Genomic DNA, 113069 nt, shown 5'->3' with positions numbered 1-113069 from the left:
GTGCCGAGGTTCATGCCGAACACCGGCACGGTATTGCGGCGCTCCAGCAGCATGTGCAGCACCTGCAGCAGGAACCCGTCGCCACCCAGCGCCACGATCAAATCGGCATCCTCGACCCCCGCCCAATCATAGCGGGCGCGCAGCGTCTCCTCGGCCGCGCGCGCCTGCGGCGTGGGGGAGGCCAGCAAGGCAAGGCGCGTCGTCATCCGCCGGTCACACTCATATGGCGGGCAACGGCCGGCGCCGCCCCGGTTTCGATGCGGAAGTCGTGCGCGGCCGGCTTGCGCGGCAGCGCGGCGTCGAGCGCGGCATCGACCGCCGCGATCCCGCCCTCGCGCAGCGCATCCTTCAGGTCGACATGGTCGTCATGGCCCAGGCAAAGGTACAGCTTGCCCTCGGTCGTCAGCCGCACCCGGTTGCATCCCGCGCAGAAATTGGCGGTCAGCGGCGAGATCAGCCCCAGCCGGTTGCCATGCTCGGCCACCCGCCAATAGCGTGCCGGCCCACCGGTCTGGTGGCTGTCGCGCGTCAGGGTGAAACGGTCCGACAGCGTGTCGAACACGCGGGTCAGCGGCACGAACCGGTCGGTGCGGTCCTCGTCGATCGCGCCCAGCGGCATCGTCTCGATCAGCGACAGGTCGTGCCCCTCACGCCCGCACCAGTCGAGCATGTCGCCGACATGGTCCTCGTTCAGCCCTTTCAGGACCACCATGTTGATCTTGATCGCCATGCCCGCGTCGCGTGCGGCGGCGATGCCGTCCAGCACCTGCGCGACATCGCCGTGGCGAGTGACATAGCGGAAGATTTCAGGGTCGAGGCTATCGAGGCTGACGTTGATCCGCCGGATGCCGGCATCGGCCAGCGCCGGCGCATGTTCGCGCAACCGCGTGGCGTTGGTCGTCATGGTCAGTTCGGACAGGCCGCCCCCGATCATCCGGCCGAGCCGCTGGCACAGTTCGGTCACACCGCGCCGGACCAGCGGCTCGCCACCCGACAGGCGGATCTTGTCGATCCCGCGCGCCACGAACCGCTCGGCGATCAGTGCGATCTCCTCCAGGCTCAGCACCTTCGAACGGGGCAGGAAGGTCATCGCCTCCGCCATGCAGTATCGGCAGCGCAGGTCGCACCGGTCGGTCACCGATATGCGCAGATAGCGGATGGTGCGGCCATGCGCGTCGATCAGGGAGGGGGCGCAGGACATTGCCGACCAAGCTAAGGTGCCCGAACGGACCATACAAGGTGTCCATTGCCGCCGCCCCAATGTCTCCATATTGTCCGCGCCCATGGGTGGGATTTGACCGCATGGACCGGCCACGATGCGGCGCAGCAGCGCGCGCTGTTCGTGCTGTCGTTTCGACAGCGTGACGAACTCGCCGCGATCCTCTCGCGCGCCGGCTGGCGGGTCGTCGCCGCACGCCGGTCGGACGGGCTACGTCAGCGCGTTGCCGCCAGCGGGACTGCCATCGCCATCGTCGATGCGCGCGGCGCGATCGACGAAGGAATCGCCGCCACCGCCGAACTCGCCCGCATCGCCGGCCATGGCGACGCGCTGCTGGTGCTGGTGTCGCGCGGCGATGTCGACCGGCTGGGCGCGCTGCACGACGCCGGCGCGACGCATCTGCTGGTCAGCCCGATCGGCAGCGAGGTGTTGTTGCAGGCGGTGCGCTCCGCCGAACGCCATGTCGTCCGCATGGGCGGCGGCTGGCATGATCCGACCGCCGGGGCGGGCGCGCCGCTTGGCTGGCGGCACGATGCCGAACGCGGCTCGCTGCAACTGACGCCCGCGCTGGCGGAGGCGACCGGCTTTGCCGAATCGAGCGACCCGCGCGCGCTGCTCCGTGCGCTGGGGCCGGACGGGCGGCGGATCGCGCTGGCGGCGATCCGGCGATTGACCGACAACCTGCCCGCCACCGCCTTCGCCCATGACCTGCCGGGGCTGGGGCGGGTGGTGCAGCATGTCGCGCGGGATGCGCATAGCGGGCGGTTGCACGCGCTGATCGAACCATTGGCGCGCGTCGGCGATATCGGCGCGGTGGTGCGCGAGGCGCTGGGGTCGGTGCGCGACCATGCCGGGGCGCAGCGCTGGCTCGACCGCCGGATCGAGGGGGGTGAGCGCCCCGGCATCCGCGTGCTCGCCATCGCCGGGATCGATCCGATCAACCGGCAACAGGGGCGGGTGGTCGGCGACACGCTGTTGCGTGCCGTCGAACGCCGCATCGAACAGGCGGTGCGCGATGCCGGCGTCGCCCGCGCGGCGCTGGCCCGGCTGGGCGGGACCGAATTCGGCGTGCTGCTGCCGCACGGCAATGACGAAGGGCTGGAGGAGGCGCTGCGGCAGGCGCTGGCGCGTCCGTTCGTCGCGGGCAGCGGCATGGTGACGCTGGGACTGCGCCAGGCATGCGGCGTGGCCGCGCCGGGCGAGAGCGGCGACCAGCTGATCCGCCGGGTCGAGGGCGAGCTGCCCGGTGCGCGGGCCGATGATGCGCAGGGGCCGCTGGCCGCGGACGGCGCCGACGTCCTTGCCGGCGAGGTGCATCGCGCGATCGACCGGGGGGAGATCGCGATCCGCTTCCAGCCGCAGGTCGACCTGCTCGCCGGCCGCATCGTCGGGGTCGAGGCGCTGGCACGCTGGGACCATCCCGAACGCGGCGAACTGGGTGCCGAACTGCTGTTCGCCGCCGCGACCCATGCCCGGCTGGCGGGGGTGTTGTCGGCGCATGTCCAGCATCTTGCGATGCGCATCGCCGCCGGCTGGGACGCGCCGCTCTCGCGCCTGCGCCTGTCGATCAACGTCACGGCGGAGGATGTCGCGCAGCCCGACTTTGCCGAAACCTTGCTCGCCGCCGCCGACGACAGCGGCTTTCCGCGCGACCGGCTGACCGTGGAGATTACCGAGAGCGGGCTGATCGCCGAACTGGGCGAGGCGGCGGGGCTGCTCGCGACGCTGCGCGCGGCCGGCTGCCGCGTCGCGATCGACGATTTCGGCACCGGCTATTCCAGCCTCGCCTATCTCAAGGCGCTGCCGCTCGACTATCTCAAGCTCGACCGGCGGCTGACGCAGGATATCGTCGGCTCGCACCGCGACCGGGTGGTGGTGCGCGGCGTCATCGACATGGCCCGCTCGCTCGACCTGACGGTGATCGCCGAAGGGGTCGAAACGGTCGACCAACGCGACGCGCTGGCGACCGAGGGGTGTCAGCTGTACCAGGGATTCCTGTGCGCCGAACCGCTGACGGTGCCGGCGCTCACGGCGTTGCTGGGGTAGGGGGCGCAAGTATCGTCATCCCCGCGAAGGCGGGGATCCATATACGCAGCGGTTGCGAATCGTTCCCTAACGTCAGCGTCTATGGATTCCCGCCTTCGCGGGAATGACGAGCCTTTGGCTCAATACCGAGCGATCGACAAATCCTCCGTCTCGATCGCCGCGCGCCTGCCGGACATCAGGTCGGCGATCACCGCCGCCGATCCGCATGCCATGGTCCACCCCAGCGTGCCGTGTCCGGTGTTCAGGAACAGGTTGCCGAACTTCGTCGGCCCCACCACCGGCGTACTGTCCGGCGTCATCGGCCTGAGCCCGCTCCAGAAACTCGCTCGCGACGTATCACCCGCGCCGGGGAACAGGCTGCCCAGCGAATATTCCAGCGTCGCCCGCCGCGCTTCGGGCAGGTCGTTGTTGAACCCCGAAATCTCCGCCATGCCACCCACGCGGATGCGGTCGCCCAGCCGGGTGATCGCGACCTTGTAGCTTTCGTCGAGCAGCGTCGACACCGGCGCGCGCCCCTCGTCGACGATCGGCACCGTGATCGAATAACCCTTCACCGGATAGACCGGCAGTTTCAGCCCCAGCGGCCGGACCAGCTTCGGCGAAAAGCTGCCGAGCGCCACCAGATAGGCGTCCCCCGTCACCATGCCCGCATCGGTCTCGACCCCCGCAATCCGGCCGCCCTGCCGGACCAGCCGGCGGATCGTCGTGCCCATGCGGAACTCGACCCCCGCTGCCGCCGCCATCTTGGCCAGCCGGTTGGTGAACTTGAAGCAGTCGCCCGTCTCGTCGCCCGGCAACCGCAAGCCGCCCGCCAGCGGAATATTGCTCCCCGCCAGCCCAGGTTCGGCAGCGATACAGCCCGCGCGGTCGAGCACTTCGTACGCGACGCCATCGGCCTTCAGCACCGCGATATCCTTGTCGATCCCGGCCAGCTGCTTCTCCTCGCGGAACAGCTGCAACGTGCCCTGCGACCGCTCGTCATAGGCAATGCCGGTGGCGCCGCGCAGTTCGATCAGCTTGTCGCGGCTATATTCGGCCAGCCGCACCATGCGCCCCTTGTTCACCGCATAGTCGCGCGCATTGCAGTTGCCGAGCATCGCGACCAGCCAGCGCAGCATCGCCAGGTCCATCTGCGGCCGCAGGATAAGCGGGGCGTGTTGCATGAACAGCCACTTCATCGCCTTGGCCGGAATGCCCGGCGCCGCCCAGGGCGAGGCATAGCCCGGCGAGATCTCGCCCGCATTGGCGAAGCTCGTCTCCAGCGCCGGGCCGGCCTGCCGGTCGATCACCACGACCTCATGCCCCGCTTGGGCCAGATACCATGCCGAGGTGACGCCGATCACCCCCGCGCCCAGGATCACGATCCGCATGTTGCGTCCTCTTGTTGGGTGAGGGCCACGATCCGCCGGGCATGGCGGTGGCGCAGGCTGGTCAGGATTTCATAGGCGATGGTTCCGGCATCCGCCGCGACCGCATCGATGCTCTGGTGCGGGCCGATCAGCTCCGCATTGGGTGTCGCGACCAGCAGGTCTACGGCCACATCGGTCACGTCGATGCAGATGCTGTCCATCGACACCCGCCCGGCGATCGGCGCGCGTACCCCGGCGACATAGGCCGCGCCCCGGTTGCTCAGCATCCGCGGCCAGCCATCGGCATAGCCATAGGACAGGGTCGCGATCCGCCGGTCGTGGCTTGCGACCGAGGTCAGGCCATAGCCCACGCCGGTCCCCGCCGGCACGTCGCGCCACTGCACGATCCGCGCCTCCAACGCGACGACCGGCCGCATCGGATTGGGCCGCCCGTCCTGCGGTGCCCCGCCATAGAGCGCGATTCCCGGCCGGACGAGGTCGCCATGAAACCCGCCGCCCAGGAACGATCCCCCCGAATTGGCCAGCGACCGCTCCGCCGGGGGCAGCATCGCCGCCAGTTCGTCGAACCGCGCCCGCTGCGCCGCGTTCGCGCCCGATCCCGGTTCGTCGCCGCAGGCGAGGTGGCTCATCACCAGCACCAGCTCGATCCCGCCCAGCATCGTCGGGTCGGCGGCGATCGCCGCGACCTCGTCCGGGGCCAGCCCCAGCCGCGACATGCCGCTGTCGACCTGCACCGCCGCCGGCAGCCGCCGCCCGGCGATCCGCCCCGCCGCCGCCCAGCGCTCGATATCCGCCGGGCAGTTGAGCACCGGCACCGCATCGGCGGCGATCAGCGCCGCTTCCTCGCCCGGCGCGATTCCGTTGAGCACGAACAGCCGAGCATCGGCGGGCAGGGTCGGGCGCAGCGCGGTGGCTTCCCCGGTCAGCGCGACGAAGAAATCGCGGCACCCCGCGCGGTACAGCGCATCGGCGACGATCCCTGCGCCCAGGCCATAGCCATCGGCCTTCACCACGCCCGCCGCCCGCGCCGGGGCGACGGTCGCCGCGATCGTCCGGTAATTGGCGACCAGCGCGTTCAGGTCGATCGTCAGCAATGCCATCGTTCCATGCTCTCCGTAAGCCCAGCGTAGCGCAGATAGTATCGCAGGTTTTGCGATTGTGCCGCATCTTCTGCCGTAATAGCGTAGGTACGCAATAATTGGCGGGTTGGACGCAACGAAGATGAACCTCGACGCCATCGACCGCAAATTGCTGAACCTGCTGCGGCTCGACGCCCGCCGCCCCAACAACGCGCTGGCGGCGGAGGTCGGGCTATCACCCTCCGCCTGTCTCCGCCGGGTGCGGTTGCTGGAGGATGCCGGCGTCATCCGCGGCTATACCGTCGTCACCCGCGCCGACCCGGCCGACCATGGCGCGACGGTGATCGTGCAGGTGACGCTGGAGCGCCAGACCGAGGAATATCTTTCCCGCTTCGAAGCGGCGGTGCGCCGCCATGCGGAGATTCAGGAATGCTGGCTGATGACCGGCCAGTCCGATTACTGGCTGCGCGTCGCGGTCGAATCGGCAGCGGCGTACGAGGCGCTGCACACCGACATATTGTCGCGCCTGCCCGGCGTGACGCGGATCAATTCGAGCTTCGCGATGCGCAATGCGTTGATGCCCAGGCGCCGGGGGTGAGGGCGGTTCCCACCATACCCTACCGTTCGGTTCGAGCAGCTTCGAGCTTGTCGAGAAGCGCCCGTCGAGAACCCCCGGTTTGGGGCGCCCCCTTCTCGACTACGGTTCTCGACAGGCTCGAACCTCCGCTCGAAGCAAACGGGGGGAGGGTAGAGAGCGGCCGGGAAAGAGAGAAGTCGGCCGGAACCCTACCCCAACCCCACCAGCCTCTCCGCCGTCCGCACATCATGCGCGACCACCGCACCGCTCAACCGGTCGATCAGCCGCAGCAACCCGCCACCGCGCGCCGCGCTGTCGCCGGGCATCACCTCGCTGCCCCATTCGCGTGCCAGCGTCTCGATCCGCCCGGTGCTGTCGAGCGTCATCGACCGGAACGGCAGCAGGGTCGCGGGCGATGCGAAGCGGCTGTCGCCATCCGCGACCATCGGATCGACCAGGATCGCGCCCGCCACCCGCTGCACATAATGCGACGGCGACAGCCGCGCCCACCACGCCGCCGCGCGGCACCCGGCACCATGCGCCAGCAGGATCACCTGCCGGTCCGCCTCGCTGACGAACCGGTCGATCCGCGCGCCCAGCATGTTGCGCTCATTCTCCCGCCCCAGCGGCAGCAACGTCGCGCGCAGCCGCTCGATCACGTCGTTCAGCGCGGGCGGGGGCGTGCCATCGGACAGGGCAAGCACCGAATATCGGGTGTCGGCAACGGCAACCATCGTGTCGTCTCCCCTCCTGCGGGTGATGTACGGCAGGCTATCATGCCTGCATCCCCGCGCAATGGCGCAAACGCGCCGTGACGGTGAAGCGATCCCGAAATGCCACGGATCGCGCCGCTACAGACGTATACTCCATGTTAAAGCGCATGCCGTTATCGCAGGCCGGGTGAGAGGTCCGGAAGGCATGACAGATACAATCGATATTCCTTCGGCAGCCGATCCCCGTTGGGACGCGGTGCTGTCGGGCGCGGTCCGCCCGGCGTATAAATGCCTCGCGCTGCGCATCCTGATGATCCGCCTGACCCATGCCTATGCCCGCGACGATGCCGACCGGCCGGCGCTGGTCGAGGAACTGCGCCGCTTCTTCCGCGACAATCTGCGCTTCGCCCGCGAAGACTATGCCACGATCTTTCAGGGGAAGCCCCAATGACCGCGTCGAACCCGTTCCATGCCGACCGGTCGCTGTACAGCGTCGACGAGGTCGCCGCGATGCTGGCCGCCGGCGAAACCCTGATTTTGGCGGGGGAGGAGCGCCTGCTCGCCGCGCTGCCCCGGGGCGAATGGGTCGGCGGCACCAGCCCCTATTTCATGACCGCCGAAGCCGGCGGGGCGCATGCGCCCGACCGCATCTTCGTCCAGCGGATGCCCGCCTTCGCCTCGGTCGCATGGGTCGGGATGCTCGATCGCGCCGCCCTGCCGGACATGGCGGCGCTCGGTCCCGACAATGGCTATACCATCCTGCTGATCCCGGGGCAGAGCGAGGTCCATCGCGACTTCGCGCTCCACGGCATCGAATGGCCCGACATGTTCCGCCGCCCGGTGGTGGGCTGGGTCACCGGCGTCGCGGGGCAAGCCGCCGCGACCGACCGTCCGAAAGTGTTCGACGGGCGCAGCGGTCGTTCGGCCGACGATCGGGCGGTGGTGCTGCATGTCGCGCTGCCCGACCATGCCTTTGCCCGTGCCGATATCGTCAACCTGTTCGCGCCCGACATGGACGGGCCGGTGCTGACCTTCGACACCGATACCGGCTTTACCGTCGAACACGTGTCGGTCGATGGCGTGCCGACCCGGCTGGTCGATCATATCGCCGCGAACGGCATCGACACCCGGCTGCCGCTGGTCGCCGATTACAACGGCACGATGGTCAATGTCGCGACCGCGGGGATCGACGAGGCGACCGGGCGTGTAACCTTCTTCGCCCCGGTCTATGGCCATGTCGCCTATCGCTTCGCCCGCCCGGTCGAGGATTATCCGCGGCAATTCGCCGAACAACTGGGCAGCCCGGGTGGCGAGGTCGTGTTCAGCTGCAACTGCATCCTGAACTATATGTACGCGGGACTTGAGGGTGAGCGGCCGGGCGACATGACCGGTCCCGTCACCTTCGGCGAAATCGCCTATGTCCTGCTCACCCAGTCGATGGTCTATCTGGTAGTCGAACAGGATTGAGCGCGGCTTAGAGCGGCAGCGCGGTCGTCGCCTTCACTTCCTCCAGCACGGCATAGGTCCGCGTCTCGCGTACCCCGGGCACGGTCGTCAGCGTCCGGCCCAGGAACGCCCGATACGCATCCATATCGGCCATGCGAACCTTTAAAAGATAGTCGAAACCGCCCGCAACCATATGACATTCCAACACTTCCGGCAGGTCGCGGACATGGTTGGCAAAGGCGGTGAAGACGTCGTCGGTGGTGCGGTCCAATAGTACCTCGATGAATACCAGCAGCGACCGGTCGAGCTTTCCCGGATCGAGCAGCGCGGCGTACCCCCGGATAACGCCACTCTCGCGCAACCGCCGCACCCGTTCGAAACAGGCGGCGGGCGACAGGCCGCACTGCGTCGCCAGCGCCTGATTGGTGATCCGCCCATCGCCCTGCAACACCCGCAGCAACTTCCGGTCCGTCTGGTCCATCGCAACCACCTCTCCCACACTCTACGTCACCCCGGGCTTGACCCGGGGTCCCGCTTCTTCTTCTACCACGTCCGAAGATCAGGCGATACTAACGCCCTTATCCAGGAAAACTATCGTCTGATCGCCCCAACATACGAAGCACCTTTGTCTTCAACCGCGATATACCGACGAACCGACATACGGAGAGACGAATGCCCGCGATCGATTGGGATGCCCTGGACGCCGACAAGTTCATCGACGAGAGCGTCCTGCTCCCGCAGTTGCTTGCCCAGGTGCCGCTGACCCAATCCGACCGCGCGGAGATCGTCGCCAAGGCCGCGAAGCTGGTCGAACGCACCCGCGCCGCCGCCGCCAAGCCCGGCGTGGTCGAGGGCTTTCTCCAGCAATTCTCGCTGGGCACGCAGGAGGGGCTGGCGCTGATGTGTCTGGCCGAGGCGCTGCTGCGCACCCCCGACGCCGCGACCCGCGACCGGCTGATCGCCGAAAAGGTCGGCACCGCCGACTGGGCAGCGCATCTGGGCCAGTCGTCCAGCCTGTTCGTCAACGCCTCGACCATCGGCCTGACGCTGACCGGCAAGCTGGTCGGCGACGAAGGGCCGGCCGGCATCGGCGAGACGATCCGCCGCCTTGCCGGGCGGCTGGGCGAACCGGTCATCCGCCGTGCGCTGGCCGCCGCGGTCGGTATCATGGGCGACCAGTTCGTGCTCGGTTCGACCATCGAGGCCGCGCTGAAGCGTGCCGCGAAGGAAGGCTATCTCTGCTCGTTCGACATGCTGGGGGAGGGTGCGCGCACCCCCGCCGATGCCGAACGCTATGAACATATCTACGCCGCCGCGATCGAGGCGGTCGGCCGCGCCCGCGCGCCCGGCAGCACGCCGGAGGAAGGGCATGGCGTCTCGGTCAAGCTTTCGGCGCTGTGCCCGCGCTATGAAGCGGTGCGGACCGACGACGTGTTCGCCGACCTCTATCCGCGCATGAAGCGCCTCGCGCTGATCGGCGCGCGCCACAATCTCAACCTCGCCATCGACGCGGAGGAAGCCGACCGCCTCGCCCTGTCGCTCAAGCTGGTCGACCGGCTGGCGCGCGAGAGCGAGCTGGGCGACTGGACCGGTCTCGGCGTCGTGGTGCAGGCCTATGGCAAGCGTGCGCGCGGGGTGATCGACGGGCTGGAACGGCTGTCGCGCGACACCGGGCGGCGGATCATGGTCCGGCTGGTCAAGGGCGCCTATTGGGACAGCGAGGTCAAGCGCGCGCAGATCGCTGGCCATCCTGGCTATCCGGTGTTCACGTCGAAGGCCGCGACCGATCTGTCCTATCTGGTGTGCGCGCATAAGTTGATCGCGGCGGCGCCGGCGCTCTACCCGCAGTTCGCGACCCATAACGCGCACAGCCTGATGGCGGTGCGCCACATGGCCGACCGCGCCGGCGTGCGGATCGAGCACCAGCGGCTGCACGGCATGGGCGAGGGGCTGTACCGACAGGCGGCGGCAACTATCGGCGATAACGCCTTGATCCTGCGTGCTTATGCGCCGGTCGGCGGGCATGAGGAACTGCTGCCCTATCTCGTCCGTCGCCTGCTCGAAAACGGCGCCAACAGCAGCTTCGTCAATGCCCTGCTGGACGAGGAAGTGCCGGCGACGACGCTGGTCGCCGATCCGGTCGCGGCGGTTGCGGCGACCCCGCGTCAACATCCGCGCCTCCCGTCCCCATCCGGCATCTATCCCGGCCGCGGCAACCCCCTTGGCCGCGACTATTCCATCGCCTCGGTCCGCGCCCGGGCAATGTCGGTTCGCGACACCTTCGCCACCATCCACGCCGGCCCGATCGTCGGTGGCCAGACCCTTGCCGGCACCGGCGCCGTGCCCATGGCCAGCCCGGTCGACCATGGCCGGACCATCGGCTCCGTCACCGCCGCCACCCCCGCCGAAATCGACCGCGCCGCCGCGCTCGCCCGTGCCGCCCAGCCCCGCTGGAACGCCATGGGCGGAGTTTCCCGGGGGAAAATCCTCCGCGCCATGGCCGACGCCCTCGATGCGCAGATGGACCGCTTCATCGCGATTCTCTCCGCCGAAGCCGGCAAGACGTTGAACGACGCGGTAGCCGAAGTGCGCGAGGCGATCGATTTCTGCCGCTATTATGCCCTGTTGGCCGAAACCCGCTTCGCCGGTCCGACCGTGCTGCCGGGGCCGGTCGGCGAAGTGAACCAGATCGAACTCCACGGCCGCGGCGTGTTCGTCTGCATCAGCCCATGGAATTTCCCGCTCGCGATCTTCACCGGACAGGTCGCCGCCGCGCTCGCCGCCGGCAACGCCGTCCTCGCCAAGCCCGCCGAACAGACGCCGCTGGTCGCCGCCGAAGCCGTCCGCCTGTTCCATTCGGCCGGGCTCGATCCCGATCTGCTGGCGCTGCTGCCGGGCGACGGGGCGGAGGTCGGCGCGGCGCTGGTCGCGCATCCGGCCATTGCCGGCGTCGCCTTCACCGGCGGCACCGACACCGCCTGGGCGATCAACCGCAGCCTCGCCAACCGCAACGGTCCGATCCTGCCGTTCATCGCCGAAACCGGCGGCTTGAACGGCCTGTTCGTCGATACCAGTGCGCTGCGCGAACAGGTGGTCGACGACGTGCTCCTCTCCGCCTTCGGCTCGGCGGGGCAGCGTTGCTCGGCGCTCCGCCTGCTGTACCTGCCCCAGGATACCGCCGACGCGACGATCGAGACGCTGGTTGGTGCGGCCGGCTGCATGGTGATCGGCGATCCGTCCGATCCGGCGACCGATATCGGCCCGGTGATCGACGCGGAGGCACGCGATGCCCTCAATGCCCATGTCGAACGCCTCGAGCGCGAGGCGAAGATCCTGTTCCGCGCCGACGCCCGCGGCCACGACTCGCGCGGCACGTACTTCGCGCCGGTCATCGCCGAAGTGCCCAGCCCCGACTTCCTCGAACGCGAGGTGTTCGGCCCGGTGCTGCACGTCTATCGCTACGACCCCGCCGACCTCGCATCGGTCGCGGGAAGGCTGGCGGCACGCGGCTATGGCCTGACGCTCGGCATCCACAGCCGCATCGACCGTTTTGCCGAGGAAGTCGCCGCGCTGGTTCCGGCGGGCAATGTCTATGTCAACCGCTCGATCATCGGCGCGGTCGTCGGCGTCCAGCCCTTCGGCGGCGAAGGGCTGTCGGGCACCGGTCCGAAGGCCGGCGGACCCGATGCGCTGCTGCGCTACGCCGCCGAACGCTCCACCTCGATCAACATCATGGCGAAGGGCGGCGACCCGGCGCTGCTTAACCTGTAGGGGCGCCAGAACCGGCGATCGTCACCCGGTCGCCGGTGAAATCGAGCTGGAAGAACGGGGCGGCGGTCCCACCGAACCGGGCGCGGCGCAGCGCCACGTCGGCGGCGGCATCCGCTCCGTTCAGCCCGGCATAGTCGACGAACGCGGCGACCTGTCCCTCGCCGGTGACCCACCAGCAATAGGCCTGCGTCGGCTCGGCCGCCGGGTTGCCGGCGACGAGGCCGCTGCCGTTCACCGGCCGCCATGGCCCGTCCATGCTGTCGCCGACCATCGCGTACAACCCGGTGGGGGCGGGCAGGCCGCGGGCAAAGCGCTTCGCCTGGGTCGACCAGAACAGGTAATAGAGCCCGTCGCGCAGGATGATGTGCGGGCGTTCCAGCTCGCTGTTCACGCCGATCGCGTCGACCAGCGGCGTCGCCAGCTGCCATGGCGCATCGGCCCGCTCGCGGCTGGCGATGCCGATCACCCCGTCCAGCTGGGCATCGGTCCATGCCGCCGATCCGACGAACAGCAGATGGTCACGACCGGTCGCCGGATCGTGGAAGAAGCCGGGATCGCGAAACCCCTTGATGCCGGTTGCCGGCGCCTCGACCTCGTCCGCGATGCGGTAGCATGCGCCGTCTGCCACGACGCTCTCCACCGGCGTCGACCAGTGCTCCGTCCGCGCGTCGTCGCCCTCGACGGTAAAACGACCGACCGTCTCGAACAGCCTTTGTTCGAAGCTGTGCGGCCCGTCCCGCCGGCCGGCGGCGGTGAAATACATCGTCAGCGTCGCACCATCGTCGGCCAGCACCGCCGACCCCGACCATTCGCGGCTACCGGGGGTAAAGCCGTCCGGGAACGCCGCACCATGCAGCCGCCAGCCATCCGCGCCATGGCTGGTCAGGTAGATGCGCGCCGCATCATGCCGTGCCTCCGGATCGTCGAAGCGCGGCGTGCCAAGGAAGAACCAGTAGCTCCGCCCGTCGACGAACACCGTCGACCCGTCTGCGCGGGCGATCTGCCACATGTCCCAGAAGTCGTATGCGGGATCGATCGGCACGATGTCGGCGGGGCTCAGAATCGGCAGCCGGTCCGGGCCGTCCGGCGCGATCCGCGCTACCTGCTCGGCCGACCAGCGCGTCGGTGCGGTAGGGGCTGCGCTCAACGGATCGCTCCGACCGGCAGGCCATCGGCGTTGCGCTCACGCACGCTCCACACCGCCACCGCTGCGCAGAACATCAGCACGCCGCACAGCGTCAGCACGTTGCGCGGGTCGCCGCCCAGCAGGGGTTGGTAGAACAGCCACATCGTTGCCGAAAAGATCAGCATCGGGATGACGATCATCATGTTGAAAATGCCCATATAGACGCCGGTCCGCTCCGGCGGGATCGATCCGGCAAGGATGATGTACGGATTGCCCATGATGCTGGCCCAGCCGAGGCCGATGCCGACCGCCGGCAGGAACAGCAGCGCCTTGGACGTGACATGCGGCAGGCAGACCATGCCGATGCCGGCGGCGATCAGGCTGAGTGCGTGGAGCGGCGCGGCTCCGATCCGCCGTGCGATCGGGACCATGGCAAAGGCGGCCAGGAACGCGACGCCGTTATAGAAGGCCGCCATCTCGCCATTGGTCAGCACCGCCGAATGGAACCCGGACGAGGTCGGATCGGCGGTGCCGTAGACCGAGCGGCCGATCGTGTAGATGACGTAATTCCAATAGGCCATCATCGCGTACCATTGGAACAGGCTCATCAGCGCGAGCTTGCGCATGGCCAGCGGCATGTCGCGGATCGCGCTGCCGATTTCGGCGAGCGTCGCCCCGAACGACTTGGGCTTGGCGGCGATCGCGGTCTTTTCCGCCGGGGTCAGCGGCAGTTCGGGCACGCGCAGGATCGACCACAGGATCGTCGAGATCGACAGCACCGCCCCGACCATGAACGCGACCCGCGCCGTGTAGGGAATATTGTGGGTATCGACCCAGTCTTGGTTCATCCCCGCCCACACCAGCAGCGAGGGCGTGAGGAAGGCCAGCATCTGCGCCAGGCCGGTAAAGGCGCTCTGCGTGAGGAAGCCGATCTGGTGCTGATCCTCGTTCAGCCGGTCGCTGACATAGGCGCGATACGGCTCCATCGTGATGTTGTTGCCGGCATCGAGGATCCATAGCAGCGACACCGCCATCAGGATCGAACTCGACAAGGGCATGAAGAACAGGCCGAAGCAGCACAGCACCGCGCCCATCACGAAATAGGGCGTCCGCCGGCCCCAGCGGCTATCGGTACGGTCGCTCAGCGCACCGATCAGCGGCTGTACCAGCAGTCCGGTCAGCGGCCCGGCCAACTGCAGCAGGGGCAGCTGCGACTCATCCGCGCCCAGATAGCTGTAGATCGGCGCCATGTTGCCCTGTTGCAGCCCGAAGCTGAACTGCAGGCCGAGGAACCCGAGGTTCATCTCAAGGATGCGGGGTAGGGACAGGTGCGGTTTCATCGGGGGCGCCATGGTCGATCCTGCTCCTTGCACATCGGTCTGACGCCGACGCGACGCTTGTCGCGCGTCACGGAGTAAATTGCAACAATCGATTGCATTGCATCATGCTCTGGTTGGCGCATGGGCACGCAACCCGCTCGACCTCAGCTAAGCGGAGCGCATTTTGCCGATAGCCATGCCGCGGTTTCGTTATCGAGCAGCGGCGTCAGCAACGCCTCGACCCGCGCGTGATAGGCGTCGACCCAGGCCCGTTCGGCATGGGTCAGCAGGGCCGGGACGATCAGAGACCGTTCGATCGGTACGAAGGTCAGCGTTTCGAACGCCAGCATGGGCAGGTCGCCGCCGGGAATGTCGCACTCGACCACCAGCAGCAGGTTCTCGATCCGAATGCCGTATTTACCCGCCTTGTAATAGCCGGGTTCGTTGGACAGCATCATGCCGGCGCGCAGCGGCTCCAATGGTCCGCCACCCGGATAATTGGGGGCGCCGATCCGCTGCGGACCTTCATGTACCGACAGGAAGGCGCCGATGCCGTGGCCGGTGCCATGGGCATAATCCAGCCCGGCCTCCCACAACGGCCGCCGTGCGAAGCCGTCGATATGCCCGCCGAGGGTGCCGTCCGGGAAGATGGCGGTGTCGATCGCGATATGGCCCTTCAGCACGCGGGTGAAGCGGTCGCGCATTTCGTCGGACACCTCGCCGACCGGCATGACGCGGGTGATGTCGGTCGTGCCGTCGGCATATTGGCCACCGGAGTCGATCAGGTAGAGCTGGCCGGGCAGGATCGGCGCGTTGCTCTCGACCGTCGCCTTGTAATGCGGGCTGGCGGCGTGGGCGCCGGTCGCGCTGATCGTGTCGAACGACAGGTCGCGAAGCAGCCCGGTTTCGCCGCGGATCGCTTCGAGGCGGTCGGATGCCGACAGTTCGCTCAGCGTGCCGGAGGGGGCGGTTTCCTCGAACCATTTCAGGAAGCGGGCCATCGCCGCGCCGTCGCGTGCCTGGGCGCTGCGATGGCCGGCGATCTCGACCGGGTTCTTGATTGCCTTGGCCAGCACGGTCGGGTCGCGCTCGGCGACCACCGTCGCGCCGCCGCGGCGTAGCGCTTCGTGGATCGCGGCGACGGCGCGGTCGGGATCGGCGGCGACGCGCTTGCCAGCGAAACGCCCTAGCGTTGCAGCGAAGTCGGTCATCGGGCGGACGGTGACGGCGTTGCCCAAGTGGCGGGCGACGTCTTCGCCGACCTTGCCGGGTGCAGCGAACAGTTCGGCGGTGCCATCGGCATGGACGATCGCATAGCTAAGCGCGACCGGGGTACGCGCAACATCGCTGCCGCGCACGTTGAAGGTCCATGCGATCGAGTCGAGTGCGGTCAGCACGACGGCATCGGCGCGGCGCTCGGCCAGCCATTCGCCGACCGCGGCGCGCTTGTCGGCGGAGGTGCGGCCGGTCAGGCTATCGTCCTGCGCCGTCATCGGCGCGGGCGAGGGGGCGGGACGGTCGGTCCACAGCGCGTCGATCGGGTTCGCGTCGACCGGCATCAGCGCCGCGCCGACATCGGCCAGCGCGCGTTCGGTGGCCGCAACCCAGTCGACCGTCGCCAGCCATGGATCGAAGCCAATCCGGTCGCCTTCGCGCGCGTTGGTCCGCAGCCAATCGGCCATCGACGTCGCGGGAACCTGCACGAACTGCCAGTCGGCGGCGTCGACCTGCTCGCGGACCTGCAAGGTATAGCGGCCATCGGTGAACATCGCGGCGGTGTCGGCGAGCACGACGGCGCTGCCGGCCGACCCCTTGAACCCCGTCAGCCACGCGAGGCGCTGCGCATAGTCGCCGACATATTCGCTCATATACTCGTCGGTCAGCGGTACGACGAAGCCGGTCAGGTCGAGCGTGGCGAGATGGGCGCGCAGAGCCGCGAGGCGTTCGGTGTGGATGGTCATGTGCCGCTCGTATCAGTCGAAACGGCTGCGCAAAAGCCACAAGCTCGCTCGACTTCCGCACGCGTCCGTCCCACATGGGCGGCTATGACGAAGCCCATTCCGCCGATCGCCGAACAGCGCCCCCACAGCTACGAACGCCACGGGATTACCGTGTCCGATCCGTGGGCGTGGCTGCGCGACCCCAATTACCCGAAGGTCGAGGACGAGGCGGTCCTCGACTATCTCAAGGCCGAGAACGCGTACTTTGAGGCGGTGATGGCGCCGCACCAGCCGTTGATCGACACGCTGTTCACCGAGATGCGCGGCCGGATCAAGGAAGACGACGCCACCGTGCCGCAGCGTGATGGCGACTGGTGGTATTGGTCCGATTTCGAGACCGGTGGGGAATATCGTCGTTGGTGGCGGCGGCCGGTGGCGGGTGGGGAGGATGAACTGATCCTCGACGAACCGGCGCTGGCCAAGGGCAAGGAATATTTCCGGCTGGGCGCGCTGTCGGTCAGCCCGGACGGGCGGCTGCTGGCCTATGCGATCGACGATGACGGCGGCGAGCGGTTCGAGGCGCGGGTCAAGGACCTGACGACCGGCGAACTGCTGGATGATGTGATCCCGGGCACGCTGTCCGAACTGGTGTGGACGGCGGATTCGGGCGGGTTCCTCTACGGCCTCGCCAACGAGCAGTGGCGGACGGACAATGCCCGGTTGCACCGGATCGGGACGCCGGTCGAGCAGGATGTCGAGCTGTACCACGAGGCCGACGAAGGCTGGCGGGTGTCGGTCGGGGAAACCCAGTCGCGGCGGTTCCTGGTCATCTCGGCGGGGGATCACGTCACCAGCGAGGTGCGGCTGGTTCCAGCGGACGATCCGACCGCCGAGCCGCTGCTGGTCAAGGCGCGCGAGGAAGGCGTCGAATATGATGTGGAGGAGCATGACGGCACCCTCTTCATCCACACCAACGATACCCATCCGAACTTCCGGCTGGCGACCGCTCCGCTGGAAGCCCCGAGCGACTGGCAGGAGGCGATCGCGGCCGACCCGCATTTCTACATGACCGGGGTCACGACCTTCGCAAAGCTGTTCGTGGTGGAGGGACGGCTCGATGGGCTCGATCAGATCCGGCTGCATGATTATGCCGGCGGGCCGGCGCGGCCGATCGAGTTTCCGGAAGCGAGCTATGTCGTCGGGCTGGGCGACAATCCGGAATATGACGTCGACACGCTGCGGCTCGGCTATGAATCGATGGTCACGCCGGGCACCGTCTATGACTATGACGTGGCGAGTGGCGAACTGACCGTCCGCAAGGTGCAGACGATTCCGTCGGGTTACGACCCGGACAAATACGCGACCGAGCGGCTGGAGATCACCGCGCGCGACGGCACCGCGATCCCGTGTTCGGTCGTGTATCCCAAGGACTTCCCGCGCGACGGGACGGGCAAGCTCTATCTCTACAGCTACGGCGCCTATGGCTATGCGATCCCGCCGGGTTTCTCGACCAGCCGCATGTCGTTCCTCGACCGGGGCATGGCGTTCGCCATTGCCCATATCCGGGGCGGCGATGACCTCGGCCAGCAATGGTATCTGGACGGGAAGCTGGAGAAGCGGACCAATACCTTCAACGACTTCGTCGATGTGGCGAAGGGGCTGATCGAGCTGGGCTTTACCGACCAGGGCAAGATTGCGATCGCCGGTGGGTCGGCCGGTGGCGAGCTGATGGGTGCGGTGATGAACTCCGACCCCGAGCTATGGGGTGCGGTGGTGGCCAGCGTGCCGTTCGTGGACGTGCTGAACACCATGCTCGACGACAGCCTGCCGCTGACGCCGGGCGAATGGCCCGAATGGGGCAATCCGATCGAGGACAAGGCGGCGTTCGAGCTGATCGCGTCCTACAGCCCTTACGACAACGTGACGGCGCAGCCCTATCCGCCGGTATTCATTTCGGGCGGGCTGAACGATCCGCGCGTGACCTATTGGGAGCCGGCGAAGTGGGCGGCGCGGCTGCGGGCGACCAAGACGGACGACAATGTGCTGCTGCTCAAGACCAATATGGGCGCGGGCCATGGCGGCAAGTCGGGGCGGTGGGAGAGCCTGAAGGAAGCTGCCGAGGAGATGGCGTTCGTGCTGTGGCAGTTGGGGGTGGAGGGGTAAGACCCTCGCCCTTCCATTCACGGGCGTCACCCCAGCGAAGGCTGGGGTCTCTGGCGGCTCTTGTCCGTGACATAACCGGGAGACCCCAGCCTGCGCTGGGGTGACGCTTGGGGTTTAGCGTGTCACCCGCGTCACATGGCCCATCTTGCGGCCGGGGCGGGCTTCGTGCTTGCCGTAGAGGTGGAGGTGCGCGCCGGGTTCGGCGAGCAGGGCGGGCCAGGCCGCCACGTCGTCGCCGATCAGGTTGGTCATCTTGACCCGCTTGGCGGTCATCGCGACGCTGCCGAGCGGGAGGCCGAGGACGGCGCGGACGTGGTTTTCGAACTGCGAGGTCTCGCTGCCCTCGATCGTCCAGTGGCCTGAGTTATGGACGCGAGGGGCCATTTCGTTGAACACCGCGCCGTCGCGGCCGCAGAAGAATTCGAGGGTCAGGACGCCGACATGGTCGAGCGCCTCGGCGACCTTCGCCGCCAGTGCCTCCGCCTCGGCGCACCAAGGGGCGATCGCGGGGGCGGGGACGGTGGAGGTGTCGAGGATGCCGGCCTTGTGGACGTTCTTGGGCGTCGGGTAGGTGACGACCGCGCCGTCGAGGCCGCGGGCAAGGACGACCGAGAACTCGTCCTCGAAACCGACGAACGCTTCGAGGATCGCCGGTCCGCCGCCGATCGATTCCCATGCGGCGTCGGCGTCGGTGGGTGCCATCAGGCGGGCCTGGCCCTTGCCGTCATAGCCGAAGCGGGTGGTCTTGAGCACCGCCGGGCAACCGACCTGCGCGATCGCGGCGTCGAGCGCGGCGCGGTCGGCGACTTCGGCCCAGCGGGCCGGGCGGCCGCCCAGTTGCTCGACGAAGCTCTTTTCGCGGACGCGGTCCTGCGCGACGGCCAGCGAGCGGGCCGAGGGGCGGACCTTGTCGCCCAGTGCCTCGATCGGGGCGGCGGCGATATTCTCGAACTCGTAGGTGACCACGTCGACCTGGGCGGCGAAGGCCTTCAGCGCGTCGACATCGTCATAGGCGCCGCGGCTATGCGCGAAGGCGATGTCGTTGGCCGGACCGCTGTCGGGGGCATAGACATGGATGCGATAGCCGAGCTGCGCGGCGGCGACGCCGATCATCCGGCCGAGCTGGCCCGAGCCGATGATGCCGATGGTCGAACCGGGGGGCAAAGCCGTCATTGCGGGTCGATCGCCACGCTGTCGGTCTGCGCCTTGCGCCACGCGTCGAGCCGTTCGGCCAGAGCCTCGTCGTGGGTCGCGAGGATCGAGGCGGCGAGGAGGCCGGCGTTGATCGCGCCTGCCTTGCCGATGGCAAGCGTGCCGACCGGCACGCCGCCGGGCATCTGCACGATCGAGAGCAGGCTATCCATGCCCTTCAGCGCCTTGGATTCGACCGGTACGCCGAGCACGGGCAGGCGGGTCATCGAGGCGACCATGCCGGGCAGGTGGGCGGCGCCGCCGGCCCCGGCGATCACGACCTTCAGCCCACGGTCGACCGCGCTGGTGGCATAATCGACCAGCCGCTGCGGCGTGCGGTGGGCAGAGACGACCTTTGTTTCATGGGGGACGCCCAATTTGGTCAGCACGTCGGCGGCATGCGCCATCGTGTCCCAGTCCGAAGTGCTGCCCATGATGATGCCGACCAGGGTCACGTCGTTCATTGTCTGCCCGAAACGCTTTGGGGAAGCGCGCTGCTTAGGGAAGGGGGTTGAACAGGGCAAGCGGAAGGATGCCGTACGGGCATATTCAAAGTCCAAAGTTCACTAAGTTCACACTAGTGGCGTGTTCGGGCGCGGGTGCCGGCGTGGCCAAAGTTCACTAAGTTCACGCTAACGACGGTTTCGCGGCGTCGCGCGTTTGCGGGCAAAGTTCACTAAGTTCACACTCGTGCGATGTTTGCGCGGTGGGTCGGGCGGCGGTGTCAAAGAGCGGTGGCCGGGGTGAGGGGCCGGTGGGGAGTTTGGCGGGGGTGGGGCGTGTAGGAAAGGGGTTTGTACTCTTTCCTGCCAACGCCCCTCCGTTTGCTTCGAGCGCAGGTTCGAGCTTGTCGAGAACCGTAGTCGAGAAGGGGTTGCCCCAAACGACCGGGTTCTCGACGGGCGCTTCTCGACAGGCTCGAAGCTGCTCGAACCGAACGGGGTGGGTGGGGGTAGGAATGGCTTCTTGTCCCCTCCCGTTCGTCCTGAGTAGCCGCTGAGCTTGTCGAAGCGGTGTATCGAAGGACTGCCTGGGCGCGCTTCGATACGGGCTTTCGACAAGCTCAATCCCTACTCAGCACGAACGGATGGGGGCGTTTGAGTATGCGGACGGGGGTGTTTGAGCAGGATGCTCCGTGCTGTACCCGCCCGCCCAACGCAGGGGATAGGGAGTGCCTGTCCCTTACCGCTTGCTCAGATAGTACCGATCCGTCGGTGTCAGGTCGTCGGCCAGCTCGTACACGATCGGCTGCCCGGTCGGGATTTCGAGACCCGTAATCTCGTCATCCGGGATGCCCGACAGATGCTTCACCAACGCGCGCAGCGAGTTGCCGTGGGCGGAGATCAGGACACGCTTGCCGGCCTTGAGTTCGGGCGCGATGCGGCTTTCCCAATAGGGGAGGACGCGATCGATCGTGTCCTTCAGGCTTTCGGTCTGCGGAATGTCGATGCCGGCATAGCGACGGTCGGCCGACAGGTCCCACGGGCTGTCCGCTTCGGGGAGCGGCGGCGGCACGTCGAAGCTGCGGCGCCAGATCTTGACCTGTTCGTCGCCATGCTTGGCGGCGGTCTCCGCCTTGTCGAGGCCGGTCAGGCCGCCATAATGCCGCTCGTTCAGGCGCCAGTCCTTTTCGACCGGCAGCCAAAGGCGGCCCATCGCTTCCAGCGCGATGTTCAGCGTCTTGATCGCGCGCGTCTGGAAGCTGGTGAAGCAGAGGTCGAAGTCATGCCCCTTTTCGATCAGCAGCTCGCCCGCCGCCTTGGCCTCTGCCTCGCCCTTTTCGGTCAGGTTCACGTCCCACCAGCCGGTGAAGCGGTTTTCGAGGTTCCAGGCCGATTGGCCGTGGCGGATCAGGACGAGCGTGGGCATGGAACCTCCGTTGCTGTTGTTGCGGTGCACCTAGCTCAAAGCGTGCGCGAGAGGAACCGGTTGAAGTCGGTCGCGACGTAGGTGCCGAACGGCGGGCAGGGCGCGAAGCCGCCCCGGGCATAGAGCCGGTGCGCGGCGTCGAACATCGCTCCGGTGCCGGTTTCCAGCAGCAGTCGGGTCAGGCCGCCCATGCGGGCGTCGGCGATGATGCGGTCGAGCACCGCCTGTCCGACGCTGCGACCGCGGGCGGTGGCGTCGGTCCGCATCGATTTGATCTCGCCCGTGCCGTCGCCCAGCGTGCGCAGCGCGCCGCAGCCGAGCAGCGTGTCGCCGTCCCATGCGGTATAGAAGGCGATATCGGGGGTCGCCAGTGCCGACAGGTCGAGCGCGTAGACGCTGCCCGGCGGCGAGCTGGCGTGCATGTCGGCCAGATGCGCCGCCAGCAGCCGGGCGGTGGCGGGATGGTCGAGACCGCCCGGACGGACGATCACCGGGTGACGTCCGCCAGCACCTCCAGCCAGCTATGCGCCAGCGCCTTCGATCGTTCCGGCGACCAGCCATATTCGGGATCGGGATTGTCGTCGTGATCCTTGAACGGCATTTCCAGCGTCATGCTGAGCGCGCCGAAACGGTTCGCGAGCTGGTTGGTCGACATGGACAGGTTCGCCTGTCCGGGCGCGGACACCGGATAGCCGAGCTTGGTCTGGAATTCGGGCGTCGCCGCCGCCCATGCCGCGCCGAAGGCGGTGAAGCGGGCGCCGTGGTCGTCGGTCCAGTTGGGGATGCCTTCATAGCCGGCGATGAAGTTGGCGGGAATCGCTTCGTCGCCATGGACGTCGATGGCGATGTCGACACCGGTTTCGTCCATGCGATTCCGGACGCACAGGACTTCCGGGCTGCGCTCGGGCGAGGGAGCGTGCCATTCGCGGTTGAGGTTTACGCCGGCGGCGTTGGTGCGCAGATGGCCGCGGAACGAGCCGTCGGGGTTCATGTTCGGCACGCAGTGAAAGGTCATGCGCCGGCGCAGATCGGCGGCGAGCGCGTCGTTCGGATCGGTGAGACGTTCGAGCAGCCCCTCCATGAACCATTCGCACATCGATTCGCCCGGATGCTGGCGGGCATAGGCCCAGATTTGTAGTGGGCCGTCGCCCAGCGTCAGATAGTCGATCGCGCGGCCGTCGAGCGTCTGGCCGAGCTCGCGATGGGTGACGCCGGGCCGCGCGGCGATGCGGGCGATCAGGTCGTCGTGGCGCTCCATCGTATAGGGCGCGAAATAGGCGAACCAGGCGAGTTCGCTGTCGATGGTGGCGGTGAAGGTCAGTACGCCATCGGCATAGTCGGTAGCGACCTGCCGCCACGCCTGCCGATCGGTGCTCATCCGGGTGCGATAGCCCGGCCAGCCGAAGGCGTAGGCCGATCCGGCGGCGTTGACGATGCGGAAGGTCAGCGTCCGCCCCCGCGCCCCGGCGACGCGGAAGTGGAACCACTGATAGAAGTCGGACTGGTGATCGGCGACGATATCGAGGTCGATCACATCGCCCTGAATGGCGACGACGCGGATATTGCCGCTGTCGAACGCGGCGTTGATGGTGATGCTCATTTCACCGTCGTAGTGATTCCCGACTCGCCTGGGAAGTTCCGGAACAGCGCGTTGGCCAACCGGTCGGCCTGAAATACCGGCTGGGCGCCGGGGGTGTTTTCGAGCGAATCGGTGACCGCGCGGCCTTCCCAGATGGTCGTGCCGTCGGCCCGACGGCGAATCTGGACGGCGAGTTCGGTGCCGATCACCTCGCGCTGGCCACCGCCGCCCAGGCCGAAGCCGACTCCGCCGCCCAAGCCCACGCCACCGCCGCGCCAGCCGCCGCTGCCACCGCCGGCACCGATGCCGATCGAGACGGGCGAGCGCCGTTCGACGAAGCCCTTGGTCCCGCGGGTGAAGGCGACGCCGACGATCAGTTCCGACGGCTGGGTGCCGGCGCGGGTGAAGCCGAGCTTTTCCATCTCCCGGGCCACGGCATTGCCATAGGTCTGAAATTCCGGGGTGGCGGCGCGGATGGTCTGGACCGGCTCGATCGAGAAGCTGCCCTTCGCGATCGGCTGGTTCAGGTGGAAGCGGGTGACGTCGACCGGCGCGATCCGCGATCCGGCGGTGGTGCATCCGCTCCCCAGCAGGGCTGCCATTGCCGCCACGCCAAACCCCAACGCCTTGTTCATGGTACTCACCCCGAATATGCCACGGTTCATCAACCCATCCAACGCGCGACACCCGGCGATGGGTTCATTGCGCAAGTGTTTCGATGCGAGGCGGCGGTTGTATCTTGACGGGACGGTCGCGCGGCGATAGCTGGACGCCTCTTTTCCGGCCGTGCGAGCGGCCCTTTTGCCGTTTGAGAGCCGTTCCCATGAAGATCGTCAATTCGCTGAAGTCGCTCAAGGATCGTCACCGGGACAACCGCGTGATCCGTCGTCGTGGGCGCATCTACGTCATCAACAAGACCAACCGCCGCTTCAAGGCCCGCCAGGGCTGATTCGGCGTCGGGCGGGGCTTTGGTCCGCCCGATCACGGGTTTCGAACAGGCATCCGGTCCCATGTGGACCGGGTGCCTGTTCGTGTTGGTAGTTGCCGGTTTTCCAACCCGGTCCGTCACTCGGGCGCAGGCGGGAGTCCATAGACGCTGACGTTCCGAGGTGATCTCAAAAGCTGGCGGCAATGGATTCCCGCCTGCGCGGGAATGACGAATGGCGCGGGTTGGGCTTCATCCTGGCGCAGACTGGGATTCTCGGTGACGGCGTAGGGCAGGAGCGGCAGGATGCCCGGCGTTTGCCGGTGCGACGTATCGGTCAGATCGTGCCGCGCCGGTCGGCCGGAACGGTGGGCACGGTGCACGCGATCAAGACGCGGCGGACGCCGGCCGATCCGAACACGCGGGTCGCATGGCCGGTTGGGACCTTGTCCAGTTCGCGGCGCAACTCGATCGGGATCGCGGCGAAGGCGGTGTTGCGGCGTTCGGTGATCGAGCCGGAGAAACGCTTCTCCGCCTTGTACCGCGCCCCGATGGTGCCCGCATCGGCGCAACGCCGGATGGTGCGGGTGTCGGCGGCGAACACTTCGGTCGCGGCAGCCTCTTCGGCCGGGGACAGGCCAGCAGCCAGCTTGATCTCGAACTGGACGATCGTCGCGCGGCGTTGCTCCAGCCCGGCCGAGGGTTGCGCCGCCAGCGCGAGGGCGAGCAGCGCGGCGGTCATGCCGGGACGGTCGCGGCTGAGGGCGTATCGTCGAGCAGCGCCCAGCCGGTCGGCCCCAGCACCTCCAGCGGGCGATAGCGGGTCTTGTACGCCATGCGCGGCGATCCCTGTACCCAATAGCCGAGATAGACGTGCGGCAGGCCGCTGGCGCGGGCGCGGCGGATATGGTCGAGGATGATGAAGTTGCCCAAGCCCGGGCGGGCATCGTCGTCGGTCTCGAAGAAGCTGTAGACCATCGACAGCCCGTCGGCCTGTTCGTCGGTGATGCACGCGCCGACCAGCTTGCCCGGGACGCCATCGACGGCGGGTTCGCGATATTCGATGACCCAGGAGGTGACCGGCGAATGCTCGACCATGTCGGCAAAGTCCGATTCGTCCATCGCGGTCATGCCGCCGCCGGGATGGCGCGCGGTCAGGTAACGGCGCAGCAGGCGGAATTGTTCGTCGGTCGCCCATGGCTTGCACGCGCGGATATCGAGGTCCGAATGGCGGCGCATCAGCTTGCGCTGGGTGGCGTTCATCGAAAAATCGCCGGCGACGACGCGGACGGAGACGCAGGCGCTGCACCCGACGCAGCTGGGGCGATAGGCGACCGACTGGCTGCGGCGGAACCCGATGCGGCCGAGCGCTTCGTTCAGTTCGTCGGCATTCTCACCGCTCAGTTCGGTGAACACCTTCCGCTCCTGCCGCCCCGGCAGATAGGGGCAGGGCGCAGGCGAGGTGACGAAGAACCGGGGGAATCGAAACGGCGCGGTCACCCATTGCTCCTTCGGATCGGGCAGCTCCCGATAGAATGATGCAGCGAATATGGCGATGACAAGACGTGGCGAAAAGCGCGTTAACCGCGAATTTCGTAGGGCCGGTGCGTCAGGCGGGCGGCCCTTCCGCAAACTGCGGCAGGCCGTCGTCCAGCTTCAGCCATGGCTGCTTCGCCGATACCCAGATGTGATCGGTGGGCGCGAAGCGTTCGGGGTGGTCGAGCGTGCCCATCGTCAGCCCGATCGTGCCGGCCGTGGCGCGTTCCGAAAACAGCGTCGAGCCGCAGGCCGGGCAGAAGCCGCGCCGGACGCCGGTATCGCCGTCATACCATGCGACCGGCCCGTCGATCGTGACCGAGGCCAGCGGCACCATTACCCGCGCATAGAAGGGGCTGCCGGTCGCGCGCTGGCACCGGCGGCAGTGGCAGGCGCGGACGTTCATCACCGGCGCGTCGCTGCGGTAGCGACAGGCTCCGCACAGACAGGCGCCGGTGATGGTGCCGGTCATGCCAGTTCGACCGTGCTGACTTCGTAACCGCCGGTGCGCAGCCCTTCGACCAGGCGGTCGAGATGCTCGCGGTCGCGGGTTTCGCATTCGATGTCGGTGATGAGGCCCTTGGCCGGCAGCGTCGTGAAGACGCGCTGGTGATAGACTTCGATGATGTTGACGGTGTGTTCGTGGAAGATCTTCGCGACGTGGAACAGCGCGCCGGGGCGATCCTGCAACCGGATGCGCAGCCGGGCGAGGCGGCCCGAGCGGGCGAGGTCGCGCAGCAGGACGTTGGCGAGCAGGCGCGTGTCGATATTGCCGCCGCACAGGACGATGCCGACGGTCTTGCCCTTGAACCGCGGTCCATGCCCCAGCAGCGCGGCGAGGCCGGCGGCACCGGCGCCCTCGACCACGGTCTTTTCGATCTGGACCAGCAGGCTCACGGCCTCTTCGAGCTGGCGCTCGCTGACCAGCACGATGTCGTCGACCAGCGCTGCCACGACCTCGGCGGTCAGGCCGCCGGGCTGCTTGACCGCAATCCCCTCCGCCAGCGTATCGCCGGCGCAGTCCATGGCGGTGCCGTGCACCCGGTTGTACATCGACGGGAACAGCTCGGCCTGCACGCCGACGACTTCGATCGGGCGATCGGCTGCCTTGGCGACGGTGGCGATGCCGCTGATGAGGCCGCCGCCGCCGATCGGCACGACCAGCGTGTCGAGATCGGGCACGTCCTCCAGCATTTCCAGGGCGACGGTGCCTTGGCCCGCCATGATGCGCGGGTCGTCGAACGGATGGACGAAGGTCAGGCCCTGTTCGGCCTCCAGCTTGCGGGCATGGGCATAGGCGGCGTCGAACGTCTCGCCCTCCAGCACCACGGTCGCGCCGTGGCTCTGCGTCTGCATGACCTTCACGGTCGGAGTCGGGCGCGGCATGACGATGGTGACCGGCACGCCCAAACGGTTGCCGTGATAGGCGAGACCCTGCGCGTGATTGCCCGCCGAGGCGGCGATCACGCCCTTGGCGCGGGTGGCTTCGTCTAGTTGCAGCAGGGTGTTGAGTGCGCCGCGTTCCTTGTAAGCGGCGGTGAACTGGAGATTTTCGAATTTCAGATAGACGGTCGCGCCGGTCAGTTCCGACAGCGTGCGGCTGATCAGGGTCGGCGTGCGGACGATCGAGCCGCCAATACGCATCGCTGCCATGCGCACGTCATCGACGGTGAGAGGCAGGGCGGGCGGAGCGATCGGGTTGGTAGCCATCGCGGGCGCGTAGCCGATTTGTACCAAGAGGGGAACCCATGGGGCCGGGCAGGCTTCTGTTCAAACACCCCCAAGCCGGAAAGCCGAACCCCATGACCGATACCGATCGCCGCACTTTCGTGACGGGAGCCGCCCTTGCCGGGGTCGCCGCCGCCGTGCCCGCCGCCGCGCAGAATGGCGGGGCCGCTGCCCCCACCAGCCCGGCCGCCGCCGCGCATCCCAAGCCGCCCTTTCCGGTACAGCGCCAGCCCTGGCCGGGCCTTGCGTCCAAGATGACGCCCCGGCCCGACCATGGCGAACAGAGCTACAAGGGTTCGGGGCGATTGGCGGGCAAGCGCGCGCTGATCACCGGGGGCGACAGCGGCATCGGCCGTGCCGCCGCCATCGCCTATGCCCGCGAAGGCGCCGACGTCGCGATCAACTATCTGCCCGCCGAGGAGCCGGACGCGCGCGAGGTCGTTGCGCTGATCCGCGAGGCAGGGCGCAAGGCGGTGGCGATCCCCGGCGACCTGCGCGACGAAGGCTTCTGCCGCAAACTGGTGCAGCAGGCGGCGACGCAGCTGGGCGGGCTGGATATCCTGGTCAACAATGCCGCGCGGCAGCAGACCCGGCCGGATATCGCGTCGATCAGTTCGCAGGACTTCGACGATACGATGAAGACCAACGTCTATGCGCCGTTCTGGCTGACCAAGGCGGCGGCGGCGATCATGCGGCCGGGCGCGGTGATCGTGAATACCTCGTCCGAGCAGGCGGGCGATCCGTCGCCGGACATCGTGGATTATGCGCTGACCCGCGCGGCGGTGCTGAACTTCACTAAAGCGATGGCCAAGCAGCTGGCGTCCAAAGGTATTCGCGTCAACGCGGTTGCACCGGGACCGTTCTGGACGCCGTTGCAGGTCAGTGGCGGGGCGACGCCCGAGAAATTGCAGAGCTTCGGCGGTAGCTCGCCGCTGGGGCGGCCGGGACAGCCGGCAGAGATCGCCGGACTGTATGTCGCGGCGGCCGATCCGGCGATCAGCTTTTCGACCGGGCAGATTTTCGGGGCGACGGGGGGCGGTGGACAGCCGGCGTAAGGAGGACCGTATCTTGTTCGTCACCCCGGACTTGATCCGGGGTCCCGCTTCCTACCCAGTCAGAAGAAGAAGCGGGACCCCGGGTCAAGCCCGGGGTGGCGAGTGAGGGTAGGAAATGGACACTTCCCCGCGCCTTCGTAACGCCATAGACCGCTGCCCCATGGCAAAACTCGCATTCATCGGCACCGGCGTCATGGGCGCACCCATGGCCGGCCACCTCGTTTCCGCCGGCCATCAGGTCACCGTCTATAACCGCACGCGCGCGAAGGCGGAGGCGTGGGCCGGCAAGCATGGCGGGACGGTCGGCGATACGCCGGCGGCCGCGGCGGACGGGGCGGATGCGGTGTTCGCCTGTGTCGGCAATGATAACGACCTGCGGCAGGTGACGTTGGGCAGCGACGGGGTGTTCGGGACGTTGCGCGAAGGCGCTTTGTTCGCCGACCATACCACCGTGTCGGCGGCGATCGCGCGCGAACTGGCCGAGGCCGGCAAGGCCAAGGGGCTGCTGGTGCTCGACGCGCCGGTGTCGGGCGGGCAGGCGGGTGCCGAGAATGGCAAGCTGTCGATCATGTGCGGCGGTAGCGCCGAGGCGTTCGCGGCGGCCGAGCCGTTGATGACCGCCTATGCCCAGCGGATTGTCCATGTCGGCGAGGCGGGCGCGGGGCAGACGACCAAGATGGTCAACCAGATTTGCATCGCCGGCGTGCTGGGCGGGCTGTCGGAGGCATTGCGGTTCGCGCAAGGCGCGGGCCTCGACCTCGACAAGGTGTTGGAGGCGGTGTCGGGCGGCGCGGCGCAGAGCTGGCAGATGGTCAATCGCTGGCCGACCATGGCTAGGCAAGAGTTCGATTTCGGCTTTGCGATCGACTGGATGCGCAAGGACCTGGGCCTCGCGCTCGACGAATCGCGGCGCAATGGCGCGACGCTGCCGGTGACCGCGCTGATCGATCAATTCTATGCCGAGGTACAGGCGATGGGTGGCGGACGACAGGATACGAGCGCGCTGGTGCGGAGGATCGCCAAGTGATCCGGTCGGTACTCACCGTCGCCGCGCTGCTGCTGGCGGGAACCGCGCAGGCCGATGGGCTGGTGGACAACGTCAACGGCGTGGCGCTGGATTCGCGGGGCCAGGTGGTGCGCTTCGGCGGCATCCTGGTCGACAAGGACGGCAAGGTCGTGCGGCTGGTGCCCAAGGGCGAGAAGGCGCCGAAAAAGCTCGACTGGCGCAGCGACATGGGTGGGCGGATCGTGATGCCGGGCATGATCGATGCGCATGGCCATGTCATGTCGCTGGGCTATCGGGCGCTGGAACTCGACCTGTCGAACACGCGGTCGCTGGCGGATGCGCAGGCGGCGATCCAGTCCTATGCGCGCAGCAACGGCAATCGCCAGTGGATCCTGGGCGGCGGCTGGAACCAGGAGGCGTGGGGGCTGGGGCGCTTTCCGACTGCGGCCGAACTGGACGCGGCGGCGGGGGACAAGCCGGTGCTGCTCGAACGTGCCGACGGCCATGCGGTGTGGGCGAACAGCGCGGCGATGAAGGCGGCGGGGATCACCGCCAGGACGGTCGCGCCGGCGGGTGGGCGGATCGAATTGCTGCCGAACGGACAGCCTTCGGGGGTGTTCGTCGACAGCGCCGCCAGCCTGTTCGACGCGGCCAGGCCCAAGCCGTCCCCGCGCGAACGCAACGCCGCGTTCCTGAAGGCGCAGGAGCTGTTGCTGTCGACCGGCATCACCGCGACGGCGGACATGGGCACGTCGGTCGACGACTGGCTGGTGTTCCGGCGGATGGGCGATATCGGCCAGCTGCGGGTGCGGATCATGAGCTATGGCGCGGGCCTCGACACCGCGCTGACCATCGCCGGGGCCGGGCCGACGCCGTGGTTGTACGGCGACCGGCTGCGCATGGGCGGGATCAAGCTGTACGCCGATGGCGCGCTGGGGTCGCGCGGCGCGTGGCTGAAGGCACCCTATAGCGATGCGCCGAAGCAGACCGGGCTTTCGTTCATCAACGATACGACGCTGCTCAACCTGTTGAGCCGGGGCACGATGGACGGGTTCCAGTTCGCGATCCATGCGATCGGCGACCGGGCGAACCGGCAGGTGCTGGACGCGATCGACGAGCTGGCATCGTCGTACAAGGACGACCGGCGCTGGCGGATCGAACATGCGCAGGTGCTCGACCCCGCCGACCTGCCGCGTCTGGGGAAGAATGGCATCATCGCGTCGATGCAGCCGGTGCACGCCACCGGCGACCGGATGATGGCCGAGGCGCGGCTGGGGCCGGCGCGGCTGACCGGGGCCTATGCGTGGGCGACCGTCCTGCGCGACGGCGGGCGGCTGGCGTTCGGGTCGGACTATCCGGTCGAAAGCCCGAACCCGTTCGTCGGCTGGGCGGCGGCGTTCACCCGCGAGGACCCCAACGGGCAGCCGCCGGGCGGCTGGCGCCCGGAAGAAAAGGTCACGCGCGAACAGGCGTGGAAGGCGTTCACGCAGGACGCGGCGTTTGCCGGTTTCGCCGAACAGAAGTTCGGGTCGCTGCTGCCGGGGCAGAAGGCGGACTTCATCGTGGTCGATCGCGATCCGGTGGCGGCGACGCCGGCCGAACTGCGCGCGACGCGGGTTATCGAAACGTGGGTCGGCGGGTACAAGGCCTGGCCGCTGAAGGAGGAGCCGAAGGCGACCGGGCGGTAAATTCTCCCCGTGCTGGGGAGGATTAATGTGCCATCCTGATACGGCGGGTTTCGCCGGGGTGTACGCTTGTGCCGTTTGCCCTACATACGGGCGACAGGAGGGACGATGCGCGCTTCGTTGCGAACCGGATTGGGGCTGGCGTTGCTGGTCGGTGTGGTCGGTGCCACGGCGGGCGGGGCGGCGATGCTGTTGGGTGTCGAGCGGCCGGTGCCCGCCGTCGCGCCGGTCAAGCCGGTAGCCAAGGCCGCTTCGGTGCCGGTGGCCGCGCCCGCTCCGGTCGCCACACCCATCGCCGTGTCGACGCCAGCGCCCGAGGCGATGGTCGTCCGCCGCGTGCTGGATATCGAGGGGCCGTTCACCCATGGCCGCTGGGTGTGGGACGAGGATGGTGCGCCATCGAAGGGCCCGCTGGTCATCACGATCGACCTCGATGCGCAGACGCTGTCGGTGTTTCGCAACGGCTATGAAATCGGTGCGGCGGTGGTGCTGTACGGCGCGGACTGGAAACCGACGCCGCTGGGCGCGCTCAAGATTACCGAGAAGGATGCCGACCATGTCAGCAACCTCTATGGCGCGCCGATGCCCTATATGCTGCGGCTGACCAATGACGGCATTTCGATCCATGGCAGCGATGTGCAGGAGGGGGCGGCGACTCATGGCTGCATCGGCGTGCCGACCGCGTTCGCGCGGAAGCTGTTCGGGGCAGCGAAGCTGGGGGATCGGGTGATCATCACCAACGGCAAGAGGTTGGGGATGGGTGGGGCGATTACCGCCTGATTTTCTTGGTAGTCGTATCGGGAATCCAGCGCCGAAAAGGGTATCGCCTGATGACCCTGGATCCCCGCCTGCGCGGGGATACTGTAGAGGTTGGATTACCGTCTCGTGCAGGTCCGTTTGGTTCGAGCTTGTCGAGAACCGAGGTCGAGAAGACGGTGCCCTAAACTGGGCGTTCTCGACGGACGCTTCTCGACAAGCTCGAAGCTGCTCGAACCGAACGGAGTGGGAGACCGGGGGTGCGTGGCCGCGTTACGCGACCGCCGCTTCGGCCATTTCGTCCGGTTCGCGCAGCACATAGCCGCGGCCCCAGACCGTCTCGATATAATTGTCGCCTTCGCAGGCCATGCTGAGCTTCTTGCGCAGCTTGCAGATGAAGACGTCGATGATCTTGAGTTCCGGTTCGTCCATCCCGCCATAGAGATGGTTGAGGAACATTTCCTTGGTCAGCGTGGTGCCCTTGCGCAGCGACAGCAGCTCGAGCATCGCATATTCCTTGCCCGTCAGGTGGACGCGCGCGCCGTCGACGTCGACCGTCTTGGCATCGAGGTTCACCGAGAGCTTGCCGGTGCGGATCACCGACTGCGAATGGCCCTTCGAGCGGCGGACGACCGCGTGGATGCGCGCGATCAGTTCCTCGCGGTGGAACGGCTTGGTCACATAATCGTCGGCACCGAAGCCGAACGAGCGGACCTTCGAATCCATCTCGTCGATGCCCGACAGGATCAGGACCGGCGTCTGCACCCGCGCCACCCGCAACTTCTTTAGCACGTCATAGCCGTGCATGTCGGGCAGGTTCAGGTCGAGCAGGATGATGTCGTAATCGTACAGCTTGCCCAGATCGAGGCCTTCTTCGCCCAGATCGGTCGTGTAGATATTGAAACCCTCGGTCGTCAGCATGAGCTCGATCGCCTTGGCGGTCGTCGGCTCGTCCTCGATCAACAGCACGCGCATCGGCTTGGTTCCCCCGTTTCGCGGCGCGCTATCGTCCCTGACCGGCGCGCAGCAAAAACATTAACGTAAAGACCTATGACGGCAAAAGGTTAATTTCTTCCTAATCGAAAACACTTCGTAAATTCCGTTGGTTAAGCGGAATGAAGGGTTCTGGAAGGCTAAACGGCCGTTGCCGGACAAGGTTTAGGAAAATTAACGCGGATTGCAGGACCGGCGAAAGCGATCGGACAGATACTCGATCAGCGACTCGACGCGTGCCGGACGCAGCGTGCCGGGCGGGGTGAGGAGGTGCAGCGCCACACCGTCGCCGGCCCAGTCGGCCAGCACCGCTTCCAGCTTGCCCGCGGCGATATCGGCATCGACCAGGAAGTCCGGCAGTCGCGCAACGCCGAGGCCGGCGCACAATGCGGGGAGCATCGCCTCGCCATTGTTGGTGGCGAGCGGGCCGGCCGGGCGGACCGACACTTCCTCCGTGCCCCGCCGGAAATGCCAGATCGCGTTCGGCAGGTTGGTATAGCCGAAACAGTCATGGTCGCCGAGATCGGCCGGGTGCGCCGGACGGCCGCGCGCGTCCCAATAGGAGGGGGCCGCGACGATCCTGATCGCGACGGGGGCGAGGCGGCGGGCGCGCAGCGTGCTGTCGTGCAGGTCGGCGATGCGCAGCGCGACGTCGATCCCTTCGGCGACGATGTCGACCTTCGCATCGGACAGGGTCAGGTCGATCTCGACACCGGGATGGAGTTTGAGGAAGTCGGCGATCGCGGGCGCGATATGGGCGAGGCCGAACGACATGGGCGCGGCGACCTTGACCAGGCCGGTGGGCGCAGCGGCGGCGTCGCGCGCCTGTTCCTCCGCCGCCTGCGCCTCGGCGAGGATGCGGGCGGCCCGTTCGGCGAGCGACTGGCCGGCATCGGTCAGTGTCAGGCGGCGCGAGGTGCGGTGGAACAGGGTGGTGCCTAGCGACAGCTCAAGCCGCGCGACCGCCTTCGACACCGTCGCCTTCGATACGCCGATCGACTGGGCGGCGGCGCTGAACGAGCGGTGCTCGACAACGCAGGCGAACATCGCCCAGGCTTCGCAATCGGGGAGCCGCATATATCCTCCGCTGCGAAACGATCGGTTTCCGACGTTTCCATTTACGGTATGATCGCCGCGCTTATCTTGGGGGTCAAGCAAGGAGATCGACCATGATCGACAAACGTGACTTCACCAGCCTGGGCCATGCCGACCACGGATGGCTGAACGCCCGCCACCATTTCAGCTTCGCCAATTATTACGACCCCGCCCGCATGGGCTGGGGCGCGATCCGGGTGTGGAACGACGACGAGATCGCCGCGAACAGCGGCTTCCCGCCGCACCCGCACAAGGACATGGAAATCATCACCTATGTCCGCTCCGGCGCGATCACCCATCAGGATTCGATGGGGAACAAGGGCCGCACGGCCGCAGGCGATGTGCAGGTGATGAGCGCCGGCACCGGCGTACGCCACGCCGAATATAATCTGGAGCCGGAAACGACCCGCATCTTCCAGATCTGGATCGAGCCGCGCCAGAAGGGCGGCGCGCCGTCATGGGGGGCCAAGCCGTTTCCCAAGGGCGAGCGGTCGGGCAAGTTTGTTACTCTGGCAAGCGGGTTCGATGAAGACGGCGATGCGTTGCGTATCCGGGCGGAGGCACGGGTGCTGGGCGCGACGTTGAAGGCTGGCGAAAGCGTGGAACATAGCGTGGGGGACGGGCGTCACGCCTATCTCGTCGCCGCGACCGGCGCGATCACCATCGACGGCGTCGCCTTTCAGGCGCGCGACGGGGCCGCACTTTCCGGCGGGCAGACCGTCACCATCACCGCGACCGAGGACGCCGAAATCGTCCTGGTCGATTCCGAATAAGCCGAAGGGAGCATCTGAACATGTCGAAGGTCCTGGTCCTGTATTATTCGTCCTATGGCCATATCGCCAAGATGGCCGATGCGGTCGCCGAGGGTGCGCGGTCGGCGGGTGCGGACGTCGACGTCCGCCGCGTCAAGGAAACCGCGCCGGAGGAGGTCGCCAAGTCGGCGGGCTTCGTCGTCGCGGACCATCATGCCGAGCTGACCGATCCCAACGAGCTGACGAACTACGACGCGATCATCGTCGGCACCGGCACCCGCTATGGCCGGATGTCGAGCCAGATGGCGGCGTTCTGGGACACGACCGGCGGCGTGTGGGCCAAGGGCGGGCTGGTCAACAAGATCGGCGGCGCCTTCACCTCGACCGCGACGCAGCATGGCGGGCAGGAAACGACGCTGTTCTCGATCATTACCAACCTGATGCATCACGGGATGACGATCGTCGGCCTCGATTACGCCTATGAAGGCCATACCGGGCTGGACGAAGTGAACGGCAGCACGCCGTACGGCGCGTCGACCATCGCCGGCGGCGACGGCAGCCGTCAGCCGACCGAGATCGAGCTGGGCGGTGCGCGGCATCAGGGCAAGCGGATCGCCGAACTGGCGACCAAGGTCTTCGGATAAGCGATGGCGGGGCGGCCGGGAGGTCGCCCCGTCACGCCGCCGCCCGGGCGTCGAGGTGCAGGTAGCGCGGGTCGAATTCGGCGGCGGCCTTCAGCGCGTCGACGTCGTGGATCGTCATCCGCCGGTCGCGGGTGGTCACCAGCCCTTCGGCGCGCAGGCGTTGCAACACGCGGTTGACGTGCACCGGCGTGATGCCGAGCGTGTCGCCCAACTGCTCCTGGGTCAGCGGCAGGTCGAACGTGCCGCCGGTGGTGAGCTTCACCTGGCACATGCGCAGCCAGATTTCGCAGAACAGATGCGCCATGCGCGTGTAGGAATCGCGCTGGGCGACATTGACCAGCCATTCGCGCGAGACCGCTTCGTCCACGAGTGCCGACCACCAGAGGCCCCGGGCGAGCGCCGGATAGCGTTCGGTCAGGTCGAGGATCACCTGTTTCGGGATGGCCGCGACGCGGGCTTCGCCGATGGCGCGGATCGAATGGTCCATCTGTTCGAAGATGAAGATGTGCGGGTCGCACAGGTCGCCGGGGATCAGATAGGCGAGGATCTGCCGCTTGCCATCGGGCAGGTCCTTGTAGCGGCAGGCCCAGCCGTTAAGCACGAGGAACACCTGTTCGGGGCGGTCGCCCACGCGGATCAGGTCGCGTCCCTTGACGGTGAAAGTGTCGTTGCAGACTGCATCCAGCGCTGCGGCTTCTTCGGCCGACAGGTCGGAAAAACTCGTCAATTTGGTCGTTAGCGTGTTCGACATGGGTTCCTCCTGCCGAGATCGGCCGGCGGCTGGTTTGTCCATGGCGTACCAACCTAACCAAGATTGCGGATGTCGCTTGGTTCCGCCGGTGCCGTGAAGCGGTCCGGTAACGGGACCGGTGGTGCATGGCTTGGATTGTTAGCGCTATCGGTTATCATCGTGGCAAAGAACGATGATGGGAGAGAGCGATGCGCGGCATGGCGTTATGGGGTGCGTTGACGATCGCGGCGGCGACGATGGCGGGGGCACAGGAGCGGCCAGCGCCGGTGCCGGGCAGCAACCCGATCATCCGCGACAAGTTCACCGCCGATCCCGCTCCGCTGGTCGTCGGCGACCGGCTGTACCTGTATGTCGGGCATGACCAGGCCGAGCGGGACCAGATGTTCAACATGCGCGAATGGCTGGTCTATTCGACCACCGACATGCGCCATTGGACCGATCACGGACCGATCATGAAGGTGGCCGATTTCAAATGGGCGAAGGCCGATGCCTGGGCGAGCCAGGCGGTCTTCAAGAACGGCAAGTATTGGTTCTACGCTGCGGTCGAGCATGACGACACGCATCCGGGCAAGGCGATCGCGGTCGCCGTTGCCGACAAGCCGACCGGGCCGTTCGTCGATGCCAAGGGGGCGGCGCTGATCACCAACCAGATGACGCCGAAGGGAACGCATAGCTGGGAAGACATCGACCCGACCGTGTTCACCGACAAGGATGGGACGACGTGGATCGCATGGGGCAACCGGCAATGCTATATCGCGAAGCTGAAGCCGAACATGATCGAGATCGACGGACCGATCACCGAGATCACCCCGCCGCATTTCGAGGAGGGGCCGTGGCTGCATGAGCGCAAGGGCACCTATTACCTGACCTATGCCTCGCTCGACCGGTCGAAGCATCGCGACGAGCGTGTGTCCTATGCCACCGCGCCGTCGATCAAGGGGCCGTGGACCTATCGCGGCGAGCTGACCGGATCGGGCAAATACAGCTTCACCATCCATCCGGGGATCGTGGAGTATAAGGGCGACTGGTATCTGTTCCTGCACAATGCGACGCTGGCGATCGGCGACCTGAACGGCGCGATCGGGCGGCGGGCGGTGACGGTCGAGCGGCTGCATTATAACGCAGACGGCACGATGCAGCCGGTGGTCCAGACCGAGGCCGGAGTGACGGCCCCGCGCAGCGCGGCGGGCGCGAGGGGAAAATGACGATGCGGCTTTCGGTCGGGATCGGTGTGTTGGCGGTTGTCGCGACTCCGGCGCTGGCGCAGAGCGGCGGGCCGGCTGCCGGGCGAGCGGGCGGGGCGCCCGATGGTTGGAGCATCACGGTCGGTGCGGCACCGGTGCTGAGCCCGGCATGGCAGGGATCGCGCGACATGGCGCTGTCGCTGTTTCCCGACCTGCGGGTCCATTATCGAGACGTCTTCTTCGCGTCTGTGCCGGACGGGGTGGGGTTGAACCTGCTGCGTCGTGACGGATGGCGGGCCGGGCCGCTGGTGAAAATTCGCTTCGGGCGCGACGAGGATGGGCGCGGATCGCCGTTCCAGCTGACCGGGGGCAGCGACGTGCTGCGCGGGCTGGGCGATGTCGGTGTCGCCGGCGAGGCGGGCGGCTTTATCGAGAAGCGGCTGGGCGCATGGCGGGTTCGGGGTGAGGGGCGGCAGGGCTTTGGCGGGCATGACGCGGCGGTCGCCGACGTTTCGGTCGCGCGGACGTGGCGGGCGGGGCGGATCGCCGGGTCGCTGGGACCGCGCGCGACGTTCGCCACGGGCGATTATCTGCGGACCTATTTCGGGATCGACGCGGGACAGTCGCTGCGCACCGGGCTGGCGCGGTATCGGCCCGGTGGCGGGCTGGCGTCGGTCGGGATCGGTGGCAGCGCGATCCGGCCGATCGATCGCAACAGCGCCGTCACCGTCTTCGGTGGGGTCGATTATCTGGGCATTAAGGCAGGACAGTCGCCGCTGATCGAGCAACGCGGGCGGCGGGTCCAGGCGACGATCGGCATCGGCTATGGCTATCGGTTGACCCTGTAGGGTGGATCCGCCCTAATCGACCTTCGGGTCGGCGGGGAAGCGGGTGCGGGCCTGAAGGAAGATCGAGCGGGCGGGCGGCGCGCCGGCTGCGCTCGCCGTCGTGCCGACCCAGCGCCAGTGCCACGGTTCCCACTTCACCTGCTGCCTGTTGCCCGCCGGGAACGACATTTCAAAGCCGAAGCGGGCGGCGTTGGCGCGCAGCCAGCGTCCGGCGGGCGTGGCGGCGAAACAGGCTTCGGCGTTGCAGGCGGGGGCGGTGCTGGTGCCGAAGTCGATGACATAGCCGGTCGAATGCTCGCTATGCCCCGGGGGTGCCGAGGCCCAGGCACGCTCGGCAAAGCTGCCCGATCCGTTCGCGCCGATGCCGCCGCAAAAGGTCTGGCGCTGCAACGCTTCGGACCGATGGCAGGAGACGGCGCGCAGCGTGCCGGCGATGGCGGGATCGGCATCGGCGGCGGCGAGCAGGCGGGCGAGATCGTCGGCCATCGCGGGATGGACCTTGCACGAACCGCCCAGCGTCGTCGGCGCGTCGATCAGCGCGGTTGCCGGCATGTCGGGATAGGGGAAATGGTTGAACAACCGGCCATCGGCGGTCCGCTGCACCGTGCCGCGCTCGCAAAGTTCGACGGGACCGGTCGGCCCGGCGGGGGGCAGGGTGACGATCCGGGGAGGCGCGACCGGCGAGGGGGCGGGCGTCGGGACGGGAACCGGCGGCGCCGGCGCGGTGGTCGGCGCGCAGGAGGCGAGGATGCAGAGCGGCGGCAGAAGGCGGGCGAGGGCGGTTCGGCGCACAAAAGTCTCCGGCTGGGTCGGCGGTGCAGCCCATGCGCACTGGCATGGCGTCGACAACGATGGCAAGGGAGCGGAATGCTTGACGACCTGGTCCTGTTCATCGACGGCGAAGCGATCGTCCTCGACAAACCCGCCGGCCTGCCGGTCGATCCCCCGCGCGACGGTTCGCCCAGCATCGTCGCGCGGGCCGACGAGCTGCGCTTCACCTTTCAACGCGAACCGACGCCGGTGCACCGGCTGGACCGCGATACCAGCGGGTGCCTGCTGCTTGCACGCAATCCCAAGGCGCATGCCCGGTTCCAGCAGGCGTTCGAACAGGGACGGGTGACGAAGCGCTATCTGGCGATCCTTGACGGCATTCCCGCCGGGGAATCGGGCGAGATCGACCTGGCGCTGGCCAAGGTCAGCACGGCCGAGACCGGATGGCGCATGGTCGGCGATGCGAAGGGCAAGCCGGCGCGGACGAACTGGCGGGTGCTGCGCACGGTCGGTGACCGCGCGTTGGTCGCGCTGTTCCCCGAAACCGGCCGGACGCACCAGATCCGCGTGCACATGGCCGAAGGGCTGGGCTGTCCGGTGGCGGGCGATCCGGTCTATGGCCGGGGCGGGCGGCACGGCATGCTGCTGCACGCCATCGGGCTGATGGTCCCGCGCGACAACAAGCCGGCGATCGATGTGACCGCGCCATGGCCGCGCAGCTTCGTCGCGGCGGGGTTCGACGAGGCGTAGGTGCCGCGCATCCCGATCACCCGGTCGATTTCGATCGACAGCGGCGAACTGGTCGAAAGCTTCACCCGCGCGTCGGGGCCGGGCGGGCAGCATGTCAACACGACCGACAGCGCGGTGCTGCTGCGCTTCGACGTGGTCGCTTCGCCGGGGCTGCCGGACGCGGTCAAGCATCGGTTGGCGGTGCTGGCGGGGTCGCGGCTGACCAAGGAGGGCGTGCTGACGCTGCGCGCCGATGCGTCGCGGTCGCAGGAGATGAACCGGCGCGAGGTGCGCGAGCGGCTGTTCGAACTGATCCGCGAGGCGACGATCGTGCCCAAGAAGCGCCGCGCGACCAAGCCGACCATGGCATCGCAGGTGCGGCGGGTGGACGCGAAGAAGGGGCGGTCGCAGGTGAAGGCGGGGCGGGGTAAGGTACGGATGGACTGAATCCTCCCCGTACCGGGGAGGATTGTGTGGGGCCACGCCGGCGCTACATAGCCCCCATGTACCAGTTCGATATCTCCACCGGCGCCAAGGGCGACCTGTACCGCGATCTTCTGTCCGCGCTCGATGCGCTGACGGCGGACGAGCGCGACGCCGTCGCGAACATGGCCAATGCCTCGGCGTTGCTGATGCAATATCTGCCCGATCTGAACTGGGCAGGCTTCTACCGCCTAGTCGGTGACGAGCTGGTGCTGGGGCCATTTCAGGGCAAGGCGGCGTGCATCCGCATCGCGGTGGGGCGCGGGGTGTGCGGTACGGCGGCGGCAACGCGGACGACGCAGCTGGTCGCCGATGTCCATGCCTTTCCAGGGCACATCGCCTGCGATGCCGACAGCCGCAGCGAGCTGGTCGTGCCGATCGTCGACGGCGGGCGGCTGATCGGGGTGCTCGATCTCGACAGCCCGCTGCCCGGCCGGTTCGATGCCGGCGACCAGGCGGGATGCGAGGCGCTGGTGCGCGTGCTGGCGCCGCGGATCGGCTGATCTGCCCCGGTGCGGGACGGTCGGTCCGGCAAGCGCCGGATTGGCCGGGAACCGCCGCGCGTGGTAAGCTTTCGGCAACCATATCCGCGCGGTACGTCCGCGCATGAGGGAGCCGACCGGACGATGCGAACGCCGACCCTTGCCGCCCTTGCGGCGATCCTTGCCTCGACCGGGGTTGCGCAGGCGCAGCCGCGCCTCGGCCAGGCACCCGAAGCGCGGCCGGGGCGGCCGGCGCTCTATCCGGGACAGCCGCGGGTGAACCTGCCCGGGCCGCGCTGGGGCGGCAATGTGCGCGGGCGCTGGTATGGCGGCCATTATGCGCCGGGCGGCTGGGCGGCGTATCGCACACCGGTGCGTGGGTGGATCCTGCCGCGCTACTGGGTGGCGCCTAGCTTCTTCATTCAGGACTGGCCGACCTATGGGCTGAGCCGCCCGCAGCCGGGCTATGGCTGGTATCGCTATTATGACGATGCGGTGCTGGCCGATCGCGACGGGCGGGTGTTCGATTATCGCAGCGGCATCGATTGGGATGCGCGCGATACTGGGCGCTATGTCCGCGACGATCGCGCCTATGACCGCTATGTTGGCGAGGGCGATCTGCCGCCGCCGCCGCCGGTTGCACGGCGGGATAACGGCGTGGGCGGTGCGGTGATCGGCGGCGCGGTCGGCGCGGTGGCGGGCAATGTCATCGCCGGCCGCGGCAACCGGCTGGGCGGGACGGTGCTGGGCGCCGGGGTCGGCGCGCTGGCCGGGACCGCGATCGACCGGGCGGAGGATCGGCGTGGGCCGCCGCCGCCGCCGCCGGTTCAGCCTGGCTATGGCGCCGACTATCCGCTGCCGGGGGACGATGTGCCGATCGCGCCGGACGACGGCTATTATGACGATGCCCCGCCGCCGGTCGTGTTCGGGCCGATGCGCGAGGAAGTGCAGCCGATCGGCCCGCGTTCGCGCGGTGGCTATGTCGAGCGACATGTCGGCGCACCGCCGGTCGCGCGCAGCTATACCACGACAACCACCACCGAGGGGCCGGGCGGTTACATCGCCAACGGTTATTATTATCCGCCGCGCACCGTGACGACGGTTACGGTCCAGAACGCGCCGGTGACGACGACCACGACCGAGGAAGTCGTCACCTACGAGACGGTGCGTCGTGCTCCCCGGCGGGTGGTCCGGTCGAAGACGTTGCGGCGGTAGGGCCAGGTTCTCGACAGACGCTTCGAACCGAATGGGGCCGGATGAGGGTTAATGCGGGGCGCGGCCGGCGAAGGTCGGGATGCTCTCCGCGCCCGATGGCGACAGGGCCGAGACGGCGACGAAATGGTCGTCGACGATGACGCCGTTCAGCACCGCTTCCGTGCCGGTGACGTCGCGACGGTCGGTCCAGTCCTGCGCGTCGTTTCGCCGCCAGCGGATGCGATAGCCGGCTGCAGTCGCCACCGGCGCCCAGCGGACCGTCGTATCCGTCGCCAGCGCCCCTTCGATCGACACGCTGGCGGGGGCAGCCGGAGCGGCCGCGAGACGGGCGATGGTCGCGGCATTGATCGCCGTCACCTTGGCCAGATAGGGGAAATCCATCCGGTCGATCGTGTCGCCATAGACGCGCTTGCCGTCGCGGCGCAGATCCTGATGCTGGGCGTCGTAATTCTCGACCCCGACCGAGAAGCGGATCGCAGGATAGCCGAGCTTCAGGAACGGTTCGTGGTCGCCCCCGCGCCCGAACCGATCGGGGCGACGATCGAGAAACACGTCGAGGCCGCCGGGGATCGTGGTCGCGACCGCATCGATCGTCTTGGCCAGCGCGCGCGACGGGCCGTCATCCTCACCGCCGGCGGCGCGGCGGGCGATCTGCTGCTCGATCGATTCAGACGCGCGGATGCCTTCGGAAAAGACGCGGACGCGGTCGGCGACCTTGCGCCCGTCCTGGCCGATCGTGTTGCCGACGATATCGTTGTTGAGCACGGCGGACACCGTCCAGCCGCGCTCCTTCGCGGTATCGGCGAGCAGCTGGGCGCCCCACAATCCCTGTTCCTCACCCGACAGCGCGGCATAGACGATCGTCGCGTCGAACTTTTCCTTCGACAGGATGCGCGCGGTTTCCAGCACCAGCGCGACGCCCGACGCGTCGTCATTGGCGCCGGGCGCGTCGCTGGTCGCATCCATCACGTCGCTGACGCGGCTGTCGATATGGCCCATCACGATGACGACGCGTTTGGGATCGCGCCCCTGCTGAAAGCCGAGAACGTCGACGACATTGACGCCCTGTGGCGCGCGCGGGCCGGTGAAGCCGCGCGCGATGTTGGCGACAGTGATGCAGTTGCCGCAGCCGGCACCGATTCGGGTCAGTTCGTTGGCGAACCAGCGTCGCGCCGCGCCGATGCCGCGCGTCGGATGGTCGGGATCGGACGCGGTATGGCGCGTGCCGAACCCGACCAGGGTCGCGACGTCGGCACGTAGCCGGTCGGGGCGGGGGGTATCGCGCGCACCGGCAGCGGTGGCGAGGAACAGGGCGGGCAGAAGCAACATCGAGCGCATGGGCGGGAGGATGCCGCGTTCCGACACCCTGCTCAACCGGTTTCGCGTGATACCCATATCCGGCTAAAACCTAGTTACCCGGTGGGTTTGATGCAGAAACTAAATGTTTGGTTTCGTTTTTTGCAATTGCTAACGGAACGGTTGCGGTGCACAACGACTGTGCCTTTCAGGCATCCTCTCCTAAAACTTTTCAAGGGTCGGTTCGCCGGCCCTTTTTTTTGTGCCCGAGCCGCGCTAACGGACGTCCACCAGCGCTGCGCTGAATTATAAGAGAGGATGTGCCGGACACCCGGCGAACAGCAGCAGCCCGCGGGGGATCGAGCGCGAATCGCTGCTCTCCCCCGCCCGGTACTTCCCAACGTCGCTTTATCGCAGCGGCCTGAACCATGGCTGACCGTGATGGCGAATCAGCTCAGCCGGTCGATCCCGGCGCGGTCGAGGCTGCCGGGAATGACCATCAGCGGCACGGGGAGCGCACCGGCATCGGTGCCGGCGAAATGGGTAACGAGCGGGCCGGGCGATCCGGTCGCGGCGGCGCCCAGCACCAGTGCGGCGATCTGCGGATTGGCGGCGATCATCTCGCGCACGATTCGCGGGCCGTCGCCGATCTTCACCGTCAGATGCGGTTGCAGGCCGGATTCGGCGATCAGCGTGCCCGCCGCCGCCTGGACCAGCGCTTCGGCGCGTTCCTTCGCTTCCTCCTCGATCGTCGCCTGTACCCCGCCCCAGGGGGCGAATTCCTGCGGCTCGACCAGCGCCAGCACCTCGACCCCGCCATTGGTCTTGACCGCACGGCGCGCGGCGAAGCGCAACGCGACCGCGCTTTCGGGACTTTCGTCGACCACCACCAGATATGTCCGCATGCATCTTCCCCTGACGCTACGGTTCATGCGCCGGTTCGTGGCGGCGACGCAAGGTCGTGCCGGGGCTTGACCGGGACGGCTCCGGCGGCGAAGAGGCGCGACGAGCCTGAGAGGACCATTCTGCCCCATGCCGATCGAGATCAAGATGCCCGCCCTGTCCCCCACGATGGAAGAGGGGACGCTGGCCAAATGGCTGGTGAAGGAAGGTGATACCGTCAAGTCCGGCGACATCATGGCGGAAATCGAAACCGACAAGGCGACGATGGAATTCGAAGCCGTCGATGAAGGCACGATCGGCAAGGTGCTGGTCGCCGAAGGGACCGACAATGTGAAGGTCGGTGCGGTCATCGCTATCCTGCTGGAAGAGGGCGAGGATGCGTCGGCGATCGATGCCGCGCCGAAGAAGGCGGAAACGCCCGAGCCTGCCGACGACCAGTTCAAGGGCAAGCCCGATGCGACCGACCCGAACAAGACCGGCAGCGAAGCCGCGCCGGCCCCGGCCGGTACGTCGGATCACGGCCGCCCGGCCGGTGCCGGCGCTGCCCAAGGCGATGGCGGCCGCGTGAAGGCCAGCCCGCTGGCGCGTCGCATCGCCGCCGACAAGGGGCTGGAACTGTCGGGTATCGCCGGCAGCGGCCCGAACGGCCGGATCGTCAAGGCCGATGTCGAGAACGCGAAGCCAAGTGCCGCAAGCGCGCCGAAGGCCGAAGCGGCCGCTCCGGCACCAAGCGCGGCGGCTGCCCCTGCTCCGGCAGCGGAAGTGCCCAAGCCGGCGGCGGTGTGGTTCGACGATTCGATCCCGCACACGGTCGAGAAGCTGTCGAACATCCGCAAGACGATCGCGCGTCGCCTGACCGAATCGAAGCAGCAGGTGCCGCACATCTATCTGACGGTCGATGTCCGTCTGGATGCGCTGCTCAAGCTGCGCGGCGACCTGAACAAGTCGCTCGACGCGCGTGGCGTGAAGCTGTCGGTCAACGACCTGCTCATCAAGGCGCTGGGCGTCGCGCTGGAAAACAGCCCGAAGTGCAACGTCACCTTCCTCGGCAACGAAATGGTGCAGTATGCCCGCGCCGACGTGTCGGTGGCGGTGTCGACGCCGACCGGCCTCATCACCCCGATCATCCGCGATGCCGCCAACAAGGGCGTGGCGAAGATCAGCACCGAGATGAAGGACCTGGCCGGCCGCGCCAAGGAGAACAAGCTGAAGCCCGAGGAATATCAGGGCGGCACCGCGTCGCTCAGCAATATGGGCATGTTCGGCATCAAGCAGTTCGAAGCGGTTATCAATCCGCCGCAGGGCATGATCCTGGCGGTCGGTGCCGGTGAGAAGCGCCCGTACATCGTCGACGACGCGCTGGGTGTCGCGACCGTGATGACCGCGACCGGCAGCTTCGACCACCGCGCGATCGACGGGGCGGACGGTGCCGAGATGCTCAAGCTGTTCAAGGCGCTGGTGGAGTCGCCGCTCGGCCTGATCGCGTAAATGCGAGCCCGGCTGCTGACCGAAATCGTGCATGTCGTCGCCGGGGTGGCGGCGGCATGGGCGATCGGTTCGCTATCGGCATGGTCGTATCCGCTGGGCCGGCGCGACATCTGGACGGTGACATGGGTGGCGATGGCGATCGTCATCGTGCTGGGCATCCGGCAGGTGCGGCGCGCTATGGCCGAGGAACGCGCAAAGGGTTTGTCGGATGATCGTTGAGAATTCCACGGTTCCCCCGACCGATCAGCCCGCGCTGCGCGTGACGGCGATGCCGGCGGACACCAATCCCTATGGCGACATTTTCGGCGGGTGGATCATGTCGCAGATGGACATGGCCGCCGGCCTGCTCGCCGCGCGCCATGCCAAGGGGCGCGCGGTGACGATCGCCGTCGACGCGATGCAGTTCCATGCGCCCGTAGCGGTCGGCGACGAATTGTCGGTCTATGCCGACCTGATAAAGGTCGGGCGGACGTCGATGACGATCAAGGTCGAAACGTGGCGCCGCGACCGCTTCGGCGAGGCGACGTGCCGGGTGACCGAGGCGCAGTTCGTGTTCGTGGCGATCGACGAGGATCGCAAGCCGCGGGCGATCGAGGCGTAATCCCGGGATCGTCCCAACATCATTACGGCTGCTCGACCGGGCAGCATCGAGCGAAAAGGTAAAGTGATGGCTGAATCTTACGACCTCATCGTGCTCGGTTCCGGCCCCGGCGGCTATGTCGCGGCGATCCGGGCGAGCCAGCTGGGCCTAAAGGTCGCGATCGTCGAGCGCGAGCGGCTGGGCGGCATCTGCCTCAACTGGGGCTGCATCCCGACCAAGGCGCTGCTGCGTTCGGCCGAAATCTATCACTACATGATGCATGCCGCACAGTACGGCCTGTCGGCGGAGAAGCCGTCGTTCGACCTTGCGAAGGTCGTCGATCGCAGCCGCAAGGTGGCGGGCCAGCTGAACGCGGGCGTCAAGGGGCTGATGAAGAAGAACAAGGTCGCAGTGCACGAGGGCGTCGGCACGATCACGGCCAAGGGCAAGCTGAGCGTCAAGCAGGGCGACAAGACGACCGAGCTGGAAGCCAGGCACATCATCATCGCGACGGGCGCCCGCGCCCGCGACCTGCCGTTCGCCAAGGCCGATGGCGCCAAGATCTGGACGTACCGCCACGCGATGGTGCCGCCGGAAATGCCGACCAAGCTGCTGGTCATCGGATCGGGCGCGATCGGCGTCGAGTTCGCCAGCTTCTACAACGACATGGGCGCCGACGTGACGATCGTCGAGATGCTCGACCGGATCATGCCGGTCGAGGATGCCGAAGTCAGCGAGTTCATGCACAAGGCGCTGACCAAGCAGGGCATGACGATCAAGACCAAGTCGGGTCTGGAAAAGCTAGAAGCGACTCCGGCGGGCGTCAAGGCCGCGATCAAGGGGCCGGACGGCAAGGTCGAACAGGTCGAGTTCAGCCATGCGATCGTCGCGATCGGCATCGTGCCCAATACCGAGAATATCGGCATGGAAGCGCTGAAGATTGAAGCCGAGCGCGGCCACATCAAGACCGACGGCTATGGCAAGACCAATGTCGAGGGCATCTGGGCAATCGGCGACGTGACCGGCGCGCCGTGGCTGGCGCACAAGGCGAGCCATGAGGGCGTGATCGCCGCCGAGGCCATCGCCAAGGCGCTGGGCAACAAGGACGTCCATCCGCACGCGATGGACAAGAACAACATTCCGGGCTGCACCTATGCGCGTCCGCAGGTCGCCAGCGTCGGCTTCACCGAGGCGAAGGCCAAGGAAGCGGGCTACAGCGTCAAGGTCGGCAAGTTCCCGTTCATCGGCAACGGCAAGGCGATCGCGCTGGGCGAGGCCGAAGGCTTCGTAAAGACGGTGTTCGACGCCAAGACCGGTGAGCTGCTGGGCGCGCACATGGTCGGCGCGGAAGTGACCGAGATGATCCAGGGCTATGTCGTCGCCCGCCAGCTGGAGACGACCGAGCAGGAGCTGACCGAAACGGTGTTCGCGCACCCGACCATCTCCGAATCGATGCATGAGTCGGTGCTGGCGGCGTACGGTCGCGCGCTGCACATCTGACGGACGTCACCGAACCGTCATAGTTCTTGACCCGCGCCGTGCCCGAGCGGCATGGCGCGGGTCCATGAAGCAGCTCTTTCCGGCGATCCTCGCCACGTCGTTTCTGGTTGCACCGCCGGCCGCCGGGCAAACCGTGCAGGAATTGCAGCGGCAGATCGACGAGCTGAAAGCGGTCATTGCCGAGATGAAGGCGGCGCAGGCCGCAAATGCTGCCGCGACCACGCCGAGTGCGCCCGCGGCGCCCGTGCCGCAAGTCGCCGTCGCGCCGAAGCCCGCCCCGCCATCGACCCAGCTCGCCGCCGCATCGCCGCCGGCCAAGCGCGAGAAGTGGTATGATCGTATCAGGCTGCGCGGCTATACCCAGTTGCGGCTGAACGAGATCATCTCGGGCGATCGTACCGCGCCCGCTGGCATCGCCCGGCTGCGGTCGGTGCATGACAGCGGGATCGGCGACGACACCGGCTTCACCTTTCGACGGATCCGGCTGATCCTGCAGGGTGATCTGGGTGAGCGGGTGTCCTTCTACCTCCAGCCCGATTTCGCTACGGCGGTGACCAGCCAGTCGGTCGGCGAGCGGCGCGAGGGGTTCCTGCAACTGCGCGACGCCTATTTCGATGCGTTCCTCGATCCCGACAAACGGTTCCGGCTGCGCTTCGGCCAGTCGAAGGTGCCGTTCGGGTGGGAGAATATGCAGTCGTCGTCGAACCGTATCCCGCTCGACCGCAGCGACGCGATCAATAGCGGGGTGCCCAGCGAGCGCGATATCGGGGTCGTCGCCTATTACACCCCGACCCATGTCGACGACATCTGGGAACGACTGACCGAAGACGGGCAGAAGCTGTTCGGCAATTACGGCGCGTTCGGCGTCGGCGTCTATAACGGGCAGGGGATCAACCGCGAGGAAGCGAACGACGCGGTGATGGCGGTGGCGCTGGCGACATGGCCGTTCGAGATCGGCGGCGGGCGCGTGTTGGAGGTCGGGGGCAGCGCCTATACCAACCGCGTCCAGCCCGAGGTGCGGACCGGCGGGGTCGGTGCCGAACCCTTCACCGACGAGCGCATCGGGCTGCACGCGATCCTGTATCCGGCGCCGCTGGGGTTCCAGGCGGAATGGAATTGGGGGCGGGGGCCGGAATATGACCGGACGCTGCGCGCGATCACGACCAAGCCGCTGCATGGCGGCTATGTGCAGGCGATGGCGCGGGTGAAGGCGTCGCCGGTCGGGCCGTTCATGCCCTATGCCCGGTGGCAGACCTATCGCGGCGGATGGAAGGCGGCGGTCAACGCGCCGCGGCTGGAGACCGACGAGATCGAGCTGGGCATCGAGTTCCAGCCGGTGCCCGCGCTGGAATGGACCATCGCTTATGCCCGAATGGACCGCGCCGAGGCGGACGAGCGGCGGATGGGACGCGCCGAGGGCGATGTGTTCCGGACGCAGTTGCAGTTGAATTATTAGGGTTTTTTTCCGCCGGCGGCGTCCAAAGTTCACTAAGTTCACACTCGTGCGGATTTTGCGCGCTGCGCGCATCACCGTTGAGTGGGAAGGTCAAAGAGCGTGGGTGACAACGACCCGGGCGCAGAATGGCAGTGGCGGATGTTGTAGGAAAGCGATGTCGTGCGCTGGCCCGATCCCGGGCGGGACCGCTAAGACCGCCGGTAGAACCGAAACTTACCCGCTACCCTGATCCATATCACGTCGCCGTTGTCGGTAAAGCCAGCCTGACCGCCTGAAGCACTCATCGGGAACATCTGCACCGTCGCGCCATTTCTGAGATCGATCAAAGCTGCCTGCACGACAAGGCTGCGCCTATTCGGCCATGAGATCAGGGCGTAACGCCCATTCGGGCTGATTTCGAGAATGTCGGCTTTCCAGAAATTCGTCACACTTTGGGTGATCGACCAGGCGGACTTACCGGTCGAAAGGGATATCGACTCGACCACGATACCGGCTCTCGGTTTCGGCGGTTCGGGCCTCGGGGCATGGGGATCCATTGGCCCGTCGAATATCTGGACTCCGTCCGGCTGGAGTTCGATCAAGCGGAGAAGTTGCTTGCCGGAGGGAAGAAGGGAAACCCGCTCATCCGTGCGGTTTCGAACGGGCAGTTCCACTGCGGGCAGACCTTGTGTCCAGTGGACCCGCGTTGCGCCGGCTCTTGTTCGAATCGTGACAACCGCGTGAACCCGGCCCGATGCGATCACTGCCGTCACCGCCGCGAGCGAAAATCGCGGATCGCTTCCCGCCGGTCGTCCCTTGAGCGAATGGAGGGACGCCAATGACAGTCGATCAAGGATACTGCCCGTCGCCGTGTCGACCATTGCCAATTCAGGCGCGGGGTCCGGATGGGTCGGTTGATAGGTACCGCCGTGCGTCCCGAACTGAACGATAGCGATTGACGTGCCGGGGACCCACTGCACGGCGTCGAGCGGACCGGATGGAGAGAAAAAATCGGGGACCGGAAGGCGCGATCCGTCAAGTGACAGGCGTATGACCTTTCCACCCGAGGTGGGAAATCCGCTCGCAGCCTTTTCACGGGTCGTAGCCCAGAGCGACGTCGAATCCGGCGTCCACGCAATGGGCGCGGCAACGGTCGTTACCCGGAAATTGAGGCTTTGGGTCGACGCAGGGATAAAGCGATTTTGGCCGGAGCGAAGATCAACAATGGTGACACCAGCATGATCTGCCCATGCTGCATGGGTGCCGTCCGGCGATACGGAGGGCGGGGCGCTGTCATACACTTTCCCCGGATCGAAACAGCGGGCGGATAGCAACCTGTAGGGTCCCGCATCCGGCCGTTCGTCCTCGGTAGCCGGTGCGCGATAAGGCGAGCAGTTCGTCGTGGGTGCGACCGGTCGCCCGGCGTTAACGCCGGCCGCGGCAACGATCAAAAGGGGAAGCAGGAAGCCGTTCTGGCGCATGATGACTCCTGTCCGGTAGGATGCAGGCCCATTTGACTTCGGTCCAGCTTACGATCGGGTAAACCCGATCGTCGCAATCCATCTACTTCGTGGGAAGTCCCATTACCCCGCCGCCTTCGCCAGCCCGCGCGAGATCTGCAGCGCGGCGTTCAGGCGGGCCTGCGGGTCGCCGAAGCTGCGGCTGATCACCAGTTTCATGTCGGGACGCAGCTTGGCAGTGCCGTTGAGCTTGTCGACATAGGCGAGCAGCCCTTCGACGCTGGGGACCTCGTGGAAGCTGACGATCGCGCCCTTGGCGCCGACGTCGATCTTGGCGATGCAGGCTTTCTTGGCGTTCAGCTTCGCCTCGATCAGTTGCAGCAGGTTGCTGGTGGCGACCGGCAGCTTGCCGAAGCGGTCGATCAGTTCGGTGGCGAAGGCGTCGATGCCGGCGCGATCCTCGACATCGTTCAGGCGGCGATAGAGGCCCATGCGCAGGTCGAGGTCGGGGACATAATCCTCCGGAATCAGGATCGGCGCGTCGACGGTGATTGTGGGGGAGAAGTCCTTGGGCTTGTCGTCGCGAAGACCCCCGGCCTTGGCGTCGAGGATCGCTTCCTCGAGCATCGACTGGTAGAGTTCGAAGCCGACTTCCTTGATATGGCCCGATTGTTCGTCGCCCAGCATGTTGCCCGCGCCACGCTGGTCGAGGTCGTGGCTGGCAAGCTGGAAACCGGCGCCCAGCGATTCGAGGTCGGAGAGGACCTTGAGGCGCTTTTCCGCCGCTTCGCTGACCAGCCGTTCGGGGGGCGTGGTCATATAGGCATAGGCGCGGGTCTTCGAACGGCCGACGCGGCCGCGCAGCTGGTAGAGTTGTGCCAGGCCGAACTTGTCGGCGCGGTTGATGATGAGCGTGTTGGCCGAGGGAATGTCGAGGCCGCTCTCGACGATGGTGGTCGATACGAGCAAATCGTAGCGCTTGTCGTAGAAGGCCGACATGCGTTCCTCGACCTCGGTCGGCGCCATCTGGCCATGGGCGACGACGTAGCGGATTTCGGGAACTTCCTCCGACAGGAACTTCTCGATCTCGGGCAGGTCGGCGATGCGCGGGGTGACGAAATAGGCCTGTCCGCCGCGATAATGTTCGCGTAGCAGCGCCTCGCGCAGGACCACCGGGTCCCATGGCATGATGTAGGTGCGCACCGCGAGGCGATCGACCGGCGGGGTCTGGATCACCGATAGCTCGCGCAGGCCCGACATCGCCATTTGCAGCGTGCGCGGGATCGGGGTGGCGGTCAGCGTCAGGACGTGGACGTCGGCCTTCATCGCCTTCAGCCGTTCCTTGTGCGTCACGCCGAAACGCTGTTCCTCGTCGACGATGACCAGCCCCAAGCGTTTGAAATCGACCTGTTTCGACAGCACGGCATGGGTGCCGACGACGACGTCGATCGTGCCGTCGGCAAGGCCGTCGCGGACCTTCTTCGCCTCGGTCGCGGTGACGAGGCGGCTGAGGCGGCCGACTTCGATCGGGAATCCTTCGAAGCGGGCCTTGAAATTGTTGTAATGCTGGCGGGCGAGAAGGGTCGTCGGGCAGACGATCGCGACCTGCATCCCAGCCATGGCGGCGACGAACGCGGCGCGGAGCGCGACCTCGGTCTTGCCGAAGCCCACGTCGCCAACGACGAGGCGGTCCATCGGGCGGCCTGCGCCCAAGTCTTCGAGCACGTCGGCGATGGCGCGTTCCTGATCGTCGGTTTCCTGATACGGGAAACGGTCGACAAAGGCGGGGTAGCCGCCGCTATCGGGTTCGGCGACCTCGGCCGGGCGCATCGCGCGTTTCGCGGCAGTGGCGATCAGGTCGCCCGCGATTTCGCGGATGCGGTCCTTCATCCGCGCCTTGCGCCGTTGCCATGCCTCGCCGCCCAAACGGTCGAGCGAGGCGCCTTCCTCGCCCGCGCCGTAGCGGCTGAGGACTTCGAGATTTTCGACCGGCACGTACAGCTTGTCGCCGCCGGCATATTCGAGCTGGACGCAGTCGTGGGGGGCCTTCGCCACCGGGACCTGGGTCAGCCCGACATAGCGGCCGATACCGTGATCGGCATGAACGACGAGGTCGCCGGGGGAGAGGGTGGCGAGTTCCTGCAGAAAGGCGTCGGTGTTCTTGCGCCGCTTGGCACGGCGGACGAGACGATCGCCGAGCATGTCCTGTTCGGTGAGGACCGCCACGTCGGCGCTGGTGAAGCCGTGGTCGAGGGGGAGGACGACGAAGGAGACGGTCGACTTGGCACCGCCCAGCGCCCGTTGCCATGTCTCGACGGTCGAGACGCCGGTCAGGTCGTGATCGGCGAGCAGGCCCATCAGCCGTTCGCGTGCACCCTCCGAATAGCTGGCGAGGATCGGCTTGCGGCCCTGTTTGCGCAAGGACGCGATGTGGTCGACGACGGCTTCGTAGATATTCGCCTGTTGCGTGCGTTCCGGCGTGAAGTCGCGGGGGCCGTCGACTTCGAAATCGACCGAGGTGGCGCTGTCGGGGGCGTGGAAGGGCGTGACCTGATGCGCGGCGGTGTCCGACAGGCGGTCGGCCCATTCGTCGGCCGACAGGTAGAGTGCGGCGGGGAGAAGCGGGCGGTAGCTGCCCGGGTCGTTGGTCTGCGCGCGGACACGGTTGGTGTGATAGTCGGCGATCGATTCGAAGCGCTGTTCGGCGGCGGCGGGAACGCCGGCGTCGCGGACGATGACCGCTTCGGGCGAGAGGTGGTCGAAGAAGGTTTCGAGGCGTTCTTCGAAAAAGGGCAGCCAGTGCTCCATGCCCGACAGGCGGCGGCCGTCGCTGATCGCCTGATAGATCGGATCGCCGGTCGCGGTCGCGCCGAACTTTTCGCGGTAGCGGGTGCGGAAGCGCTTGATTGAATCCTCATCGAGCAGGGCTTCGGAGGCGGGGAGCAGGGTGAAGCCGTCGACGCGGCCGGTGGTGCGCTGGTCTTCGGGCGAGAAGGTGCGGACGGTTTCGATCTCGTCGCCGAAGAAATCGAGGCGCAGGCCGGAGTCGGAGCCGGACGGCCACAGATCGACGAGGCCGCCGCGGACGGCGAACTCACCGGCGTCGTGGACGGTATCGACGCGGTTATAGCCGTTCGCCTGCAGCAGCGCGGAGAGGCGGGGGAGCGAGATGCGCTCGCCCGGCGCGAGGCGGGCGACGAGCTGGCGGATGCGGAACGGGGTCAGCGTCCGCTGGGTCGCGGCGTTGACGGTGGTGACGATCAGGCGCGGGCCTTTGGCCTTCGACTGGAGCGAGTGGAGCGCGGAGAGGCGCTCGGCCATCGAGCGCAGCGTCGGGCTGGCGCGGTCGTAGGGGAGGCAGTCCCAGGCCGGGAACTGGAGCACCGACAGGTCGGGGGCGAAGAAGGGTGCGGTGGTCGCAATGGCGCGCATCGCCGCTTCGTCGGGGGCGATGTAGACGAGGTCCCCCTTTGCGCCGCGGGCGAGGTCGGCGAGGAGGACCGGGAGGAAGCCTGTGGGCACGCCCGCGAGGGTCAGCGAGCGGGGGGCGGACAGGATTTTGGAGAGGTCGGGCATTTGTTACCTTTGGCCCTCTCCCCTTCAGGGGAGAGGGTTGGGAGAGGGGAATGCGGGCGCTTCGTTACTGCCCCTCTCCCCGACCCTCTCCCCTGAAGGGGAGAGGGAGATTGTTCAGTTCAGCGGCTGACCGGCACGAAATCCATCTTCCGCATGGCATGCAGCACCGGATGGTCGAACTGCGCCGGAGCCGGCTGGACGCCCATCGCCCACGCCATGATGTCGACATCCTGTTCCTCGAGGAACGTTTCGAACCAGTCCATGTCGGTATCGCTCCACGTCGCCGAATGCGCGTCGAAATAGCCGCCGATCATCAGGTCGGCTTCGCGGGTGCCGCGATGCCAGCTACGGAATTTCAGGCGCTTCAGCCGGGTTTCGCGGTCCATGACGTTCCAATGCAATTGCGCCGCCGGACGCTGGCAGCGACCGTCGGTTGGGATATAGGACCAAGTAGTCATGCGTCCCGAACTCCTCAACCCGCTGTTTGCCGAAGTCACCTCGCTGAAAGGGGTCGGCCCGGCGCTGGCCAAGCCGCTGGAGCGGTTGAAGTTGTCGCGGGTGGCCGATGTGGCGTTCCACCTGCCGACCGGCTGGGTCGACCGGTTGAAGCGGAACGAGCTGATGGAACAGGATGCGGGGCGGGTGATCGCGATCCCGCTGACCGCCGTCGATTACCGGGTGAGCGCGGGGCGCGGGCCGACGCGGGTGCGTGCCGCCGACAAACACGGCAATATCGTCAACCTGACCTATTTCGGCGGATCGTCGGGCTGGGTGAAGAAGCTGTTCCCGCTGGGCGAGACGCGGCTGGTGTCCGGCAAGCTGGAGACGTACGGGCAGGAGTTGCAGATAGTCCATCCCGACCATGTGCTGCCTGAGGCGGAGGCGGACAGCCTGCCCGAGCGGGAAGCGATCTATCCGCTGTCCGAAGGGCTGACATCGCGCCGGGTCGGGCAATTGGCGGCGCAGGCGATCGAGCGCGCGCCCGACCTGCCCGAATGGATCGAGCCTAGTTTGCTCAGCAAACATCAGTGGCCGGCGTGGAAGGAAGCGTTGGCGCGCATCCATGCCGATCCGGCGGATGCGAAGGCGCGGGAGCGGCTGGCCTATGACGAGGTGTTCGCCAATCAGTTGGCGCTGCTGTTGGTGCGGGGCGAGGCGCGGGCGCGTAAGGGGCGGGCGCTGACCGGGGACGGGCGGCTGCGCGCGAAACTCGACCTGCCATACAAGCCGACCGGCGCGCAGTCGCGGACGATCGGCGAGATCGAGGGCGACATGGCGCAGACCCAGCCGATGCTGCGGCTGCTGCAAGGCGATGTCGGGTCGGGCAAGACGCTGGTCGCGTTGATGGCGCTGCTGATCGCGGTCGAGGGCGGGGCGCAGGGGGCGTTGCTGGCGCCGACCGAAATCCTGGCGCGGCAGCATTATGCGACGTTGCAGCGGCAGTTGGCGGGGACCGGCGTCACCGTCGCCGCGCTGACCGGACGCGACAAGGGGCGCGTGCGCGAGGGCGTGTTGATGGGGTTGGCCGACGGGTCGATCGACATTCTGGTCGGCACGCACGCGATCTTTCAGGAGGCGGTAGCCTATCGCGACCTGGGGCTGGTGGTAGTCGACGAACAGCATCGCTTCGGCGTCGCGCAGCGGATGATGTTGCAGGCGAAGGCGGCGCGGCCACCGCATCTGCTGGTGATGACCGCGACGCCGATCCCGCGGACGCTGACGCTCGCCCAATATGGCGAGATGGACGTCAGCCGGCTGGACGAGATGCCGCCGGGGCGCGAGCCGATCGAGACGGTCGTGATGTCCGAGGACAAGCTGGACGCGGTGGTCGATGGGCTGGCGCGGCATTTGTCGGCGGGCAAGCAGGCGTACTGGGTATGCCCGCTGGTCGAGGAGAGCGAGAAGTCCGACCTGGCGGCTGCCGAGGCGCGGGCGGAGGCGCTGCGGCAACGCTTCGGCGACAAGGTCGCGCTGGTCCATGGGCGGATGAAGCCGCTGGAGAAGGACGCGGTGATGGCCGAGTTCGCCGCGGCGCGCGCGGGCGTGCTGGTGGCCACGACGGTGATCGAGGTCGGGGTCGACGTGCCCAATGCGACGCTGATCGTGATCGAGGCGGCGGACCGCTTCGGGCTTGCCCAGTTGCACCAGTTGCGCGGGCGGGTGGGCCGGGGCGGGGGCAAGTCGGTGTGCCTGTTGCTGCGGGGGAACAGCCTGTCGGAAACGTCGCGGGCGCGGCTGGCGCTGATGCGCGAGAGCAACGACGGGTTCCGGATTGCCGAGGAGGATCTGCGGCTGCGCGGGGGTGGCGAGTTGCTCGGCACGCGGCAATCGGGGGAGGCGGTGTTCCGGCTGGCGACGCCGGAGATGCTGGGCGAGTTGCTGCCGGTGGCGAATGCCGATGCGCGGTTGCTGGTGGATCGGGATGGCGGGTTGGAAGGGCCGAGGGGGCAGGCGGCGCGGGTGGCGCTGTATCTGTTCGAGCGGGATGCGGGGGTTGGGCGGTTGCGGTCGGGGTGATCGGCCATAGGCCGTATCCCCGCGCAGGCGGGGATCCAGAGCCGCGGTCGTTGCGCCTTGTTACCCTGGACCCCCGCCTTCGCGAGGGTACCGGAAGGACAGCGTGGCTTGCCACTAAGCCACCGTCATTCCGGCGGAGGCCGGAATCCATTGTGTCGGGCGTTCTCGATGGAGCCGCTACGTCTCCGCATCCGTGGATTCCGGCTTTCGCCGGAATGACGATAGTTGCTCGTGCGGGATCAAGCGGATAGCTCCCGCGCCATGAACGCCCTTGCTCCGCTCCTCGTCGCCCTGCTGGGTGGTATCGGCCTTGCCGTGCAGCCGCCGACCAATGCCGCGCTGGGGCGGAGTATCGGGTCGGTGTTGCTCGCGGCGCTGGTGTCGTTTGCGGTGGGGACGCTGATCCTGATCGGGGTGTGGTTGATCGCCGATCGGACGCCGCTGGCGAACCTGCGCGAGGCGCGGTCGTGGATGTTTCTGGGCGGGGCGTATGGGGCGTTCTTCGTGTTGGCGGCGGCCTTTGCCGCGCCGCGGCTGGGGCTGGCGTCGATGCTGACGATCATGATCGCGACGCAGCTGGTCGCGGCGCTGGTGATCGATCGGTTCGGGTTGATCGGGTTGCCCAAGGCGCCGATCAGTGGGGTGCGGCTAATTGGGGTGGCGTTGGTGTTGGTTGGGGCGGTGTTGGTTCGGCGGGGGTAGGGTGCGCTCGCCTCAATCCTTATCTCCACCCGTTCGCTTCGAGCGTAGGTTCGAGCTTGTCGGGAACCGTAGTCGAGAAGGGGTTGCCCAAATGACCGGGTTCTCGACGGGCGCTTCTCGACAGGCTCGAAGCTGCTCGAACCGAACGGGGTGGGCGGGGCTAAGCTGCCTTACCCCGCCGGCGTCAGCAGCCCGTGATGCTTCTTGCCCGCCGATACCCGCACCGGCGCTTCCACCGCGATCAGCTGCGCTTCGTCGACGACCTTTTCGCCATCGACCCGTGCGCCACCGCCCTTGATCAGGCGGCGCGCTTCACCCTTCGACGCGGCGAGGCCCAGCGCGACCAGCGCGTCGACCACGGTGATCCCGCCCGCCACCGCGAAGGTCGGCAGCGTGTCGCCTGCCGATCCCTCCTCGAAGGTCCGGCGTGCCGTCTCGGCCGCACCGGCGGCGGCGTCGGCGCCGCGGCACATGGCGGTGGCTTCGTTGGCGAGGATCTTCTTGGCCTCGTTGATCTCGGCGCCCTGCAACGCTTCGAGCCGGGCGATTTCATCGAGTGGCAGGTCTGTGAACAGGCGGAGGAAACGGCCGACGTCGCGGTCGTCGGTGTTGCGCCAGAATTGCCAGTAATCGAAATGGGGCAGCTGATCCTCGTGCAGCCACACCGCGCCCGACATTGTCTTGCCCATCTTGCCACCGTCCGCCGTGGTGATGAGCGGGGTGGTGACGCCATAGACGTCGGTCCCGTCCATGCGGCGCGACAGTTCGATGCCGTTGACGATATTGCCCCACTGGTCGCTGCCGCCCATCTGCATGCGGCATCCATGGCGGCTGGACAATTCGCGGAAGTCGTAGGCCTGCAGGATCATGTAGTTGAATTCGAGGAAGGACAGCGACTGTTCGCGGTCGAGGCGCAGCTTTACCGAATCGAACGACAGCATCCGGTTGACGCTGAAATGCTGCCCGACCTCGCGCAGGAACGGGATGTATTCCAGCTTGTCGAGCCAGTCGGCATTGTCGACCATCACCGCGTCCGAAGGTCCGTCGCCGAAGGTCAGGAAGCGTTCGAAGATGCGCTTGATCGACGCGACGTTGCTGGCGATGCCGTCCTCGGCCAGCAGCTTGCGCGCTTCGTCCTTGAAGCTCGGATCGCCGATCTTGCCGGTGCCGCCGCCCATCAGCACGATCGGCTTGTGGCCGGTCTGCTGCATCCGGCGCAGCAGCATGATCTGCACCAGGCTGCCGACGTGCAGCGACGGGGCGGTCGGATCGAAGCCGATATAGCCGGGCACGACCTGCTCGCTCGCCAGCGCGTCGAGGCCGGCGGCGTCGGTCAGCTGATGGATATAGCCCCGTTCGGACAGGGTGTTGAGCAGGTCGGACGAATAGGTCATGCGCGTTCCCTTAGCGTCGCGGGCGCACCCAAGTCCACGTATCTCGACTTCGGCACGGTTCAGGCGATATTGAGAATGTCCATTTGCGCGGAGATGCCCCCTTGCTTGCGATCGGCCTGATGTCTGGAACCTCGCTCGACGGGATCGACGCGGCACTGATCGAGACCGATGGCGAGGGGGAGGTGCGGCCGGTCGCGTTCGTCGGCACGCCCTATAGCGACGAGGATCGTGCGACCCTGGCGTCCGCGACCGAACTGGCGCTGCTGTTCGACGATCCGGGCGAGCATCCGCTGATCGAGCGGGCGGAGGAACTGCTGACCCGCACCCACGCCGCCGCCGTCACCGCGCTGCTGGAGAAGGCCGGCGTCGAGGCGCGGAGCGTCGACGTGATCGGCTATCACGGACAGACGGTGGCGCATCGCCCGGACAAGGGCTGGACGTGGCAGCTGGGCGATGGTGCGGCGCTGGCGGCCGCGACCGGGATCGACGTCGTCGCCGATCTGCGCGTGGCGGACGTGAAGGCCGGCGGGCAGGGCGCGCCGTTGCTGCCCATCTATCACGCGGCGCGGGCGGCGGGCATGGACAAGCCGGTGGCGGTGCTGAACCTTGGCGGGGTCGGCAACGTCACCTATGTCGGCGAGGGCGACGAGCTGATCGCGTTCGATACCGGGCCGGCCAACGGACTGGTCGACAGCTGGGTCGAGGCGGAGAGCGGCGCGCGCTACGACGAAGGCGGGGCGCTGGCGGCGGGTGGCAAGGTGGACGAGGCGGTGCTGACCGCGATGCTCGACCATCCGTTCTTCGAACTGCCGCACCCCAAGTCCTTGGACCGGCACGACTTCACCATCCAGCCGGCGCGCGGGCTGTCGGCGGCGGACGGGGCGGCGACGCTGACCGCCTTTACCGCCGCCTGTGTTGCCGAGGCGCTCGACCAGTTGCCGGCGCGGCCGAAGCGGCTGTTGGTCGGCGGCGGCGGGCGGCATAATCCGGTGATGCTGCGCATGATCGGCGAGCGGTGCGGCGTGACGGCCGAGCCGAGCGACGTGCTGGGCTGGGACGGCGATGCGCTGGAGGCGGAGGGGTTCGCCTATCTGGCGGTGCGGTCGCTCAAAGGGCTGCCGATCACCTTTCCGGGGACGACCGGCGTGGCGGCGCCGCTGACCGGCGGCGTGCTGTATCCGGCACCGCGCGCGGGGCTGGCGCTGCGGCTCGTCAGCGCTTAACGGCCCTTCATGCTGACCGGCCTGATTTTCGCGACCGAAGAAGCCGAACACCAGCCCGGCGTGCTGGCGGCGACATTGCCCTTTGGCGGCATGACCCTGATCGAATATCAGGCGCGGCTGCTGGTCGCGGCCGGTGCCGGGCAGTTGCTGGTCGCGGTCGGGCGGGTGACGCCCGCGCTGGCGGCGGCGGTCAACCGGATCGGGCGGCGCGGGGCGACGGTCGATATCGTGCGGTCGGCCGAGGAAGCGAAGGCGAAGGTCCACCCGCTCGCCACCATCGTCGCGCTGGCCGACGGGCTGGTCACGACCGACGCGGTGGTCGAGGGGATGGCGCTGGAGCCGGTCGACACGCTGCTGGTCACGCCGACCGGCGATGCGACCTCGGTCGAGCGGGTCGATGCCGAGCATTGCTGGGCCGGGGTCGCGACGCTGTCGGTCGACCGGCTGGACGATGCCGCCCGGCTGCCGCGCGAATATGATTTTCAGTCGACGCTGCTGCGCGTCGCGACCCAGGCACGCGCGGCGCATGTCCTGCTGCCGGCCAAGGCGGTGCGCTCGGGACATGGCGTGGAGCGCGATGCGGGCACGCTGGAGGTGCGGAGCAAGGACGTGCTGGCGTCGCTGGCCGAACAGCGGACGGGGTGGATCGACCGGTACGTCTTCACGCCCGTGTCGCGGTTGCTGCTGCCGCTGCTGGTGCGGCGCAAGGTGCCCGATGTCGCGATCGGTGCGGCGGGCGGGGTGCTGGGCGTCGCGGGGCTGGCGGCGATCCCGTTCTGGAGTGCGGGGGCGGCGACGGTGCTGCTGTTCCTGGCGATGGTCGTGCTGTCGGCCGGGTCGCTGCTCGGATGGTTGCGCGGCGAGGACGGGCATGCCGCGTGGCAGGAACGCGGGGTCGATGTGTTCGGCGTGGCCGGGGTGCTGGGCATCGGGCTGGTCCAGTCGCTGATCGTGCAGGCCGGGACGGCGGGGGTGCTGGCGCTGGTCGGCGTGGCGGCGACGATCCTCGCGCGGCGCTCGCCCGCCGTCCGCCCGCCCTGGGCCGCGACGCCGGCGACGGCGTTGGTACTGCTCGCACCGTTCGCACTGGCGGGAACATCGACGATCGGGCTGGCGTTGGTCGCGCTGCACGCGGGCATTACCCTTGCCCACGCCATCGAAAATCTGCGGCGCGAGGCTTAGCTTAGCCTTAACCGGGTAAGGTTAAAGCCGGAACCATGTCCATCGACCCGATCGATTCCCGCGAGGCCAGCGCTGCCGCCATTCTGCTGCTGGACCATGTCGCTGCAGCGGAGCGGGCGGGGCATCGGCGGCTGCGCGCGGCGGCCGAGCATTTCCATCTGCCCGACGATGCGCGGATCGACGACCGGACCGCCGCCGCGCTGGACGCGGTGATGCGGGCGATGGTCGGCGGCATCGATGCGACGGTGCGGGATCACGCCATCCGGCTGTTGACCGCGCGGGGGCAGGCGGCGCTGGCGCAGGGGCTGCGCGGGGCGGGATCGCCGTTCGACCGGGTGGTGCGGGCCGGGCTGTTCCGCGACCCGGCGCTGTTCGGCGAGTTGTTCGCGCGGGTGCGGCTGGATGCGATCGCGCAGGGGTTGCCGGTGATGGTCACGGGCGCTGGCGACGGGCCGACGATGGTCGCGCGGCTGGCGCAGTCGAGCGACCGGCTGGTCGCCGCGGCGGCCGTGTCGATGCTGGCGGCGCAGGCGCGGCGCGGGGGCATGGTCGTGGGAGTTCCGGCGGCGGTCGAACTGGTCCGGCCGCTGTACGCGCGACTGGCATGGTGGGTCGCGGCGGCGCTGCGCGAGATGGCGGGTGCGGGCGAGCAGATCGCGATGGTCGATGCGGCGCTGGCCGAGTCGGTGCGACGGGCGATCGACGCGCAGAGCGAGCTGGTCCCGCTGGAGGTCGCCGCGATGCGGTTGGCGCAGGCGATCGAGCCGCAGGGCGAGGAAGTCGGGGCCTTGCTGGCCGAGGCGATCGGCGACGGGCGGCTGATCCTGTTCACGGCACTGGTCGCGCGGGCGAGCGGGCTGGCGTTCGAACGGGTGCGCGATCTGGTGATCGACCCGGACGGTGCGCGGCTCTGGGTCGTGCTGCGCGCGCTCGCGGTCGACCGGGCGACGATCGCGCGGATCGGCTTTGCACTGGCCGAGTCCGAACCGGTACGCGATGTCGAGGGGTTCGCCGATCGGATCGACGTCATCATGGAAGTGACGCCCGACGCCGCGCGCATCGCGCTGGCGCCGATGGCGCTGGATGCCGATTATCACGCGGCGATGCTGGCGCTGGGGGCGGGGGCGTGAACGATCATCGCCCCGGTGCGGCGCCCGCGATCGGACGATTGTCGGCCGACGGGCTGCTGCTCGATGCCGAGCCGCGTCTGGCCGAACTGAACCGCCGCGCCGGCGGTGCCCCGGGACAGCCGGTCGCGGTGCCGCAGATCGCCGCGCTGGTGCGGCTGGTGCAGCGGCTGGGCATCGCGCTCACCCGCCCGATCGTCGCCGCCGATGGCGAGGACGATATCGCGCTGACGGTGCGGGCCGAGCCGGACGAGCTGGGCATCAGGCTGGAGGTGAGCGGCTGGCAGGCGGGCGCACCGTGGGAGGCCGAGCCGGCGCATCGGCGCGAGGCGGATTTCCTGCGTTCGGATGCCGACTGGCTATGGACCACCGATGCCGCGCTGCACCTGACCCATGTGTCGGATCATGCCGCCGCCCGGCTGGGCTTCGATCCGCAGGCGGTGCTGGGCCAGCCGATCACGCGGCTGTTCGCGCTGAACGACGATGGCGATGGGGGCTTTCCGATCCTGAGCGCGCTGGCGGCACAAGCGTGGTTCGACGGACAGGAAGCGGCGATCCGCGGGACGGCGCATCGCGTCCGGCTGTCGGCGGTGCCGCGCGCCGATGCCAATGGCCAGTTCGCCGGGTTCGACGGCGCGGCACGCGACCTGTCGCCAGGGGACGTGCCGGCGCAGCCGGACGAGGTTGCATCCGACCTGCCCGACGGGTTCAGCCGCCGGATCGGCCGGGCGCTGCGCGATCCGCTGGGCCGGATCATCGCCAATGCCGACAGCATGTCCGCGCAGGCCGACGGGCCGCTGCGCGACGATTACGTCGCCTATGCTGCAGATATCGCCAGCGCGGGGCGGCATCTGCTGGGGCTGGTCGATGATCTGGAGGATCTGTCGGCGATCGAGCGGGCGGACTTCGCGGTCGCGGTCGAGGACCTCGACCTGGCCGATGTCGCGCGGCGCGCGGCGGGGTTGCTGGCGGTGCGCGCGGCGCAGGGCGATGTGCGGATCGAGCGCCCGTCGTTCGACGAAGCCATGCCGGCGAGCGGCGAGTTTCGCCGCGTGCTGCAAATCCTGGTCAACCTGATCGGCAATGCGGTCCGCTATTCGCCGCCCGGCGGGACGGTATGGATATTGCTGGAACGCGACGGCGACGATGCCTGCGTGATCGTCGGCGATCAGGGCAAGGGCATTGCCCCCGCCGATCAGGAGCGCATCTTCGCGAAGTTCGGGCGGGTCGACCCGACCGAGGCGGGGGGCAGCGGGCTGGGGCTATACATCGCGCGGCGGCTGGCGCGGGCGATGCGGGGCGACATCCTGGTCGACAGCGCGCCGGGGCAGGGGGCGCGGTTCGTCCTGATGCTGCCGGGCCGGTTCGCCCCGGACTGAACGCACCGAAGGATCGACCCGGCTGGTCCGATATGGCATCGGACCGTCGATGGGACGCAGATCGGATCACAGCCGGCAGGAAATCGAACAGATGCTCCTGACCGAAGGGCATCGTCATCTGGCCGAAGTTGGGTTCGCCCGGTTTTCCGCGCGCGAGGTGGCCAAGCGGATCGGTTATTCGATCGGCACGCTCTACAATGTGTTCGGCAGCTATGACCGGTTTCTGGTCGCGCTCAACACCCGCACATTCCAGCTATGGGCGCGCGACCTGACCGCGGCGCTGGCCGCCGGGCCGGAGGATCGCATCCGCTGCCTGGTGGAAAGCTATTTCACCTTCGCGAGGACCAACCGCAATTTGTGGCGGGCGATCTACGAACATCACCTGCCGGACGATTTCGTGATGGAGGAGGCGCAGGGCCGGCAGCGCGGCGAGCTGACCCGGATCGTCGTCGACGAGGTCGCGGCCGCGCTGGGCCCCGATCATGCCGATCGGGCGGCGACGCTGGCCCGATCGCTGGTCGCCACGGTGCATGGTCATTGCCTGTTCGACATTACCGGCAGCTTCGCGCTGATGGGCGAGCACGAGCCGGTGGAGATGGCGCTGACGCGGGTGCGGGAGTCGCTGGCGGCCGCTGCCGATTGACGCCTCAGGCGAAGGCGGCGTCGACCAGCGTGCGGAACCGGGTAAAGGCATCGCGGGCGGCGGCGATCATGCGGTCTTCGTCCTCGGCAGTCATCGTCGCGTCGTCGATCCGCGCGGTGAAGCGCCGCCAATGCGCCGCACGCCCTTCGGGATGACCGGCGAGATGGCGTGCGCCATGATCGGTCGACAGGCCGATCCGCTGCGCTGCCTTCAGCAGGAAGGCCGCGCCCAGCGACGATCCTTCGGCGACGTAGAGCCAGCCGAGCGACGTCGACATGTCGACAGGCTCTACCGGTCGAGCGTCGGGCACAGCCGGTAGCGGCAGGGTGAGGTCGGCAATGTCCGCCGCGATCGCCGCCGATCGGTCGCGTTCCGCCAGATCCGGGATCAGCGCCTGCATCGTGGGTGCGGCATAGAGCGGCGCGAGGGCATCGTGAAACGCCTGCTGCGCGCGCAGGAAGCAGACATAGCGTGCAGGCGACGAGAAGGGATCGAGGGCCATGATCCGCTGGTCCAGCGTATCGTGGATCGTCGCGGTCGCGGCTTTCAATCGTTGCGAACGGGTAAGGTCGGTCGTCACCCGCTACCGCTTATCCGCCTTTGGCCGGAGGTGCAAAGGCTTGCGCCCCCGGCCGATCGATCAGAACAGGCCGTCGTCGTCGTCGTCGGTTTCGACGACGGCGGTCGTGACGGCGAAGGCATGGGGCACGTTGGCGGTGTGGACGTCGCGTTCCTGCGCCATGGTGTAGAGCGCGAAAATCTGCGGCAGCAGGCCGGCAAGTGCGGCATGGGCTTCGTCCGACAGCTGGTCGATGTGCGGCGCCGCCGACAGCAGGATCGCCGCCTGACGCATGTTCGCGCCCAGTTGCAGCTCGGCGCCGATCTCGTCGCCGGCGATCGTCAGCAGTTCGATCAACTGGCGGGCATCGTCGCCGCCCTCGCGAACGGCCAGATCGGTGCGCTGGCATCCTTCGCGGATGACGACCAGCGCCTGCGACAGCTTGGTCCCCATGTCGCTGTCCCCCTCGACCCCGCGCTTCTGGGCGAGGAGCGCGTTGACGTCGGACAGTTCGCGGATCGGCTGGCCGATGCCGCGCATCGCATTGCCGAGCGAATGGGCATAGATATCGACTTCGCCCGCGACGACCGACACCGCCTTGCCCAGATCGCCATGGCGGCGGCACAGCAGGCGGGTGTTGGTGGCGATGTCCTGCACGTTGAACTGCACGCGTTGCAGCTGTTCGAGGCGGCCGGTCAGTTCGTCGACGGTTTCGGTGATGAGGCCCAGCATCGCGCCGGAGCGATGGTCGGCTTCCTGCAACTGCACGGTGATGATCGCGACTTCGCCCACGGCCTCCTCGATCTGGACGAGGAACGGGCGGCCGTTGCGCCCGGTGCCGTCGTCGATCAGGTCGAGCAGCGCGGCGGTGTCGGGCTGCAACGCCTTCAGGCTGGCGACGAGCAGCGCGGCGTCGCGGTCGAAATCGGCAGCGCTGGTTTCGAGCAGCGCGGCGAGCAGGTGGTGGACCACCGCCGTCACCTCGGCCTGCGGCGCCGGCGCCAGTTCGCGCGTGCAGCCGTCGAGCAGTTGCAGGCCCGACACGACATGCTCCAGCCGCTGCCGCGTGCTGTCGCCGACCTGCAACGCGCCGAGCATCGTCGCGACACGACCCTGCACGGTTCGCGCGATCTCCGCCACCTGCCGCGCCATCGATGCGACGTCGCCCAGATGGCCGTTGAGCGCGTCGGCATCGCGGGTAAGGCGCTGCGGCACGGCGGGCAGGATCTTGCGCGCCTCGGCGGCGAGCAGGCGGCCGGCCTGCTGCACGCTGCCGACGCTGCCCGACAGTTCCTTCAGCTTGGCGAGGAACCCTTCGAGATGTTCTTCACCGGTGGCAAGACGTTGCCCCATGTCGTTGACGAAGCCCACGAAAGCCGCCTCGCCCGATGCCGCGATCTTGATGTTCATGCCATAGATGTGCAGCACGCGAAGCGCCTGGCGCATGTCCATGACGTGATCGCGCAGTACCCGCGATGCCGCACCGATCCGGGCCATGTCCGCCTCACGCCCCGCCTGTACGACGGGCAGGGCGTCGAGCTGTCCGGCGACCGATTTCAGGCTCGACACCGCGATGCCAGCGACGCTTTCGTCGAGTGCGCCGGTGACGCCGTCGATCGAGTGGATGATACGGTCGATCGTCTCGATCGCGGTCGACAGGGTCGATCCGGCGCGGACGAACCGCGCGTCCATCCCCGCCGCGACCATCGCCAGATTGCGCTTCAGGTCGGACAGGTTCAGGGCTTCGGCGGTGTCGGTGTCGATGCGGATATGGTGCATGGCGTCAGTCCTGAACGGAGAAGGGGGCGGGGCGGGGCGCACCGATCATCGCGCGGTCGCCTGCAACAATTCGCGGGCGATGGCGCTGAGCGGGACGACCCGGTCGGCAGCGCCACGGGCGATGGCTTCCTTGGGCATGCCGAACACGACCGACGTCGCTTCATCCTGCGCGAAGGTGCGGGCGCCGGCCTGTTTCATTTCGAGCAGCCCGCGCGCGCCGTCGTCGCCCATGCCGGTCATGATGATCCCGACCGCATTCGACCCGGCGTTGCGCGCGGCGGAGCGGAACAGGACGTCGACCGACGGGCGATGGCGCGATACCAGCGGGCCTTCCTTGATCGCCACGACATAGCGCGCGCCCTGCCGCTCCAGCATCATGTGGCGCAGGCCGCCCGGCGCGATCAGTACGTGGCCGCGCATGACGGTGTCGCCATCCTCGGCCTCCTTCACATCGACCTGGCACAGGCCGTTCAGCCGCTTCGCGAAGGCGCGTGTGAAGCTTTCGGGCATGTGCTGCACGATGACGATGCCGGGCGAGTTGGCGGGCAACGCCTCCAGCACCTCGCGCAGCGCTTCGGTCCCGCCGGTCGAGGCGCCGATGCAGACGACCATCTCGGTCGTGCGGCTCATCGCCCGGCCGGTCGGCGGCGGCAGCACGGCATCGGCGGTGAGCTTTGCGGCGGGCGAGTTGAGCCGGCTGGCGCTGCGGGTGCGGACACGGGCGCGGGCGGCGCCCTTCACCGTTTCGCGAATCCGCATCTTGGCGTCGTTCAGATGGTCGGCGACACCCATGCGCGGCTTCAGGATGACGTCGACCGCACCGGCTTCCAGCGCCTGGAGCAGGGTTTCCGACCCTTCCTCGACCAGCGAGGAGCACATGACGACCGGGATCGGCTTCTGGCTCATCAGCTTGCGCAGGAAGGTGACGCCGTCCATGCGGGGCATCTCGACGTCGAGCGTGATGACGTCGGGAATTTCCTCCTGGATGTGGCGCGCGGCGGCGAAGGGGTCGGCGGCGGCGGCAATCACCTCGATCGCGGGGTCTTCGCTCAGGATCGCCGTCATCGCCTGGCGGACGCTGGCGCTGTCGTCGATGATCAGGACGCGGATCTTGGACATGTCAGTCTTTCGTGAAGACGGTGTAGGAGACGGTCCGGACGGGCAGGTCCATGCCGGCGATCGATTCCGAATGGCCGAGGAACAGATAGCCGCCGGGCCGCAGATTGGCGCACAGCCGGCGCACGACCCGCTCCTGCGTCTCCTTGTCGAAATAGATGAGCACGTTGCGGCAGAAGATGAGGTCCATCGGTTCGCCGACCGGATAGCGTTCCTCCATCAGGTTCAGCCGCGCGAAACCGATCGCCGAGCGCAGGGCCGGCACCATCCGCACCTGGTTCGCCTTGCGATCGCGCGAGACGGCGACATAGCGCTGGCGCAGCGACGCCGGCACCGGTTCGACCATTTCGGTCGGGTATATGCCGCGCCGCGCGGTTTCGAGGACGGTGGTGTCGATGTCGGTGGCGAGGATGCCATAGTCCACTCCGCTCTTCTGCGCGAACTGGTCGAGCACCATCGCCATCGTATAGGGTTCGGCACCGGTCGAGCAGGCCGCGCTCCACGCGCGGATGCGGCGCCGGCCGCTGTCCGCCAGCGTTGGCAGCGCGGTCTTTGCCATGAAGTCGAAATGGCCGGGTTCGCGAAAGAAGTCGGTCTTGTTCGTCGTCACCGCGTTGATCAGGTTGATGATCTCGTCGGGATGTGCGCTGCCGTCGAACAGATGGTCGCAATAGGCATCCAGCGTCGCGATGCCGACTTCGCGCAGCCGCCGTTGCAGCCGCCCTTGCAGCATCGTGACCTTGGTCGCGGGCATCTTGATGCCGGTCTTGTCATAGATCAGCGCCGACAGCTTCGCGAACTTGTGCGGGCTGAGCCGGTCGAGATCGGGGGAGGGGGCGGGCAAGGCGGACATAGGGCGGGTTCCATTCGATCGACGTGGCGGCGACGGTCACGTCGTCGGAGCAGGGAGAAGGGCGGTGCGGCGGTCAGGCCGCCCGACCGAAGTCGGCGTCTTCGTCGTCGCTGCCGCCCTGCGACAGGTCGAGCGCGAAGCCGCGTACGCGGGACTGCTGGTCGGCGATGCTGCCGCGACGGGCCTTGGGCGCAGGCTTGGCCTTGATCGCCTTGGCAGGTTTCGCCTTGGCGGGACGGACGACCGGGGCGGGCGCCGTTGCCCCTTCGGCAAGCTGGAAGAAGGCGATGCTGGCCTGAAGCTCTTCGGCCTGGCCGGCCAGCTGATCGGCGGTCGACGAAATCTCGTCCGAGGCGGAGGCGTTCTGCTGCGTCACCGTGTCGAGTTGTTGCAGCGCCTGGTTGATCTGCGATGCGCCGATATCCTGTTCGCGGCACGCGGCGCTGATTTCCGACACCAGTTCGGCGGTCCGGCGAATGTCGGGCACCAGCCGGGCGAGCATCTCGCCCGCCTCACCCGCGGCCTTGACCGTGTCGGACGAAACCGCGTTGATTTCGGCGGCGGCGTTCTGGCTGCGTTCGGCGAGCTTGCGGACTTCGGCCGCGACGACCGCGAAGCCGCGACCATGTTCGCCGGCGCGCGCCGCCTCCACCGCTGCGTTCAGCGCCAGCAGATCGGTTTGACGCGCGATTTCCTGCACGATGCCGATCTTTTCGACGATGGTCCGCATCGCACCTACCGCGCGATCGACCGCGATGCCGCTCGTTTCGGCGTCCTTCGACGACTGGCGCGCGATCTTTTCGGTCTGGGCGGCATTGTCGGCATTCTGTTTGATGTTCGCCGCCATCTCCTCCATCGACGACGATGCCTGTTCGGCGGCGGCGGCCTGTTCGGTCGCGCCCTGGCTCACCTGTTCGGCCGCGGCGGAGAGCTGCTGGCTGCCCGAGGCGACCTGATCCGAAGCGAAGGCGACCTCGCCCGCGAAGTGCGACAGATTGTCGACCAGACGGTTGATCGCGTCCTTCATCCGCTGATGATCGCCGTCGCACGCAATGTCGACGCGCCCGGTCAGGTCGCCGGTGCTGACGCGGTCGAGCACGCGGTTACCCTCGGCAATCGGCAGGATGATCGCGTCGAGCATGCCGTTGATGCCGGCGATGATCGCGGCATAATCGCCCGCGAACCGGGTGGCGTCGCCCCGCTCACCAAGCTGTCCGGCGGTCGCGGCACCGATCAGGCGCTGGATCTCGCCCGAGATTTCCTTGAAGTTGCGGCGGAGCGTTTCGATGGTGTCGTTGATGAACGCCTTCTTACCGGGGAAGGGTTCGAGCGTTGCTTCGAAATCGCCCTCCCCAAATGCCTTGATACAGGCCATCGCCTTCTTCTTCACCGCGATATGGCCGGCGACCATGGTATTGATGCCGGTCGCCATCGTGGCGAAATCGCCGGGGAATTTGTCGGCCGCGACCTGTACGTCGATGTCGCCGCGATCATGTTCGGCCGACATGTGGTTCATTTCGGCGATCAGCGTGCGCAGATTGCCGCGCAGCGTCTCGATCGCGCCGTTGATGAACGCCTTCTTGCCCGGCAGCGAGGCGAAGGGCGCGTCGAAATGGCCGTTCGCCAGTTCGCGGACGCAGCCCATTGCCGCCTTCTTGGTGTCGATATGGGCGCCGACCAGTCGGTTCACCTGATCCGCGATCCGGCCGACGTCGCCGGGGAACGTATCGGGCGCAAGCATGACGTCGATGTCGCCGCGATCATGTTCGGTGAGGACATGGACCATCGCCACTTCCAGCCGCGCGACCGGACCCAGCGCCGTGTCGAGCAGTGCGTTGACCGCCGCCAGCAGCTCGCGCGCCTCGTCGGTCGCGACGTCCTCGCGCAGGCGCTGCGACAGATCGCCGGCGGCGATCGATCGGGTCAGCGCATGGATTTCCGCGATCGCCGCGGCGGGCCGGGACGTGCGGTTGAAGTGCGACAGCAGCGACATGAATGGCATCCTTATTATTATGGTTGTCCAGGCCGTGGTCGGTCGGGCGTCTGTCCGCGCCGCATCCGTCCGGCGGACGCGGCGCGGGGCAGGTCAGGCGGCGGTGGCGAGGGTCGCGATCGCGCCGTCGTCGTTGGAGAAGACCTGCGCTGCGTCGATGATGACGACGAAGCCATCGGCTTCACGGACGACGCCGGCAATATAGTCGGACCGCCAGCGCAGCCCGATGTCCGGCGCGGCTTCGAGCCGTTCGCGTTCGAAGGTCGCGACCGCGATCACCCGGTCGACCACCAGGCCCAGCGACAGCATCCGGTCGGCCAGTATCACGTCGACGATCAGCACCCGGGTCGCCAGCGTCGGTTCGACCGCGCTGAGCCCCAGCCGCATCCGCAGGTCGATCATCGGCACACCCTGTCCCCGGACATCGGTGATGCCGAGCATCCAGGCCGGGCCGTTCGGCACGCGAAAGGCGGGGCGATAGTCGAGGATTTCGCGGACCATGGTCACCGGAACCGCGAACACTTCCTCACCCAGGCCGAAGGTCACGACCTGCATCGGCGTCTTGTCGGTCATGCGGCTTCTCCAAAGGCAGCGTCGTCGCTGTCGGGCCCGCCTTGCGTCAGGTCGAGTGCGAAGCCGCGTGCGCGGGCCTGCTGGTCGGCGACCGAGTTGGGCTTGGCGCGGCTGGCGGCGGGGGCCTTCGCCCGTGGTGCCGCCGGCTTGCGGGTGGCCGCCGGACGGCGGTTGCCATGGGCATGTTCGACGCGGAAGAAGGCGATGCTCTGCTGCAGTTCGTTCGCCTGACCCGCCAGTTCCTCGGAGGTCGAGGTGATCTGTTCGGATGCCGACGCGTTCTGCTGCGTGACGGTGTCGAGCTGTTGCAGCGCCTGGTTGATCTGTGCTGCGCCGATATCCTGTTCGCGGCATGCGGCGCTGATCTCTGCGACCAGTTCGGCGGTCCGGCGGATGTCGGGGACCAGCTTGGTCAGCATCTCGCCTGCCTGTGCCGCGGCCTGCACCGTGTCGCCCGACACCGCGCTGATTTCGGCAGCGGCGGTCTGGCTGCGTTCGGCCAGCTTGCGGACTTCCGATGCGACGACCGCGAAGCCCCGGCCATGTTCGCCGGCACGTGCCGCCTCGACCGCCGCGTTCAGCGCCAGCAGGTCGGTCTGGCGGGCGATTTCCTGCACGATGCCGATCTTCTCGGCGATGACCCGCATCGCACCGACCGCACGGTCGACCGCGACGCCGCTCGCCTCGGCGTCCTTCGACGACTGGCGCGCGATCTTCTCCGTCTGGGCGGCATTGTCGGCATTCTGTTTGATGTTGGCGGCCATCTCTTCCATCGAAGCGGATGCTTCTTCGGCAGCGGCGGCCTGTTCGGTCGCGCCCTGGCTCACCTGTTCCGACGAGGCGGAGAGCTGCTGGCTGCCAGCGGCGACATTGTCGGCCGCACCCGATGCGTCACCGACGACATTGCGCAGGCGTTCGACCATCGTCACCAGCGCATGGCCCAGCTTGTCCTTGTCCGACAGCGGGGTGTGGCTGACCGTCAGGTCGCCCTGTGCGATGGTGTCGGCCAGCGTCGCCGACTTGCGCAGCGAACCGGTCATGCGGTTGACGGTATCAACCAGGTCCTTGATCTCGTCGTTCGACGTGACGGTGACTTCGTTGTCGAGGTCGCCGATGGCAACCGCGTCCAGCGCAACGGTAATGCGCTTCAGGCCGCGCGAGACGGTCAGCGAAATCCAGACGGCACCGAGCACGGCGATGACGAAGGCGATGATGCCGGTGACGACCAGGACCATGCGGCTTTCGGCGTAGAGCACGTTGGTCGCCTCGTCGGCTTCCTTCATGTTCGCGCTCTGGAAATCGGTGAGCCGATCGACGCTGGCGTTCATCTTCTTGAGCAGCGGAACCTGCACCTCGTTCGACAGTCGCGTGGCCTCCTCGTTCTGGTTCGCCTTGCCCATGTCGCGGATGCGGTCGAAAACGGGCTTGAGTTCGGTCCAGCTCTTGGCGACTTCGACCCAGTAGGGCTTGCCGCTCTCGGACGCGAGCGACTGTCCCTCGGCGATCAGTTTGTCCACGCGGCCTTCGCCGGCAACTACCGCGTCATAATAGCCCTGCATCCGGCTGGCGTCGGTGTTGAGGATCAGCGACTGCTGATCCGCCAGCGCCTGGCTCTGTTCGGTATCGATCTGCTGCGCCGTCAGCGACTGGCGCGCCGGACCGGCGATAACATCGCTGATCGCGGTGTTCAGTGTGCTCATCTTGTTGATGCCGACGCCGATGACGACGGCGAGCAGTATGATGACGGCAGCAAAGGTGGCGGCCAATTTAACCTTGATCGTTGCACGCATGGAGACCCCCCCCCAAATGGAATGTTAGTGGATCGACGTCCCCGCGACGTCGCCGCGCGTGATCGATTGGAAAATCGCATTCAGGTCGGGCAGGACGACGATATCGTCGTCGCCATGCCGGATCAGCGTGCGGACATGTTCGCGGCGCCAGCGCAGGCCGACGACCGGCGCGTCCTCGCTATGGGCGGCCGAAAAGGTCGCGACCTCGTGCACCTTGTCGGTGCGCAGGCCGAGGATGGTCGGCTCGCCGCCGAGCTCCGCCTCGATCACGACGATGCGGCTGTCCTTGGTCGTTTCCGGCACGCGCATCCCGAAGGCGAGGTGCAGGTCGGCCAGCGGAATGATCCGCCCGCGAAAGTTGATGACATGGCCGACCAGATCGGGTGCGCCGGGCACCCGCGTTTCGGGCATCATGTCGAGGATTTCGCGGACCAGCACCGCCTCGAGCGCGAAGCTTTGACCCCCCAAGTCGAAAACCAGCACCTCGAGCTGGCGGTCGCTGTTCCACGGGACCAGGCCCCCCGCCTGGCGTTGTTCATCCGGCTGCACGCAGCGTCTCCTCACGAGGCTGGCCGAGCGCGATGAGCTGGGCGATGTCGAGGATCAGCGCGACCTCGCCATCGCCGAGGATCGTTGCGCCGGCAAAGGTGGTGGCGTCGCGGTGAAGCGCCGACATCGGCTTGATCACCGTCTGGTGGTTGCCGATGATCTGGTCGACGACCAGCCCGACGCGGCCCATCGGCGTGGCGACGACCACGATCTTCTGGAACGGGTCCGGCCGGGTGTCGGTCGCGAACAGTTCGCGCAGGCGCAGGAACGGCACCAGCTTTTCGCGCAGCGTGATGAGGCTGCGGCCGCGATGGCGCATGTCGTCTTCCAGCGACAGCTCGATGCACTCCTCGACCGCGGTCAGCGGGATGACGTAGCGGCCGGTGCCGACCCGCACGAGCAGGCCGTCGATGATCGCCAGCGTCAGCGGAATGCGCAGCGCGATCAGCGATCCTTCGCCTTCGGTCGACTGGACGTCGATCGATCCGCGCAACCCTTCGATCGTGCGCTTCACCACGTCCATGCCGACGCCGCGGCCCGACAGGTTGGTGACGGTCGCGGCGGTCGAGAAACCGGGCGCGAAGATCATCTGGAGCAGTTCGTGGTCGGTGAGCGCCTGGTCGGGCTGGATCAGGCCGTTCGCTTCCGCCTTCGCACGGACGCGGGCGCGGTTGATGCCCCGGCCGTCGTCGCGGATGGTGATGACGACCTCACCTCCGGCCTGATGCGCGGCGAGGCGGACGGTGCCGGCGGCGGGCTTGCCGACGGCGGCGCGGTCCTCGGGCGTTTCGAGGCCGTGGTCGCAGCTGTTGCGGATCAGGTGGACCATCGGGTCGAACAGGCGTTCGATCACGGTCTTGTCGACCTCGGTCGCTTCGCCTTCGGTCTCGAACTCGATCGTCTTGCCGGTATCGCGCGACAGGTCGTGGATCAGGCGGCGGAAGCGCGAGAACAGCGATCCGACCGGGACCATGCGCAGCACCATCATGGTTTCGCGCAGTTCGCCGGCCAGCCGCTCGATCTCCTCGGAGACCGAGCGCAGCACGAGGTCCTGTCCATGGTCGGCAAGCTGCGAGAGGCGGCTCTGCGCGATCACCAGTTCGCCGACGCGGTCCATCAGCGCGTCGAGACGGCCGGCGGGGACGCGGACGCTTTCCTCGGCCTTGGCGGTCGAGCGGGCGGCGGGGCCGTCGGCACTGGCGGTGGCGGCCATGGCGACGACGGGTTCTTCGACGACGGCCGGTGTTTCGGCGATGGGCGCTTCCTCACCCTCGACCGCCAGCGGTTCGATGGTCAGGTCCATGTCGTCCATCACGAAGATGAACACGTCCTCGATATCGTCGCGCTTGATGTCGCCGATCAGCGTGACGTCCCAGCCGACATGGCATTCGGTGGGGACCAGCTGCGACGGCGGCGGGATGGCGTCGGTCCGCGCGACGACGGTGCAGTCGCCCAGCTCGCGCAATTCGTCGAGCAGCATCAGCGGATTGGTGCCGTTGGCCATGGCGTCGACCGGCAGCTTGAACGACACGGTCCAGCCGGTGCGGGCAGCCGTCGGGGCGGCAGCGGAAGTGACGCCCGATGCCTCGTCGATCGCCGCCTGCAAGCGGGCGAGGATCGCGTCGCCTTCCGCCTTGGGGGCGTCACCGTCGACCAGCGCACGCATATGGTCCTGCGCCGACAGGATGACCGCGACCAGCCCGGCGGTCGCCGGAACCTGCCCCTTGCGCACGCGGTCGAAGGCGGTTTCGCAGTGATGGGTGAAGCCGGCGAGTGCATCGAAGCCGAACATCGCGCCCGAGCCCTTCAGCGTGTGCAGCCCGCGGAAGACGGCGTTGACCAGATCGGCATTGCCAAGGTCGTGCCCGAGGTCGAGCAGCCCCTGTTCGACCTGATCCAGCACCTCGCCCGCCTCCACGCGGAAGGCGGCGATCGGATCGTCGCCGCTCACCGGCCAAGGACCTTGCGCGCGACCTTCACCAGCTGATCCGGAACGAACGGCTTGACCAGCCAGCCGGTCGCGCCGGCGGCCTTTGCCTGGTTCTTCATTTCCGGATCGGATTCGGTGGTCAGGAAGATGATCGGCACGCCGGCCTGCGCCGGCTGCTTGCGCAGTTCGCGGATCATCGACAGTCCGTCCATGTTCGGCATGTTCAGGTCGGTCACGATCATGTCGAACTTGGTCGACGTGGCCTTGGCCAGACCCTCCACGCCGTCTCCGGCTTCGGTCACGGTATAGCCCGCGCCGGTCAGGGCGATGCGGATCGCCATGCGCAGGCTGGCGGAATCATCAACGGCGAGAATGGAAGCAGTCATTGCAGCGGGACTCCGTGGAACCAGAAGGCGTTGTCGTCGGGGCTCATCGCGTCGGTGAAGCCGCCGCGATGGAGAAGGGCGGTCAGCGCCTCGCCGGCCGGCGCGGACAGGCGGACATCGCCGCCCTGCGACCTGGCTTCGGCACGAAGGCTGAGAAGGAGTTGGACGACGCTGAGGTCGGGCGCGGTCAGGGCCGATGCGTCGAGCACGACCTCACCGCCGAGCGGCTGCGCACGCAGTTCCTCGGCCACCGTTGCAATCGATGGCATCGCCAGACCGGCAGGAAGGAAGAAGGTAGAAGTCATACGATGTCGGCCCCCAAACAGGAGACCGTCGTCGCAGAACGTGATTAAGATCGATTTAAGCGAACGGGTCGCAACAGGCGGCCGCGACCGGGGCTCGAGTCACGAATGGCAGCGCTAACAAGAGCATAGCGCGCATTTTGCGGGATCGAACGCCGTTGCCGATACACAAATATTTTTACGTCGCGCGAACGCTACGGCTCCGCCGCCCGATTACGGTGCGACTCGATCGACGACGATGCCGCTGCGCGACTCGGGAAAGGCCCGGTCAGCGACGGGGCAGGCGCCGGGCGATCAGCACCAACAGCAGCCCGAGCGCGCCGGTGACCGATCCGGTCACGACCCAGAGATACTGATCGATCATGAACGAACTGGCGGGCCAGCGGATGACACCCATCCCCTGACCCAGCCAGAACAGCCCGACGAACGCTAGGATCGCACCCACGATCATCAGCGTGCGCCGGACGATGCGCATCTCAGCGCTGACCCACCGGCACGTAATCGCGCTGTGCGGGGCCGGTGTAGAGCTGACGCGGACGGCCGATCTTCTGTTCGGGGTCCGAAATCATCTCGTTCCACTGCGCGACCCAGCCGACGGTGCGGGCGAGCGCGAACAGCGCGGTGAACATGGTGGTCGGGAAACCGATCGCCGACAGGATGACGCCCGAATAGAAATCGACGTTCGGGAACAGCTTCTTTTCGCGGAAGTAATCGTCGTTGAGCGCGATTTCCTCCAGCTGCAGCGCGGTTTCGAACACCGGATCGTTGACGCCCAGCGAGTCGAACACTTCGCGCACCGTCTTCTGCATGACCGTCGCGCGCGGGTCGTAGTTCTTGTACACGCGGTGACCGAAGCCCATCAGGCGGAACGGATCGTCCTTGTTCTTGGCGCGGGCGATATATTCCGGGATGCGATCGGGCGTGCCGATTTCGCGCAGCATGTTGAGCGCGGCTTCGTTGGCGCCGCCATGCGCCGGACCCCATAGGCAGGCGATACCGGCCGCGATGCACGCGAACGGATTGGCGCCCGACGAACCGGCGAGACGCACGGTCGAGGTCGACGCGTTCTGTTCGTGGTCGGCGTGCAGGATGAAGATGCGGTCCAGCGCCTTTTCGACGACCGGGTTCACCTCATATTCCTCGGCCGGAACGCCGAAGGTCATCCGCAGGAAGTTGCCGGTATAGCTCAGGTCGTTCTTCGGATAGATGAACGGCTGGCCCACGCTGTACTTGTACGCCATGGCGGCGATCGTCGGCATCTTCGCGATCAGGCGATGCGACGCGACCATCCGCTGGTGCGGATCGGTGATGTCGGTCGAATCGTGATAGAAGGCCGACAGCGCGCCGACCACGCCGCACATCACCGCCATCGGATGCGCGTCGCGACGGAAGCCGCGATAGAAGCCGGCAAGCTGTTCGTGCAGCATGGTGTGGCGGGTGATGGTGCCGGTGAACTTGATCAGCTCGTCGCCCGAGGGCAGTTCGCCGTTCAGCAGCAGATAGGCGACCTCCATGAAGCTCGACTCTTCGGCCAGCTGCCCGATCGGATAGCCGCGGTGCAGCAGCACGCCTTCGTCACCGTCGATATAGGTCAGCGCCGAATCGCAGCTGGCGGTCGAGGTAAAGCCCGGATCGTAGGTGAAGGTGCCGGTCTGCGCATACAGCTTGCGGATGTCGATCACGTCGGGACCGATGGTGCCCGACCGTACCGGAAATTGGACGTCCTTGCCCGCAACTTGCAGCTTAGCGTCTTCGGCCATTCGGCGTCTCCTGTTACGTTATGCGGCCGGTTTGGCCATCTGGTCTTCGATGCGGCCGAGGCTTTCGGTGCGGCCCAGCAGGGCGAGCACGTCGAAGATCCCCGGCGATGTGCGCGAACCCGTCAGCGCGGCGCGAAGCGGTTGCGCGGCGGCACCCAGCTTCAACCCCGCTGCCTCGGCGACTTCGCGTACCGCAGCTTCGATCGTCTCCGTATCCCATGCTGCGAGTGCGTCAAGCTTGGCGTGCAACTGCGTAAGGATCGCGCGTGCGTCCGGCGTCAGCAACGCGGTGGCACTCTCGTCCATGGCCAGCGGTCGCGACCGGAAGAAGAAGGCGGCATTGGCCGCCAGTTCGTTCAGGTCGGCCGCCCGGACCTTGAGCACCGGCATGGCGCGTTGCAGCAGATCGCGGTCGATCCCGTCGGGCAGGCGCTGCGCGACCAGATCGGTCAACCGGGCATCGTCGGCCTCGCGGATATAGTGGCCGTTCAGGTTCATCAGCTTCTTGGTATCGAAGCGCGACGGCGAGCGGCCCACGCCCGACAGGTCGAACACCTCGGTCGCGCGTTCGCGGCTGATGATCTCTTCATCGCCGTGCCCCCAGCCGAGGCGCAGCAGATAGTTGTTCAGCGCTTCGGGCAGGACGCCCAGCTCGTCGCGATAGGCATCGACCCCCAGCGCGCCATGCCGCTTCGACAGCTTCGCGCCGTCCGCACCATGGATCAGCGGAACATGCGCATAGACGGGATCGGGCCAGCCGCCCTCGACCGCGTCCATCGCGCGGATCAGCGCAAGCTGACGAAAGGCGTTGTTGAGGTGATCGTCGCCACGAATGATGTGCGTCACGCCCATGTCGTGATCGTCGACGACGACCGCCAGCATATAGGTCGGCGTGCCATCGGAGCGCAGCAGCACGAAATCATCCAGTTCGGCATTGGCGACGGTCACGTCGCCCTGCACCTGGTCCGCAATCGTGACCGCGCCTTCCTTCGGCGCCTTCAGCCGGATGACGAACGGGGCACCTTCCGGCGCATCCTCGGGCGCGCGGTCGCGCCAGCGGCCGTCATAGCGGATCGGCTTGCCGGCGGCGCGCTGTTCCTCGCGCAGCGCGGTCAACTCTTCGGGCGTCGCATAGCAGCGATAGGCACGGCCGGCGTCGAGCAGCTGATGCGCGACGGCAGCATGGCGGTCGGCGCGGGCGAACTGGAACACGGCGTCGCCGTCCCAGTCGAGGCCGAGCCAGCGAATCCCGTCGAGGATCGCCTCGATCGCCGGTTCGGTCGAGCGGACACGGTCGGTATCCTCGATCCGCAGCAGGAACCGGCCGCCATGGCGACGGGCATAGAGCCAGTTGAACAGCGCGGTGCGCGCGCCGCCGATGTGCAGGAATCCCGTCGGCGACGGTGCGAAACGGGTGACGACAGGCGTCGCGGAATTGGTTGCGCCCAAGCGCGGATACCCCCAAGACTTCGGGTGAACATGATGGCCCATTCAGCCGCGACCGCCCCTAGCATGACGTCCGGCACGCTTCAAACCGTGCGCCGGCCGCATCGGTTCCTTGAGGGGCTGGAGGCGCGAGCGGAGGTGGAGCGGGGGCAGTTGCCGCTGTGGATGCCGGTCGCGTTGGGCACAGGGATCGCCGCCTGGTTCCTGTTGCCGGGGCAGGGGGCGTGGGTCGCGTTCCTGTTGCTGGCGCTGTCGGTCGCGCTGGGCGGCATGGTGCTGCCCTGGGGTATGCGGACCGCGCGGGTGGTGGCGTGGGCCGGCATGCTGGCGATGCTGGGATGTGCGCTGGTGTGGTGGCGGGCGGAGCGGGTCGCCGCGCCGGTGCTGGCGCGACCGGTGGTGGTGGCGTTCGTGGGGCGGGTCGAGCGGGTCGAACCGCTGCCCGCACGCGAAGCGGTGCGGTTGACGCTGCTGCCCGATGCCGGGGCGGGACTGCCGCCGCGCCTGCGCGTCAACCTGTCCGAAAAGGACATGGTGGCAGGCGTCGTTCCCGGTGCGCGAATCTCGCTTCGCGCCCGGTTGATGCCGCCGCCGACGGCCGCCGTGCCCGGTGCCTATGACTTCGCGCGGGCGGCGTGGTTTCGGCGGCTGGGCGCGACCGGGCGGGGCTTTGCGCCGGTGCGGGTCGTGACGCCGGGCAATCCCGGCAATGCCGCCTTACGGGACCGGCTGACCGACCATATCCTGTCGCGGATCGACGGCAGCACCGGAGGGATCGCCGCGGCGTTCGTTACGGGGGATCGCGGCGCCATCGCCGAAGAGGATGCCGAGGCGATGCGGCGCTCCGGCCTGGCGCATCTGCTGTCGATCAGCGGGCTGCATGTCACGGCGGTCGTGGTCGCCACAATGACGGTCGTGCTGAAGCTGCTGGCGCTGTTTCCGCCGCTGGCGTTGCGTATCCGGTTGCCGGTCGTCGCGGCGGCAGCCGGCGCCGGGGCGGCGCTGTTCTATACCTGGCTTTCGGGGGCGGACGTGCCGACGGTGCGGTCGTGCATCGCCGCGCTGCTGGTGCTGGCGGCGCTGTCGCTGGGGCGTGAGGCGATCACGCTCAGGATGATCGCGACGGGGGCGTTGCTGGTGCTGCTGGTGCTGCCCGAATCGCTCGCCGGTCCGAGTTTTCAGCTGAGCTTTGCGGCTGTCACCGCGATCGTCGCGCTGCACGAGCATCCGCGGGTCCGCCGCTGGTTCCTCGCGCGCGACGAAGGCTATGGGCGCAAGATGGCGCGTAGTCTCGGCTCGTTGCTGCTGACCGGTGTGGCCGTCGAGGCAGCATTGATGCCGATCGGGCTGTACCATTTCCATACCGCCGGGTTGTACGGGGCACTGGCCAATATCGTCGCGATCCCCCTGACGACTTTCGTCACCATGCCGTTGGAGGCGCTGGCGCTGCTGCTCGACGTGGCCGGGCTGGGCGCGCCGGCATGGTGGCTGGTCGAGCGGTCGCTGGCGCTGTTGCTGTGGGTGGCGCATGTCGTCGCTTCGGCGCCGGGATCGGTCGCGGCGCTGCCGGCGATGCCCGACGGGGCGTTCGCGCTGATGGTGCTGGGCGGGTTGTGGATCGCCCTGTGGCGGACGACGTGGCGACGCTGGGGCGTGGTGCCGCTGGCGGCGGGGGTGCTATGGGCGCTGGCGACGCCTGCGCCCGACCTGCTGGTGACGGGGGACGGGCGGCATCTGGCGCTGGCGACCGACGACGGCGGCATGGCGATATTGCGCGACCGGGCGGGGGAGTATGTCCGCTCGACCCTGGGCGAGGGCGGTGGCGTGCTGGGCGCACTGCCGCCGCTGTCCGACCAGCCCGGCGCGCGGTGCAGCCCCGACCTGTGCGTTGCGCGGCGTCAAGCGGGCGGACGGGTCTGGACGATCCTCGCGACCCGGAGCGGCTATGCGGTGCCTTGGGCCGAACTGATCGCGGCCTGTGCACGTGCGGACATCGTGGTCAGCGAGCGGCGACTGCCCGAGGAATGCCGCTCGCGCTGGCTGAAGCTCGACCGCGCGATGCTGGCGCGGACCGGGGGCGTCGCGGTGACGCTGTCGACCGGCCGGATAACGACGGTGCGCGGCGGCGGACAGCATCCGTGGGAGACGCCCGAGACGATCGCCCCGCCGCGTCCACCCTATCGCGAGCGGCGGAACGGGCGGAACGGCGGCGCTTCCGACGCGGCGCGGTGATCGTTGATCGCCACACGGGCGCTGACGAACGCAAACCACGCGATCAGCGTCGCCCCGATCCCGAACGCCCAGGGCAGCGGCAGCTTCGGCGCGAGCAGCGCTAGGATCGGCAGCAAGGCCGCCGATCGCACGACGGCGCTGCGCCCGGTCCAGTTGCGCCCGATCATCGTCAGAGCCGGGGCAGGGTCACGCCACGCTGCCCCATATATTTGCCCGCGCGGTCGGCATAGCTGGTGCCGCAGGGCCGGTCGCCCTTCAGGAACAGGAACTGGCACGCGCCTTCATTGGCGTAGATTTTCGCCGGGAGCGGCGTCGTGTTGGAGAATTCCAGCGTGACATGGCCTTCCCATTCCGGTTCCAGCGGGGTCACGTTCACGATGATGCCGCAGCGGGCATAGGTCGACTTGCCGAGGCAGATGACCAGCACGTCGCGCGGAACCCGGAAATATTCGACCGTGCGGGCGAGGGCGAAGCTGTTGGGCGGGATGATGCACACGTTGGTCTTGCGATCGACGAAGCTGTTCTGGGCGAAGTCCTTCGGGTCGACCACCGCCGAATCGACGTTGGTGAAGATCTTGAACTCGTCCGACACTCGCGCGTCATAGCCATAGGACGACAGGCCATAGCTGATGCAGCCCTCGCGCCGCTGCGATTCGACGAAGGGTTCGATCATCCCCGTCGCCAGCGCCTGTTCGCGAATCCAGTGGTCCGACAGGATCGTCATTGCTTGCCCCTTTGCTGCTAGCCGCTCCATCGCCGGATCGCAGGGACAGGGCAAGCGGCATCGTCGCATCGGGGCTTGCGCTTGACGTTGCGTCAAGCGGTAGAGTGCCGCCATGACCACCATGCTCGACATCGCCGACGTTGCCGCCGCCACCGGTCTCAGCAGCCGGGCCCTGCGATTCTATGAAGCGCGCGGGCTGATCCGGCCGCTGCGGACCGCCGGTGGGCGGCGCGTCTTCGGCACGGGCGAGCTGGAGCGGCTGCACGCGATCGTCGCCCTCAAGCGCGCGGGCTTCACCCTCGCGGCGATCGGGCGGATGCTCGATCGGCCAGACGCACGGCTCGGGCCGATGATCGCCGCGCAAGCGGCGGTCGTCGAGACCCAGCGGGCGGCGCTGGCCGACACCGCCCTTTTCTTACGCTCGATCCAGTCCCGCATCGATGCCGGCGAGCGCATCGACGTCGCGACGCTCTGCTCGCTGATCCGAAAGGGAAACATCATGACGACGACCCAATGGAGGGCGGTGATCGACCGCCATTTCACCGATGCGGAACAGGGCGAATGGGCCGAACGCCAAGCGGCGCTGCCCGCCGACTTCGATCAGGCAGCCTATCAAGCGCAATGGACCGATCTGGGTCAGCGGATCGAGGCTGCGCTACCGCTCGATCCGGCGTCCAGCGAAGCGCAGGCATTCCTGGCGGAATGGCAGGCGCTGCTGGCGCCCTTCGCATCGGTCGCGACACCGGAGATGTGGGCGGGTGCGAAGCGATTGCACGACTCGCGCGCCGAATGGGACGGGCAGGCCGATCCGGGTTTCTCCGGGGCGGTCTGGCAGTTCATTCAGGCGGCCGATGCGGCGAAGCGGCCCGATTGATCCGCCGGGTCAGCCGATCCCGAGATCGGCTGGCCCGAACGCATCGGGCAGCAGTTCCGACAGGCGGTAGGAGCGGATGGCGTCACCTTCCGCCGCGCCGCAATGGACGGGCAGGTCTCGGCCGCCCATCTGCGCGGCTTCGTTGATGACCTGACGACAGCGGCCGCAGGGGCTGACCGGGGTCGTGCCGGTGGGGATTCCTTCGGCATCCATCGCGCCGCCGATCACGCCGATCGCGACGATCTGTCGCAACCGTCCCGCCGCCGATGCGCTGGCGATCGCCACTGTCTCCGCACAGAGCGACAGGCCGTAGCTGGCATTTTCGAAATTCGCGCCGGTGACGATCGATCCGTCCTCCATCAGCAGCGCGGCGCCGACCGCGAAGCGCGAATAGGGGGCGTGCGCATGGGCGGCGGCGGCGCGGGCCGCCGCGATCAACTGGGCGGGGTCGGTCATGGGGCGGCTACACTCCAGGCAACGGGTTCGGCGACGCCATCGATGGTGCGCGCCGGGTTCGCCTGCCACATCCGCCACGGCCGCGCCAGATAATCGGGTTCGCGGAAACGTCCCGTCGCCCAGAGCGGCCGGACGATCGCCTCGCTCACCCGATACTCGTCCTCGAACGCGGGCGAGATGCGCAGCACCATCGGGCGGCCGTCATGATATTCGGCAGGGGCGAGAAAGCCGCGAATGGCGGTGAGCACCTGCGCGCGGGTCGGTCGGGCATCGCAGCCGTCGGTAAAATCGAGCGCGAGCGCAGCAGGCAGCGCATCGGCGGCGCGGGGCACGGTGGTGAGATAGGCCGTCACCTGATCGGCGGTCGGTTCGCATAGCGAAAAGACGTGGAGCGCACCGTGGCGCAGGCCCACGGCATGTGCGCCGTTCCAGTTGCCTTCGAACGCCGGATCGCGGGTCGTGCCGCTGGATGCGGTAATGAAGGCGAAGTCCGCGCCGCGTGCGCGCACCATGCCCCAGTCCACCGTGCCGTCGTGGGCGGCCACGGTCAGGCCCTGTACCGGAAAGCGCGCGGCGTCGGGATGCCAGCCGAGCGACCAGCGCCACGTCACCATGGCGGCAATCACCAGCATCGCCAGCGCGCCGAGGATCAACCGGTTCCGCATCATCCCTTGATATGGAGTACGCAGATCAGCGTGAACAGGCGGCGGGCGGTGTCGAAGTCGATCTCGACCTTGCCGTCCAGCCGTTCGCGCAGCGCCTCTGCCGCCTCGTTGTGGATGCCACGCCTGGCCATGTCGATCGTTTCGATCTCGTGCGGGGTCGCTTGGCGGATGGCTTTGTAATAGCTGTCGCAGATCGCGAAATAGTCGCGGATCGGCCGGCGCAGGCGCGCCATGCCCAGCACCAGCGTTTCGATCAGCGTGCCGTCCTCACGCGCAATATCGATCGCCAGCCGCCCCTCCGGCACCGACAGCGCTATGCGGTACGGGCCGGCATAATTGTCGGGCGTCTCGCGCTGCGGGGCGAAGTGATTCGCCTCCAGCAGGTCGAAGATCGCGATGCGGCGTTCCTGTTCGATATCGGCGCTGCGCCACAGGATGGTGCGCTCGTCGAGGGTGACATCGATGATCCGCGGGTCGGCCATGGCTTCCTGTCGCCCCTTCATCTGCTGGCGTCCACCGCAAAATGCGCTGTCAAGCGGTTGAGCGTAACGCCGAGGTCTGGGAGAAGGGGCGATGGCTACTGTTCACAGCATCGGCGGGGGGACTCCCCCGCAACCCCCGCGCGTGCCCCATAACGTCGATGCGGAGGCGGCGCTGTTGGGCGCGATGCTGATCGACAACGGCCTTGCCGACGACATGGTCGAGCGGCTGGACCTCGAACATTTCTACGACCCCGCGCATGCCCGCATCTTCGAACGCATCCGCGACGTGCGCCGCACCGGCATGATCGCCAGTCCGGTGACGCTCAGGCCCATGTTCGATGGCGACGAGCTGCTCGCCGCGCGGGGCGGTACGCAATATCTGGTCGAGATCACCGGCAGCAACGCCAGCCTGATCGGCGCGCGGCAGTTCGCCCAGCAGATCTACGATCTGGCCCAATTGCGCGCACTCATTACGGTCGGCCGCACGCTGGTGGAAAACGCCACCGACACCTCGACCGAGGTCGACCCGAAGAAGCAGATCGAAGCGGCGGAAGAAGCGCTGTTCAAGGTCGCGGCGGAGGGCACCACGGCCAATGCGGTCAAGTCGTTCGCGCAGGCGACGACGATGGCGGTGCGCATGGCCGAACGCGCGATGAACAGCGGCGGCGGCCTGTCGGGCGTCACCACCGGCCTCGATTCGGTCAATGGCCGGATCGGCGGCATGCACCATAGCGATCTCATCATCCTTGCCGGCCGTCCCGGCATGGGCAAGACGTCGCTTGCGACCAACATCGCCTTCAACGCGGCGCAGCGTTACATGGACGACCAGCGCGCGGGCATGGAAAAGGGCAAGTCGGTCGGTGCGAAGGTCGCGTTCTTTTCGCTGGAAATGTCCGCCGATCAGCTGGCGACGCGTATCATGGCGGAGCAGGCGGCGATCAGTTCCGAAGCGCTGCGCATGGGCAAGATCCGCAAGGAGGATTTCACTCGCCTTGCCAATGCCGCCGCCGATCTGGAGCAGCTGCCGCTCTATATCGACGATACCGCCGGCCTTTCCATTTCCGGCCTGCACACCCGCGTCCGCCGGTTGCAGCGCAAGCTGGACGGCGAGCTGGGGCTGGTGGTCGTCGATTACCTCCAGCTGCTGCAGGGATCGGGCAAGGGCAGCGACAATCGCGTGCAGGAAATCTCCGAAATCTCGCGCGGATTGAAGACGCTGGCCAAGGATATCGGTGTGCCGGTGATGGCGCTGTCGCAGCTGTCGCGTGCCGTCGAACAGCGCGAGGACAAGCGGCCGCAGCTGTCCGACCTTCGCGAATCCGGCTCGATCGAGCAGGACGCCGACATGGTGTGGTTCGTGTACCGCGAGGATTATTATGTCGCGGCGAAGGAGCCGAAGCGGCCGCGCGACGGCGACGATGCGAAGATTTTCGAGGATCACGCCAAATGGGCAATGGACATGGAACGGGTCTATGGCCTGGCTGAGCTGATCATCGCCAAGCAGCGTCACGGTGCCACCGGCAAGGTCACGCTGAAGTTCGAACCGCAGATCACCAAGTTTAGCGACTATGCCGGCGGCGGATTCAGCGGGTTGGATGAGTAGGGGGCAGCTATATCGTCATTCCCGCGAAGGCGGGAATCCATAGCCGCTGACGACAATGCCGGAGGCGCTACTTCGGCGTGTATGGACTCCCGCCTTCGCGGGAGTGACGATGGCTTATGGCGACACGGACCGTGTCCACCAAAGAAACGGGGAGGGGCCACTGGCACCTCCCCAAGTTGTTCCGCTCCAGGGGTTAGATGCGGAACAGCAAGCCGACCACGATGCGGCGATCGTTCAGGAAGCTGAACCGATCGTACAGCTGGCCGCTGGCATCGATGTAGGACCGCGCCTTGCTCTTGGTATCGAGGATGTTGGCGATCGATCCGCGTAGCTGCAGGTTGCCGATGTTGAACTTCAGCGACGCGTCGAGGAATCCGGCCGCCGAATTGTAGATCGGGTTGCCGGTCACATAGTCGCGATAGGTGGTCAGATATTCCGAGCGCCAGTTATAGGCGAGTCGGGCCTCGACCACCTTGTCCTGATAGATCGCGACCGCGTTGGCGATATGCTTCGACTGGCCGAGCAGGTCGTCGACACCCCAGCGGAACACGGTGGTCACGTCGTCCGGCACACCGTCGCCATCGCTGTCGACGCCGTTCTGCGGCGGCGTGGTCTTGGCATCGATGAAGGTGTAGTTCCCCTGGAAGCCCAGATGCTTGAGCGGTCCGGGCAGGAAGTCGAAGAACTGCTGATAGCCGATCTCGATGCCCTTCACCTTGGCTTTCGCCTGGTTCACCGCACCGTTGTAAATGATCGGCACCTGCCGTCCGTCGAGCGTCACCGACCCGACCTGCTGGTCGCCGCCGCCGCCGAGCACGCCCAGCGGCAGGCTGCCATTGTTGATGATGTTGCGCAGGTCCTTGTAGAAACCGGCGACCGAGAGATAGCCGCCCTTGAAATACCATTCGTACGACAGGTCGAAGCTGTCGGCGGTGGTAGGCTTCAGGAACGGGTTGCCGCCGCTCACCCGTATTTCGCCGGGAGTGATGTTCTGCGCACCACGATCGATGCCGAACAGCGGGTCGTTGCGGTCGGTGATCTGCGGGAAGTTCAGGCGGTTGATCGTGACGACATATTCCTGTGCGGCACGCAGGTCCTGCACGTTCGGGCGGCTCAATCCTTTGCTGAACGCACCGCGGATCAGCATTTCGCGGTTGAGGTTCCATTTGATGTTGAACGACGGCAGCCAATGCTCGTCCTTCAGCTTCAACGTCCGGGCGATCGCCTGCTGCGCGGCATAGGCAACGGTCTGCGGCGAGAAGTCGCGAATATCGTCGCGGCTTTCCGCATCGTCGGTGCGGGTGCGTACGCCGTTCGCCACCGCCGGCGTCTGGATGTCGTCGACGAACGGACGGAACGCCTGGAAGCCCGACGAATCCAGATCGGTGCGGACGTAGCGGACGCCGACATTGCCGTCGACCGACATGCCGTTGTCGAATTCATGCTTGAAGTCGACGCGGACATAGGCGTTGCGGGTCTTTTCGGTGATGTCCGAAATGTCCGACGGGCGGAAGATCGGGCTGCCGAAGCGGCTGCCGTCCGACGTGCCGCGCGGCACCCAGCCGTAATTGCCGTTCGCGAGCTGCGGTTCGGTGTTCAGATAGTTGCGGAAGTTCGCATAGCTCGACAGCAGGTCCTGGTTCACGAACACGAACGCATTGTTCGCGCCCTGCACCACGCCACCGCGGAAGAAATCGGCAAAATTCACCGCTTCGAAGCCCTGTGACGGGTTCTGGAAGGTGCCGGCGACCGCGAAGCCGCCGCGCCCGTCCCATGCCGGTGCGATCGAGCCCCAGTTGAGCGCCATTTCCTGGTTGATCTGGCTGCGCTCCGACCAGCGCGCACCGAACTTCACGCTGTCGAACCAGCTGGCCAGGCCTTCGCCGCCCGAGACGTCATAGGCGAGGTCGCCCCGGAAGGCCTTCAGCTCGCCGGTGCCGACCTGGAACTGGTCGGCGGCGAACTGCCACGATGATCCGTTGAAATCGGCGGTGCTGGTCGGCGTCGGGATGTAGACGCCCGGCGTGGTCGCCGTCGCGTCACGGTCGCCGGTGAAGCGCGTCTGGTTGGGATTGAAGCGGTGCTGCGGGTCGATCAGGAATTCGATCGACGGATTGTCGAGGTCGTGCCGGATCTTCCAGTTCAGATAGGTATTCATGCCGCCCCAGATCGACCGCTGGCGGGCGTCAGCCTTGGTGTACTGGCCGTCGAGGGTGATGAAGAGGCGGTCGGTTGCGTTCCATTTCAGGTTGAGGCTGAAATCCTCGGTGGTCGCTTCCTCGATCTTGCCGATGCCCAGCGATCCGACCGCTGAACCGCGTGCGCCGGTCCAGCTGTCGGCATTGTTGGTGACATAGCCCGATTCCATCAGGCCGCCGCGGATCGGGATCAGCCGTTCGCAGTCGCCCGGGTTGGACGGAAAGCCGCCGGGGCCGCTGCACATCGAGGTGCCGGCCGTGCTCCAATTCTTGTCGAGCACGATGTCCGACACGCCCGCAGTGGTGCCGGTGTCATGTTCGGGGAACCATTCGAAGGTGCGTTCGATGCTGTTGATCTTGTTTTCGGCGCGAATGTACTTGCCGGTCAGCTGGACATTGTCGTTGCGCCACTGCGCCGCGAGATAATAGCTGATGCGTTCGCGATCGACATCGTTGGTGCGCAGCTGGAAGCCCGGCGTGATGCCGACGATCTGCGACGGATCGACGCCGGCGAACTCGTTCACCTTGTTCGCGCCGGTGAAGGTCGTTTCCGGCACCTGTCCGGCGGCGTTCAGCACGCGCGGCATCGGCGCGTTCTGCTGCCAGCCATGGATGCGCGAATCGAGCCGCGAGCGCGAATAGGAGCCGAGGATGCCGAATTCGCCGATGCCGGTATTCCACCGCTTGCCGGCGGTGATGCTGGCTTGTGGCGACCATTTCTTGCGCAGGTCGGAATAGGTGCCGTCGACCGCGACGACGAACAGATCCTTCTTGCTGTCGAACGGTTCGAGCGTGCGCAGGTTGATCGACCCGCCGATGCCGCCTTCGATCAGGTCGGCGCTCTGGTTCTTGTAGACGTCGACGCCGCCGACCAGTTCGGGCGGGATGCTGGAAAAGTCGAGGCTGCGGCCGCCATTGGCGCTGAATGCGTCGCGTCCGTTGAATTCCGACCGGACGAAGCCCAGGCCACGGACCAGGTTGCCGCGTCCTTCGGGCGACGGAAAATCGGGGCTGGCGCCGCCCTGCGGGAAGCGCGAGATGGTGACGCCCGGAATACGGCCGATCGCTTCGGCGACCGACAGGTCGGGCAGGGTCGCGATGTCCGATGCGGTGATCGAATCGACGAAGGTCGACGACTTCCGCTTGATCTCCTTGGCCGATTCCAGTGCGGCGCGGATGCCGGTGACGACGATTTCAGTATCGCTGGTGGTGGTCTGCGGTCCCTGCGACGTGACCGTCGGTTCCCCTTCCGGATCGGTGGCGGCGTCCTGCGCCGAGGCGATCGACGGCATCAATGCCAAGGTGAGTGCCGATGTCGCCATCAGCAGGCACTTGGCCGAGCCGGATCGAATGCGGAATCGCTGTGCGTTCATTGCTCTATCCCCTCCCAAAGGTCGCCCGTTGTTACGGCCGCCCCGGTTTCCCCTGTGGCCGGTCAGATCGGGTCTCATGCCGTATGTCGATACGACTTGGCCCGCATGGTTCCGGCTACGACGAATCGCATACCGGATCGTTTTTAGTCGGACAAGATAGCGGTAACATTTTTCCTGGCCACGTTGACAATTGGGTACGAAATCGCGCTTTCCTGTTGAGAAGGAAGTAATTTCAGCCGTTACCATTGCTGCGATGCGGCGAAGCTGCGCGAAGACTGTTAAAAGTCTTGCGTATTGCTAAGACGGGCAGGGGGAGTGCCGTAAGGTGAGGAAAGAAATTGTCCGGGTAGAAGCGGCATGACCGACCGGCGGGTTACCTCGGCGTGCATCGTCGGCGGGGGTACGGCGGGATGGATGACCGCCGCTGCGCTTGCGAACAGGCTCGCCGGTTTGGGCGTGAGGGTCCGCCTGATCGAATCGGAGGAGATCGGCACGGTCGGCGTCGGTGAAGCGACGCTGCCGCATATCCGCGCGTTCAACGCGACGCTGGGGATCGCCGAGCCCGAGCTGATGCGGGCGACCGAGGCGACCTACAAGCTGGGCATCGAATTCTGCGACTGGGGCCGAATCGGCGACCGCTATATCCACCCCTTCGGCAATTACGGGCCGGAAGAGGATGGCATCCCCTTCTACCACCAATGGCTGCGGCTCAGGGCAATGGGCGATGCCGGTCGGCTGGACGACTATTCCTATCCGGTGATCGCGGCCGAACAGAACCGGTTCCGCCATCCCGCCAGCGAGCCGGGCCGGGTCGAATCGAGCTTCGGCTATGCCTATCAGTTCGACGCGTCGCTCTATGCCGCATTCCTGCGCCGCTATGCCGAGACGCGCGGCGTCGAGCGGATCGAGGGCAAGGTGGTCGACGTCGCGCTGGATGGCGAGGGGGGCTTCGTCCGCGACGTGACGCTGGCCGATGGCCGGACGATCGGCGCCGAGCTGTTCATCGACTGTTCGGGCTTTCGCGGGCTGCTGATCGAGGGGGCGTTGCAGTCGGGCTATGACGACTGGAGCCGGTGGCTGCCATGCGACCGCGCGGTCGCGGTGCCGACCGAGAGTCGCGGGCCGCTCGGCCCCTATACGCGCGCGACGGCGCGGACGGCGGGGTGGCAGTGGCGTATCCCGCTGCAGCACCGCGTCGGCAACGGCCATGTCTATTGCAGCGATTTCATCTCGGACGACGAGGCCGAGCGGCAGCTGGTCGACCATCTCGATGCGCCGATGCAGGCGAACCCGCGCCGGTTGCGCTTCACTACCGGGCGGCGGCGCGATTTCTGGAAGCGCAACGTCGTCGCGATCGGGCTGGCCAGCGGGTTCCTCGAACCGCTCGAATCGACCTCGATCCATCTGATTCAGGACGGGATCACCGAATTGCTGGCGCTGTTTCCGGACCGCGACTTCGCGGCGGAGGACATTGACGAATATAACCGCCGCATGGCGCTGCATTTCGAACGGGTGCGCGATTTCCTGCTGCTGCATTATGTCGCGACGGAACGGGACGACAGTCCGATGTGGCGGCATTTCCGCGCGCTGACGCTGCCCGACAGCCTGGCGCACAAGATCGATACGTGGCGCACGCGCGGTTATGTCGTGCCCTATCAGTTCGGGCTGTTCCTGCCGCCCAGCTGGGTTGCGGTGATGCTCGGGCAGCGGCTGATGCCGGGCGCCTACGACCCGCGCGTCGAGATGATTGCGCCGGACGCACTGGCGGCACAGGCGGCAGCGTTGCGGGCGGAGGTCGCCGGCGCGGTGCAGGCGACGCCGGACCATGCCGACTATATCCGCCGTTCGCCGGCGGCCGCCGGCCTCGCCGCATGACGGTCCATCGGATCTTACTTTGCGGTGACGGGCTTTCCGCGCGCATGGCGCTGGCCGCGTTGGCGCGGCACTTGCCGCCATCAATCGCGATCCTGTGGGCGCGGGCCGGCGACCAGCGGGGCAGCGACCTGTTCTATGGCAATGTCACCGGGCCATCGGCCTATGCGTTCAACCTGACCGCCGGGTTGGACGAACGGCGGCTGACGCTGGACAGCACGACGGCGTTCTCCTGGGGTACGCGCTATGCCGACTGGGGGGCAGGGCGGTCGTGGATGCAGTCGTTCGCCTTGCCCTTTCCGGTGATCGACGGCGTGCAGTTCCATCATTATCTGGCATCGGCCGGTGCGGACAGCATCGATCCGTTCGTGGCCGGATTGCAGGCCGCGCGCCGCGGCGTGTTCGTCCACCCGCCACGCGCGGGCGCGAACGGGGCGCCGCATCCGCTGTCGCGCGCCGAATATGGCTATCAGTTCGATGCGCAAGACTATGCGCGCCTGTTCGACGTGCCCGACCGGGTCGAGCGGATCGGTGGCGCGGTTGCTTCGGTCGAGGCGGCGGACGGGCGCATCGCCGGCGTGACGATGGACGATGGGCGTGTCGTGATCGCCGATCTCTATGTCGACGCATCGGGGCCGGAGGCGCAGCTGTTGGCGGCGTTGGCGGGCGATCGTCCATCGGGCCGGGCGATAGCGATCGCTACCAGCGACTTGCCCGCCGATGATCAGGCACCGCTCCGAACGGTCCGGGTGACGTCGTCGGGCTGGGAAAGCGATACGCCGTTGAAAGGCCGCACGCGGCGGACCGTCGTCGGTGCGGTGGGCGAGGTCGCGGGGACAAAGGCGACCCTGGGACGTCGTTCGCTGGCCTGGGCCGGCAATTGCGTGGGCGTCGGTCAGGCAGCCGGCGTGGTCGAGCCGCTGACCCCCGCGCCGATGCTGTTGCTGGAGCGGGACATCGAACGACTGCTGGCATTGATCCCGGTCACCGGCGGGATGGCGGTCGAGGCGGCCGAATATAACCGCCGTTTCGCCGAGGATTACGACCATGCCGCGCTGTTCCAGCAGGCGATGTTCCAGGCTGGTGGATTGCCGGACGGACCCTATTGGCAGGCGGCCCGTGCGGAGGCGGTGCCCGAAAGGCTCGAGCGCAAGCTGACCATGTTCGAACGGCGCGGGGTGCTGGTCGCCTATGACCTCGAACCCTTCCACCCGGAGGACTGGCTGATCCTGCACATGGGCATGGGGCGGCGGCCGGCGCGATACGATCCGCTGGCCGACCGGGCGGAGAGGGCGCAGGTCACGCCGTTCCTGTCGAAGATGGCGCGCACCATCGAACAGGGGGTGGCGACGCTGCCGCCCGCGCGCGTCTATCGCGCCCAATTGGAGCAATATCTGCGAAAGGCGGCATCGTGAACGCACCCCTGTTGCGCCGGATCGTGATCGTCGGCGGCGGATCGGCCGGCTGGATGACGGCGGCGGCGCTCTCCAGCCTGCTGGGTCCGAAGGACGTGGCGATCACGCTGGTCGAATCCGACGCGATCGGCACGGTCGGGGTGGGGGAGGCGACCATTCCCGACATCCTCGCCTTCCACCGGATGCTGGGCGTGAACGAAGCGGAGTTCATGGCCGCGACTCGGGCGACGTTCAAACTGGGGATCGAGTTCGTCGACTGGGGCGCGAAGGGTGACCGCTATATTCATCCGTTCGGTCAGCATGGCGTCGACATGCAGGGCATCGACTTCCACCAATATTGGCTACGCGCGCGCGAGGACGGTGCGACCGACCCGATCGAAGCATACAGCCTGTGCGCGGTCGCGGCGCAGGCCGGGCGGTTCGTCCTGCCCGATCCCAATCCCCGGTCGGTGCTGTCGCAGATCCGCTATGCCTATCATTTCGATGCGACGCTCTATGCCCGCTTTCTGCGCCGCTATGCCGAGACGCGGGGCGTGGTGCGGGTCGAAGGGACGGTCGGCGAGGTCGGGCAGGATGCGCGGGGCGATATCGCCCGGCTGACCCTGTCGGACGGGCGGGTGGTCGAGGGTGATTTCTTCTTCGACTGCACCGGCTTTCGCGCGCTGCTGATCGGCCAGACGCTGGATGCCGGGTTCGTCGACTGGAGCCCCTGGCTGCCCTGCGATACCGCGCTGGCGGTGCCGAGCGCCCACGCCGGAGCGCCGACGCCCTATACCCGATCGACCGCGCGCGACGCCGGCTGGCAATGGCGCATCCCGACGCAGCGCCGCGTCGGCAACGGCCATATCTTTGCAAGCGCGTTCCAGTCGGAGGATGCCGCCCGCGACGTAATGTTGGCGACCCTCGAAGCAGCTCCGCTCGCCGATCCGCGTCGGATTACGTTCCGCGCAGGGTGCCGCGAGCGTTTCTGGCAGGGCAACTGCATCGCGATCGGGTTGGCGGCGGGGTTCCTCGAGCCGCTGGAATCGACGTCGATCTATCTGATCCAAGAAGGCATCAGCCGTTTCATCTCGCTGTTTCCCCGGGGCGACATTCCCGAAATCCTGCGCACCGAATATAACCGCCACATGCGTACCGAGTTCGAACAGGTGCGCGATTTCATCATACTGCATTATGCCGCGACGACGCGCGACGACACGCCGTTCTGGAACTACTGCCGAACGATGACGCTGCCCGATACGCTGCTGCACAAGATCGAGCTGTTCCGTGAAACCGGGCGGGTATTCCGCTATAACGACGAGCTGTTCGCGCGGCCGAGCTGGGTTGCGGTGATGCTGGGGCAGGGGATCATGCCGACGACAAGCGACCCGATCGTCGCCACGCTGCCGGCGGACGATGTCGCGCGCAGCCTGGCGTCGATGCGCGAGGCGATGGCGGCGGCGGTGCAGCGGATGCCGACCCATGGCGAATTCCTGTTGCGCTACTGCCCGGCGGTTGCGGCATGAAGGACGGCAATATCCGCAGCATCACCATCGTCGGCGGCGGCACCGCCGGGTGGATGGCCGCCGCCGCCTTCTCCCATATCCTGTCAGGCAGCGGCATTGCGATCCGCGTCGTGGAGTCGGAGGAGATCGGGACGGTCGGGGTGGGCGAGGCGACGATCCCGCATATCCAGTATTTCAACCGGCTGCTCGGCATCGACGAGGACGAGTTCGTTCGCCGGACTTGCGCGACGTTCAAGCTGGGGATCGAGTTCGTCGACTGGGGCCGGATCGGCGAGCGCTACATCCATCCCTTCGGCAGTTACGGGCAGGAGATGGAGGGGCTGCACTTCCATCAGTTCTGGTATCGGCAGGCGCAGATGGGCGGCGCGCTGCCGCTCGACCGCTACAGTATCGGCGTGGGCGCGGCGCGGGCGGGCAAGTTCCAGCGGCCCGACCACAGCCGGCCGGGATCGCCGCTCGCCGGCATATCCTATGCCTTCCAGTTCGATGCGGCGCTCTACGCCCGTTACCTGCGCGAACGCGCCGAGGCGGCGGGCGTCGAGCGGATCGAGGGGCGGATCGTCGATGTCGCGTTGAACGGCGCGAACGGTCATGTCGACCATGTCCTGCTGGAAGATGGACGCAAGGTTGCGGGCGATCTGTTCATCGACTGCTCGGGCTTTCGCGGGCTGCTGATCGAAGGAGCGCTGAAGGCCGGTTACGACGATTGGAGCGAATGGCTACCCTGCGACCGGGCGGTGGCGCGGCCGTGCGCGCGGATCGGCGATCCGACGCCCTATACCCGCGCGACCGCGACCAGCGTCGGGTGGCGCTGGCGTATCCCGCTCCAGTCGCGGACCGGCAACGGCCATGTCTATTGTTCGGACTATATCGATGACGATGCCGCGCTGGCGATGCTCGACGCGAGTCTTGACGGCGAACCGCTTGCCGGACCGAACTTCTTGCGCTTCACCGCGGGCGTCCGGCGCAAGGCGTGGGACCGCAACGTCGTCGCGCTCGGGCTGGCGTCGGGGTTTCTCGAACCGCTCGAATCAACGTCGATCCATCTGATCCAGTCGGGGATCGCGCGGTTGCTGACCAATTTTCCCGACCGGTCGTTCAACCAGCCCGATATCGACTATTATAACCGCCGGACCCGCGCGGAGTATGAGCAGATCCGCGACTTCCTGATCCTGCATTACAAGGCGACGGCACGCGACGACAGTCCGTTGTGGCGCCGGTGCCGCGACATGGCGATTCCGGCATCGCTGGAAGAACGCATCGCGATCTTCCGCGAGAATGCCCGGCTCTACCGCCACGACAATGAACTATTCAGTGAAACGAGCTGGCTGGCGGTGCTGCATGGTCAGAATATCGCGCCCAAGCGCTATCATCCGATCGCCGATCTGCTGCCGGATGCCGAACTGGACGACCGGATGACGCGGATCGCCGCGGCGATGGATTCGGGCGTGCGCGTGATGCCGGATCATATGGCGTTCATCGATCGCCATTGTCGCAGCCCAAACCAGTGAACGTTATCAATCCGCAGCGAAATCACCATGCATCAAATATCGTAAAAGCTGTGAAACCGGTTACATTGGACTTTACAGCGGTGTCATATCTACCTAGCCTCGTGCGTAATTAGCAGACAAAACCGCGGAGGGGATGGCGCATGGCCATTGCGGAGGGTGTGGGACGTCGCAGCGGCGCGACGGTCGATGGCGGGATGACCGTCCGACTAAGCGCTTTGATGTTCATGCAGTTTTTCATCTGGGGCGCGTGGCAGGTCACGCTCGGCCTGGTCATGCAGACGGTCGGCATCGGCAATCTGATCGGCAATGCGTTTTCGATGGGGCCGATCGCGTCGATCGTCGGGTCGCTGCTGCTCGGCATGGTCGCGACGCGCTATGTCGCGCCCAAGATGCTGATGGTGATTTTGCATCTGGTTGGCGGGGTGTTGTTGTTCCTGTTGCCTTCGCTGATTACGCCGGAGCGCGGGGGCACCTTCGTGTGGCTGCTGCTCGGCTACATGATCCTGTACATGCCGACGGTCGGTCTTGCGAACACCATCGCGCTCAAGAGCTTCGGCGAACGGACCGACAATTTCCCGTTCGTGCGTGCGTTCGGCACGATCGGCTGGATCGCGTCGGGCCTGATCATCGGCTGGGCGGGACTGTCGGCCAGCCCGCAGATCTTTACCGTCGCGGCGGTCGTGTCGGTAGCACTGGGTCTCTACAGCGTCACGCTGCCGACCGTCGAAGCGGACAAGCCGCAGGGCGGCAGCGTCCTGGCGCAGGTGTTCTGCGTCGAGGCGTTCTCGCTGATGCGGAACAAATCGTTCCTGGTGTTTATCGCTTGCGCGACGCTGATCTCGGTCCCGCTGGCGATGTATTATGCCTATGCGTCACCCTATGTCGGTGCGGCGGGGATCGAGAATGTCGGCGGTACGCTCGCCATCGGGCAGATGTCCGAGCTGGTGTTCATGTTCTCGATGCCGTGGCTCTATCGCCGCTTCGGGGTGAAGCCGCTGCTGCTGGTCGGCATGGCTGCGTGGGCGCTGCGGTATGCATTGTTCGCGATCGGTGACGGCGGGTCGGGCATCTGGGCGGTCTATCTCGGCGTCGCGCTGCACGGCGTCTGCTACGACTTCTTCTTCGTCGCGGGCGCGATCTACACCGGCATCATCGCCGCGCCGAAGGGCGTGAACGCACAGGCGCAGGGAATGCTGACCCTGTTCACCTATGGCGTCGGTATGCTGCTCGGCTCGCAGATCGGCGCGTTGCTCTATGCGCAGCTGCCGGCCAACCCGACCATTGCCGACTGGCAGGGCATGTGGGTCTATCCCGCCGTCGCCGCCGCCGCCATCGCGCTGCTGTTTCAATTGACCTTCCGTGACGACCGCAAGGAGACGCTGGCATGACGGGCATGAAGGGACCGGGCATCTTCCTCGCCCAGTTCATGGGCAACGAGGCCCCGTTCGACACGCTGGAGAATATGGCGGAGTGGGCCGCGGGCCTTGGCTATGTCGGGGTGCAGATCCCGTGCGACAGCCGTCTGATCGACCTGAAGACCGCGTCGGAAAGCCAGGATTATTGCGACGAGCTGACCGGCAAGCTGGCGACGCTCGGCATCGAAGTGACCGAGCTGTCGACCCATTTGCAGGGGCAGCTGGTCGCGGTGCATCCGGCATACGACACGCTGTTCGACGGTTTCGCGCCGAAGGAAGTGCACGGCAAGCCGGCCGAGCGGCAGGTCTGGGCAGTCGAGCAGGTCAAGATGGCGGCGAAGGCCAGCGCGAAGCTCGGCCTGAAGGCGCATGCGACCTTCTCCGGCGCGCTGGCCTGGCCCTATTTCTATCCGTGGCCGCAGCGTCCGGCGGGGCTGGTCGAGGAAGCGTTCGCCGAACTCGCGCGGCGCTGGACCCCGATCCTCGACGTGTTCGAGGACCATGGCGTGCATTGCGCGTTCGAGGTTCATGCCGGCGAAGACCTGCACGACGGTGCCACCTGGGAGCGTTTCCTGGAGGCGGTGAAGGGCCATAATGCCGCGCGGCTGCTGTTCGACCCGTCGCATTATGTCCTGCAACAGCTCGACTATCTCGACTTCATCGACCGCTATCACGATCGCATTTCGTGCTTCCACGTGAAGGACGCCGAATTCAATCCGACCGGCCGGTCGGGCGTCTATGGCGGCTATCAGAACTGGGTCGACCGCGCCGGACGCTTCCGCTCGCTGGGCGACGGGCAGGTCGATTTCTCGGGCGTGTTCAGCCGCATGGCGCAATATGGCTATGATGGCTGGGCCGTGCTCGAATGGGAATGCGCGCTGAAGAATTCGGCGGACGGGGCGGCGGAAGGCGCGCCGTTCATCGAAGCGCACATGATCCGCCTGACCGATCATCCGTTCGACGATTTCGCCGCGAGCGGGGTCGATCGCGCCGCGATCCGCACGCTGATGGGGCTGTCGCCGGAATGAGTGCGAAGCGCCCCTTGAAGCTCGGTATGGCCGGCGGCGGCGAAGGCGCGTTCATCGGCGCGATCCACCGCCACGCCGCGGCGATGGACGGCGACTGGCAACTGGTCGCCGGCGCGTTCAGCAGCGATGCGGGACGTAACGCCCGGAGTGGCGATGCGCTCAATCTCGATCCGGCACGGGTCTATGGCGACGTCCACGCGCTGATCGCGGGCGAGCTGGCCCTGCCGGTCGGCGAGCGGATCGACGCGCTGGCGATCGTGACGCCCAACCACCTGCACGCGCCGATGGCGATCGCCGCGCTCAACGCCGGCATCCATGTCTTCTGCGAAAAGCCGATGGCGATGAACGGCGACGAAGCCCGCGCCATCGCCGCCGCCGCCAAGGCCGGCGGCGCGAAGTTCGCGCTGGCCTTTACCTATAGCGGCTATCCGCTGGTCGAGGAGGCACGCGCCCGCGTCGCGCGGGGCGAACTGGGCAAGATCCGGCTGGTGCAGGTCGAATATCTGCAAGGTTGGCTGAGCCTCCCGATCGATGGCGAGGGCAACAAGCAGGCCGAATGGCGCACCGATCCGGCCAAGGCCGGGCTGGGCGGGTGCCTGGGCGATATCGGCACCCACGCCTTTCACCTTGCCGAGCATATCGCGGGCATCCGCGTGGATACGCTGTCGGCGGACCTGACGACGCATGTCCCGGGCCGCCGGCTGGACGACGATGTCAGCGCGCTGCTGCGCTTCGAAGGCGGCGCGCGCGGCACGTTGAAGGCGACGCAGGTCGCGGCTGGCGAGGAGAACGGCCTGAAGCTGCGTGTGTCGGGCGAACTCGGCACGCTCGAATGGGCGCAGATGGAGCCGAACACGCTGACGCTGCGCTGGCTCGACCGGCCGGCCGAGGTGGTGCGTGCCGGTGGACCGGGGCTGGGGGCGTCGACGCAGGCGCTGCTGCGTACACCTTCGGGTCATCCGGAGGGCTATATCGAGGCATTTGCCAATCTGTATCGGGGCTTCGCCGCCCGGATACGCGGTGACGACGAACGGTTCGTGCCCGGCCTGACCGATGGCCTGCGCACCATGGCCTTTATCGAGGCGATGATCGCGAACGCCGCGTCGGACGACAAATGGACCCATGTATCGGGAGAGTATCGATGAAGTTTTTGATGGGGACCGCCATCGCCGGGACCAGCGCCGCCGTCGCGCTACTCGCCACCGCCACGCCGACAACGGCGCAGACGCCCGCGCCCCCCGCGTTCAATGCGTGCAAGGCATGCCACACGGTCAACAAGGGCGGTCGCAACGGCATCGGCCCGAATTTGAACGGCGTGGTCGGCCGCCCGGCGGCATCGGTCGCGGGCTTCAACTATTCGCCCGCGCTGAAGGCGTCGAAGCTGCGCTGGGATGCCAAGACGCTCGATGAATATCTCGCGGCTCCGACCAAGAAGGTTCCGGGCACGCGGATGCCGATCGCGACGCCCGATGCGACGAAGCGCGCGGCGATCATCGCCTATCTGACGTCCGCCAAATGAGCGGCGTGTCGCGACGCACGGTGATGGCCGGCGGCGCTGCGGCGACGCTGGCGGTCGGCGTCGGCGCGGCACAACGTCCGCCGTCCAACGCGGCGCGCTTCTCGCTGAAGTTCGCGCCGCACGAAGGCAGCTTCGCCAGTCGGGGCGGGCGGATCGAACAGATCGCCTATGCCGCCGATCAGGGCTTTACCGCCTGGGAGGATAACGAGGCGGGCCTGCGCAGCGTTGCCGAGCAGACGGCGATGGCCAAGGCGCTGCAACAGCGCGGCATGACGATGGGCGTGTTCGTCGCCTCCATGCCGAAATGGGCACAGTCGCGGCCGATCCTGGGCGCGACCGATGGCGCGGAGCGCGAGGCGTTCCTGAGCGATATCCGCAAGTCGATCGACGTCGCCAAGCGGCTGTCGGCGACGCGGATGACCGTGGTCACCGGCTTCATGGACCCGCGCGTCCCGCTGGATATCCAGACCGCGCGGGTGATCGACGTGATGCGTCGCGCGGGCGAGATCGTCGCGCCGCACGGCATCGCGATGGTGATGGAGCCGCTCAACACCCGCACCGACCATCCCGGCGTCTATATGCAGACCGTGGCGCAGGGCTATGCCGTCGCGCGCGGTGCGAACAGTCCGGGCGTGAAGGTTCTGGCCGACCTGTATCACGAACAGATTCAGTCGGGGAATCTGATCCCGACGCTTGCCGCGTGCTGGGACGAGATCGGCTATATCCAGTTCGGCGACAATCCGGGGCGGAACGAGCCGGGCACGGGTGAGATCAACTATGCGACGATCGTCCGCTGGCTGCGCGACAAGCGCTATGCCGGGGTGATCGGGATGGAACATGGCAATTCGCTGAAAGGCCGACCGGGGGAGGAGGCGCTGGTCGCCGCCTATCGCCGGATCGATCAGGTTTAAGGGGGAGGCGAGGATGACGCTCCGCACGATGGTCGCGCTCGGCGCGACGTTGATAACGCTCTCAGCATCCGGTGTCGCGCAGGACAAGCCGGGGTTCAAGGATACGCCGATGCTGCCGGGTGGTCAGTGGCGCGTCCACGACGCCGACCGGCCTGCGCCGGTGGCGGTGACGCCGGCGAAGCAGCCCGGCGGTGCGCCGTCCGACGCGGTGGTGTTGTTCGACGGGCGCTCGCTCGATGCATGGACGCCGCAGCGCATGGCATGGCCGATCAAGGACGGGGCGATGACCGTGCCGTCGCGCGCCAGCGCCGGGGGCGAGAATGCGCTGGTGACGAAGCAGAGCTTCGGCGATGTGCAACTCCATCTGGAGTTCCGTTCGCCCAACCCGCCGACCAAATCGTCGCAGGATCGCGGCAATAGCGGTATCTGGTTCATGCAGCGCTACGAGGTGCAGATCCTCGATGGCTATCAGAACCCGACCTATGCCGATGGCACGGTGGGCGCGGTCTATGGCTGGAAACCGCCGCTGGTGAACGCGTCGCGCGCGCCCGGCGAATGGCAGAGCTACGACATCGTGTTCGAACGGCCGCGCTTTGCCGCCGACGGATCGCTGGTGCGGCCGGCCTATGTCACGGCGTTCCTGAACGGGGTGCTGGTGCAGAATCATCAGGCGATGCTGGGCACGACCGTCTGGCGGCAGGTCGCGACATATACGGCGCATGGCGATGCCGCGCCGATCCAGTTGCAGGACCATGATTCGCCGGTGTCGTTCCGCAATATCTGGGTCCGCCCCTTGCCCGAAGCCGCCATCGCGCAGGATTTGAAGGAGACGATGAAATGATCGACCGGAGGACGGCGCTGGCCGGCGTCGCGGCGATGTTCGGCACCGCGCTCTACGCACCGCTCGCGCGGGCCGCGGGGGCGAGCGGACCGGTCACCACGCCGGTGCCCGCCATCAGCGAAGGGCCGCCGAGCGTGGCGGTGTTCACGCCCGTGCAGCGGGCGGCGATGACCGCTCTGAGCGAGCGGGTGCTGCCGACCACCGATACGCCTGGCGCGATCGCCGCCGGGGTGCCGGCCTATATCGAAAAGCTGCTCGCCGACTGGTCCTATCCGGCCGAGCGCGTGCCGATCCTCGCCGGACTGGACGCGATCGAGGCGAAGTCGATGGCCGATTACCGCGTGTCGACCGCCAAGGCGACACCGGCACAGCAGGACGCGCTGCTGACGCTGGCGATGAACGACCGGATCACCGGCGGCAAGACGTTCTTCGAAGCGTTCCGCCAGCTGGTCATCGCCGGCTATTATACGTCGGAAATCGGCATGACGCAGGAGCGCGAATATCTGCCGGTGCCCGGCGAATATGACGGCGCCTTTCCCTATTCCAAGGTCAACAAGGTCTACAGCGCATGATGATCGATCGCAGGAACCTCCTGATCGGGGCGGGCGGCGTCGCCGCGCTCGCCGCCACCCGTACCGCGTCGGCCGCACAGATCGGCAAGATCGGTATCCAGCTCTACACCGTCCGCGACCTGTTCCAGAAGGACCCGGTCGCGACGCTGACGTCGATCGCGAAGATCGGCTATCGCGAGGTCGAATATGGCGGCGGCGGGTACGACGCCATGGACCACAAGATGCTGCGGCGGACGATGGACCGGCTGGGGCTGACCTCGCCATCGGTCCATATCGGCTATGACGCGCTGCTCGGCTCGTTCGACAGGCAGGTGGCGATGGCGAAGACGCTGGGCGCCGATACGGTCATCCTGCCGTACATGACCGACGAATATCGCAACGAAGCCGGTTGGGCGAAGGCATTGCCCAATATCAACCGCTTCGCCCGCGACCTGCGCAAGGCGGGGTTGGGCTTCGCCTATCACAATCACGACTTCGAATTCACGGTGAAGCCGGGCGGGGTCAGCCTGTACGAACGGCTGCTCAAGGAAACCGACCCGTCGCTGGTGAAGGTCGAACTCGACCTCTATTGGGTCGGCCATGCCGGCGAGGATGTCGGCGGCTGGATCGACCGGCTGGGACCGCGCCTCTACGCCTATCATGTGAAGGACGCGCGCGCCGATGGCAGCATGACCGCGGTGGGTGCCGGCAAGACCGATTTCGCTGCGCTGTTCCGCCGTCCGGGAAGCCGGGGTGTCCGCCATTTCTATGTCGAGAACGACCAGGCGCCTGCGCCCTATCTGCCCGACATCACGACGAGCTACCGCACGCTGCGCGCGCTGCGTTACTGAATAGAATCAAGACCCTGGGAGGGGACATATGGCTGCCACCAACAGGTTCGACGCGATCGTCATCGGGTCCGGCGTCAGCGGCGGGTTCGCCGCGAAGGAACTGACCGAAAAGGGCCTGCGCGTCCTGATGCTCGACCGCGGGCGCATGGTCGAGCATATCGAGGGCTATCCCTATGACGGGAAGCCGGCCTACGAGGTGCCGGCGCGCAACATGATGCCCAAGCCGCTGATGGACAGCGACTATTTCATCGCCAAGCACGGCTATGTCGCGCCGAGCAGCCGGCAGTTCTACAATGACGACCGGCTGAACCCCTATGCGTTCGACGAGGGGGAAAAATTCTACTGGATCCGCCCCGGTGCGGTCGGCGGCAAGTCGCTGATCTGGGGGCGCTGGTCGTTCCGGTGGAGTGCGGACGACTTCGCGGCGAACACGCGCGAAGGGATCGATGGCGAATGGCCGATCGGCTATGACGACGTCGCGCCCTGGTACAGCTATGTCGAGAAATATATCGGCGTGTCGGGATCGCGTGAGAACCTGCCATACCTGCCCGACAGCGAATTCCAGCCGCCGATGCCGATGAACGTCGCGGAGAAGTGGCTGAAGCAGCGGCTGGAGACCCAGTTTCCGGGGCGCAAGCTGATCCACACCCGCCTGTCCAACATGACCGAGGACAAGCCCGACCAGAACCGCAGCAAGTGCCAGTTCCGCAACCAGTGCGGCAATGGCTGTTCGTTCGGCGCCTATTTCTCGACCCAGGCGGTGACGCTGCCTGCTGCGCGGGCGACCGGGCGGTTGACGCTGCAGTCCGATGCGGTGGTCACGAACCTCGAATATGATGCCGCGCGTAAGAAAGTGACCGGGGTCCGCTTCATCGATGCGAAGACCGGCCAGGCGCAGACGGTGCAGGCCGGCATGGTGTTCCTGTGCGCATCGGCGATGGCGTCGACGCAGATTTTGATGAACTCGCGCATGGGCGGTGGCGGTCGCAGCCATTTCGACAGCAGCAGGACGCTGGGCCGCTATGTGATGGACCATATCTTCCGCGTCGGCGCGGAGGGCGAGATTCCGGGCATGACCGACCTGATCGAATTCGGGCGGCGGCCGGGCGGGGTCTATGTTCCGCGCTTCCGCAACCTGAATGGCGAGGAAGGTGTCGGCTTCCGTCGTGGCTATGGCTATCAGGGCAGCGCGCGGCGCGATCCGGCGGCTCCGGTCGGCTTCGGCAAGGATATGAAGCACGGCATGCGCCAGTACGGCCCGTGGAAGTTCGGGATGGGTGCGTTCGGCGAGTGCCTGCCCTATGCCGACAACCGGGTGTCGCTGCATGCGAACAAGGTCGACCGGTTCGGCGTGCCGCTGATGAAGTTCGACGTCACCTTCCGCGACAACGAGCTCAAGATGATGGCCGACGCCCGCATCGAGGGCGAGAAGATGCTGAAGGCCGCCGGTCTGGTGAACGTCCACAGCTATGAAGGCGCCCATGTCCCGGGCGATGCGATCCATGAAATGGGCGGCGCGCGCATGGGGGCGGACCCGCGGAGGTCGGTGCTGAACCAGTGGAGTCAGGCGCACGACGCGTCGAACCTGTACGTCACCGACGGTGCGCAGATGGCGTCGGTGTCGTGCGTCAATCCGTCGCTGACCTTCATGGCGCTGACCGCGCGTGCGGCGGACCATGCGGTGCGGACCAAGGCCTGGGCTTGAGGCGAACGAGCGGCACGGGCGTGATCGTCCGCGCCGCTTCCTTTTCGTTTACCCTGCGCCGGTAGAGCGGTCCTGATGCACGGCGGAGGCGCGATATGACCGGTCGATGGATGGAGGAACTGCGCAACAAGGTTCCGACCGGCACCGTCGACGGTGACGGCGACGCCTTTGCCGAACACCTGCGACAACGTGCCGAGGCGGCGCAGAAGGTCGAGCAGGGGCTGCTGACCGAGGTGCCGATGCTGTACGGTTCGCCGGGGCCGTATGAGCCGGAAGGCGATCCGGGGATCGTGATCGCACGGCTGCACCGCGAGGAACTGCTCCGCCGTAGCGGTGCGATGCCTGTCGTGCGCGCCGGCGAACCGCCGGAACGCCTGCCCTATGAGCGGTTCCTAATCGTGCTCGGGTTCGTCCTGGAGGCGGTGTACTTTTTCGGGCGCGACTGACGACGGGGCCGCCGGCTTGGTCAGCCCGACATGGCCGGCGGTCGCAGGCCGAGCAACGCCAGAACATGGACCGCGAGGGTTTCCGTATCCTCGGTGACGAGCGTCACGATGTCGCTCTCCCGCGCTTCGAAGCCGTTATTCGGGCCGAGATTGTCGAACGGGGTTAGCGTCACCGCATCGTCGGTTCGTTCGATATCGACGCGCCGGGCGTCGCGCATGAACGTCTTGAAATTCTTTACTGCCGCCGCATCCTGAAACGGAATGAACTGGCGCTTCCACTCTTCGGACGTCGGGTCGGGTACGTCGGCACGGGATGCTGCCAGCCCTTCGCCGATCGCCTGCGCGATTACCGTCTTCTTGGCCGACTTGCCGAACCATTTCGGATCGGTGGCGATGTTGTCCCCCGACACGGTGCGCGAGACTGGCGCGATGATGATCCGACCGTTGGTGAAATAGGCGACTGCCGATTGCTGCATCGCGCCGCTTTGCCCCCGAACGCTGGCGGGGGCAAGCGCGCCTCAGAAGCTCGGCAGGTTCGGATCGCCGTCGGGCAGCGGCTTGTGAATCCCGCATTCGACCTTGTCCCAGCCGGCCCAGCGGCCGGATCGCGGGTCTTCGCCCGGCTTTACCCGGTTGGTGCAGGGCTGGCAGCCGATCGACGGGAAACCCTGTTCGACCAGCGGGTGGCGCGGCAGGTCGTGCTGCGCGAAATAGGCGTCGATGTCGGCCGGGGTCCAGGTGATGAGCGGATTGACCTTCAACCGGCCGACCGCGTCCGAGGTATCAAGTTCGAAGCGGGGCAGGGCGGTGCGGGTTGCCGACTGGAACGCCTTGCGCCCGGTGAAGCTGGCATCGAAGCCCAGCAAGCCGCGCGCAAGCGGTTCGACCTTGCGCAGGTCGCAGCAGCCGTCCGGATCGTAGGACCAGCGCAGACCTGTTGCGTCCTTTGCTGCCAGCAGATCGGCATCGGGCGTCAGGTTGCGGAAATCGGTCAGGCCCAGCCGTTCGACCAGCAGGTCGCGATAGGCGAGCGTTTCGGGGAAATGCTTGCCGGTTTCGAGAAACAGGACAGGGACCGACGGATCGACAGAGGCGATCAGGTGCAACAACACCGCGGATTCTGCGCCGAACGACGATACGGCCGCGACGTTACCCAGCAGCCGTTCGCGCAGGGCAACGGTCAGCATTTCCTGCGTCGACACGCGGTCGAAACGGGCGTTCAGCGCCGCGGCATCGGCGGCGGTGTAGCGCGGCCCGACCGTCAGCCGGTCGCGCACGCGGATGTCGGGATCGGCATCAGCCATGGCGCAGTTTCCACACCGGGACATGCCCGTCGGCCGCGGCCTGATAGACATGGTCGTAGCGTTCGAGCACGCGGTCGAGCGCGGCGCGATCGATCGGGGCGGAGGGCGCGAAGCTGTCGAAGCCGCAGCGGCGCATCAGCGGAATCTGGTCGACGAGCACGTCGCCTTCGGCCCGCAGTTCGCCGGTATAGCCTGCCTCGCGCAGGATGCGCCCGGCCGAATAGCCGCGTCCGTCGCGGAATTTGGGGAAGCTGACCTCGATCAGGGACAGTCGGTCGAGGTACGGGAGAAGCAGACGGGCGTCGTCGCCCGCTTCGATCCGAACGGCGGTCGAGTTCGACTGACCGAGGAACGCGTCGAGGGTGACGGCGGGTTCGTCATGCGCGGCATCGTCGCGCAGGCGCAGCGGTTCGTTCATGCCGTCTCTCCATTGTCGGGCAGGCGCGCGACGACTTTCAGTTCGAAGCGGAACCCGGCGAGCCAGGTTACGCCGGTCGCGGTCAGCGCGGGCAGGGGCGCATCGCCCCAATAGGCCGGATGGTGCGCGAACAGCAGCGGCAGGACCGCTTCGGGATCGGTGGTGAAGATCTGCACATCGACGACGTCCGCCGGGGTGCAGCCGGCCCCAGCCAGCACGGCGGTCAGGTTGGCGAAGGCCAGCGCAACCTCGTCGGCGAGGTCGGGTTCGGGCGTGCCGTCGCTGCGCGCGCCGACCTGCCCGGATACGAACAACAGGCCGTTGGCGCGGATTGCCGGGGAGTAGCCGTGTTCGGCATAGAGCGCATGCGGCGCGGCCGGGAAAACGGCGGATCGCTTACCCATAAATCGCCTCCTTGAACGGTTCCATGCCGATCCGGCGATAGGTGTCGACGAAGCGCTCCCCGTCGTTCCGTTCGGCGAGATAGCGGTCGGTGACGCGCTCGATCGCGTCGACCACGCCGTCCTCCGAAAAGCCCGGGCCGGTGATCTTGCCGAGCGACACGTCCTCCGCGCCCGATCCGCCGAGCAGCAGCTGGTAGTTCTCGGTCCCCTTCCGGTCGACGCCGAGGATGCCGATATGCCCGGCATGATGGTGGCCGCAGGCGTTGATGCAGCCGCTGATCTTGAGCTTCAGTTCGCCGAGGTCCCGCTGGCGGACCGGATCGGCGAAGCGATCGGCGATCTTCTGCGCGAGCGGGATCGAGCGGGCATTGGCGAGGCTGCAATAATCGAGGCCGGGGCAGGCGATGATGTCGGTAATGAGGTCGAGATTGGCCTCGGCCAGCCCGATCGCCACCAGCCGGTCATAGACCGCGCGCAGGTCGCCCGAGCGGACATGCGGCAGGACGATGTTCTGCGCATGGGTGACGCGCAGTTCGGCGAAGCTGTACGCCTCCGCCAGATCGGCCATCGCATCGATCTGATCCGCCGAAGCGTCGCCGGGGATGCCGCCGGTCGGCTTCAGGCTGATCGTCACGATGGTGTAGCCCGCGCGCTTGTGGGCGTGCGTGTTCTGGTCGAGCCACGCGGCGAAGCCGGCGTCGCTGCGATCGACCGGGGCGTCGGCCGAGGTATCGGCAAAGGCGGGATCGGCAAAGAAGGCCGCGATACGGTCGAATTCGGCTTGGGGCGGATCGATGCCGAGCGTCTTGATGTGCGCGAACTCTTCGGCGACCTCGGCACGATACTGGTCGACGCCGATCTCGTGGATCAGGATCTTGATCCGCGCCTTGTACATGTTGTCGCGGCGGCCGTAGCGATTGTAGACGCGCAGGCAGGCTTCGAGATAGCTCATCAGGTCGGACAACGGCACGAAGTCGTTGACCAGCGGCGCGATCATCGGCGTGCGGCCCATGCCGCCGCCGACATAGACCTCGGCCCCCGCCACGCCGTCCCGTTCGACGATGCGCAGGCCGATGTCGTGCAGGCGCATCGCGGCACGGTCTTCGTCAGCCGCGATGACCGCGATCTTGAACTTGCGCGGCAGGTAGCTGAATTCGGGGTGGAAGGTGCTCCACTGGCGCAGCAGCTCGGCCCAGGGGCGCGGATCGGTCAGCTCGTCGGCGGCGGCGCCGGCGAACTGGTCCGAGCTGATGTTGCGGATGCAGTTGCCGCTGGTCTGGATGGCGTGCATCTCGACCTTCGCCAGCTTTTCCAGAATGTCGGGCGTGTCGGCCAGCTTGATCCAGTTGAACTGGAGGTTCTGCCGCGTGGTGAAATGGCCATAGCCGCGGTCGTATGTGCGCGCGATGTCGCCCAGCACCCGCATCTGCGTCGACGACAGCGTGCCATAGGGGATGGCGACCCGCAGCATGTAGGCGTGGAGCTGAAGATACAGGCCGTTCATCAGCCGCAGCGGCTTGAACTGATCCTCGGTCAGATGGCCCGACAGGCGGCGTTCGACCTGATCACGGAACTCCGCGACGCGGGCGTCGACGATCGACTGGTCGTAGGTGTCGTATTGGTACACTTCGAAGTCCTCTCCGTTGGCGGGGAAGGGGTGTTGCGTCAGCGATGCTGCGCTTGGGGACACCCCCCTCCACCAGCCTGCGGCTGGTCCCCCTCCCCGCGGAGCGGGGAGGAGCTTGATTAGATCACCCACGCTCCGGCGTCGGGGTCGGCGGGCTTTAGCGTCAGGTCGGTGCGCACCGTGGGGCCGAGGGCGCGGATGCGGTCCTTGATGTGGGCGGGGCGGGGGCCTTCGGGGGTTGCCACCGCGTCGATCACGTACGGCACGTTGACCCGGCGGGCGGCTTCCTCGACCAGGGCGATGCGTTCACCGTCCTCACCGACGTCCGCCGCATCCTCGACATGGCGCGACCAGTCGCCGCCGGTCCACCAGGTCACGTCGCCGGTGGCGAGGTCGTTTCCGGTCAGCAGCTTCATGCCAGCAACTCCGCCGCTTTCGCCCAATTGCCGAGCTTGTCCTCGGCATCGGCCAGTTGCACCACTTCGCCGACGACGATCACCGCCGGGCTCTTCACATCCTCGCGCGCGACCATCGGGCCGAGATCGGCGAGCAGGGTGCGCAGCGCGCGAGCGTCGGCATAGGTGCCGCGCTCCAGCACCGCGACCGGCATGTCGGGGGCGACGCCATCGGCCATCAGCTTGTCGGCGATCGCCTCGGCAGTGGCGACGCCCATATAGATGACCAGCGTGCGACCCTGTCCGGCGAGGCCCGACCAGTCCTGTTCGCTTAAGCCCTTGCACTGGCCGGCGACGAAGCTGACCGCCGACGACCAGTCGCGATGGGTGAGCGGCAGCATCGCGCCCGCCGCACAGCCGAGCGCGGCCGAGACGCCGGGAATGACCTCTACGGTCAGGCCGGCGGCGCGGACCGCCTCGACCTCTTCACCGCCGCGACCGAAGATGAACGGGTCGCCGCCCTTCAGCCGGACGACGATCGCGCCGGTCTTCACATGGGCGACGATCAGCGCGTTGATCGATTCCTGCGGCAGGGTGTGGCGCGCGCGCTGCTTGGCGACCGAGATGCGCTGTGCGGTCGCGGGCGCGAGGTCGAGGACGCGCGGATCGATCAGCCCGTCATGGACGACGACGTCGGCGGTCTTCAGCGCCTCGACGGCGCGCACGGTCAGCAGGCCGGGATCGCCGGGACCTGCGCCGACAAGGATGACGCGCCCGCGCGCGGTCGGATCGAGTAACGTTGCCATGCTGGCGTAGATGCTGCCGGGGCGGTTCGCAGGCAACCGACGCTTGCTTGGGGGGCGGGAAGGGATTGTTTAGCAGCCTATTGGTTGCGCAGCCCGATGCCGATCGATGCGCGGACCTGCTCGGCTTCGGCCGACACGACCGGATAGGCGCAATAGTCGGCGGCATAATAGGCCGACGGGCGATGGTTGCCCGACAGGCCGATCCCGCCGAACGGTGCGCCCGACGACGCGCCGTTGGTCGGGCGGTTCCAGTTGACGATGCCGGCGCGGATGTTCGCCCAGAACCGGTCGTAGAGCTGCGGGTCGGGCGAGATGAGCGAGGCGGACAGGCCGTAGCGGGTGTTGTTCGCTTCGGCCAGGGCGTCGTCGAAACTGTCGACGCGGAACACCTGAAGCAACGGGCCGAACAGCTCGACATCGGCGCGTTCGGGCGTGTCGGACATGTCGATGATGCCCGGCGTCAGGAACGGACGCCCCTCGACCAGGCGCTGCATGAAGCGCAGCGGACGGCCCCCGCGGGCCGAAAGCGACAGGAAGCTCTCGGTCAGCTGGTCGGCGGCTTCGTTGTCGATCACCGGACCCATGAACGGCGCGGGATCGGCATGGGGTTCGCCGATGATGAGCCGTTCGCACAGCCGGTTGATCTCGGCGAGCAGCGGCTCGGCCAGACGCCGCTCGACGATCAGCCGGCGCGCGGCGGTGCATCGCTGTCCGGCGGAGGTAAAGGCCGACTGCACCACCAGCACCGCGGCAGCGTACAAATCGGGCGTGTTCCACACGATGATCGGATTGTTGCCGCCCATTTCGAGCGCGAGGATCTTGTCCGGCGTTTCGGCGAACTGGCGGTTGAGCGCGATGCCGGTCCGCGACGATCCGGTGAACAACAGGCCGTCGATATCGGGATGCGAGGCGAGTGCGCGCCCTTCATCGGGGCCGCCGATCAGCAGGCGGACGCAATCCTCCGGGACGCCGCTGGCGTGGAAGCATTCGACGAGGAACGCGCCGGTGGCCGGGGTCTTTTCCGACGGTTTGAAGACCACCGCGTTGCCGGCGATCAGCGCGGGGACGATGTGGCCGTTGGGCAGGTGTGCGGGGAAGTTGTACGGCCCGAGCACCGCCAGCACGCCATGCGGCTTGTGACGCAGCGCGGTGCGGGCGTTCATCGGCGATTCCAGCCGCCGCTGGCTGGTGCGTTCGGCATAGGCGCTGATCGAAATCTCGACCTTGGCGACGACCGTTTCGACCTCGGTGCGGGCTTCCCAGAGCGGCTTGCCGGTTTCGCGGGCGATGATGTCGGCAAAGGGTTCCGACCGGCTGCGCACCACATTGGCGAAGCGCCGCATCGCTTCGATGCGATATGCCAGCGGGCGCGATGCCCAGCCGGCCCAGCCGCCACGCGCGGCGGCGATTTCGGTGTCGACATTGCCGACCGGTCCACGCCACAGCGTCGCGCCGGTGGCGGGTTCGGTCGAGACGAGTTCGGGCATATCTAGGGTCGTCCGGTTTCAGCTTTGCCGCATCCTTGAACCAGAATGCGGGACGGCGCCAGTTTCGTGGATGATGGTTGATATCAGGTAAGCGCCGCGCCCATCCGGCGGATCGCGGCGACCTTCGCGTCGAACAGCGACCAGTCATCGGCCTCGGCGATCCGCGCCCAGATCGCCTCCACCTCGTCGATCAGCATCGAACAAGGGTTCGCGTCGGACCAGTAGGGGTGGCTGCGGTCGGTGCGCGGGTGATAGTCGGACAGGCGGGCGCGGACTTCCTCGAACGCGGCCCATTCCTCGCCTTCGGGCAGCCAGCCGCCGAATGCGTGATGATAGAAGGCGTCGATCGGCATGGCGGAGGTCGCCAGCGCGGTCGTCACCGCATCGGCGAGCGCGCGGTCTTCGTCGGCGCCGCGGGGGCGGACGCCGAGGCGCCAGAGGATGGCTTCGGCCGCCGCCCGGGCATAGCGCTCCGGGAAGGTTTCGAGGACGGCGATCAGCGGCGGGGCGTCGACGACGGTGCGCAGCGCCACCGCCAGCTGCATCGCGTTCCAGTGCATCGCATCGGGCTGCCGGCCATAGGCGTAGAGGCCGTGATGGTCGAAATAGGCGGCGGTGAAGCCGGCATCCCAGGTCGGCGCGAACCGCCACGGGCCATAGTCGAAGCTCTCGCCGGTCAGGTTGATATTGTCGGTGTTGAGGACGCCGTGGACGAAACCCGCCGCCATGAACCGCGCCGCCAGCGTCGCGATGCGGCCGACCGCTTCGTCGAACAGCTCGATCGCCGGTTCGCTGCCCGGCGTGCGGTGGTAGAGGCGGGTCAGGACATAGTCGACCAGCCGGTGCATCGCTTCCGCATCACGTTCGTATGCGAGGCGCTGAAAGGTGCCGATGCGGACATGGCTGTGGTTCAGCCGGACCAGTACCGCCGAGCGGGTGGGTGAGGGCTCGTCGCCGCGCACCA

106 protein-coding genes (2 of these 106 running past the window's edge) are annotated in these 113069 nt (G+C 67.2%); 48 read left to right on the top strand and 58 right to left on the bottom strand.

Features of this window, described 5'->3' with window-relative positions; genetic code table 11:
* Both AVT10_RS17525 and moaA read right to left on the bottom strand, forming a co-directional pair.
* A protein-coding gene (locus AVT10_RS17525) for an NAD kinase (RefSeq protein ID WP_066694491.1) crosses the window boundary here: on the bottom strand, window positions 1–206 show its start. It extends 565 nt beyond the left edge of the window; 206 of the gene's 771 nt are visible here — the first part of the coding sequence; the start codon lies at window positions 204–206; its stop codon lies off the left edge, out of view.
* Window positions 203–1201: a GTP 3',8-cyclase MoaA gene (gene moaA / locus AVT10_RS17520; RefSeq protein ID WP_066694484.1), complete on the bottom strand. Its 999-nt coding sequence runs from the start codon at window positions 1199–1201 to the stop codon at window positions 203–205. Before moaA ends, AVT10_RS17525 begins: the two co-directional genes overlap by 4 nt.
* Before the next feature lie 93 nt (window positions 1202–1294).
* Between moaA and AVT10_RS17515 the strand changes: the two genes are divergently transcribed.
* Window positions 1295–3265 (top strand): putative bifunctional diguanylate cyclase/phosphodiesterase, encoded by a 1971-nt coding sequence (locus tag AVT10_RS17515; protein ID WP_232308072.1) that lies wholly within the window; start codon window positions 1295–1297, stop codon window positions 3263–3265.
* Window positions 3266–3384: 119 nt separating this feature from the next.
* On the opposite strand, the gene AVT10_RS17510 is transcribed toward AVT10_RS17515, so the two are convergent.
* A complete protein-coding gene (locus AVT10_RS17510) occupies window positions 3385–4635 on the bottom strand; it encodes a D-amino acid dehydrogenase (protein WP_066694482.1) in 1251 nt (416 codons plus the stop codon).
* Window positions 4623–5735 carry an alanine racemase gene (alr, locus tag AVT10_RS17505; RefSeq protein WP_066694481.1) on the bottom strand — a complete coding sequence of 371 codons (1113 nt, stop codon included), beginning with the start codon at window positions 5733–5735 and terminating at the stop codon, window positions 4623–4625. The genes AVT10_RS17510 and alr overlap by 13 nt, the downstream gene beginning before the upstream one ends.
* Window positions 5736–5856: 121 nt before the next feature.
* Here alr and AVT10_RS17500 point away from each other — a divergent pair, with 121 nt between their 5' ends.
* The gene (locus AVT10_RS17500) at window positions 5857–6312 is read left to right on the top strand and encodes an Lrp/AsnC family transcriptional regulator (protein WP_066694480.1); all 456 of its coding nucleotides are present in this window, start codon (window positions 5857–5859) and stop codon (window positions 6310–6312) included.
* 188 nt (window positions 6313–6500) lie between these two features.
* Here the strand turns inward: AVT10_RS17500 and AVT10_RS17495 are convergent, their stop codons facing one another.
* Entirely contained in the window at window positions 6501–7025 is a 525-nt protein-coding gene (locus tag AVT10_RS17495; protein ID WP_066694478.1) for an alpha/beta hydrolase, read from the bottom strand.
* 184 nt (window positions 7026–7209) lie between these two features.
* On the opposite strand from AVT10_RS17495, the gene AVT10_RS17490 reads away from it, so the two are divergent.
* Together AVT10_RS17490 and AVT10_RS17485 are read left to right on the top strand one after the other, a co-directional pair.
* Entirely contained in the window at window positions 7210–7455 is a 246-nt protein-coding gene (locus AVT10_RS17490) for a hypothetical protein (RefSeq protein WP_066694475.1), read from the top strand.
* Window positions 7452–8471: a DUF6976 family protein gene (locus AVT10_RS17485; protein ID WP_066694472.1), complete on the top strand. Its 1020-nt coding sequence runs from the start codon at window positions 7452–7454 to the stop codon at window positions 8469–8471. Before AVT10_RS17490 ends, AVT10_RS17485 begins: the two co-directional genes overlap by 4 nt.
* 7 nt (window positions 8472–8478) lie before the next feature.
* Here the strand turns inward: AVT10_RS17485 and AVT10_RS17480 are convergent, their stop codons facing one another.
* Entirely contained in the window at window positions 8479–8931 is a 453-nt protein-coding gene (locus AVT10_RS17480) for an Lrp/AsnC ligand binding domain-containing protein (protein WP_066694470.1), read from the bottom strand.
* Between the two features lie 191 nt (window positions 8932–9122).
* On the opposite strand from AVT10_RS17480, the gene putA reads away from it, so the two are divergent.
* Complete coding sequence (gene putA, locus AVT10_RS17475) at window positions 9123–12221, top strand: bifunctional proline dehydrogenase/L-glutamate gamma-semialdehyde dehydrogenase PutA (protein ID WP_066694465.1); 3099 nt, start codon at window positions 9123–9125, stop codon at window positions 12219–12221.
* Here the strand turns inward: putA and AVT10_RS17470 are convergent.
* The 3 genes from AVT10_RS17470 to AVT10_RS17460 form a co-directional block, all read right to left on the bottom strand.
* Window positions 12211–13368, bottom strand: a complete 1158-nt coding sequence (locus AVT10_RS17470; protein WP_084401854.1) for a glycoside hydrolase family 68 protein — start codon at window positions 13366–13368, stop codon at window positions 12211–12213. The two genes, putA and AVT10_RS17470, sit on opposite strands and share 11 nt — an antisense overlap.
* The gene (locus tag AVT10_RS17465) at window positions 13365–14699 is read right to left on the bottom strand and encodes an MFS transporter (RefSeq protein WP_066694464.1); all 1335 of its coding nucleotides are present in this window, start codon (window positions 14697–14699) and stop codon (window positions 13365–13367) included. Before AVT10_RS17465 ends, AVT10_RS17470 begins: the two co-directional genes overlap by 4 nt.
* Before the next feature lie 131 nt (window positions 14700–14830).
* Window positions 14831–16627 (bottom strand): aminopeptidase P family protein, encoded by a 1797-nt coding sequence (locus tag AVT10_RS17460; RefSeq protein ID WP_066694461.1) that lies wholly within the window; start codon window positions 16625–16627, stop codon window positions 14831–14833.
* Between the two features lie 84 nt (window positions 16628–16711).
* On the opposite strand from AVT10_RS17460, the gene AVT10_RS17455 reads away from it, so the two are divergent.
* A complete protein-coding gene (locus AVT10_RS17455; RefSeq protein ID WP_066694460.1) occupies window positions 16712–18769 on the top strand; it encodes a S9 family peptidase in 2058 nt (685 codons plus the stop codon).
* 114 nt (window positions 18770–18883) lie between these two features.
* Here AVT10_RS17455 and AVT10_RS17450 read toward each other — a convergent pair whose 3' ends face one another.
* From AVT10_RS17450 to AVT10_RS17425, 6 genes are all read right to left on the bottom strand, one after another.
* Complete coding sequence (locus AVT10_RS17450) at window positions 18884–19942, bottom strand: 5-(carboxyamino)imidazole ribonucleotide synthase (RefSeq protein ID WP_066694457.1); 1059 nt, start codon at window positions 19940–19942, stop codon at window positions 18884–18886.
* Window positions 19939–20424, bottom strand: a complete 486-nt coding sequence (gene purE, locus AVT10_RS17445) for a 5-(carboxyamino)imidazole ribonucleotide mutase (RefSeq protein ID WP_066694455.1) — start codon at window positions 20422–20424, stop codon at window positions 19939–19941. The genes AVT10_RS17450 and purE overlap by 4 nt, the downstream gene beginning before the upstream one ends.
* 718 nt (window positions 20425–21142) lie before the next feature.
* Window positions 21143–21829, bottom strand: coding sequence for a 2,3-diphosphoglycerate-dependent phosphoglycerate mutase (gene gpmA / locus AVT10_RS17440; protein ID WP_066694452.1), 687 nt, complete (start codon window positions 21827–21829; stop codon window positions 21143–21145).
* Between the two features lie 35 nt (window positions 21830–21864).
* Entirely contained in the window at window positions 21865–22320 is a 456-nt protein-coding gene (locus AVT10_RS17435) for a GNAT family N-acetyltransferase (protein ID WP_066694450.1), read from the bottom strand.
* Complete coding sequence (locus tag AVT10_RS17430) at window positions 22317–23429, bottom strand: M14 family metallopeptidase (protein WP_066694449.1); 1113 nt, start codon at window positions 23427–23429, stop codon at window positions 22317–22319. Before AVT10_RS17430 ends, AVT10_RS17435 begins: the two co-directional genes overlap by 4 nt.
* On the bottom strand, window positions 23426–24043 hold the full coding sequence (locus tag AVT10_RS17425) for a DUF4136 domain-containing protein (RefSeq protein WP_066694447.1): 618 nt from the start codon (window positions 24041–24043) through the stop codon (window positions 23426–23428). The genes AVT10_RS17430 and AVT10_RS17425 overlap by 4 nt, the downstream gene beginning before the upstream one ends.
* Window positions 24044–24231: 188 nt before the next feature.
* Between AVT10_RS17425 and ykgO the strand changes: the two genes are divergently transcribed.
* Window positions 24232–24357: a type B 50S ribosomal protein L36 gene (gene ykgO, locus AVT10_RS17420; protein ID WP_055755695.1), complete on the top strand. Its 126-nt coding sequence runs from the start codon at window positions 24232–24234 to the stop codon at window positions 24355–24357.
* A gap of 313 nt (window positions 24358–24670) precedes the next feature.
* Here ykgO and AVT10_RS17415 read toward each other — a convergent pair whose 3' ends face one another.
* From AVT10_RS17415 to AVT10_RS17400, 4 genes are all read right to left on the bottom strand, one after another.
* Window positions 24671–25075, bottom strand: a complete 405-nt coding sequence (locus AVT10_RS17415) for a hypothetical protein (RefSeq protein ID WP_066694444.1) — start codon at window positions 25073–25075, stop codon at window positions 24671–24673.
* Window positions 25072–25833, bottom strand: a complete 762-nt coding sequence (locus tag AVT10_RS17410; RefSeq protein WP_066694442.1) for an arginyltransferase — start codon at window positions 25831–25833, stop codon at window positions 25072–25074. The genes AVT10_RS17415 and AVT10_RS17410 overlap by 4 nt, the downstream gene beginning before the upstream one ends.
* Window positions 25834–25942: 109 nt before the next feature.
* Window positions 25943–26341, bottom strand: coding sequence for a GFA family protein (locus tag AVT10_RS17405; RefSeq protein WP_066694441.1), 399 nt, complete (start codon window positions 26339–26341; stop codon window positions 25943–25945).
* The gene (locus AVT10_RS17400; RefSeq protein ID WP_066694593.1) at window positions 26338–27579 is read right to left on the bottom strand and encodes a threonine ammonia-lyase; all 1242 of its coding nucleotides are present in this window, start codon (window positions 27577–27579) and stop codon (window positions 26338–26340) included. Before AVT10_RS17400 ends, AVT10_RS17405 begins: the two co-directional genes overlap by 4 nt.
* A 92-nt stretch (window positions 27580–27671) precedes the next feature.
* On the opposite strand from AVT10_RS17400, the gene AVT10_RS17395 reads away from it, so the two are divergent.
* From AVT10_RS17395 to AVT10_RS17380, 4 genes are all read left to right on the top strand, one after another.
* Window positions 27672–28652 carry an SDR family oxidoreductase gene (locus tag AVT10_RS17395; RefSeq protein WP_066694439.1) on the top strand — a complete coding sequence of 327 codons (981 nt, stop codon included), beginning with the start codon at window positions 27672–27674 and terminating at the stop codon, window positions 28650–28652.
* A 160-nt stretch (window positions 28653–28812) separates the two neighbouring features.
* On the top strand, window positions 28813–29679 hold the full coding sequence (locus AVT10_RS17390; RefSeq protein ID WP_066694435.1) for an NAD(P)-dependent oxidoreductase: 867 nt from the start codon (window positions 28813–28815) through the stop codon (window positions 29677–29679).
* Window positions 29676–31346, top strand: a complete 1671-nt coding sequence (locus AVT10_RS17385; protein WP_066694431.1) for an amidohydrolase — start codon at window positions 29676–29678, stop codon at window positions 31344–31346. Before AVT10_RS17390 ends, AVT10_RS17385 begins: the two co-directional genes overlap by 4 nt.
* 105 nt (window positions 31347–31451) lie before the next feature.
* Window positions 31452–32123, top strand: coding sequence for a L,D-transpeptidase family protein (locus AVT10_RS17380; RefSeq protein ID WP_066694429.1), 672 nt, complete (start codon window positions 31452–31454; stop codon window positions 32121–32123).
* 249 nt (window positions 32124–32372) lie between these two features.
* Here the strand turns inward: AVT10_RS17380 and ctrA are convergent, their stop codons facing one another.
* Window positions 32373–33074 (bottom strand): response regulator transcription factor CtrA, encoded by a 702-nt coding sequence (gene ctrA, locus AVT10_RS17375; RefSeq protein WP_066694428.1) that lies wholly within the window; start codon window positions 33072–33074, stop codon window positions 32373–32375.
* Between the two features lie 192 nt (window positions 33075–33266).
* Window positions 33267–34169: a LysR family transcriptional regulator gene (locus AVT10_RS17370; protein ID WP_066694427.1), complete on the bottom strand. Its 903-nt coding sequence runs from the start codon at window positions 34167–34169 to the stop codon at window positions 33267–33269.
* Window positions 34170–34261: 92 nt separating this feature from the next.
* Here AVT10_RS17370 and AVT10_RS17365 point away from each other — a divergent pair, with 92 nt between their 5' ends.
* Window positions 34262–34960, top strand: a complete 699-nt coding sequence (locus AVT10_RS17365; RefSeq protein ID WP_066694426.1) for a pirin family protein — start codon at window positions 34262–34264, stop codon at window positions 34958–34960.
* A 20-nt stretch (window positions 34961–34980) separates the two neighbouring features.
* Window positions 34981–35583 carry an NAD(P)H:quinone oxidoreductase gene (wrbA, locus tag AVT10_RS17360; RefSeq protein ID WP_066694424.1) on the top strand — a complete coding sequence of 201 codons (603 nt, stop codon included), beginning with the start codon at window positions 34981–34983 and terminating at the stop codon, window positions 35581–35583.
* A 31-nt stretch (window positions 35584–35614) separates the two neighbouring features.
* On the opposite strand, the gene AVT10_RS17355 is transcribed toward wrbA, so the two are convergent.
* A complete protein-coding gene (locus tag AVT10_RS17355; RefSeq protein ID WP_066694423.1) occupies window positions 35615–36334 on the bottom strand; it encodes a Crp/Fnr family transcriptional regulator in 720 nt (239 codons plus the stop codon).
* A 188-nt stretch (window positions 36335–36522) separates the two neighbouring features.
* Here AVT10_RS17355 and AVT10_RS17350 point away from each other — a divergent pair, with 188 nt between their 5' ends.
* Together AVT10_RS17350 and AVT10_RS17345 are read left to right on the top strand one after the other, a co-directional pair.
* Window positions 36523–37539, top strand: coding sequence for a glycoside hydrolase family 43 protein (locus tag AVT10_RS17350; protein WP_084401849.1), 1017 nt, complete (start codon window positions 36523–36525; stop codon window positions 37537–37539).
* Window positions 37536–38366, top strand: coding sequence for a MipA/OmpV family protein (locus tag AVT10_RS17345; RefSeq protein ID WP_066694422.1), 831 nt, complete (start codon window positions 37536–37538; stop codon window positions 38364–38366). Before AVT10_RS17350 ends, AVT10_RS17345 begins: the two co-directional genes overlap by 4 nt.
* A gap of 12 nt (window positions 38367–38378) precedes the next feature.
* Here the strand turns inward: AVT10_RS17345 and AVT10_RS17340 are convergent, their stop codons facing one another.
* Complete coding sequence (locus AVT10_RS17340; RefSeq protein WP_066694421.1) at window positions 38379–39158, bottom strand: M15 family metallopeptidase; 780 nt, start codon at window positions 39156–39158, stop codon at window positions 38379–38381.
* A gap of 75 nt (window positions 39159–39233) precedes the next feature.
* Between AVT10_RS17340 and AVT10_RS17335 the strand changes: the two genes are divergently transcribed.
* From AVT10_RS17335 to AVT10_RS17320, 4 genes are all read left to right on the top strand, one after another.
* Window positions 39234–39887, top strand: coding sequence for an RluA family pseudouridine synthase (locus AVT10_RS17335; RefSeq protein ID WP_066694420.1), 654 nt, complete (start codon window positions 39234–39236; stop codon window positions 39885–39887).
* Window positions 39888–40313 carry an alternative ribosome rescue aminoacyl-tRNA hydrolase ArfB gene (arfB, locus tag AVT10_RS17330; RefSeq protein ID WP_066694417.1) on the top strand — a complete coding sequence of 142 codons (426 nt, stop codon included), beginning with the start codon at window positions 39888–39890 and terminating at the stop codon, window positions 40311–40313. It begins immediately after the preceding gene.
* 56 nt (window positions 40314–40369) lie between these two features.
* On the top strand, window positions 40370–40852 hold the full coding sequence (locus AVT10_RS17325; protein WP_066694415.1) for a GAF domain-containing protein: 483 nt from the start codon (window positions 40370–40372) through the stop codon (window positions 40850–40852).
* Between the two features lie 123 nt (window positions 40853–40975).
* The gene (locus tag AVT10_RS17320) at window positions 40976–42046 is read left to right on the top strand and encodes an RcnB family protein (RefSeq protein WP_066694414.1); all 1071 of its coding nucleotides are present in this window, start codon (window positions 40976–40978) and stop codon (window positions 42044–42046) included.
* A 48-nt stretch (window positions 42047–42094) separates the two neighbouring features.
* Here AVT10_RS17320 and AVT10_RS17315 read toward each other — a convergent pair whose 3' ends face one another.
* Window positions 42095–43384 carry a M20/M25/M40 family metallo-hydrolase gene (locus AVT10_RS17315; protein ID WP_198158629.1) on the bottom strand — a complete coding sequence of 430 codons (1290 nt, stop codon included), beginning with the start codon at window positions 43382–43384 and terminating at the stop codon, window positions 42095–42097.
* Window positions 43385–43791: 407 nt separating this feature from the next.
* Window positions 43792–44247: a universal stress protein gene (locus AVT10_RS17310; protein WP_066694412.1), complete on the bottom strand. Its 456-nt coding sequence runs from the start codon at window positions 44245–44247 to the stop codon at window positions 43792–43794.
* 127 nt (window positions 44248–44374) lie between these two features.
* Between AVT10_RS17310 and AVT10_RS17305 the strand changes: the two genes are divergently transcribed.
* From AVT10_RS17305 to AVT10_RS17285, 5 genes are all read left to right on the top strand, one after another.
* Window positions 44375–45733: a pyruvate dehydrogenase complex dihydrolipoamide acetyltransferase gene (locus AVT10_RS17305; protein WP_066694410.1), complete on the top strand. Its 1359-nt coding sequence runs from the start codon at window positions 44375–44377 to the stop codon at window positions 45731–45733.
* Complete coding sequence (locus AVT10_RS17300) at window positions 45734–45952, top strand: hypothetical protein (protein ID WP_066694403.1); 219 nt, start codon at window positions 45734–45736, stop codon at window positions 45950–45952.
* On the top strand, window positions 45942–46334 hold the full coding sequence (locus AVT10_RS17295; protein ID WP_066694401.1) for an acyl-CoA thioesterase: 393 nt from the start codon (window positions 45942–45944) through the stop codon (window positions 46332–46334). Before AVT10_RS17300 ends, AVT10_RS17295 begins: the two co-directional genes overlap by 11 nt.
* A gap of 66 nt (window positions 46335–46400) precedes the next feature.
* A complete protein-coding gene (lpdA, locus tag AVT10_RS17290; protein WP_066694398.1) occupies window positions 46401–47813 on the top strand; it encodes a dihydrolipoyl dehydrogenase in 1413 nt (470 codons plus the stop codon).
* Between the two features lie 64 nt (window positions 47814–47877).
* A complete protein-coding gene (locus AVT10_RS17285; RefSeq protein WP_066694395.1) occupies window positions 47878–49269 on the top strand; it encodes a porin in 1392 nt (463 codons plus the stop codon).
* A gap of 188 nt (window positions 49270–49457) precedes the next feature.
* Here AVT10_RS17285 and AVT10_RS18425 read toward each other — a convergent pair whose 3' ends face one another.
* From AVT10_RS18425 to AVT10_RS17270, 3 genes are all read right to left on the bottom strand, one after another.
* A complete protein-coding gene (locus AVT10_RS18425) occupies window positions 49458–50729 on the bottom strand; it encodes a hypothetical protein (RefSeq protein ID WP_126014358.1) in 1272 nt (423 codons plus the stop codon).
* 102 nt (window positions 50730–50831) lie between these two features.
* A complete protein-coding gene (mfd, locus tag AVT10_RS17275) occupies window positions 50832–54284 on the bottom strand; it encodes a transcription-repair coupling factor (protein ID WP_066694389.1) in 3453 nt (1150 codons plus the stop codon).
* Between the two features lie 119 nt (window positions 54285–54403).
* The gene (locus tag AVT10_RS17270; protein ID WP_066694386.1) at window positions 54404–54670 is read right to left on the bottom strand and encodes an FAD assembly factor SdhE; all 267 of its coding nucleotides are present in this window, start codon (window positions 54668–54670) and stop codon (window positions 54404–54406) included.
* A gap of 70 nt (window positions 54671–54740) precedes the next feature.
* Here AVT10_RS17270 and recG point away from each other — a divergent pair, with 70 nt between their 5' ends.
* Window positions 54741–56801 (top strand): ATP-dependent DNA helicase RecG, encoded by a 2061-nt coding sequence (gene recG, locus AVT10_RS17265; RefSeq protein WP_066694383.1) that lies wholly within the window; start codon window positions 54741–54743, stop codon window positions 56799–56801.
* Window positions 56802–57062: 261 nt separating this feature from the next.
* Window positions 57063–57503 (top strand): DMT family transporter, encoded by a 441-nt coding sequence (locus AVT10_RS17260; protein WP_066694376.1) that lies wholly within the window; start codon window positions 57063–57065, stop codon window positions 57501–57503.
* A 170-nt stretch (window positions 57504–57673) separates the two neighbouring features.
* Here AVT10_RS17260 and tyrS read toward each other — a convergent pair whose 3' ends face one another.
* On the bottom strand, window positions 57674–58897 hold the full coding sequence (gene tyrS, locus AVT10_RS17255; protein WP_066694374.1) for a tyrosine--tRNA ligase: 1224 nt from the start codon (window positions 58895–58897) through the stop codon (window positions 57674–57676).
* A 101-nt stretch (window positions 58898–58998) separates the two neighbouring features.
* Between tyrS and AVT10_RS17250 the strand changes: the two genes are divergently transcribed.
* Genes AVT10_RS17250 through AVT10_RS17230 form a run of 5 tightly spaced genes read left to right on the top strand, consistent with a single transcriptional unit; the run spans window position 58999 to window position 64451 of the window.
* A complete protein-coding gene (locus AVT10_RS17250) occupies window positions 58999–60120 on the top strand; it encodes an anhydro-N-acetylmuramic acid kinase (RefSeq protein ID WP_084401847.1) in 1122 nt (373 codons plus the stop codon).
* Window positions 60121–60129: 9 nt separating this feature from the next.
* Window positions 60130–61302, top strand: coding sequence for a hypothetical protein (locus AVT10_RS17245; RefSeq protein ID WP_066694368.1), 1173 nt, complete (start codon window positions 60130–60132; stop codon window positions 61300–61302).
* A gap of 35 nt (window positions 61303–61337) precedes the next feature.
* Window positions 61338–62432 (top strand): DUF2336 domain-containing protein, encoded by a 1095-nt coding sequence (locus AVT10_RS17240; RefSeq protein ID WP_066694366.1) that lies wholly within the window; start codon window positions 61338–61340, stop codon window positions 62430–62432.
* Window positions 62429–63808 (top strand): PAS domain-containing sensor histidine kinase, encoded by a 1380-nt coding sequence (locus tag AVT10_RS17235; protein ID WP_066694364.1) that lies wholly within the window; start codon window positions 62429–62431, stop codon window positions 63806–63808. The genes AVT10_RS17240 and AVT10_RS17235 overlap by 4 nt, the downstream gene beginning before the upstream one ends.
* A 49-nt stretch (window positions 63809–63857) precedes the next feature.
* Window positions 63858–64451: a TetR/AcrR family transcriptional regulator gene (locus tag AVT10_RS17230; RefSeq protein ID WP_066694362.1), complete on the top strand. Its 594-nt coding sequence runs from the start codon at window positions 63858–63860 to the stop codon at window positions 64449–64451.
* A 4-nt stretch (window positions 64452–64455) separates the two neighbouring features.
* On the opposite strand, the gene AVT10_RS17225 is transcribed toward AVT10_RS17230, so the two are convergent.
* The 14 genes from AVT10_RS17225 to gltX form a co-directional block, all read right to left on the bottom strand.
* Window positions 64456–65031 (bottom strand): biliverdin-producing heme oxygenase, encoded by a 576-nt coding sequence (locus AVT10_RS17225; RefSeq protein WP_066694359.1) that lies wholly within the window; start codon window positions 65029–65031, stop codon window positions 64456–64458.
* 60 nt (window positions 65032–65091) lie between these two features.
* The gene (locus tag AVT10_RS17220; protein ID WP_066694357.1) at window positions 65092–66789 is read right to left on the bottom strand and encodes a hypothetical protein; all 1698 of its coding nucleotides are present in this window, start codon (window positions 66787–66789) and stop codon (window positions 65092–65094) included.
* 45 nt (window positions 66790–66834) lie between these two features.
* The gene (locus tag AVT10_RS17215) at window positions 66835–67908 is read right to left on the bottom strand and encodes a protein-glutamate methylesterase/protein-glutamine glutaminase (RefSeq protein ID WP_066694356.1); all 1074 of its coding nucleotides are present in this window, start codon (window positions 67906–67908) and stop codon (window positions 66835–66837) included.
* A gap of 1 nt (window position 67909) precedes the next feature.
* Window positions 67910–68758 (bottom strand): CheR family methyltransferase, encoded by an 849-nt coding sequence (locus AVT10_RS17210; RefSeq protein ID WP_066694355.1) that lies wholly within the window; start codon window positions 68756–68758, stop codon window positions 67910–67912.
* Window positions 68759–68831: 73 nt separating this feature from the next.
* On the bottom strand, window positions 68832–70751 hold the full coding sequence (locus AVT10_RS17205; RefSeq protein WP_198158628.1) for a methyl-accepting chemotaxis protein: 1920 nt from the start codon (window positions 70749–70751) through the stop codon (window positions 68832–68834).
* A 93-nt stretch (window positions 70752–70844) separates the two neighbouring features.
* Window positions 70845–71324 carry a chemotaxis protein CheW gene (locus AVT10_RS17200; protein WP_066694353.1) on the bottom strand — a complete coding sequence of 160 codons (480 nt, stop codon included), beginning with the start codon at window positions 71322–71324 and terminating at the stop codon, window positions 70845–70847.
* A complete protein-coding gene (locus tag AVT10_RS17195) occupies window positions 71321–73114 on the bottom strand; it encodes a methyl-accepting chemotaxis protein (RefSeq protein ID WP_066694351.1) in 1794 nt (597 codons plus the stop codon). The genes AVT10_RS17200 and AVT10_RS17195 overlap by 4 nt, the downstream gene beginning before the upstream one ends.
* A gap of 24 nt (window positions 73115–73138) precedes the next feature.
* Window positions 73139–73663, bottom strand: a complete 525-nt coding sequence (locus AVT10_RS17190; protein WP_066694349.1) for a chemotaxis protein CheW — start codon at window positions 73661–73663, stop codon at window positions 73139–73141.
* Entirely contained in the window at window positions 73650–75614 is a 1965-nt protein-coding gene (locus tag AVT10_RS17185) for a chemotaxis protein CheA (RefSeq protein WP_066694347.1), read from the bottom strand. Before AVT10_RS17185 ends, AVT10_RS17190 begins: the two co-directional genes overlap by 14 nt.
* Complete coding sequence (locus AVT10_RS17180; protein ID WP_066694346.1) at window positions 75611–75979, bottom strand: response regulator; 369 nt, start codon at window positions 75977–75979, stop codon at window positions 75611–75613. Before AVT10_RS17180 ends, AVT10_RS17185 begins: the two co-directional genes overlap by 4 nt.
* The gene (locus tag AVT10_RS17175; RefSeq protein WP_066694337.1) at window positions 75976–76248 is read right to left on the bottom strand and encodes an STAS domain-containing protein; all 273 of its coding nucleotides are present in this window, start codon (window positions 76246–76248) and stop codon (window positions 75976–75978) included. The genes AVT10_RS17180 and AVT10_RS17175 overlap by 4 nt, the downstream gene beginning before the upstream one ends.
* A 301-nt stretch (window positions 76249–76549) precedes the next feature.
* A complete protein-coding gene (locus AVT10_RS17170; protein ID WP_066694334.1) occupies window positions 76550–76756 on the bottom strand; it encodes a hypothetical protein in 207 nt (68 codons plus the stop codon).
* A gap of 1 nt (window position 76757) precedes the next feature.
* Complete coding sequence (locus AVT10_RS17165; RefSeq protein ID WP_066694331.1) at window positions 76758–78041, bottom strand: citrate synthase; 1284 nt, start codon at window positions 78039–78041, stop codon at window positions 76758–76760.
* Window positions 78042–78059: 18 nt separating this feature from the next.
* On the bottom strand, window positions 78060–79532 hold the full coding sequence (gene gltX / locus AVT10_RS17160) for a glutamate--tRNA ligase (RefSeq protein ID WP_084401846.1): 1473 nt from the start codon (window positions 79530–79532) through the stop codon (window positions 78060–78062).
* A gap of 21 nt (window positions 79533–79553) precedes the next feature.
* On the opposite strand from gltX, the gene AVT10_RS17155 reads away from it, so the two are divergent.
* Window positions 79554–81719, top strand: a complete 2166-nt coding sequence (locus AVT10_RS17155) for a ComEC/Rec2 family competence protein (RefSeq protein ID WP_157092807.1) — start codon at window positions 79554–79556, stop codon at window positions 81717–81719.
* On the opposite strand, the gene AVT10_RS17150 is transcribed toward AVT10_RS17155, so the two are convergent.
* Window positions 81665–81886, bottom strand: coding sequence for a hypothetical protein (locus AVT10_RS17150; RefSeq protein WP_066694327.1), 222 nt, complete (start codon window positions 81884–81886; stop codon window positions 81665–81667). The two genes, AVT10_RS17155 and AVT10_RS17150, sit on opposite strands and share 55 nt — an antisense overlap.
* A 2-nt stretch (window positions 81887–81888) precedes the next feature.
* Window positions 81889–82443: a dCTP deaminase gene (gene dcd / locus AVT10_RS17145; RefSeq protein WP_066694318.1), complete on the bottom strand. Its 555-nt coding sequence runs from the start codon at window positions 82441–82443 to the stop codon at window positions 81889–81891.
* A 112-nt stretch (window positions 82444–82555) separates the two neighbouring features.
* On the opposite strand from dcd, the gene AVT10_RS17140 reads away from it, so the two are divergent.
* Window positions 82556–83317, top strand: coding sequence for a MerR family transcriptional regulator (locus AVT10_RS17140; RefSeq protein ID WP_066694315.1), 762 nt, complete (start codon window positions 82556–82558; stop codon window positions 83315–83317).
* Window positions 83318–83326: 9 nt separating this feature from the next.
* On the opposite strand, the gene AVT10_RS17135 is transcribed toward AVT10_RS17140, so the two are convergent.
* From AVT10_RS17135 to AVT10_RS17125, 3 genes are read right to left on the bottom strand one after another with little or no spacing between them, the layout of a single operon-like run.
* Window positions 83327–83773 carry a cytidine deaminase gene (locus AVT10_RS17135; protein ID WP_066694312.1) on the bottom strand — a complete coding sequence of 149 codons (447 nt, stop codon included), beginning with the start codon at window positions 83771–83773 and terminating at the stop codon, window positions 83327–83329.
* Window positions 83770–84438, bottom strand: a complete 669-nt coding sequence (locus AVT10_RS17130) for a GH25 family lysozyme (RefSeq protein ID WP_066694304.1) — start codon at window positions 84436–84438, stop codon at window positions 83770–83772. Before AVT10_RS17130 ends, AVT10_RS17135 begins: the two co-directional genes overlap by 4 nt.
* Entirely contained in the window at window positions 84438–84920 is a 483-nt protein-coding gene (locus AVT10_RS17125) for a UPF0262 family protein (RefSeq protein ID WP_066694577.1), read from the bottom strand. The genes AVT10_RS17130 and AVT10_RS17125 overlap by 1 nt, the downstream gene beginning before the upstream one ends.
* Window positions 84921–85011: 91 nt before the next feature.
* On the opposite strand from AVT10_RS17125, the gene AVT10_RS17120 reads away from it, so the two are divergent.
* Window positions 85012–86523: a replicative DNA helicase gene (locus tag AVT10_RS17120; protein ID WP_066694301.1), complete on the top strand. Its 1512-nt coding sequence runs from the start codon at window positions 85012–85014 to the stop codon at window positions 86521–86523.
* A gap of 193 nt (window positions 86524–86716) precedes the next feature.
* On the opposite strand, the gene AVT10_RS17115 is transcribed toward AVT10_RS17120, so the two are convergent.
* Entirely contained in the window at window positions 86717–90094 is a 3378-nt protein-coding gene (locus tag AVT10_RS17115) for a TonB-dependent receptor (RefSeq protein ID WP_198158627.1), read from the bottom strand.
* Window positions 90095–90451: 357 nt separating this feature from the next.
* On the opposite strand from AVT10_RS17115, the gene AVT10_RS17110 reads away from it, so the two are divergent.
* The 14 genes from AVT10_RS17110 (at window position 90452) to AVT10_RS17045 (ending at window position 105664) form a co-directional block, all read left to right on the top strand.
* The gene (locus AVT10_RS17110; RefSeq protein WP_066694296.1) at window positions 90452–91969 is read left to right on the top strand and encodes a tryptophan halogenase family protein; all 1518 of its coding nucleotides are present in this window, start codon (window positions 90452–90454) and stop codon (window positions 91967–91969) included.
* A complete protein-coding gene (locus AVT10_RS17105; protein ID WP_084401841.1) occupies window positions 91966–93381 on the top strand; it encodes a tryptophan 7-halogenase in 1416 nt (471 codons plus the stop codon). The genes AVT10_RS17110 and AVT10_RS17105 overlap by 4 nt, the downstream gene beginning before the upstream one ends.
* Window positions 93378–94886, top strand: a complete 1509-nt coding sequence (locus AVT10_RS17100; RefSeq protein ID WP_066694292.1) for a tryptophan halogenase family protein — start codon at window positions 93378–93380, stop codon at window positions 94884–94886. The genes AVT10_RS17105 and AVT10_RS17100 overlap by 4 nt, the downstream gene beginning before the upstream one ends.
* Window positions 94883–96397, top strand: a complete 1515-nt coding sequence (locus AVT10_RS17095; RefSeq protein WP_066694290.1) for a tryptophan halogenase family protein — start codon at window positions 94883–94885, stop codon at window positions 96395–96397. The genes AVT10_RS17100 and AVT10_RS17095 overlap by 4 nt, the downstream gene beginning before the upstream one ends.
* A gap of 140 nt (window positions 96398–96537) precedes the next feature.
* A complete protein-coding gene (locus AVT10_RS17090) occupies window positions 96538–97785 on the top strand; it encodes an MFS transporter (protein ID WP_084401837.1) in 1248 nt (415 codons plus the stop codon).
* The gene (locus AVT10_RS17085) at window positions 97782–98840 is read left to right on the top strand and encodes a sugar phosphate isomerase/epimerase family protein (protein WP_066694287.1); all 1059 of its coding nucleotides are present in this window, start codon (window positions 97782–97784) and stop codon (window positions 98838–98840) included. Before AVT10_RS17090 ends, AVT10_RS17085 begins: the two co-directional genes overlap by 4 nt.
* Window positions 98837–99985, top strand: a complete 1149-nt coding sequence (locus tag AVT10_RS17080; protein ID WP_066694284.1) for a Gfo/Idh/MocA family protein — start codon at window positions 98837–98839, stop codon at window positions 99983–99985. The genes AVT10_RS17085 and AVT10_RS17080 overlap by 4 nt, the downstream gene beginning before the upstream one ends.
* On the top strand, window positions 99982–100359 hold the full coding sequence (locus AVT10_RS17075; RefSeq protein ID WP_084401836.1) for a c-type cytochrome: 378 nt from the start codon (window positions 99982–99984) through the stop codon (window positions 100357–100359). Before AVT10_RS17080 ends, AVT10_RS17075 begins: the two co-directional genes overlap by 4 nt.
* A 5-nt stretch (window positions 100360–100364) precedes the next feature.
* The gene (locus AVT10_RS17070; RefSeq protein WP_232308071.1) at window positions 100365–101270 is read left to right on the top strand and encodes a hydroxypyruvate isomerase family protein; all 906 of its coding nucleotides are present in this window, start codon (window positions 100365–100367) and stop codon (window positions 101268–101270) included.
* Window positions 101271–101283: 13 nt separating this feature from the next.
* On the top strand, window positions 101284–102111 hold the full coding sequence (locus AVT10_RS17065) for a 3-keto-disaccharide hydrolase (RefSeq protein WP_066694278.1): 828 nt from the start codon (window positions 101284–101286) through the stop codon (window positions 102109–102111).
* Window positions 102108–102683: a gluconate 2-dehydrogenase subunit 3 family protein gene (locus AVT10_RS17060; protein ID WP_066694275.1), complete on the top strand. Its 576-nt coding sequence runs from the start codon at window positions 102108–102110 to the stop codon at window positions 102681–102683. Before AVT10_RS17065 ends, AVT10_RS17060 begins: the two co-directional genes overlap by 4 nt.
* Window positions 102683–103513, top strand: coding sequence for a sugar phosphate isomerase/epimerase family protein (locus AVT10_RS17055; RefSeq protein ID WP_232308070.1), 831 nt, complete (start codon window positions 102683–102685; stop codon window positions 103511–103513). The genes AVT10_RS17060 and AVT10_RS17055 overlap by 1 nt, the downstream gene beginning before the upstream one ends.
* Before the next feature lie 28 nt (window positions 103514–103541).
* Entirely contained in the window at window positions 103542–105218 is a 1677-nt protein-coding gene (locus AVT10_RS17050) for a GMC oxidoreductase (RefSeq protein ID WP_066694271.1), read from the top strand.
* 95 nt (window positions 105219–105313) lie between these two features.
* A complete protein-coding gene (locus AVT10_RS17045) occupies window positions 105314–105664 on the top strand; it encodes a hypothetical protein (protein WP_126014460.1) in 351 nt (116 codons plus the stop codon).
* A 20-nt stretch (window positions 105665–105684) separates the two neighbouring features.
* Here AVT10_RS17045 and AVT10_RS17040 read toward each other — a convergent pair whose 3' ends face one another.
* The 9 genes from AVT10_RS17040 to AVT10_RS17000 form a co-directional block, all read right to left on the bottom strand.
* Window positions 105685–106140 carry a hypothetical protein gene (locus AVT10_RS17040; RefSeq protein ID WP_066694269.1) on the bottom strand — a complete coding sequence of 152 codons (456 nt, stop codon included), beginning with the start codon at window positions 106138–106140 and terminating at the stop codon, window positions 105685–105687.
* Between the two features lie 42 nt (window positions 106141–106182).
* Window positions 106183–106968, bottom strand: coding sequence for a phosphoadenylyl-sulfate reductase (locus AVT10_RS17035; protein ID WP_066694268.1), 786 nt, complete (start codon window positions 106966–106968; stop codon window positions 106183–106185).
* Window positions 106961–107386 carry a DUF934 domain-containing protein gene (locus AVT10_RS17030; RefSeq protein ID WP_066694267.1) on the bottom strand — a complete coding sequence of 142 codons (426 nt, stop codon included), beginning with the start codon at window positions 107384–107386 and terminating at the stop codon, window positions 106961–106963. Before AVT10_RS17030 ends, AVT10_RS17035 begins: the two co-directional genes overlap by 8 nt.
* Complete coding sequence (locus tag AVT10_RS17025; protein ID WP_066694265.1) at window positions 107383–107790, bottom strand: Rid family hydrolase; 408 nt, start codon at window positions 107788–107790, stop codon at window positions 107383–107385. The genes AVT10_RS17030 and AVT10_RS17025 overlap by 4 nt, the downstream gene beginning before the upstream one ends.
* Window positions 107783–109417 carry a nitrite/sulfite reductase gene (locus tag AVT10_RS17020; protein WP_066694264.1) on the bottom strand — a complete coding sequence of 545 codons (1635 nt, stop codon included), beginning with the start codon at window positions 109415–109417 and terminating at the stop codon, window positions 107783–107785. Before AVT10_RS17020 ends, AVT10_RS17025 begins: the two co-directional genes overlap by 8 nt.
* A gap of 119 nt (window positions 109418–109536) precedes the next feature.
* The gene (locus AVT10_RS17015; protein ID WP_066694263.1) at window positions 109537–109833 is read right to left on the bottom strand and encodes a DUF2849 domain-containing protein; all 297 of its coding nucleotides are present in this window, start codon (window positions 109831–109833) and stop codon (window positions 109537–109539) included.
* Window positions 109830–110618, bottom strand: a complete 789-nt coding sequence (gene cobA / locus AVT10_RS17010; protein WP_066694261.1) for a uroporphyrinogen-III C-methyltransferase — start codon at window positions 110616–110618, stop codon at window positions 109830–109832. Before cobA ends, AVT10_RS17015 begins: the two co-directional genes overlap by 4 nt.
* 77 nt (window positions 110619–110695) lie before the next feature.
* Window positions 110696–112105 (bottom strand): succinylglutamate-semialdehyde dehydrogenase, encoded by a 1410-nt coding sequence (gene astD / locus AVT10_RS17005; protein ID WP_066694259.1) that lies wholly within the window; start codon window positions 112103–112105, stop codon window positions 110696–110698.
* Window positions 112106–112188: 83 nt separating this feature from the next.
* Window positions 112189–113069 carry the 3' portion of a protein adenylyltransferase SelO family protein gene (locus AVT10_RS17000; protein ID WP_066694256.1) on the bottom strand. Its footprint extends 595 nt past the window's final position, so 881 of the gene's 1476 nt are visible here — the last part of the coding sequence; its start codon lies beyond the right edge, outside the window — the gene reads right to left on this strand; its stop codon occupies window positions 112189–112191.

Origin of the sequence: Sphingomonas hankookensis (assembly GCF_001619955.1) — a bacterium.
GTDB lineage: Bacteria > Pseudomonadota > Alphaproteobacteria > Sphingomonadales > Sphingomonadaceae > Sphingomonas > Sphingomonas hankookensis_A.
This window is presented reverse-complemented; position numbering and strand designations above follow the sequence as displayed.

Coding starts and splice junctions, on each gene's coding strand:
- moaA (WP_066694484.1), bottom strand. CDS start 1,201: ATGTCCTGCGCCCCCTCCCTGATCGACGCGCATGGCCGCACCATCCGC.
- AVT10_RS17510 (WP_066694482.1), bottom strand. CDS start 4,635: ATGCGGATCGTGATCCTGGGCGCGGGGGTGATCGGCGTCACCTCGGCA.
- alr (WP_066694481.1), bottom strand. CDS start 5,735: ATGGCATTGCTGACGATCGACCTGAACGCGCTGGTCGCCAATTACCGG.
- AVT10_RS17500 (WP_066694480.1), top strand. CDS start 5,857: ATGAACCTCGACGCCATCGACCGCAAATTGCTGAACCTGCTGCGGCTC.
- AVT10_RS17495 (WP_066694478.1), bottom strand. CDS start 7,025: ATGGTTGCCGTTGCCGACACCCGATATTCGGTGCTTGCCCTGTCCGAT.
- AVT10_RS17490 (WP_066694475.1), top strand. CDS start 7,210: ATGACAGATACAATCGATATTCCTTCGGCAGCCGATCCCCGTTGGGAC.
- AVT10_RS17485 (WP_066694472.1), top strand. CDS start 7,452: ATGACCGCGTCGAACCCGTTCCATGCCGACCGGTCGCTGTACAGCGTC.
- AVT10_RS17480 (WP_066694470.1), bottom strand. CDS start 8,931: ATGGACCAGACGGACCGGAAGTTGCTGCGGGTGTTGCAGGGCGATGGG.
- putA (WP_066694465.1), top strand. CDS start 9,123: ATGCCCGCGATCGATTGGGATGCCCTGGACGCCGACAAGTTCATCGAC.
- AVT10_RS17465 (WP_066694464.1), bottom strand. CDS start 14,699: ATGGCGCCCCCGATGAAACCGCACCTGTCCCTACCCCGCATCCTTGAG.
- AVT10_RS17460 (WP_066694461.1), bottom strand. CDS start 16,627: ATGACCATCCACACCGAACGCCTCGCGGCTCTGCGCGCCCATCTCGCC.
- AVT10_RS17455 (WP_066694460.1), top strand. CDS start 16,712: ATGACGAAGCCCATTCCGCCGATCGCCGAACAGCGCCCCCACAGCTAC.
- AVT10_RS17450 (WP_066694457.1), bottom strand. CDS start 19,942: ATGACGGCTTTGCCCCCCGGTTCGACCATCGGCATCATCGGCTCGGGC.
- purE (WP_066694455.1), bottom strand. CDS start 20,424: ATGAACGACGTGACCCTGGTCGGCATCATCATGGGCAGCACTTCGGAC.
- gpmA (WP_066694452.1), bottom strand. CDS start 21,829: ATGCCCACGCTCGTCCTGATCCGCCACGGCCAATCGGCCTGGAACCTC.
- AVT10_RS17430 (WP_066694449.1), bottom strand. CDS start 23,429: ATGAGCATCACCATCAACGCCGCGTTCGACAGCGGCAATATCCGCGTC.
- AVT10_RS17425 (WP_066694447.1), bottom strand. CDS start 24,043: ATGAACAAGGCGTTGGGGTTTGGCGTGGCGGCAATGGCAGCCCTGCTG.
- ykgO (WP_055755695.1), top strand. CDS start 24,232: ATGAAGATCGTCAATTCGCTGAAGTCGCTCAAGGATCGTCACCGGGAC.
- AVT10_RS17415 (WP_066694444.1), bottom strand. CDS start 25,075: ATGACCGCCGCGCTGCTCGCCCTCGCGCTGGCGGCGCAACCCTCGGCC.
- AVT10_RS17405 (WP_066694441.1), bottom strand. CDS start 26,341: ATGACCGGCACCATCACCGGCGCCTGTCTGTGCGGAGCCTGTCGCTAC.
- AVT10_RS17400 (WP_066694593.1), bottom strand. CDS start 27,579: ATGGCTACCAACCCGATCGCTCCGCCCGCCCTGCCTCTCACCGTCGAT.
- AVT10_RS17395 (WP_066694439.1), top strand. CDS start 27,672: ATGACCGATACCGATCGCCGCACTTTCGTGACGGGAGCCGCCCTTGCC.
- AVT10_RS17390 (WP_066694435.1), top strand. CDS start 28,813: ATGGCAAAACTCGCATTCATCGGCACCGGCGTCATGGGCGCACCCATG.
- AVT10_RS17380 (WP_066694429.1), top strand. CDS start 31,452: ATGCGCGCTTCGTTGCGAACCGGATTGGGGCTGGCGTTGCTGGTCGGT.
- ctrA (WP_066694428.1), bottom strand. CDS start 33,074: ATGCGCGTGCTGTTGATCGAGGACGAGCCGACGACCGCCAAGGCGATC.
- AVT10_RS17370 (WP_066694427.1), bottom strand. CDS start 34,169: ATGCGGCTCCCCGATTGCGAAGCCTGGGCGATGTTCGCCTGCGTTGTC.
- AVT10_RS17365 (WP_066694426.1), top strand. CDS start 34,262: ATGATCGACAAACGTGACTTCACCAGCCTGGGCCATGCCGACCACGGA.
- wrbA (WP_066694424.1), top strand. CDS start 34,981: ATGTCGAAGGTCCTGGTCCTGTATTATTCGTCCTATGGCCATATCGCC.
- AVT10_RS17355 (WP_066694423.1), bottom strand. CDS start 36,334: ATGTCGAACACGCTAACGACCAAATTGACGAGTTTTTCCGACCTGTCG.
- AVT10_RS17350 (WP_084401849.1), top strand. CDS start 36,523: ATGCGCGGCATGGCGTTATGGGGTGCGTTGACGATCGCGGCGGCGACG.
- AVT10_RS17345 (WP_066694422.1), top strand. CDS start 37,536: ATGACGATGCGGCTTTCGGTCGGGATCGGTGTGTTGGCGGTTGTCGCG.
- AVT10_RS17335 (WP_066694420.1), top strand. CDS start 39,234: ATGCTTGACGACCTGGTCCTGTTCATCGACGGCGAAGCGATCGTCCTC.
- AVT10_RS17325 (WP_066694415.1), top strand. CDS start 40,370: ATGTACCAGTTCGATATCTCCACCGGCGCCAAGGGCGACCTGTACCGC.
- AVT10_RS17320 (WP_066694414.1), top strand. CDS start 40,976: ATGCGAACGCCGACCCTTGCCGCCCTTGCGGCGATCCTTGCCTCGACC.
- AVT10_RS17315 (WP_198158629.1), bottom strand. CDS start 43,384: ATGCGCTCGATGTTGCTTCTGCCCGCCCTGTTCCTCGCCACCGCTGCC.
- AVT10_RS17310 (WP_066694412.1), bottom strand. CDS start 44,247: ATGCGGACATATCTGGTGGTGGTCGACGAAAGTCCCGAAAGCGCGGTC.
- AVT10_RS17305 (WP_066694410.1), top strand. CDS start 44,375: ATGCCGATCGAGATCAAGATGCCCGCCCTGTCCCCCACGATGGAAGAG.
- AVT10_RS17300 (WP_066694403.1), top strand. CDS start 45,734: ATGCGAGCCCGGCTGCTGACCGAAATCGTGCATGTCGTCGCCGGGGTG.
- AVT10_RS17295 (WP_066694401.1), top strand. CDS start 45,942: ATGATCGTTGAGAATTCCACGGTTCCCCCGACCGATCAGCCCGCGCTG.
- lpdA (WP_066694398.1), top strand. CDS start 46,401: ATGGCTGAATCTTACGACCTCATCGTGCTCGGTTCCGGCCCCGGCGGC.
- AVT10_RS17285 (WP_066694395.1), top strand. CDS start 47,878: ATGAAGCAGCTCTTTCCGGCGATCCTCGCCACGTCGTTTCTGGTTGCA.
- AVT10_RS18425 (WP_126014358.1), bottom strand. CDS start 50,729: ATGCGCCAGAACGGCTTCCTGCTTCCCCTTTTGATCGTTGCCGCGGCC.
- mfd (WP_066694389.1), bottom strand. CDS start 54,284: ATGCCCGACCTCTCCAAAATCCTGTCCGCCCCCCGCTCGCTGACCCTC.
- AVT10_RS17270 (WP_066694386.1), bottom strand. CDS start 54,670: ATGGACCGCGAAACCCGGCTGAAGCGCCTGAAATTCCGTAGCTGGCAT.
- recG (WP_066694383.1), top strand. CDS start 54,741: ATGCGTCCCGAACTCCTCAACCCGCTGTTTGCCGAAGTCACCTCGCTG.
- AVT10_RS17260 (WP_066694376.1), top strand. CDS start 57,063: ATGAACGCCCTTGCTCCGCTCCTCGTCGCCCTGCTGGGTGGTATCGGC.
- tyrS (WP_066694374.1), bottom strand. CDS start 58,897: ATGACCTATTCGTCCGACCTGCTCAACACCCTGTCCGAACGGGGCTAT.
- AVT10_RS17245 (WP_066694368.1), top strand. CDS start 60,130: ATGCTGACCGGCCTGATTTTCGCGACCGAAGAAGCCGAACACCAGCCC.
- AVT10_RS17240 (WP_066694366.1), top strand. CDS start 61,338: ATGTCCATCGACCCGATCGATTCCCGCGAGGCCAGCGCTGCCGCCATT.
- AVT10_RS17230 (WP_066694362.1), top strand. CDS start 63,858: ATGGGACGCAGATCGGATCACAGCCGGCAGGAAATCGAACAGATGCTC.
- AVT10_RS17220 (WP_066694357.1), bottom strand. CDS start 66,789: ATGCACCATATCCGCATCGACACCGACACCGCCGAAGCCCTGAACCTG.
- AVT10_RS17215 (WP_066694356.1), bottom strand. CDS start 67,908: ATGTCCAAGATCCGCGTCCTGATCATCGACGACAGCGCCAGCGTCCGC.
- AVT10_RS17210 (WP_066694355.1), bottom strand. CDS start 68,758: ATGTCCGCCTTGCCCGCCCCCTCCCCCGATCTCGACCGGCTCAGCCCG.
- AVT10_RS17205 (WP_198158628.1), bottom strand. CDS start 70,751: ATGTCGCTGCTGTCGCACTTCAACCGCACGTCCCGGCCCGCCGCGGCG.
- AVT10_RS17200 (WP_066694353.1), bottom strand. CDS start 71,324: ATGACCGACAAGACGCCGATGCAGGTCGTGACCTTCGGCCTGGGTGAG.
- AVT10_RS17195 (WP_066694351.1), bottom strand. CDS start 73,114: ATGCGTGCAACGATCAAGGTTAAATTGGCCGCCACCTTTGCTGCCGTC.
- AVT10_RS17180 (WP_066694346.1), bottom strand. CDS start 75,979: ATGACTGCTTCCATTCTCGCCGTTGATGATTCCGCCAGCCTGCGCATG.
- AVT10_RS17175 (WP_066694337.1), bottom strand. CDS start 76,248: ATGCCATCGATTGCAACGGTGGCCGAGGAACTGCGTGCGCAGCCGCTC.
- AVT10_RS17170 (WP_066694334.1), bottom strand. CDS start 76,756: ATGCGCATCGTCCGGCGCACGCTGATGATCGTGGGTGCGATCCTAGCG.
- AVT10_RS17165 (WP_066694331.1), bottom strand. CDS start 78,041: ATGGCCGAAGACGCTAAGCTGCAAGTTGCGGGCAAGGACGTCCAATTT.
- gltX (WP_084401846.1), bottom strand. CDS start 79,532: ATGGGCCATCATGTTCACCCGAAGTCTTGGGGGTATCCGCGCTTGGGC.
- AVT10_RS17155 (WP_157092807.1), top strand. CDS start 79,554: ATGACGTCCGGCACGCTTCAAACCGTGCGCCGGCCGCATCGGTTCCTT.
- AVT10_RS17150 (WP_066694327.1), bottom strand. CDS start 81,886: ATGATCGGGCGCAACTGGACCGGGCGCAGCGCCGTCGTGCGATCGGCG.
- dcd (WP_066694318.1), bottom strand. CDS start 82,443: ATGACGATCCTGTCGGACCACTGGATTCGCGAACAGGCGCTGGCGACG.
- AVT10_RS17140 (WP_066694315.1), top strand. CDS start 82,556: ATGACCACCATGCTCGACATCGCCGACGTTGCCGCCGCCACCGGTCTC.
- AVT10_RS17135 (WP_066694312.1), bottom strand. CDS start 83,773: ATGACCGACCCCGCCCAGTTGATCGCGGCGGCCCGCGCCGCCGCCGCC.
- AVT10_RS17130 (WP_066694304.1), bottom strand. CDS start 84,438: ATGCGGAACCGGTTGATCCTCGGCGCGCTGGCGATGCTGGTGATTGCC.
- AVT10_RS17125 (WP_066694577.1), bottom strand. CDS start 84,920: ATGGCCGACCCGCGGATCATCGATGTCACCCTCGACGAGCGCACCATC.
- AVT10_RS17120 (WP_066694301.1), top strand. CDS start 85,012: ATGGCTACTGTTCACAGCATCGGCGGGGGGACTCCCCCGCAACCCCCG.
- AVT10_RS17115 (WP_198158627.1), bottom strand. CDS start 90,094: ATGAACGCACAGCGATTCCGCATTCGATCCGGCTCGGCCAAGTGCCTG.
- AVT10_RS17110 (WP_066694296.1), top strand. CDS start 90,452: ATGACCGACCGGCGGGTTACCTCGGCGTGCATCGTCGGCGGGGGTACG.
- AVT10_RS17105 (WP_084401841.1), top strand. CDS start 91,966: ATGACGGTCCATCGGATCTTACTTTGCGGTGACGGGCTTTCCGCGCGC.
- AVT10_RS17095 (WP_066694290.1), top strand. CDS start 94,883: ATGAAGGACGGCAATATCCGCAGCATCACCATCGTCGGCGGCGGCACC.
- AVT10_RS17090 (WP_084401837.1), top strand. CDS start 96,538: ATGGCCATTGCGGAGGGTGTGGGACGTCGCAGCGGCGCGACGGTCGAT.
- AVT10_RS17085 (WP_066694287.1), top strand. CDS start 97,782: ATGACGGGCATGAAGGGACCGGGCATCTTCCTCGCCCAGTTCATGGGC.
- AVT10_RS17080 (WP_066694284.1), top strand. CDS start 98,837: ATGAGTGCGAAGCGCCCCTTGAAGCTCGGTATGGCCGGCGGCGGCGAA.
- AVT10_RS17075 (WP_084401836.1), top strand. CDS start 99,982: ATGAAGTTTTTGATGGGGACCGCCATCGCCGGGACCAGCGCCGCCGTC.
- AVT10_RS17065 (WP_066694278.1), top strand. CDS start 101,284: ATGACGCTCCGCACGATGGTCGCGCTCGGCGCGACGTTGATAACGCTC.
- AVT10_RS17060 (WP_066694275.1), top strand. CDS start 102,108: ATGATCGACCGGAGGACGGCGCTGGCCGGCGTCGCGGCGATGTTCGGC.
- AVT10_RS17055 (WP_232308070.1), top strand. CDS start 102,683: ATGATCGATCGCAGGAACCTCCTGATCGGGGCGGGCGGCGTCGCCGCG.
- AVT10_RS17050 (WP_066694271.1), top strand. CDS start 103,542: ATGGCTGCCACCAACAGGTTCGACGCGATCGTCATCGGGTCCGGCGTC.
- AVT10_RS17045 (WP_126014460.1), top strand. CDS start 105,314: ATGACCGGTCGATGGATGGAGGAACTGCGCAACAAGGTTCCGACCGGC.
- AVT10_RS17040 (WP_066694269.1), bottom strand. CDS start 106,140: ATGCAGCAATCGGCAGTCGCCTATTTCACCAACGGTCGGATCATCATC.
- AVT10_RS17035 (WP_066694268.1), bottom strand. CDS start 106,968: ATGGCTGATGCCGATCCCGACATCCGCGTGCGCGACCGGCTGACGGTC.
- AVT10_RS17030 (WP_066694267.1), bottom strand. CDS start 107,386: ATGAACGAACCGCTGCGCCTGCGCGACGATGCCGCGCATGACGAACCC.
- AVT10_RS17025 (WP_066694265.1), bottom strand. CDS start 107,790: ATGGGTAAGCGATCCGCCGTTTTCCCGGCCGCGCCGCATGCGCTCTAT.
- AVT10_RS17015 (WP_066694263.1), bottom strand. CDS start 109,833: ATGAAGCTGCTGACCGGAAACGACCTCGCCACCGGCGACGTGACCTGG.
- cobA (WP_066694261.1), bottom strand. CDS start 110,618: ATGGCAACGTTACTCGATCCGACCGCGCGCGGGCGCGTCATCCTTGTC.
- astD (WP_066694259.1), bottom strand. CDS start 112,105: ATGCCCGAACTCGTCTCGACCGAACCCGCCACCGGCGCGACGCTGTGG.